Annotated in this window: 105 protein-coding genes and 1 pseudogene (1 of these 106 running past the window's edge); 26 read left to right on the top strand and 80 right to left on the bottom strand. The window is 35.5% G+C overall.

Features of this window, described 5'->3' with window-relative positions; genetic code table 11:
- From ATN92_RS05095 to ATN92_RS05015, 17 genes are all read right to left on the bottom strand, one after another.
- A protein-coding gene (locus ATN92_RS05095; RefSeq protein WP_056953403.1) for a hypothetical protein crosses the window boundary here: on the bottom strand, positions 1–246 show its 5' end (the start). The gene continues 1,182 nt to the left of window position 1, outside the view; the window shows 246 of its 1,428 coding nt (coding positions 1–246); its start codon is at positions 244–246; its stop codon lies beyond the left edge, outside the window.
- A 147-nt stretch (positions 247–393) separates the two neighbouring features.
- On the bottom strand, positions 394–1,359 hold the full coding sequence (locus ATN92_RS05090) for a peptidoglycan recognition protein family protein (protein ID WP_056953401.1): 966 nt from the start codon (positions 1,357–1,359) through the stop codon (positions 394–396).
- Between the two features lie 104 nt (positions 1,360–1,463).
- A complete protein-coding gene (locus ATN92_RS05085) occupies positions 1,464–1,952 on the bottom strand; it encodes a sigma-70 family RNA polymerase sigma factor (RefSeq protein WP_056953400.1) in 489 nt (162 codons plus the stop codon).
- Between the two features lie 161 nt (positions 1,953–2,113).
- Positions 2,114–2,863, bottom strand: a complete 750-nt coding sequence (locus ATN92_RS05080; protein WP_056953398.1) for a hypothetical protein — start codon at positions 2,861–2,863, stop codon at positions 2,114–2,116.
- 148 nt (positions 2,864–3,011) lie between these two features.
- Positions 3,012–4,736 carry a glucosaminidase domain-containing protein gene (locus ATN92_RS05075; RefSeq protein ID WP_056953396.1) on the bottom strand — a complete coding sequence of 575 codons (1,725 nt, stop codon included), beginning with the start codon at positions 4,734–4,736 and terminating at the stop codon, positions 3,012–3,014.
- A gap of 120 nt (positions 4,737–4,856) precedes the next feature.
- Positions 4,857–5,096: a hypothetical protein gene (locus ATN92_RS05070; protein ID WP_056953394.1), complete on the bottom strand. Its 240-nt coding sequence runs from the start codon at positions 5,094–5,096 to the stop codon at positions 4,857–4,859.
- 160 nt (positions 5,097–5,256) lie between these two features.
- Positions 5,257–6,276 carry an acyltransferase gene (locus tag ATN92_RS05065; protein ID WP_056953393.1) on the bottom strand — a complete coding sequence of 340 codons (1,020 nt, stop codon included), beginning with the start codon at positions 6,274–6,276 and terminating at the stop codon, positions 5,257–5,259.
- A gap of 93 nt (positions 6,277–6,369) precedes the next feature.
- Entirely contained in the window at positions 6,370–7,329 is a 960-nt protein-coding gene (locus ATN92_RS05060) for an ABC transporter substrate-binding protein (RefSeq protein ID WP_056953390.1), read from the bottom strand.
- A gap of 430 nt (positions 7,330–7,759) precedes the next feature.
- Positions 7,760–8,422 carry an MgtC/SapB family protein gene (locus ATN92_RS05055; RefSeq protein WP_056954031.1) on the bottom strand — a complete coding sequence of 221 codons (663 nt, stop codon included), beginning with the start codon at positions 8,420–8,422 and terminating at the stop codon, positions 7,760–7,762.
- A 45-nt stretch (positions 8,423–8,467) separates the two neighbouring features.
- Positions 8,468–9,295 (bottom strand): PTS system mannose/fructose/sorbose family transporter subunit IID, encoded by an 828-nt coding sequence (locus tag ATN92_RS05050; RefSeq protein WP_054643577.1) that lies wholly within the window; start codon positions 9,293–9,295, stop codon positions 8,468–8,470.
- Positions 9,292–10,137: a PTS mannose/fructose/sorbose/N-acetylgalactosamine transporter subunit IIC gene (locus ATN92_RS05045; protein WP_056953388.1), complete on the bottom strand. Its 846-nt coding sequence runs from the start codon at positions 10,135–10,137 to the stop codon at positions 9,292–9,294. The genes ATN92_RS05050 and ATN92_RS05045 overlap by 4 nt, the downstream gene beginning before the upstream one ends.
- 20 nt (positions 10,138–10,157) lie before the next feature.
- Positions 10,158–10,652, bottom strand: coding sequence for a PTS sugar transporter subunit IIB (locus ATN92_RS05040; protein WP_056953386.1), 495 nt, complete (start codon positions 10,650–10,652; stop codon positions 10,158–10,160).
- Between the two features lie 15 nt (positions 10,653–10,667).
- Positions 10,668–11,081: a PTS sugar transporter subunit IIA gene (locus tag ATN92_RS05035; RefSeq protein WP_056953384.1), complete on the bottom strand. Its 414-nt coding sequence runs from the start codon at positions 11,079–11,081 to the stop codon at positions 10,668–10,670.
- Positions 11,082–11,213: 132 nt separating this feature from the next.
- Positions 11,214–13,787: a sigma 54-interacting transcriptional regulator gene (locus tag ATN92_RS05030; RefSeq protein ID WP_056953382.1), complete on the bottom strand. Its 2,574-nt coding sequence runs from the start codon at positions 13,785–13,787 to the stop codon at positions 11,214–11,216.
- A 138-nt stretch (positions 13,788–13,925) separates the two neighbouring features.
- Entirely contained in the window at positions 13,926–15,353 is a 1,428-nt protein-coding gene (locus ATN92_RS05025; protein WP_056953380.1) for a hypothetical protein, read from the bottom strand.
- A 357-nt stretch (positions 15,354–15,710) separates the two neighbouring features.
- Complete coding sequence (locus ATN92_RS05020) at positions 15,711–15,923, bottom strand: DUF2922 domain-containing protein (protein WP_025085390.1); 213 nt, start codon at positions 15,921–15,923, stop codon at positions 15,711–15,713.
- A gap of 11 nt (positions 15,924–15,934) precedes the next feature.
- Positions 15,935–16,138 carry a hypothetical protein gene (locus tag ATN92_RS05015; protein ID WP_056953378.1) on the bottom strand — a complete coding sequence of 68 codons (204 nt, stop codon included), beginning with the start codon at positions 16,136–16,138 and terminating at the stop codon, positions 15,935–15,937.
- A 160-nt stretch (positions 16,139–16,298) separates the two neighbouring features.
- On the opposite strand from ATN92_RS05015, the gene ATN92_RS05010 reads away from it, so the two are divergent.
- The 3 genes from ATN92_RS05010 to ATN92_RS05000 all read left to right on the top strand — a co-directional run bounded on the left by ATN92_RS05010 (position 16,299) and on the right by ATN92_RS05000 (position 19,441).
- Positions 16,299–17,201, top strand: coding sequence for a hypothetical protein (locus ATN92_RS05010; protein ID WP_056953377.1), 903 nt, complete (start codon positions 16,299–16,301; stop codon positions 17,199–17,201).
- 248 nt (positions 17,202–17,449) lie between these two features.
- Positions 17,450–18,325 (top strand): SLAP domain-containing protein, encoded by an 876-nt coding sequence (locus ATN92_RS05005; RefSeq protein WP_025086344.1) that lies wholly within the window; start codon positions 17,450–17,452, stop codon positions 18,323–18,325.
- 477 nt (positions 18,326–18,802) lie between these two features.
- Positions 18,803–19,441 (top strand): hypothetical protein, encoded by a 639-nt coding sequence (locus ATN92_RS05000; protein WP_056953375.1) that lies wholly within the window; start codon positions 18,803–18,805, stop codon positions 19,439–19,441.
- 32 nt (positions 19,442–19,473) lie between these two features.
- Here ATN92_RS05000 and ATN92_RS04995 read toward each other — a convergent pair whose 3' ends face one another.
- Entirely contained in the window at positions 19,474–19,785 is a 312-nt protein-coding gene (locus tag ATN92_RS04995) for a helix-turn-helix domain-containing protein (protein WP_054643565.1), read from the bottom strand.
- Between the two features lie 747 nt (positions 19,786–20,532).
- Between ATN92_RS04995 and ATN92_RS04990 the strand changes: the two genes are divergently transcribed.
- From ATN92_RS04990 to ATN92_RS04980, 3 genes are all read left to right on the top strand, one after another.
- Complete coding sequence (locus ATN92_RS04990) at positions 20,533–21,315, top strand: helix-turn-helix domain-containing protein (protein ID WP_158106626.1); 783 nt, start codon at positions 20,533–20,535, stop codon at positions 21,313–21,315.
- A gap of 121 nt (positions 21,316–21,436) precedes the next feature.
- Positions 21,437–21,838, top strand: a complete 402-nt coding sequence (locus tag ATN92_RS04985) for a hypothetical protein (RefSeq protein WP_056953371.1) — start codon at positions 21,437–21,439, stop codon at positions 21,836–21,838.
- Between the two features lie 189 nt (positions 21,839–22,027).
- Complete coding sequence (locus ATN92_RS04980; RefSeq protein WP_056953369.1) at positions 22,028–23,344, top strand: hypothetical protein; 1,317 nt, start codon at positions 22,028–22,030, stop codon at positions 23,342–23,344.
- A 141-nt stretch (positions 23,345–23,485) separates the two neighbouring features.
- Here the strand turns inward: ATN92_RS04980 and ATN92_RS04975 are convergent, their stop codons facing one another.
- Together ATN92_RS04975 and ATN92_RS04970 are read right to left on the bottom strand one after the other, a co-directional pair.
- Positions 23,486–23,734 (bottom strand): P8 family protein, encoded by a 249-nt coding sequence (locus ATN92_RS04975; protein ID WP_025086369.1) that lies wholly within the window; start codon positions 23,732–23,734, stop codon positions 23,486–23,488.
- Between the two features lie 305 nt (positions 23,735–24,039).
- The gene (locus ATN92_RS04970) at positions 24,040–25,500 is read right to left on the bottom strand and encodes an APC family permease (protein ID WP_056953367.1); all 1,461 of its coding nucleotides are present in this window, start codon (positions 25,498–25,500) and stop codon (positions 24,040–24,042) included.
- 394 nt (positions 25,501–25,894) lie between these two features.
- On the opposite strand from ATN92_RS04970, the gene ATN92_RS04965 reads away from it, so the two are divergent.
- Positions 25,895–31,891 carry a beta strand repeat-containing protein gene (locus ATN92_RS04965; RefSeq protein WP_087721289.1) on the top strand — a complete coding sequence of 1,999 codons (5,997 nt, stop codon included), beginning with the start codon at positions 25,895–25,897 and terminating at the stop codon, positions 31,889–31,891.
- A 62-nt stretch (positions 31,892–31,953) separates the two neighbouring features.
- On the opposite strand, the gene ATN92_RS04960 is transcribed toward ATN92_RS04965, so the two are convergent.
- A complete protein-coding gene (locus ATN92_RS04960) occupies positions 31,954–33,678 on the bottom strand; it encodes a pyruvate oxidase (protein ID WP_056953364.1) in 1,725 nt (574 codons plus the stop codon).
- Between the two features lie 193 nt (positions 33,679–33,871).
- Between ATN92_RS04960 and ATN92_RS04955 the strand changes: the two genes are divergently transcribed.
- Positions 33,872–34,393, top strand: coding sequence for a DUF308 domain-containing protein (locus tag ATN92_RS04955; RefSeq protein WP_056953362.1), 522 nt, complete (start codon positions 33,872–33,874; stop codon positions 34,391–34,393).
- A gap of 1 nt (position 34,394) precedes the next feature.
- On the opposite strand, the gene ATN92_RS04950 is transcribed toward ATN92_RS04955, so the two are convergent.
- A complete protein-coding gene (locus ATN92_RS04950; RefSeq protein WP_054643558.1) occupies positions 34,395–34,763 on the bottom strand; it encodes a PaaI family thioesterase in 369 nt (122 codons plus the stop codon).
- Between the two features lie 113 nt (positions 34,764–34,876).
- Here ATN92_RS04950 and ATN92_RS04945 point away from each other — a divergent pair, with 113 nt between their 5' ends.
- From ATN92_RS04945 to ATN92_RS04935, 3 genes and pseudogenes are all read left to right on the top strand, one after another.
- Positions 34,877–36,331 (top strand): AMP-binding protein, encoded by a 1,455-nt coding sequence (locus ATN92_RS04945; RefSeq protein WP_056953359.1) that lies wholly within the window; start codon positions 34,877–34,879, stop codon positions 36,329–36,331.
- A gap of 189 nt (positions 36,332–36,520) precedes the next feature.
- The gene (locus ATN92_RS04940; protein ID WP_056953357.1) at positions 36,521–36,946 is read left to right on the top strand and encodes a MarR family winged helix-turn-helix transcriptional regulator; all 426 of its coding nucleotides are present in this window, start codon (positions 36,521–36,523) and stop codon (positions 36,944–36,946) included.
- Positions 36,946–38,333 (top strand): annotated as a pseudogene (locus ATN92_RS04935) (MDR family MFS transporter). The gene ATN92_RS04940 and the pseudogene ATN92_RS04935 overlap by 1 nt, the downstream one beginning before the upstream one ends.
- Here ATN92_RS04935 and ATN92_RS04930 read toward each other — a convergent pair.
- The 3 genes from ATN92_RS04930 to ATN92_RS04920 all read right to left on the bottom strand — a co-directional run bounded on the left by ATN92_RS04930 (position 38,321) and on the right by ATN92_RS04920 (position 40,873).
- On the bottom strand, positions 38,321–39,073 hold the full coding sequence (locus ATN92_RS04930) for an alpha/beta fold hydrolase (protein ID WP_056953355.1): 753 nt from the start codon (positions 39,071–39,073) through the stop codon (positions 38,321–38,323). The pseudogene ATN92_RS04935 and the gene ATN92_RS04930 sit on opposite strands and share 13 nt — an antisense overlap.
- Before the next feature lie 75 nt (positions 39,074–39,148).
- The gene (locus ATN92_RS04925; protein WP_143444241.1) at positions 39,149–39,424 is read right to left on the bottom strand and encodes a hypothetical protein; all 276 of its coding nucleotides are present in this window, start codon (positions 39,422–39,424) and stop codon (positions 39,149–39,151) included.
- A gap of 1,170 nt (positions 39,425–40,594) precedes the next feature.
- On the bottom strand, positions 40,595–40,873 hold the full coding sequence (locus ATN92_RS04920; RefSeq protein ID WP_054643555.1) for a hypothetical protein: 279 nt from the start codon (positions 40,871–40,873) through the stop codon (positions 40,595–40,597).
- A gap of 102 nt (positions 40,874–40,975) precedes the next feature.
- On the opposite strand from ATN92_RS04920, the gene proB reads away from it, so the two are divergent.
- From proB to ATN92_RS04900, 4 genes are all read left to right on the top strand, one after another.
- Entirely contained in the window at positions 40,976–41,788 is an 813-nt protein-coding gene (proB, locus tag ATN92_RS04915) for a glutamate 5-kinase (RefSeq protein WP_056953352.1), read from the top strand.
- Between the two features lie 16 nt (positions 41,789–41,804).
- On the top strand, positions 41,805–42,230 hold the full coding sequence (locus tag ATN92_RS04910) for a MarR family winged helix-turn-helix transcriptional regulator (protein WP_056953350.1): 426 nt from the start codon (positions 41,805–41,807) through the stop codon (positions 42,228–42,230).
- Positions 42,231–42,414: 184 nt separating this feature from the next.
- Positions 42,415–43,662, top strand: coding sequence for a glutamate-5-semialdehyde dehydrogenase (locus ATN92_RS04905; protein WP_056953348.1), 1,248 nt, complete (start codon positions 42,415–42,417; stop codon positions 43,660–43,662).
- On the top strand, positions 43,643–44,113 hold the full coding sequence (locus ATN92_RS04900; RefSeq protein WP_056953346.1) for a GNAT family N-acetyltransferase: 471 nt from the start codon (positions 43,643–43,645) through the stop codon (positions 44,111–44,113). Before ATN92_RS04905 ends, ATN92_RS04900 begins: the two co-directional genes overlap by 20 nt.
- A 16-nt stretch (positions 44,114–44,129) precedes the next feature.
- On the opposite strand, the gene ATN92_RS04895 is transcribed toward ATN92_RS04900, so the two are convergent.
- The 4 genes from ATN92_RS04895 to ATN92_RS04880 form a co-directional block, all read right to left on the bottom strand.
- A complete protein-coding gene (locus ATN92_RS04895; RefSeq protein ID WP_158106785.1) occupies positions 44,130–45,191 on the bottom strand; it encodes a hypothetical protein in 1,062 nt (353 codons plus the stop codon).
- Complete coding sequence (locus tag ATN92_RS04890; RefSeq protein WP_156638762.1) at positions 45,143–45,280, bottom strand: hypothetical protein; 138 nt, start codon at positions 45,278–45,280, stop codon at positions 45,143–45,145. Before ATN92_RS04890 ends, ATN92_RS04895 begins: the two co-directional genes overlap by 49 nt.
- A 105-nt stretch (positions 45,281–45,385) precedes the next feature.
- On the bottom strand, positions 45,386–45,808 hold the full coding sequence (locus ATN92_RS04885) for a hypothetical protein (protein ID WP_056953341.1): 423 nt from the start codon (positions 45,806–45,808) through the stop codon (positions 45,386–45,388).
- A gap of 70 nt (positions 45,809–45,878) precedes the next feature.
- Entirely contained in the window at positions 45,879–46,823 is a 945-nt protein-coding gene (locus ATN92_RS04880; RefSeq protein ID WP_056953339.1) for a D-2-hydroxyacid dehydrogenase, read from the bottom strand.
- A 329-nt stretch (positions 46,824–47,152) separates the two neighbouring features.
- Here ATN92_RS04880 and ATN92_RS04875 point away from each other — a divergent pair, with 329 nt between their 5' ends.
- Positions 47,153–47,872 carry an MIP/aquaporin family protein gene (locus ATN92_RS04875; protein WP_025084767.1) on the top strand — a complete coding sequence of 240 codons (720 nt, stop codon included), beginning with the start codon at positions 47,153–47,155 and terminating at the stop codon, positions 47,870–47,872.
- Between the two features lie 334 nt (positions 47,873–48,206).
- Here the strand turns inward: ATN92_RS04875 and ATN92_RS04870 are convergent, their stop codons facing one another.
- Positions 48,207–49,427: an ABC transporter permease gene (locus ATN92_RS04870; RefSeq protein ID WP_056953337.1), complete on the bottom strand. Its 1,221-nt coding sequence runs from the start codon at positions 49,425–49,427 to the stop codon at positions 48,207–48,209.
- The gene (locus ATN92_RS04865; RefSeq protein WP_056953335.1) at positions 49,420–50,316 is read right to left on the bottom strand and encodes an ABC transporter ATP-binding protein; all 897 of its coding nucleotides are present in this window, start codon (positions 50,314–50,316) and stop codon (positions 49,420–49,422) included. Before ATN92_RS04865 ends, ATN92_RS04870 begins: the two co-directional genes overlap by 8 nt.
- Before the next feature lie 131 nt (positions 50,317–50,447).
- On the opposite strand from ATN92_RS04865, the gene ATN92_RS04860 reads away from it, so the two are divergent.
- Positions 50,448–51,368, top strand: coding sequence for a DMT family transporter (locus ATN92_RS04860; protein WP_056953333.1), 921 nt, complete (start codon positions 50,448–50,450; stop codon positions 51,366–51,368).
- A gap of 46 nt (positions 51,369–51,414) precedes the next feature.
- On the opposite strand, the gene ATN92_RS04855 is transcribed toward ATN92_RS04860, so the two are convergent.
- From ATN92_RS04855 to ATN92_RS04695, 33 genes are all read right to left on the bottom strand, one after another.
- Complete coding sequence (locus ATN92_RS04855) at positions 51,415–52,773, bottom strand: ABC transporter substrate-binding protein (protein WP_056953331.1); 1,359 nt, start codon at positions 52,771–52,773, stop codon at positions 51,415–51,417.
- 30 nt (positions 52,774–52,803) lie between these two features.
- On the bottom strand, positions 52,804–54,159 hold the full coding sequence (locus ATN92_RS04850; RefSeq protein ID WP_056953323.1) for an ABC transporter substrate-binding protein: 1,356 nt from the start codon (positions 54,157–54,159) through the stop codon (positions 52,804–52,806).
- The gene (locus ATN92_RS04845; RefSeq protein WP_056953316.1) at positions 54,159–54,989 is read right to left on the bottom strand and encodes a carbohydrate ABC transporter permease; all 831 of its coding nucleotides are present in this window, start codon (positions 54,987–54,989) and stop codon (positions 54,159–54,161) included. Before ATN92_RS04845 ends, ATN92_RS04850 begins: the two co-directional genes overlap by 1 nt.
- Positions 54,989–55,930, bottom strand: coding sequence for a carbohydrate ABC transporter permease (locus ATN92_RS04840; protein WP_056953310.1), 942 nt, complete (start codon positions 55,928–55,930; stop codon positions 54,989–54,991). Before ATN92_RS04840 ends, ATN92_RS04845 begins: the two co-directional genes overlap by 1 nt.
- Complete coding sequence (locus ATN92_RS04835; RefSeq protein ID WP_056953304.1) at positions 55,923–57,005, bottom strand: ABC transporter ATP-binding protein; 1,083 nt, start codon at positions 57,003–57,005, stop codon at positions 55,923–55,925. The genes ATN92_RS04840 and ATN92_RS04835 overlap by 8 nt, the downstream gene beginning before the upstream one ends.
- A gap of 132 nt (positions 57,006–57,137) precedes the next feature.
- Entirely contained in the window at positions 57,138–57,548 is a 411-nt protein-coding gene (locus ATN92_RS04830) for a cupin domain-containing protein (RefSeq protein ID WP_056953300.1), read from the bottom strand.
- A gap of 2 nt (positions 57,549–57,550) precedes the next feature.
- Entirely contained in the window at positions 57,551–57,874 is a 324-nt protein-coding gene (locus tag ATN92_RS04825) for a carboxymuconolactone decarboxylase family protein (protein ID WP_025084757.1), read from the bottom strand.
- 218 nt (positions 57,875–58,092) lie between these two features.
- Positions 58,093–58,950 (bottom strand): 5-bromo-4-chloroindolyl phosphate hydrolysis family protein, encoded by an 858-nt coding sequence (locus ATN92_RS04820; protein WP_056953291.1) that lies wholly within the window; start codon positions 58,948–58,950, stop codon positions 58,093–58,095.
- Positions 58,940–59,518, bottom strand: coding sequence for a hypothetical protein (locus ATN92_RS04815; protein WP_056953282.1), 579 nt, complete (start codon positions 59,516–59,518; stop codon positions 58,940–58,942). The genes ATN92_RS04820 and ATN92_RS04815 overlap by 11 nt, the downstream gene beginning before the upstream one ends.
- Entirely contained in the window at positions 59,515–60,696 is a 1,182-nt protein-coding gene (locus tag ATN92_RS04810; protein ID WP_056953277.1) for a hypothetical protein, read from the bottom strand. Before ATN92_RS04810 ends, ATN92_RS04815 begins: the two co-directional genes overlap by 4 nt.
- Positions 60,696–61,544 (bottom strand): 5-bromo-4-chloroindolyl phosphate hydrolysis family protein, encoded by an 849-nt coding sequence (locus ATN92_RS04805; RefSeq protein WP_056953269.1) that lies wholly within the window; start codon positions 61,542–61,544, stop codon positions 60,696–60,698. The genes ATN92_RS04810 and ATN92_RS04805 overlap by 1 nt, the downstream gene beginning before the upstream one ends.
- A 9-nt stretch (positions 61,545–61,553) precedes the next feature.
- Entirely contained in the window at positions 61,554–62,129 is a 576-nt protein-coding gene (locus ATN92_RS04800; protein WP_056953265.1) for a hypothetical protein, read from the bottom strand.
- Positions 62,129–63,292 carry a G protein-coupled receptor family protein gene (locus tag ATN92_RS04795; protein WP_056953263.1) on the bottom strand — a complete coding sequence of 388 codons (1,164 nt, stop codon included), beginning with the start codon at positions 63,290–63,292 and terminating at the stop codon, positions 62,129–62,131. The genes ATN92_RS04800 and ATN92_RS04795 overlap by 1 nt, the downstream gene beginning before the upstream one ends.
- 67 nt (positions 63,293–63,359) lie before the next feature.
- Positions 63,360–64,472: a toxic anion resistance protein gene (locus tag ATN92_RS04790; RefSeq protein WP_056953261.1), complete on the bottom strand. Its 1,113-nt coding sequence runs from the start codon at positions 64,470–64,472 to the stop codon at positions 63,360–63,362.
- Between the two features lie 222 nt (positions 64,473–64,694).
- Positions 64,695–65,150: a MerR family transcriptional regulator gene (locus ATN92_RS04785; RefSeq protein ID WP_056953259.1), complete on the bottom strand. Its 456-nt coding sequence runs from the start codon at positions 65,148–65,150 to the stop codon at positions 64,695–64,697.
- A 43-nt stretch (positions 65,151–65,193) separates the two neighbouring features.
- Complete coding sequence (locus tag ATN92_RS04780; protein WP_056953257.1) at positions 65,194–65,898, bottom strand: SDR family oxidoreductase; 705 nt, start codon at positions 65,896–65,898, stop codon at positions 65,194–65,196.
- A gap of 14 nt (positions 65,899–65,912) precedes the next feature.
- Complete coding sequence (locus ATN92_RS04775) at positions 65,913–68,435, bottom strand: ABC transporter permease (protein WP_056953255.1); 2,523 nt, start codon at positions 68,433–68,435, stop codon at positions 65,913–65,915.
- 3 nt (positions 68,436–68,438) lie between these two features.
- Positions 68,439–69,140 carry an ABC transporter ATP-binding protein gene (locus tag ATN92_RS04770; protein WP_056953253.1) on the bottom strand — a complete coding sequence of 234 codons (702 nt, stop codon included), beginning with the start codon at positions 69,138–69,140 and terminating at the stop codon, positions 68,439–68,441.
- 92 nt (positions 69,141–69,232) lie between these two features.
- Positions 69,233–69,997, bottom strand: a complete 765-nt coding sequence (locus ATN92_RS04765) for a CPBP family intramembrane glutamic endopeptidase (RefSeq protein WP_056953251.1) — start codon at positions 69,995–69,997, stop codon at positions 69,233–69,235.
- A 433-nt stretch (positions 69,998–70,430) separates the two neighbouring features.
- A complete protein-coding gene (locus ATN92_RS04760; RefSeq protein WP_056953250.1) occupies positions 70,431–72,374 on the bottom strand; it encodes a M13 family metallopeptidase in 1,944 nt (647 codons plus the stop codon).
- Between the two features lie 130 nt (positions 72,375–72,504).
- Positions 72,505–74,457 (bottom strand): M13 family metallopeptidase, encoded by a 1,953-nt coding sequence (locus tag ATN92_RS04755; protein WP_411762958.1) that lies wholly within the window; start codon positions 74,455–74,457, stop codon positions 72,505–72,507.
- Positions 74,458–74,607: 150 nt separating this feature from the next.
- Entirely contained in the window at positions 74,608–76,545 is a 1,938-nt protein-coding gene (locus tag ATN92_RS04750) for a M13 family metallopeptidase (protein WP_056954027.1), read from the bottom strand.
- Positions 76,546–76,929: 384 nt separating this feature from the next.
- Positions 76,930–77,394 carry a universal stress protein gene (locus ATN92_RS04745; RefSeq protein ID WP_025084749.1) on the bottom strand — a complete coding sequence of 155 codons (465 nt, stop codon included), beginning with the start codon at positions 77,392–77,394 and terminating at the stop codon, positions 76,930–76,932.
- 17 nt (positions 77,395–77,411) lie between these two features.
- A complete protein-coding gene (locus ATN92_RS04740) occupies positions 77,412–78,632 on the bottom strand; it encodes a carboxylate--amine ligase (RefSeq protein WP_056954025.1) in 1,221 nt (406 codons plus the stop codon).
- Between the two features lie 304 nt (positions 78,633–78,936).
- On the bottom strand, positions 78,937–80,832 hold the full coding sequence (asnB, locus tag ATN92_RS04735) for an asparagine synthase (glutamine-hydrolyzing) (RefSeq protein ID WP_056953247.1): 1,896 nt from the start codon (positions 80,830–80,832) through the stop codon (positions 78,937–78,939).
- Positions 80,833–80,844: 12 nt separating this feature from the next.
- A complete protein-coding gene (locus ATN92_RS04730) occupies positions 80,845–82,014 on the bottom strand; it encodes a metallophosphoesterase family protein (RefSeq protein WP_056953246.1) in 1,170 nt (389 codons plus the stop codon).
- 117 nt (positions 82,015–82,131) lie between these two features.
- Positions 82,132–82,656 carry a GNAT family N-acetyltransferase gene (locus ATN92_RS04725; protein WP_056953245.1) on the bottom strand — a complete coding sequence of 175 codons (525 nt, stop codon included), beginning with the start codon at positions 82,654–82,656 and terminating at the stop codon, positions 82,132–82,134.
- A 68-nt stretch (positions 82,657–82,724) separates the two neighbouring features.
- A complete protein-coding gene (locus ATN92_RS04720; protein ID WP_056953244.1) occupies positions 82,725–83,399 on the bottom strand; it encodes a hypothetical protein in 675 nt (224 codons plus the stop codon).
- Positions 83,389–84,210 carry an ATP-binding cassette domain-containing protein gene (locus ATN92_RS04715; protein ID WP_056953243.1) on the bottom strand — a complete coding sequence of 274 codons (822 nt, stop codon included), beginning with the start codon at positions 84,208–84,210 and terminating at the stop codon, positions 83,389–83,391. Before ATN92_RS04715 ends, ATN92_RS04720 begins: the two co-directional genes overlap by 11 nt.
- Positions 84,210–84,698, bottom strand: a complete 489-nt coding sequence (locus ATN92_RS04710) for a hypothetical protein (RefSeq protein WP_056953237.1) — start codon at positions 84,696–84,698, stop codon at positions 84,210–84,212. The genes ATN92_RS04715 and ATN92_RS04710 overlap by 1 nt, the downstream gene beginning before the upstream one ends.
- Before the next feature lie 331 nt (positions 84,699–85,029).
- A complete protein-coding gene (locus ATN92_RS04705; protein WP_056953229.1) occupies positions 85,030–85,575 on the bottom strand; it encodes a DNA-3-methyladenine glycosylase I in 546 nt (181 codons plus the stop codon).
- A 47-nt stretch (positions 85,576–85,622) separates the two neighbouring features.
- Positions 85,623–86,111, bottom strand: coding sequence for a universal stress protein (locus tag ATN92_RS04700; protein WP_056953222.1), 489 nt, complete (start codon positions 86,109–86,111; stop codon positions 85,623–85,625).
- Between the two features lie 83 nt (positions 86,112–86,194).
- On the bottom strand, positions 86,195–87,304 hold the full coding sequence (locus ATN92_RS04695) for a glycerate kinase (protein WP_056953216.1): 1,110 nt from the start codon (positions 87,302–87,304) through the stop codon (positions 86,195–86,197).
- A 65-nt stretch (positions 87,305–87,369) separates the two neighbouring features.
- Here ATN92_RS04695 and ATN92_RS04690 point away from each other — a divergent pair, with 65 nt between their 5' ends.
- On the top strand, positions 87,370–88,173 hold the full coding sequence (locus ATN92_RS04690) for a tyrosine-protein phosphatase (RefSeq protein ID WP_056953214.1): 804 nt from the start codon (positions 87,370–87,372) through the stop codon (positions 88,171–88,173).
- Between the two features lie 956 nt (positions 88,174–89,129).
- Here ATN92_RS04690 and ATN92_RS04685 read toward each other — a convergent pair.
- Genes ATN92_RS04685 through ATN92_RS04675 form a run of 3 tightly spaced genes read right to left on the bottom strand, consistent with a single transcriptional unit; the run spans position 89,130 to position 91,758 of the window.
- The gene (locus ATN92_RS04685; RefSeq protein ID WP_082604550.1) at positions 89,130–89,885 is read right to left on the bottom strand and encodes an ABC transporter ATP-binding protein; all 756 of its coding nucleotides are present in this window, start codon (positions 89,883–89,885) and stop codon (positions 89,130–89,132) included.
- Positions 89,833–90,783: an ABC transporter permease gene (locus ATN92_RS04680; protein WP_056953210.1), complete on the bottom strand. Its 951-nt coding sequence runs from the start codon at positions 90,781–90,783 to the stop codon at positions 89,833–89,835. Before ATN92_RS04680 ends, ATN92_RS04685 begins: the two co-directional genes overlap by 53 nt.
- Positions 90,784–90,792: 9 nt before the next feature.
- Positions 90,793–91,758, bottom strand: coding sequence for an ABC transporter substrate-binding protein (locus tag ATN92_RS04675; protein WP_056953208.1), 966 nt, complete (start codon positions 91,756–91,758; stop codon positions 90,793–90,795).
- A 461-nt stretch (positions 91,759–92,219) separates the two neighbouring features.
- Here ATN92_RS04675 and ATN92_RS04670 point away from each other — a divergent pair, with 461 nt between their 5' ends.
- A complete protein-coding gene (locus tag ATN92_RS04670; protein WP_056953206.1) occupies positions 92,220–93,422 on the top strand; it encodes an MFS transporter in 1,203 nt (400 codons plus the stop codon).
- A 47-nt stretch (positions 93,423–93,469) separates the two neighbouring features.
- Complete coding sequence (locus tag ATN92_RS04665; RefSeq protein WP_054643462.1) at positions 93,470–93,859, top strand: winged helix-turn-helix transcriptional regulator; 390 nt, start codon at positions 93,470–93,472, stop codon at positions 93,857–93,859.
- Positions 93,860–94,327: 468 nt separating this feature from the next.
- Here the strand turns inward: ATN92_RS04665 and ATN92_RS04660 are convergent, their stop codons facing one another.
- The 5 genes from ATN92_RS04660 to ATN92_RS04640 form a co-directional block, all read right to left on the bottom strand.
- Complete coding sequence (locus ATN92_RS04660; RefSeq protein WP_056953204.1) at positions 94,328–95,965, bottom strand: BspA family leucine-rich repeat surface protein; 1,638 nt, start codon at positions 95,963–95,965, stop codon at positions 94,328–94,330.
- Positions 95,966–96,141: 176 nt separating this feature from the next.
- Positions 96,142–96,327, bottom strand: coding sequence for a hypothetical protein (locus tag ATN92_RS04655; RefSeq protein WP_025085405.1), 186 nt, complete (start codon positions 96,325–96,327; stop codon positions 96,142–96,144).
- Positions 96,328–96,769: 442 nt separating this feature from the next.
- Entirely contained in the window at positions 96,770–99,121 is a 2,352-nt protein-coding gene (locus ATN92_RS04650) for a phosphoketolase family protein (RefSeq protein WP_056953203.1), read from the bottom strand.
- 100 nt (positions 99,122–99,221) lie between these two features.
- Positions 99,222–99,950, bottom strand: coding sequence for a GntR family transcriptional regulator (locus tag ATN92_RS04645; protein ID WP_056953202.1), 729 nt, complete (start codon positions 99,948–99,950; stop codon positions 99,222–99,224).
- Positions 99,951–100,200: 250 nt separating this feature from the next.
- The gene (locus ATN92_RS04640; RefSeq protein WP_056953200.1) at positions 100,201–101,190 is read right to left on the bottom strand and encodes a choloylglycine hydrolase family protein; all 990 of its coding nucleotides are present in this window, start codon (positions 101,188–101,190) and stop codon (positions 100,201–100,203) included.
- A gap of 152 nt (positions 101,191–101,342) precedes the next feature.
- Here ATN92_RS04640 and ATN92_RS04635 point away from each other — a divergent pair, with 152 nt between their 5' ends.
- Positions 101,343–102,287: a Dyp-type peroxidase gene (locus ATN92_RS04635; protein ID WP_056953198.1), complete on the top strand. Its 945-nt coding sequence runs from the start codon at positions 101,343–101,345 to the stop codon at positions 102,285–102,287.
- A 79-nt stretch (positions 102,288–102,366) separates the two neighbouring features.
- Here the strand turns inward: ATN92_RS04635 and ATN92_RS04630 are convergent, their stop codons facing one another.
- Both ATN92_RS04630 and ATN92_RS04625 read right to left on the bottom strand, forming a co-directional pair.
- Positions 102,367–102,540 (bottom strand): hypothetical protein, encoded by a 174-nt coding sequence (locus tag ATN92_RS04630; protein ID WP_156638761.1) that lies wholly within the window; start codon positions 102,538–102,540, stop codon positions 102,367–102,369.
- Between the two features lie 63 nt (positions 102,541–102,603).
- Positions 102,604–102,756 (bottom strand): DUF6095 family protein, encoded by a 153-nt coding sequence (locus ATN92_RS04625; protein ID WP_156638760.1) that lies wholly within the window; start codon positions 102,754–102,756, stop codon positions 102,604–102,606.
- 190 nt (positions 102,757–102,946) lie between these two features.
- On the opposite strand from ATN92_RS04625, the gene ATN92_RS04620 reads away from it, so the two are divergent.
- Positions 102,947–104,056: an SLC13 family permease gene (locus ATN92_RS04620; protein ID WP_056953197.1), complete on the top strand. Its 1,110-nt coding sequence runs from the start codon at positions 102,947–102,949 to the stop codon at positions 104,054–104,056.
- Positions 104,057–104,216: 160 nt separating this feature from the next.
- Here the strand turns inward: ATN92_RS04620 and ATN92_RS04615 are convergent, their stop codons facing one another.
- Positions 104,217–104,768, bottom strand: a complete 552-nt coding sequence (locus ATN92_RS04615; protein WP_056953194.1) for a ClbS/DfsB family four-helix bundle protein — start codon at positions 104,766–104,768, stop codon at positions 104,217–104,219.
- Between the two features lie 240 nt (positions 104,769–105,008).
- Here ATN92_RS04615 and ATN92_RS04610 point away from each other — a divergent pair, with 240 nt between their 5' ends.
- The 4 genes from ATN92_RS04610 to ATN92_RS04595 are packed head-to-tail and all read left to right on the top strand — an operon-like array spanning position 105,009 to position 110,353.
- Positions 105,009–106,016, top strand: a complete 1,008-nt coding sequence (locus ATN92_RS04610; protein ID WP_056953193.1) for a LacI family DNA-binding transcriptional regulator — start codon at positions 105,009–105,011, stop codon at positions 106,014–106,016.
- A 56-nt stretch (positions 106,017–106,072) separates the two neighbouring features.
- On the top strand, positions 106,073–107,749 hold the full coding sequence (locus ATN92_RS04605) for an alpha-glucosidase (protein ID WP_056953191.1): 1,677 nt from the start codon (positions 106,073–106,075) through the stop codon (positions 107,747–107,749).
- Entirely contained in the window at positions 107,742–109,685 is a 1,944-nt protein-coding gene (locus tag ATN92_RS04600; RefSeq protein ID WP_056953189.1) for a sucrose-specific PTS transporter subunit IIBC, read from the top strand. The genes ATN92_RS04605 and ATN92_RS04600 overlap by 8 nt, the downstream gene beginning before the upstream one ends.
- 44 nt (positions 109,686–109,729) lie before the next feature.
- On the top strand, positions 109,730–110,353 hold the full coding sequence (locus tag ATN92_RS04595) for a GyrI-like domain-containing protein (protein ID WP_056953186.1): 624 nt from the start codon (positions 109,730–109,732) through the stop codon (positions 110,351–110,353).
- Between the two features lie 231 nt (positions 110,354–110,584).
- Here ATN92_RS04595 and ATN92_RS04590 read toward each other — a convergent pair whose 3' ends face one another.
- The 5 genes from ATN92_RS04590 to sdaAB form a co-directional block, all read right to left on the bottom strand.
- Positions 110,585–112,006, bottom strand: coding sequence for a C69 family dipeptidase (locus tag ATN92_RS04590; protein WP_056954021.1), 1,422 nt, complete (start codon positions 112,004–112,006; stop codon positions 110,585–110,587).
- Between the two features lie 96 nt (positions 112,007–112,102).
- On the bottom strand, positions 112,103–112,864 hold the full coding sequence (locus ATN92_RS04585) for a DUF1828 domain-containing protein (RefSeq protein WP_056953184.1): 762 nt from the start codon (positions 112,862–112,864) through the stop codon (positions 112,103–112,105).
- 2 nt (positions 112,865–112,866) lie between these two features.
- Positions 112,867–113,304, bottom strand: coding sequence for a DUF6978 family protein (locus tag ATN92_RS04580; RefSeq protein WP_056953182.1), 438 nt, complete (start codon positions 113,302–113,304; stop codon positions 112,867–112,869).
- 56 nt (positions 113,305–113,360) lie between these two features.
- Positions 113,361–114,227, bottom strand: coding sequence for an L-serine ammonia-lyase, iron-sulfur-dependent, subunit alpha (gene sdaAA / locus ATN92_RS04575; protein WP_056953180.1), 867 nt, complete (start codon positions 114,225–114,227; stop codon positions 113,361–113,363).
- An 11-nt stretch (positions 114,228–114,238) separates the two neighbouring features.
- Positions 114,239–114,910 (bottom strand): L-serine ammonia-lyase, iron-sulfur-dependent subunit beta, encoded by a 672-nt coding sequence (gene sdaAB / locus ATN92_RS04570; protein ID WP_056953178.1) that lies wholly within the window; start codon positions 114,908–114,910, stop codon positions 114,239–114,241.
- Between the last annotated feature and the right edge of the window lie 433 nt (positions 114,911–115,343).

Below are 115,343 nucleotides of genomic sequence, written 5' to 3'. Positions count from 1 at the left end.
TGGATTGTTAAATTGATTATCAAATCGGTTAATGCCGACTTTACCATTAATAGTAGAAACATCTTTTATTTCTGCTCGTTGGTTCTTTAAAAACTTAATTGAAACAGTATCGTTTTCTCCCTGATCTTGATACAAATACCAAGTTTTGTTACTGGAAACTACCTCATCAGTTTCCTTTGGCTTGCATCCTAAGATTGTTAGGAATAAACAAAGAATTCCAAGAACCGCTAAGAATTTTTTAACCATATTGTTCACTCAATGCCTTTCTGAAGACAATTATACAACTTCAAGATTAACCCCTATTATGAAATAATGATAGCAAAAAAAGACCTGCTTTTCAGCGGGTCTTTTGTAATAATTTGTTATCAAAGAATATTTCATTCTATATTGAAATTATGCTAGTGGTTTAATAATTTGTCCAACTGAACTTTCTGGAACCCACTCATTAGTAGCAACACGATAATACTTAATACCATTAACTACTTTAACTTGATCCATTTGCCAATCAGTCCCTGTACCTAAAGCACGGTTTGTAATTCTAGACATAGTATCATTATTCAATGAGTATAGAGAAATATATTCTTTCGAACCATCTTTAACTCTAAGAATTCCAATGTTACTTGCCTGGTTACCATTATTAGTATTAGCATTTCCACCGTTGTTAGTGTTGCTGCCCTTTAATTGGTTATAATACTTACCAACTAAATCATAGAACTGATCCATGCTGTAACCCCATTGAGCAAAGTAGCCAACTGGATCAGTATGATTTGTTTCTTTGTACATTCTTGAAACATCGTTATGTGAAAGAACTGTCTTACCAGGTGTAAATGGTAATCCATATTGAACTAATCTAAAGGCTGCGTAGTAAGCTTGGTTAGCAACGGATCTAGCAAATTGATCTGTTGTATTTACACGACACAACTCAACTTGAATGTATTTGTTATTAGCAGTTTGACCTGCTCCCCAAACACCATAGTCAGCACTATGGATATTTATAATTTCTTTATCATCGACAAAAGCATGAACATAAGTGTATGTTGTTGGCCATGACCAATTAAAGTATGAAACTTCATTTTCGGCTGTAGCACCAGGTGTTGCAGTTTCGTGGATAACGACCCCTTCTGGCTTACCAACACCGTTCTCGTAACCGAACATCTTGTTAAATGTTCCTGCACGATATTGAATTGAAACTGGTTTAATGTTGTTATTATTAATGTAATCGTTGATTGCTGAAGTTGCAGCTTGTGTTGTTTGAACTTGTGAACCTAGTTGTGGAACCACTTGTCCAACAGTTGCAAAACCGACACTTGCAAGTGCAGCTGAAGTAGCTAAACTTGTAATAAATTTCTTCGAGACCATAATATATATTTCCTTCCCAATGTTAATTTCCTTAACCCATAAATTATAACAATTTTCAAAGCATTTTTGAGAAAAGTAACAAATATGTAAACAGATAGTAAAATTTACTTTTGATTCATTGCTCTTAATTTGGTTAAAAGCCTATTTCGCTGGTATCTAAGGTTACGGGGCGTCTGTTGATGATGTTGAGCAATTGTTGTGAGTGAAATCCCATTCATGAAATGTTCCTGCAATATTTCTTTTTCCAATTCAGATAATTTTTGCCAATCAACGAAATTAATTTGAGTAATTTCTGTCTCCGGTACTCTTTGAAAATCAAACTCTTCTAAACTATGAAAATCGAAGTATTGTTTCTCTTGTCGCAACATATCGGTTAACCGCCAAACCAATTTTTGAAACACATATGGTTTGAACTTAGTCATATTTTGATCTCTTTGACAGTATTTTAAATAAGTTTGTGCATAAATAATTACTGCTTCTTGAAAGTAATCTTCATAATCACAACGAGTCACATAAATATGAACTCGTTTCAAAGCTCCATGAATTAATTGTTGATTCTCTAATGCTTGCTGAAATCCTAATTCTAGATTCATTGTGAGCATCTCCTAGTTTTACTCACAAGCGCTTGTGGTAAAACTAGGATAACTAATTTAGACTAGAAAAATTAGTTGCCAAAACAGTCTAAGAATAAGGCTTTAATTCGATCGATTAAAAAAGAACACCCACAAACAGTGTTCTTTTTTGGTTTTGGCGATTAATATAATTTTTTAATTCTGGTTAAATTTTGATGGTAATACTTTTTCGTCTCGAGTTTACCTAATCCTTCAATACCTTGATTTATCAAAATAAACTCAATCAAATGCCAGTAAAATATCGGCAAACTGTTCAATAGGCAAATTTTTGAATGCAAATCACAACGACATCTATCATACGTAGAAAATAATTTATTACACTTATACTTTAAATGACAACTACCAACATTAACCATCATTTCAAATACGTTTAATGAACACTTCATTAAAAAGTAAATATCATGCAATCTTTTTTCCAAATCTCCCCTTGGAAAATCTAATTGAATCTTATGGCTGCTCTCGGTGACAAAATAGGCTTTCTTTTCAATTTGTTCATAGCATTCTAAGAAGTGAACAGCAATCCAATCGGCATTTCTTCGACTGGCCCCAGTCATTGGCATATAGGCAATATCTTCATGAATAAACGGCGTATAGTGAGTCATCCCATACAAATCAGCTAAAAACTTGGCCATGGCAAATCCTATTCCATTAATCAAATACATCTCATTCATAATCTTCCTGGTCGTTCTTGAGTCAATAAAGATTCCTTGTTCAGCATGAACAACAATCGTATTTCCCAAATTAGTGATATCTGAAATATCCAACAAGGCTTCAATTTTATAATCAACTTTAAAATTTTTACAAACATTGAGAGAACTAAAGATTCTTTTAGATATTACATCCTTAATGGATTTAAAATTTGATATCATCATTTATTTTCCCTAAAATATTTATTTACTCACTTTTCATGAGTATGTCAACAATATAACAAGAATATATGTTCTGAAGATACCAAAATATATAATTTATTCAAAATAATTTCACGTAATTTGTACAAAAAAAGAAGCCCCTAAGGACTTCCTAATCTGCATTGAAAATACAGTATTTTCCGTTGACCCAACCGGCATTTACTTTATACCAAGTTTGACCATCGACAATTTGTTTTGAGGTTACACGCCAAGTCGTACCATCGGCTAGACGAGTTCCTGTAAATTTATTATTGGCAGCAGGACTGTTATAAACGTTGACACCATATCCAGGAATATAGTTAATCTTTGCCATACCACTAACACTTGTTACATAGTTAGATCCTTTAACTTGAACATCGTTAGCACTGACCCATTGATTAGTAGCTACACGATACCAAATGGAACCATCTGAATGAGTAGACTTCTGATCAATCTTCCAATCAGTTCTGTTTGAAAGACTAACTGCCAAAAGATTATGTTTATCATCATAAACTTTGGCTCCTGGATTAGCAGTGATGTTAACGATATCGGGATAAGATACTACTTTATCCTTAGTATAGTCACCATGTGATTGTGTTGATTTCAAGGAAACATCAGTTGCCTTGATATAACAGTCGTTACCTACAAAGTAGAATTTATTACCAGAATTATCCAACACATACTTAGTTGTAATCCAAGAAGATTGATATGGCAAAACTCGATTCGTAGCCGTATTCAAATTAGGCAAACGATAAACTACGGAACCACTCTTATTAATAATAATTGCTGTATCAGCAATATTAACTGGTGGGTTAGTCTTTTCAGATTCCAATTGAACATCTGAAGCCTTTACGTATTCGTTTGTCGAGACTTGATAATAAGTCGTACCGTCAGATTTAACGACCTTAGATGTAACTTTCCATCTAGTTCCGTTAGCTAAAGTACGGTTAGCAGCTATTTTATCAGCGTTTATATAAACATGTGCTGAATTTTTATTAGTTATTGTTACAACATCGTTTAATTTTGTTTGTGTACCTTCAATTGCATTTTCATTACCAGTACCATTTGTACTGGCTTTTCCATCATATTGTGTCAAATTAGAGCTCTCAATTATATTATTTAATACAGCTGCATAGGTTGGTGAAGTGGCATAACGTCCTTGCAACCAAGCTGTAGCATCTTTATAAGAAGAGGTATTCTCTCTCCATGTACCTTTATAGAAAGCACTATTTCCTTGAATACCATTACGTAACTTATCGCCATTATCAGCAAAAGATGCGTAAACACTAGGGTACTTTCTAAAGTTAGCATAAATAGTGTAGTAGCCCTTATCGGCACTCCACTCTTGAGTTGGTAGTGAGACATATGAACCTTGATAGTCCCCTTTAATACCAAAGTAATTATTATACTGTGATGATAATACTGAAGTACCCCAACTACTTTCCAAAATAGATTGTGCCATCATTACTGAAGCATACAAATTGTATTTTGATGCAACCTGTTGTGCCTGTGGAGCAACCTTAGCCAAGTAGGCTTGTTGTTGAGCAGTTGATGCTCCCTTAGTTGTTCCAGCTTGTGTCAAAGCGGCAACCGCATTAGCTGGCAAAACACTACTTCTACCAGATTTTTGATTAGCTTCAATAGCGTCAGCTGCATCCTCATTGATTGGTGCACCACTCTTGTCCATTACACTAGCAACAGTAGTATCCTTAGTCTCAGATGTATTTTGATTTTGGTCGTCAGTTTGATTACCCTCGTCATCAGAAACAGCAGCCTTAACTGGAGAAGTATTAGAAGAAATACCAACAGCGGCTAAAAAACTTGCTAATGCCGTTGAGGCAACCCATTTTTTATTCATAATTTGTCTCCTCCCAAATTCTTGTATATCTAATGCTTAGACTACTATTTAATTTGGAATTCGACAATAAAACCTTAAGAAATTTGGATATTTTTAAACTTTTTTAATGATTTAAAATCACTAACCTTCAGTAGGAATGAATTCAACATATTCAGCTTCGATCCATTCACCATCTTCAGCGATACGATAGAATTCTTTTCCGTCTTCACCTGTACCCTTGGCATCAGTATACCAAGCAGTTTGACCTTTAACGTATTTGTCTTGAAGCATTTTACGGTTAACTTCATAATTATCAAATAAGAAAACAACGTAGCGATCGTCTTGAGTTACTTTAACGATTCCTTGTACTTTTTCAAGCATTGCAATACCACCTTTAAAGTTAATATTAGTTACATTATACATTAATAGATAAAGAAATGACCTGCAATGATGAGTAAAAATAATAGCACCTATTCAGATTCCTCATTTTCCCTAATTATTACGGAAATTGAAATTCTGAATAGATGCCATTTTAATTTTTCTAAGTGAACAATCTTTTTACAACTGGTATCTTGCTTAAAATCAAAATTACTAATAGTGATAAGACAGTTGCTAAAACGAATACGTATAAGAAGTTAGCATTCACATAATACTTCATCACAAACTGTATTGATAATCCGTGAACTAGATAAACTCCATAAGTCAATGGTGCTATCAATTCAATCACTCGTGCAAATCCTTTACCATAACTTGTTTCAAAGCGTTTGAAGAGCATGAAGACCAATGCTGCAATGATTGGCGTATTGATGTTAGCAATGGCATTCAAGAATTGTAGGTTTGGTTTCAAACTGATAAAACTGATTAGAATATTGATTGCCATTAACACGGCCGCTATCAGGATATTCATATTGAGTTTTAACGAATGTTTGTCAATCTTAGAAATTCGATAACCAATAAAGAAGTAACCAATATCTTTGGAAACAACCACTCGGCCTAAATCAAAGGAATTGAAGTAAACTCCAATATTCTTAGGTGTAGTAGTTGTTAACGTTGGCAATGCAATATCAATGATGACCCAAAGAATTAACAAATACATCAACATCTTATCGTCAATCTTATCAGCAATAGCTTTCAAAAATGGTGACAATAAATACAAAGCAATCAATGGATACATAAACCAATATGCTATTAATACTGGTTTATGATACATCATTAACAATGTATTGCTGAAATCCTTCATATCAACTGGACCTGACATGGCACGAGCCAAATAAGCTGACACAACTGACCAAAGTAAGAATGGTACAACGACTCTGACCAATCGATGCTTGAATAAGTACTTTAAATCATAAGTTTTTTTACTGTTTAAAACCATGGCACCACTGATCATGAAAAAAAGTGGCACTGCGATTTCTGTCACTATAACGATGGAATTTACGACACCCCATTTTAACGTTGGTTGATAGTTAGCCAAATCATCAGCACAAGAATGCGCCAAAACCACCAATAACATCGCAAAAACTCTAATCGTATCGACATAGATTAGTCTTTTGTTCTTCAAGATATTTCCCTCAAATCAATTAAATAATAAGAACATTTTACCATTATTATCTGAGCAAGAAAAAAAGTTCATCATCAGATGAACTTTTTTTGATTACTTAACTTGTCTAAGCTTCATATTGGCTTTTTTATAATTGATTTTACCTTTGTATAACTTTTGTTGCTTAGCATACTTGAAGGCTTTCTTAAAATCAGATTTCTTAACCTTATGCATTGTCTTAAACTTAACATTCATGTTGTTCAACTTAGCAACAGCTTTATCGCTAGTTCCATAGTTAGAGAATGTCTTGTTAAGCATGATGTACATGTTACCCTTATTGATTTTCTTAACTTCTTGCTTCATAACATTGCATAGAATATTAGTATTAGAAACATTCTTCTTAGCATAATCGTTATTAACAATCAAAACATTACCATTATCAGCACTAATCTTATCTCTATTTAGAACCTTAGCACCATTAACTTTAGCTTCAGTCATTGATGGATCTTGTAAGACAGCAGCATCAACGTCGCCACTCTTCAACTGACTGACACGATCTGCCTCAGAATCAACTTGCTTCAATTTAACGCTAGATAACTTTAATCTGCTCTTCTTCAAAGCTTTCTTTAGATAGAACATTGAGTAGTCAGTTTTATCAACTGCAATTGTCTTACCTTTTAATTTCTTAACACTCTTGTACTTCTTGTTAGCAACTAAACCGCTATAACCAGGCATAGTACCAGCAATCTTCCAATTTGAATGTTTCTTAGAAATAGCTGCATAATTTACTAAATCAGTCACAGCCGCATTAACCGTTCCATCGGCAATAGCACTATTCAATTCTTTAGTAGAATCATATGCTTTCAGATCAACATTTAAATTGTTGTTCGTATAAGCATTTAAATCCTTACCCATTTGGGCAACAGCGGAAGGAATATTTTTAGTTGTTCCAATCGTGTATTGTGCTTGATCTGTGTCAGCAGCTTGAACGTTCTTTATCCCGACAAATGAGAATGAACTAAGCACTAAAAGACAAGCTACTAAAAAGATACTTATTTTCTTTAAGCTCTTCAATGTAAAAACTCCCTTTTCATTATTCAAGTTTCATCATAACGTAAAGGGAGCTGTTTTTTCTACTATAACTGTACTTATTTTATGTTTTTTCTACCTCAAAATTATCAACACTAAAAAATATCCGTATTAACCAATATACATTGGCTCTACGGACATTTCTTTCGAATTAAAATTAATTTTTATGATGAAAAATAATAGACTAATTTATTCATCTCAAGCTAAACAATCAAAGTGAGATTCAGTCTGGAGCAAAATTTGGGAATGCGTTCAGCTATGAGATCATTGTTACCGGCTTTACCGGTTACAGTGAGGCCGACTTTGGAAATCCATTATTTTGCACAAAGTGTAAAATAATTAGTTTCAAATCGTACCCATAACGTTCCAACAGCATTCCCAATTTTTGTGGAAGACGGCATACTTCACAAACCCATTACACGTTAATAGTCTCAACTTTAACAATATTTTCATTCATTGATAGATTCTCAACGATATCCACGTAATCAACATTTTTGCCAAAATCAATCGAGTAAATGTTGGTATAAATACTATTGTTGTTATTCAATTTGGAAACGCGGAATTTTACGTCTTCAACAGAAATTTTATTTTCTTTAAAGTAACCATCGATAAATTCCTTCGTTTCTACTTTCTGCTTATATTCAACTTTTAGTTTTCGTACCGGACTGATCCGGATAATCTTTTTCAAAAATGCTACCACACCAAACACCACCAAAAATCCACTTATTGCAATAATGTAGTTGCCCATTCCAATTGCGATTCCGATACAAGCTACAACCCAAAGGCTAGCTGCTGTAGTCAAGCCTCGGATTGAATGATTTTCAACAATTATCGTTCCTGCACCGAGAAATCCTATTCCACTGACAACTTGTGCTATCAGTCTAGCTTCATCTACTCGCAATATTCCTTTGTATTGAGGATATTGTTGGGCAACCATTAATGCATTGAAACCGAGATTCTTCTGAATCATTGCGATGATACAAGCTCCTAAGCAAACCAAGATGTGCGTCCTTAATCCGGCAGGTCGGTGCTTATAGGCTCGATCAATCCCAATGGCCCCGGAAAAAACTGTTGCCATCAATAATCTCGTAATTACTGTGATGGCATCCAATTGAGTCGTCAACTAAACAACACCAAGTAGTCCTAGGATAATAGCCAGAACTAAGACGCCTAATAGAATCCAGTTAACGTTAACTTTCTTGCTCAATAACCAGTAGCAAAGAAGTGTAATACTCAATGGAATCAAGCCTTTGAATAGTTGATCTAAATAAGTTTGAATCAAGATTGGCTTGCCACCAGCAATAGGAACAGACAACTTACTTTCAAACTTGACCATACTTGCAGTCATACTACCAATCATTAGAAGACCCAATGTACTTGCGGCCTTATTCAAAATCTTCATACTTCCGTTAGCATAAATTTTTTCAATAAAGGATGAACCTAATGAGAAGCCCATGTATGTTAAATAATATCTCGTTAAAATTGAAGGAATATTGTAGATCAATAGGAACAAAATTGGTCCTAAGATTGAACCTTGTGCAGCTAAACTGATACCAACACCGGCGGCGATAACACGGATAACACCCCAGAAAATTGAATCGCCAATACCTGATAGTGGACCCATCAAGGAAGTCTTCAAGGCAACGATTGATTCTGCATCAAAGTCTTTTTCTTGTGCATTCTTCTTTTCCATGGAAGCAACTAATCCCATAACGAAAGTACCAACGTTTTGAGTGATGTTATACCAAGTTGTGTGACGCATCATGGCTTCACGTCTGCCTTCAGGATCATCTTTGTAGTAACGATTCAAAGCAGGTGTGATTGAGTAAATAAACCCGGGAGCATGAGCTTTTGTAGCACCGGCACGACTGGCAAAAACGGTAAATGAACGCCAGAAGATACCATTTAGCATCTTTCGATCTTCTTTTGAAATGTTTTCATTTAATTTCATGAGAAAAAATCCTCCTCTTCTTGTTCCTCAGCTGTTTCGTTGTTAGAAGCCCCAGTTCCGGCAGCAGCCACTGGTCTCTTCTCTAATTCTTTTTGTTTGTTCTCCATATCTAATAATTGTTTGTCTTTGAAACTAATTACTAGAACTAAGATGATACCTAAAGCTGCAACAGCAACGGATGGTAAATTGAGGTAAGCAACCATAATAAAGCCTAAGAAGAAGTATGGAGCTAACTTCTTACTCCAAAGCATTCTCATCAAAATAGCGAATCCGACAGCTGGTAATAGTCCCCCAGTAGCTGAAAGTCCAGCCATCAAATTATCAGGAATACTATTGATCATATGTTGAACTGGTTTTGCTCCTTCAAGAACACTGAAAAATGTAATTAGTGAGAATACAAAGTAATTAATAAACCACATTGAATAATGCATGATTGCCATAGCACGAGGATTGTTATCCTTAGCATATTTATCAACAAGTGGTGCGAATAAGTTCATTACGACGTTCTTCATAAACATAGAAATAAAAGCGGCTAAAACTCCAATAGGCACAGCCAATGCCAAGGCAGCTTTTTCATTAACATTCAATACAATTGAGAATGTTGTGGCTAAAACTGTAGCGGTAACTGGTTCGGCTGATAAAGCACCACCGATATCAACAGCTCCCATGAAGATAGCTTCCAGTGAAGCCCCCATGATAATTCCGGCACGCATATCTCCAAAAATAATACCGGCAATACATCCAACAACAAGTGGACGTTCAATCATTGTTTGACCGAATAGCCAATTTCCACCGTAACAAACGAAAACGGTCAAAGCGGCTAAAAACGCTTCTCTATACATAATTATTTCCCCCTCAGGCCTTATTTATTTTTAAGCATTGAAGCAATTGAAGACTTAGGATTACTTGGAACAACTTGTTGAAAGACTGGAACATCTAATTTAGTTAATTCTTTCAAAGCTGCCAATTCCTTGTCACTTAACATCAACGTACTACCAACTTGATGAGTTTCACCTTCTGATTTATCAGCGAAACGACCAACGTTTGCTACATTAATACCATCAATATCAGAAACATTTTGAGCAATCTTCAAGGCATCGGCTACGTTGTTAGTTAAAGCAAACATACGCATTCCTTTACCCTTGGGATTGTTGAAAACTTTAATGGCATCATCAACTGATCTAATCAAAAGTTTTTTACCTGTTGGTGTAGCCATCTTCAAAGTCATTTGAACCATTTCGTTACTAGCTGCATTGTCGTTAGCAACGACGATTCCTGGTGTATCCAATTCTTTAGTCCAAACTAGGGCTACCTGTCCGTGAATTAAACGATCATCTACTCTTAATTGTGCAATCATAATTTCTTCCTCCAATTATTCTAAAAAACTGTCATCTGATAAATCTGTATCATCTTTTGGTTCTTCAACTAACTGTACTTGGCTAGCTGCAATCAATTCTTCCAGTTTTGTTTTGGTTATTGCCTCATTTTCCAAAACGACTGACAAAACAATTGGTAAATTTGTGCCAGTAATCACAAAAACATTTTCGTGGTCAGCAACTTCAAGCATGACCTTTTGATTTACACTTCCTCCAAATAAATCAGTGAAAATAATTCCCGTTTGACCATCTAGCCCGTCAATGAACTTTTTAATATCTGGTACATAGTCATGATCATCAACATAAGCATCGATTACTGTGACCTTATTTCCCATACCTGTTAATATTTCCAATGAACTCTGAACGCCACTGGCTAAATGACCATGACTCGCGATTAAAATTTTATTCATATCCCCTTACTCCTTGCATTGTCTTCACCTTTATATAAGCAAGTTTCATGCCAACTTTTAAAAAGCCTATTCTGACGACAAAAAGAGAGCTAGTGTTTAACGTTAAACACTAGCTCTCTTTTATTTTGAACACTAAAACAGTTGCTTGAACACTTCATACATCAGTGATAATTCATAGTCATTAACTTCCACATTGTACTTTAATTCCAAAGGTTGGAAGATACTCTTGGAAATCGAAATAAACTCTTGTTCATCTTCAGTTGGTTTAATCTCTGGCATTTTTTGTGATTTACGAATCATTAAACGTTCGATCATCAAAGCAATATGCATATAAAGATTAAGTTTAACTTTCCCATCCAATTTAAGATTGTAGTAACTCTCATACTTATAAATTACTGTTTCAACTTCTTTGATGATGATCTTAGGATTCAAGAAACTCAAACGCTCACTGACTCCTTCAATCGAGAAGAAACGTAATAACTCCTGATTCAAATCATCAATCGCATCGGCTTTTAAATAAGGCGTCAATAATTTAGTCAACTTCTGTTCACCTTTAGCATCCAACAAATCATAAATATTGATATTAGGAATAATGAAATCATCCGGCAAACTAGTCGTTGTCAAAACAAACAGAGTCGTATCAAAATAATGATTGTCATTTTGATGGATATTCTTCTTCAAATCGTAGTAATCAAGCGTATTGATTTGAATGTCCTTGGGAAAATAAGGCAACATTGTCTCTTTGATTTTCTCCGATATTCCCAAACCAGAGATACAAGAAATGATAATGTTCTTCTTATTCGAATAGCCAGAATAATACTGACTATGAATCTCGTATTCATTTTCAGCGGCGGCCGCGATTGCTTTAAATTTTTCCTTACTTTGAATTTTCAAAGCCACATCCAAAGCTGTTGCTGTGGTTAGATTATCAACCACCAATAAATCACCATTAAGATGATTCTTAATTTCCGAATAAAGCTGATTGAGTGAACCCATATCAACAATCATCACTGTACCGTTCGAAGTATCGTAAGAATCGAACAACGTCTTAGTTTTCTGAACAATATCAGCCAATCCCGTATCGATTGGCATATCGATTGCATCAAAAATATAATTGCCACAGAGCTGATTGACTACTGCTTGAATACTAGTAGCAGTATATTCCCCATGCGCCAATAACAAGCCTCTCAACTTTATCGATTCGTCAACGTGATCACTCAACAAAATTGACAATACAATACCTAATGAATGATACTTTGTCGTTAACCGATAATGAAGACTTCTAAAGAAACAATCAGCTACATGAACTGAACGTGGGCAAAGACTCTGTAATTTTTTATCAAGTTTATCCAAGTTTTCCACAGGCAAAGTAAAATTAGAACGATACAGCTTGAAAATAATTGAACTGATATCAGCAATCTCCTTAATACCAAAGCGACGTCCAATTACCTTCTCCATTTGTTTTTGAAATTTCAGAAAAGTTGGTTGATCCAATTCATTTATTTTCACCGACTGTTCCAGCTTTTCAATATCGTGAATGGCATTCTTACTTTGAAATTGGAATGAATTAACGTCTGAAGAACTCAAATCGTTGATAATCTTCTCTATTTTCTTCTGATACGAATCACCAATCGAAACTTCGGAAAAATTATATTGATGTGTTGGATCTATATCTACGAAATTACCTGTATCGGAGGATTTCTGTTTAAGAATAACCGAATCAGATTGAATCTTAATTTCATCGTTAAGCTTTTGATCTTTATAGGCATTGGCACAACTAACTCGGATAATATTCTTCAATCTTCCAATATTTCCATCTGACTTCAAATTGATCAGTGACTCAATTACCCCATCATCAATTCTTAATGGCTTTTGCATCTTTTGTGCTTCATGATAAAAAATAGAATAGATTAAACTTAAACGTTCATTTCTTGGTCGATTATGGTAATCCGGTAAATGAACCGCAATTGAAATTCGTCGACGGAAAGTTTCCAGTAAAACGTCGTCTGTTTTTTCCGTAGTGGCAAACAAGAAACGAACCTTTGAAGTCTTAGTCTGCTTATTTTCACCCATTCGCATGAAAGAACCACTATCGATAAAACTGAAAAGTTTCTCCTGGTTCTCACTTGATAAGCGATGGACTTCATCGAGGAAGAGATAACCACCATCAGCTTGTTCCAACAAACCACTTTTGTCATCATTAGCACCTGTGAAGGCTCCTCGGACATATCCAAATAGAATACTCGAAAGTAATTCCGGATTATTAGCATAATCAGCACAATTCAAAGTTAGAAATGGTGCATTGCTAGAGATTGATTTTGAAGTAACTGCATAATTATAGATTTGTTTGGCTAAGAAACTCTTTCCGACACCACTATTTCCCGTAATGATAATGCTCAATCCATTGGGCGGATAATTTACCGCTGCCTCACATTGAGAAACAACATTTTTCAAACTACCATTCGATCCGATAAAATCATTGAACGGTAAAATTTTTTTATTATTTTTCGATTCAGTTAAATTCCACAAAACCGGCCGACCTTCTAGTTTAACTACCAATCCATCTTCTAGTAATTGATTCAAGTAATGACTAGTAACCGAACGACTAAGATTAACCTGTTGAGATAGATCACTAGTATTAATTGGCAACGAGTGACTGTAATTCAAATCATTTAATTTCGTTAATACCTCATATTTCGATTCCACAATTATGCCCCCCATTGTCGATAAAATTGTTAATATATTAATTTTATAATACTGAGGAGTACATGCAACCGTTTTCTAAAAATGGCATAAAAAAAGAACTCGCATATGCGAGTTCTCTTAATATTCAATAATTAAAAATTATTTGAATGAAACGCCTTCACCGGCTTGTAGCCATTCGCTAGTAGCAACACGGTAGTAAGTATTACCATCGGCACCCTTAGCAGTTCTGTCTACTCTCCATGCTGAAGGTGAGCCAAGATATTTGTTATCATAAGCCTTTCCTTCATCGTTGAACAATGCCATGAAGTAACCCTTGGCTTTTGTCAAAGTAGCAACACCTGAAACAGTCTTGATATCTGTCAAGCCTGAACCATTGTTACTGTTGTTGTTGTCACCGTTTGAGTAAACAACATTGTCAGCATCGATCCATTCGCCAGTAGCAACACGGTATTGTTTTACACCGTCTTGGTTTGTACGAACTTTGTCAGTTCTCCAAGGTGTGTTTGCACCTAAAGCACGGTTAGCAATTGTAGCATTGTCATCGTTCTTTAGTGTGTAGTACTTGCTTGCAGATTTTGTTGTAACAACACCTGTAGTATCTGTTGTTGTCCAGTTATCAGTTGTGTTTGAAACGTTGATTGCACGAACAAATGTAAGTGTTGTGTTGTCAGTACTTGCCTTGAAGTCATAACCAGCTGATGCTTTAGCACCATTTACATATACAGTGTATGATGATGGGTCTTGTGTATAGTTACTAATAAATGTAGCTAATGATGAACCATTACCAGCAGTAAATGAAATTGCTTGGTAATATGTTCCAGCCTTAGTAAACTTGTTGTTTACAACAGTATTAGTAGCTGAAGTAGTGTTACCATTCATAGCATCTGCATATGTGTTGTAATAGTTAGTATCTGCCTTAACAGTACCTGCAACAACACCATCACCATTTTGGTCTGTCAAATGAATGTCAGTTGTAGCTGTCAATTGTGTACTTGTTGTTGTTGAGTCCAAAGCAACTGAAACAGGTGTTGTGAACTTAGCATTAACTGTCTTCAATTCGTTAGCATTGTTGTCAGTTGTTGTTCTAGTAGCTTTAACAGTATATGTCTTTGAAACAGCTTGATCATTCAAGTTGTTGTAGTTCAAAGTAATTGTAAATTCAACTGCTGGATATGTTTCATCAGCCAAGATCTTTGTAAGATCAGCTTGGTTAATTGATGTTGAACCATACTTAGCAGAAACAGTAACAGTAGCACCGCTACCAATTAGATCGTTCATATTTTCAAGAGTAGCAGCAGTCTTAATCAAATCAGCATTGTTAGTAGCAAAGTCTGATAACTTTTGTGAACCAAGAGTAATACTCTTGCCACCGTCAACGATACTCTTAGCAGTAACGTCAGCAAATTGGTTACCAAATGCTGTAACAGCATCATTTTGTTTTGATTGGTCTGTAGCAACTGATGTAACAGCAGCTTGTGCAGTAGTTGAAACAACAGGAGCAGCAACTGGTGCAACAGCTAGAAGTGTAGCAGCAGCGATTCCTGCATATTTAATAGATTTTTTCAATGTTAATCCTCCCCTGGACTACAAGAATTTATTATTTTTAATTGTCGTGGGCTATCCCACTGACAACCATTATATGAAACTCCGGCTTGTGAATCAACTGAAATTTAAAAAGTCACTGTTTTTGTAACATTTCTGTATTAAATATCACGATTTTGTAACATTCCATACACATTTACAGTCAAAATCAAATTTTTTCCAAGAAAAAAACTCTAATTGTCATGTAATTAACGTTTAAACAATGACTAGATTAATTTTGTTAACCCAAAAGAGCCTACTTTTATTCTATTCTAAATAAGACGTAGGCTCAAGGTTTATACCTTAAATATTTTAATAATTTTTACTAAAATCTGAAAAGGCTTAGAATACTTTGTTTTCAACACGTTCAACATATTTGGCACCAGTGATTTCTTGATAAAGTTGAATAGCACCTTTTTCAAATAGCTTACTGGCACTAATTTTGTCCATCGCTGTCTTGACTGTTTCTGGATCTAAATCAGCTTTAACATAACTCAAAACTAAATTCTTACTGTGGCCATCTGCTGTTTTAAATTTCAATTGTAATCTTTTCATAATTTACGCCCCTATTCTGCATCCATTGTATTGTGTTTAATTACTTCTGTTCCATAAAGTGCATCGCCATCTGATAGTAGAACTAGTCCTTGCGTGAGGAGATCAATTTGTTCTTGAGTTGGGTTTTCTACTATATTATTAAAGTTAATTGCTCTCTTACCTTTTGGATACTTTTCGTTTGCCATTGTTACGACGATTGCTGTTTTCTTCCACATTATTAATTACCTCTTTTTTATATTTTGTAAGAACTAATCGGCCGGTTTAAGTAACTTACACAGATAGTAACGGTTGAAAGTATCCAAAGCGGAAATTTTTTTTGAAATTTTTCTCAACATGTTATAATTCAACCAGCACTTATATGGAGGAATTTCAAAAATGAAAAAAGCTTTATTACTAGCAACAACAGGGGTAGCACTATTGCTAGCTGGCTGCAGTAACGGCAACTCTTCAGCATCTAAGTCTAATAATAGTAGTGATACTTACAAGACAGAAATGACTAAAGGTAACGATGCCGTAGACGATAAAGAATATTCAAAGGCCGCTGATCACTTTGATTCAGCAATTAAGGCGAAAAAAACTGACAAAGCACATGACTCAAAGATCCAAGCTCAAAACTTGGTCAAGGCGAAGAGATTTATGAACCAACGTAAGTTTGATTCTGCCAGATCAGCTTTGAATAAGGTTACGGATCAAGATAACGGAAACAAGAAGATGGTTTCCAGAGCTAAGAAATTGACTAAACAAGTAAAGAAGATTCAATTCAATCGTAGTAACTTCAAGGCTGATATCAAAAACGCTAAAGAATTAATCAAACAAGGTGCTAATGATCAAGCTAAAGCTTTACTAGAACAAATCACAACATTCAAGGGTATTAAGGGTAAGTATTATTCAGATCTTTACACACAAGCCAATACTCTGCTTAAGTCATTACCTACTGATACTAAAGATAGTACCGATACTGACAGTAATACTAATAATGATAGTTCTACAACAACTACAACTGACAACAACAATTCTACTGATAATAGTAGTGCTGACTCATCAAGCGACCAAAGCAATAATCCAGCTGCTAAAGGTGGCGACTTCGATGTTGAAAAGAAAGAAGTCGATGGTAAAACCATTACTGATTCCGACATCGCCAAAGCTAGACAACAATTAACTGACTCTGGTGTTAAGAACGTTGATGCCTGGAGTGACAATGATATTGTTCGTGCTATTAAGAACGCTGCTAAAGATGGACGTTCAACCGTTAAAGAATCTGATGGTAAGATTCAATAAAAAAGTTCTAGCACATTGATTTCCAAGAAATATGGTTATAAAAAAGGAGTGACACCGATATATCAAGTCGGCATCACTCTTTTTTTCTATATATAAATTCATTTATTTCAAATATATTACAAAAATATTGAGCTAATTCTAAAGAAAACGTAACGTTTCTCTTAACAGTTTTTTAAACGTATTGATTAAAATCTGATTGCATTATAGGTTTACTATGAACCGCAAAATAAGACGAGGAGGTTTAAAAGATGAAAAAGAATAAAGTTCTACTCGGCTCAGCACTGGCATTATTAATTGCCCCAACTGTTCTGTCTAATTTGTCGCCTCAAGACGTGAGTGCGGCAGAAACATCAACAGAAAGCGGATTGATTGGTACTGTTCGTCGTGGTAGCGGTATTCTGGTTAACAACCAGGGTCAAACTATTACAAGTACTTATCTTCCTAACTTCAGCTCTTGGAAACTTGGTCCTTCAACTCAAATCAATGGCATTACTTATTATCAAGTTGCTACTAACGAGTGGATTGCTGCTGATAGCATTGATATCAGTAATTCATCCCATCAAGTAACTAATCTTAGTTCAGACACTAGCAACCAAATTGATGTTAACGCCACTAAAGTTGGAACGACAAAGTGGGCTTCTGCTGTAGTTAACAGTCAAGGCCAAGCTATTACTGGGGTAACTTTACCAGCTGGAACTAATTGGAAACTTGGTGCATCCATAAATGTTAATGGAAATGTTTATTTGCAAGTTGCTACTAATGAATGGGTCGCTGCTAATGACTTGAACATTCAAGTGACTGAACCTAATCAAAGTTACACTACAAATAACGCTACAACCAATGCTGCTTCAACTACCACACAACAACAGCAACCAGTAGTTGGTACTGTTGTTAATGGTCCCGCTGATTTATATGATACTTCAATGGACTCTTTCTCAGACCGTCAATTACCTGAAGGATCTAACTGGAAAATTGGCCAAATGGTTCAAAATAAATACGGTCATACCTTCTATCAAGTATCAACTAATGAATGGGCACAAAGTTCAAATATGCATTTAAATCAAAATGACGCTGGAAATAATGTAAGTAGTGAGCCTGAATTTGCAACATCTGTTACACAATAATCGGAACAATTATATTAATATTTGTATATTTCACATTTTCTTCACATTTATAATCTAATATAGTACTTGGTAAACAAGAATATTGGATACTAACTTATAATATAAACTAAATATAATTACCTCCCTGATATAGTGGGCCTCCAAAAGAATGGAGGCCCTTTTTTTGCGTACAGAATTAATAATTTTTGATTTGATATTGCTAATTGTTACATAAATGCTACAATAATGTTACAGAATTATTACAAAGACGATATGAGTACTATTCATCTTTGCATATATCCAGACAGTCTCGTAGAGCTTCCAGCTAAGGGGCTTTTTATTAGATTTACATCGTGGCAATAAATCTATTAAAAATAGATTTTGTTGCTAATATTCTGTGTCGACTATAAAATAATGAATTGTACGGATTAAGGTGGTGATCAATGAAATCGGTATTAAGATTTATTTCAAAATTTGGATATAGGGAGAAATAACAACATGAAACATACTACCCTCAAAATATTGAGTAGTCTTTTATTGGTAGCATCCGTATTAGCACTTGGAGGTTGTTCTAACAATAGTCAAAATTCCGCTGGCTCAAAAGATTCAACTGTCAAAACAGAATCACATAAAAAAGCCAGGAAGAGTTCTTCTAAGAAAAAAGTTTCGAAAAAAAAGGCCTCATCAAAAAAGGAAGCATCTACTTCCAACAATGATGAGACACAACAAAATCAACAAACAAATTCTTCCACTAACAACCAAAATACAACATCAAATTCAAATAACCAGCAGAGTTCAAAACAAACTCAAAACACTAATCAGGGTCAAAGCCAAAGCACAGCTACTTCTAACAACAATCAACAAGCAACTACAAATCAGCAGGTAGCCGCAGTTATCACTACTGCAGATCAAGCTAGAAGTTTAGTTGCACATGCCAATGGTGGGGCTTCTCCCGCATCATTTAGTGTTGAGGCTAAGCCAGATGGTTATCACGTCTATTTGAACAATTTAAATAACCCAATTGTAACAGTGGTTAAACCCAATGGTGACTTTTACGATGTAAATGGAAATCTTACTGGTAAATATTCAAATATGGCTGCTCCTGATGGTGGCGATAATTCCCAATGGACTCCATAGCCAATAGATTAAAATATAAAAAAAGACTTGAATCAACTATTCAAGTCTATAATCTCCATAAAGACTTTTGCGTACTGCTTTTTCTTTTCACTATCCATTAAATAAAAAGCCTGTACAAATTGGTTACTCTGCTCATCTAGTTCAGTTTGATCAAAGACATCACCTAATTTTAGATTCAAAGCGTCTAAAATACTCTCTAAACGAGAAAGAGACACGTCATCTCTATTACCTCGTTCCAAACGTGATATCAAATCTGGAGATACATGAGCTCGATCAGCCAATTGTTCTATGGTTAACCCCATTTCATTACGTTTATCCCGAATAAACTTAAAGCGCTTAACCATAGGCATCACCTCTTAATTCAAATTATTCTAACTACTCACTGTTTATATGGCTATACGGCTAAAAATTGATACATATTATAAAAATATTGCGAATATTCTATACTAGTATTATCATAAAAAAGTACGTGATTATTATATTTCGAATTGAACGCACATAATAATCCTCATTTGCTAAAAATTACATCATTAATATATTTCTAGGGTGGAATCAGTCAAATATTAAAAAGTAATTTAAACAGCCTTCATGAATTCATGTATTTGTCACAGATGGACTCTTATACTCTTAATAAATGCGGTAGTTTATTAAGTAAGTTACTCCCTCAAATAACTAAACGTTGGTACATCTGACAAATCAATCCTATGATAATTGCGTACCGGGCTACGTTAACTCGTAGCCCTTTTATATAAAATCAAAGCTCAAAATTATTAGCATTAATCTACATCAAAGAATTGCTAACGCATGTGCCTGCGAGCCAAACTTTGCAACTAACATTTCTAATTAGTTATTACTAATAATAATGGAAGAAGCATTTCTTAGTCATGTGGGCTATGGAAATGCTTTTTTTTCCGCACTTTAATAAAATAATACTATTAATAATATTAGATATTAACTAATTGTACATTATATTATATACCACTTTATTATCCTTTTGTGCATTAGTTGTACTAATAATAGTACTAAATCAAAAATGATTGGTGATGTTAAATTATATGAATATTTCAAAATCCGATTTTGGTGTTCGCCTGATGAAATTACGAAAAAGTAAAAATCTAAGCATGCAAGGATTGGCCGACATTATCGGTGTCAGTGGTAAAAGTACTATTAATGAATGGGAAAAGGGTCGTGGACTCCCTAAGAAAACGACAATGGACCGTTTATCGACAGTACTTAATACCAGCAGTGACTACCTATACTATGGTGATCTTAAAGATGTCTTAGAAAGTAAAGTTTTAAAAATCATCAATAACTATGGTTACAAATCAAATGTCACCTTCAAAAAACTAATCGATGTAACCAATGGTGACTTTCATCCTGATGACGTCATTGTCAGACATATCACTAAATTGAAGGACCACGTTTTAAGAGACGATGAATCTAGCGTTGAGGATCGCATATTCAAAGAGATTTACCCAGGCTTATTTCAGATATTCACTTCTAAAGGTGTCAATTACGAAACCAATTTAGAAGAAATCGATCGCATCTCTAATCCATATTTTCAAAAAATCTATGTTGATCAAGTATTATCCTTTGAAGGACAGGCAATGGATGTGCTACATGAACTAGAAAAAAGGTCAACTCATACCAAAAATACTAAATGGACTCAAAAATCTTTTGATGAAGTTGCAAAAAAATTCGTAAAAGATGGTACATTAAATTGGGACGGTACTGACTACCAAATTGATTCTATGAAACAACTGGTACAACAATACTATCGCGATAAGTTAAATGATAAACTAGTTGAAACTCGACTTAGTATAAAAAGTTTATTATCCGAAGAAAATCAAATTGAGGAACGTTATTTAAAATAGATTTTTGATTTTGTACATTTAATGTACTAGGAATTCAGTATAGGGGGAAGATAACATAGTTAAAGCTAAAAAACATAATTTTCTGGATAAGGTCGTTCTATTCTTTTGTCTAATTTTACTTTTGGCAGCCTTTATTATTCCCCAGGTTCATCGCAGTTACTATTCAGCTCCCTACTTCTATTTCTCTGGCAAACAGATTGTTTTGGAAAATGACAAAACACATCATTTGAATGATTACCAAAAAAAACAGTTCACTAAGCTAGCGCGAAAGGCCATTGACCAAAAAGATGGCCCTTTTGATTGGGATAATTACCAAACGGTTTCCATCGATGTTTATAAAATGAAAAATCTACATGAATATGCTTTGATATATCGAATTAAACCCTATATTCGTACTGATAATCATATTATCAATAACACAATGGTTCTTACTTTAAAACATCGTAGTCTAGACAAGTATAAACAATTTACAATCAACAAATATTCATCCGATTTTTCTAATGTTTTTACATCTAGTAAATAAATTTTAAATAATTATAGATAGGATCTAATCAACCTCATGTCCAAAAAAATAAGTGGTAATAGTACACTCAAAAAAATCTTTACGATAATAATGTTTGGAGCATCATTTATATACTTTTGTGCCTTTCGATTCTTAGTGATCCCATCTGGCGATGATTACTTCTGGTTGGGTAAAATGGGGAAATACTTAATGAATCACATGTTCTATGGTCCCCAAGCCACGTATGGTGGTAGTAGTAATGGTCGCTACCTAGGAAATCTTTTGGAAATTGTCACCATGCACAAATTGCCAGTAGCCATTTTAGCTTACGGAATCTTTTGGACCCTGCTCTTGTGGTGTATCTGGTACTTATCTAAAAAGACCATCACATCACTTCTATTATCATTTCTCTTCATTTTCACCATGCAAGATGCTTTCATTAATAACATCTTAGGTTGGAATGCTGGGTTCGTAAATTATGTCCCACCTGTTGTTATGGGATTGATTTATATCATCGTCGTCGACAAAGGCGTTGCAAAGAAATTTGTTCCAATAGTTTCTGTTTTGTTGCTACTATTAGGTTTGGCAGGTGGTCTATTTAATGAAGTTTGGAACATCACCCAATTAGCCCTAGGATTATTAGTTTTGGGATATTTTTATTGGAAAAAAGGCCTCAAAAGTTACCATATCACCTATTTTTTAGGAACAATTGGTTCAGCAATTATCATGTTTACTCATAAGGGATATCACGAGGCCAGTACTTACCGTAAAACTTCATATACTCTAAGTACCATTTGGGATACTTATTCTAAAGTCACTCACTTTTGGTTGATTACTTTCAATCTTATTCTTTTGATAGCTATTCTCTTGGCCATCTTCGTCTTAGCAATCAAAACTAAGATTTCATCAGAAAATAAATTGGCCGTTTCTATCTTTTCAATTATCTTTTTGGTTTATTACATCGTTATCAACAATTTCTTCAGAAATAATTTTCATTTAAATCCGATGTATGGCTACAAAACAGTTCGTGCAAGCATTGCCGTACCGGAGAGTTTAGTCAGTATCGCACTAATGATTTTTATCGGTTATTGCATTTGGGTCTTCTTCAGAGATGATCCTAAAATGTGGCTCTATTACTTATTGACTGGTGTTATTGCTGGACAATTGTTATTCGTTTCTTCCCCCGTGAACAGCCGTGGCTATTTCTTATCTTATATTTTGATGTATTTAATCGGAATGAAATTCGTCCTATCCGCTTTAGATCAATTACCAATACAAAATTATTTGATCAATCTTGTATTGTTAGTGACACTAATTGTCTGTGGTTATACTTATCAGTCAATGATGTATGCTAATTATCACGCTAACCTAATACGTGTCAGTGACCCTGATTACTACAATGGTAAGAAAGAGTTAACAAAACATGTACCTTACGTAAAATTTGTTTGGTTCAACGATCTAATGAATCAACAAAATGCTCCTTACTGGAAGAATCACATTGATACCTACAAACACTTTTTGAAATAACACAAAACCCACTTCTGAAATCAGAGGCGGGCTTTTATATATCATGATAATTCTGTATTAATTTTTGCATAAAAAAATCCTTTAGAGAACGCTTCTCGTACTCTAAAGGAAGGTTGGTACTATTTAAATTTAAAGACTAGCTTATTTCTTGAGATTCTTCTCAATCCAGTCACGGACATCTGCATCTTTCATATCCAAGAATGGTTTTTCAGCTTCTTCGGCCTTAACTGTGTCGTGATCGTTGTTTTCCATGAAATAATCCCAAATAGCGTCACGAACGACTGTCTTATCGTCACTCCAGTCGAAAGCCTCACTCATCTTTAGGTTTAATACTTCTGGTTCTTTTGCAATGGCTGCATCAGCCATCTTTGATGGATCTACTTCTGCCATAATTCAACAACCTCCTTAGTTACGAGTTCATTATAGTTCTAATCTGAAAAAGTGACACACTAAATGTTTATTATTTTCGATAATTATTGCAATTGGCATAATTTTTTTAATTATAGATATTGATAACTATATGTTTCGAAAGATATATTTGAAATTATACATTTTGTATAACAAATTTGATTGAAATTTGACTTTATTTTTGCTTGGTCACTTGTTATACTGAGTATACAAAATTATTACTCGAACCCAGCGATGGATTGGATGATCGACAATCGTTCGGGCGAGAAACAAAAAGAAGTTGCCATTTACTTGGCAGCTTCTTTTTGTTTCTCTTGAGACTTTTTACCTAACGTTGAATGTCTCATTCCATAGGCAAAGTAAATAACTAAACCAATAGCAAACCAACCGCCAGCATAAAGTTTTGCTTGAATATCTAGTCCCCAAAAAACAATTAGTGAACCTAGAAAACCTAAAGCTGGCAAAATTGGATAGAACGGCATTTTAAAATCAGGATTCTGAATATCCTTACCTTCCCTTTTTCTCAATGGATAGATTCCCAAAGAAACGAACATGAAGGCTATCAAAGTACCAGCTGAAATCAATTGTGCTAAGAAAGCAAAGGGACAAACAGCACCTAAAACAATGGCAACAATTGATAAAACTAATAAGGCATTGTTAGGAAGTTTCTTCTGATTAAGTTTACCTAACCACTTAGGCAACATCCCATCACGACCAAAGGAATAAATTAGACGTGAACCTGCCAGCATCATACCAATCAACGCTGTAAACATACCGACAACCGCAATGGCTTGAATTACACTAGCTACCAACGGATGACCGGCTTGGCGTAATGCCCAACCAACTGGTTCCGCATTATTAATGTATGAAGAATATTTAAACATTCCTACTAAAACTAACGCTACAGCGATAAACAAAGTTACCGCAATCAACAATGAACCTAAAATACCACGTGGCATCGTCTTGCCTGGATCTTTGGCTTCAGCCGAATTGGCCGCAATCGAATCAAATCCAATATAGGATAAGAAAATCATTGAAACACCGGCATAGATTCCTTGCCAACCACCAAAAGCAGTTCCATCACTATTCAAATGGTACTTAGGAATAAATGGTACATAATTTTCAATATGAATTGCTGTTAGTCCAACAACAATAAAAGCTAAAATCGCTAAAACTTTTAAAACAACTAAAATATTTTCAACTCGAGCAGCACCACTAACTCCATGAGAAAGTAGCCATGCCACGGCCGCAATTACGATAACCGCGACTAAATCCAAAACTCCACCGTTACTACCTAAAGTATTAGCAATTGCATTGGGGAAGTGAATCCCAATCGGTTCCAGTAGTCCACGGAAATTAGCTGACAGCCCCGAACCAACAAATGCTAAAGCAATGAAATACTCCGCTAACAGTGCCCAACCAGCAATCCAGCCGAAGAATTCTCCGAACATAACATTAATCCATGAATAAGCTGAACCCGCAAATGGCATTGCTGCCGCCATTTCAGCATAGGCAAACGCTACTAATCCGGCTACAACAGCCGCAATTATAAATGAAAAAACAACTGATGGCCCTGTATGTTGAGCCGCAACAACCCCTGGCAAAGTAAAGATAGAAGTTGAAACAATCGTCCCCACTCCCAAAGCCAAGAAATCCTTAACAGTTAAAACTCTCACTAAATGTGAATCTTTATCTTCATAAATACTCGGATCTTCTTTTAGGGTCAAACGCCTAAAAAGGTTTCTCATATAAACATCCCTTCTTACAAGAAATCTTGTATTGAATAATTCAGATTACTATTTTATATAATTCGTCTTATTTTAATGTTTTTTTAATTTACTTGCAAGACTTTTATAAAGGCTGGAAGCACTATCAAGACTGGAAAGTTTGAATTTTCAATATATATCCTAGCCATATGTTTTTTCGATAAATTAGATCCGCATTAATCCTGTATATACCATTATATATAAATGATTTATTTTTATCACAAATATAATTTTTTCATTAATACTTTTGTTGACGATAAATGTTCCATTTTTGTTAAGAATTGTTTATCATTTCTGAAATATTATAAAAATAGTAGAGAACTATAATCAATACCGTGATGTTTTATATTCTTTATAGAATAAAGGGGTAATAATTATGAGATTTCAACAATTAAAGCACGATCCAAATACTATCGAGAAAAAGCGTCTCGTTAAATCAAAGAAGAACTGGGTTGTTCTTAGTAGCCTTTCAATCGCAGGGGGATTGTTTCTACTAAGCGCACCAAGTGTTTTGGTTAAAGCTGATACAACTAATGACCAAGTACAAACAACTTTGACTGCCAAAGCCCCTTCGACGGAAACTCAATCAGCCACAGATAAACTTGCTGCAGTTGCCAACACTACTACTGACAACACAGCCAAAAAAACAGCAACAGATCAAACCGCTGCTGTATCTAAGCCAACTGATACTCCGGTAAGTTCAACTACTGATACAAAAGAATCAGGAGCTGTTGAAACACAAACAGTTACTCCTGAAACAGGTACAACTTCAACTGATAGTACGCAGGCAGACACTTCAAATGCCGATACTACTAATGAAAATGTCAATTCTAAAACTAGTTCTGACACAACCACAACCGAATCCAAAGACACTCCTGTAGCTGAAAAAACTTTAGCTACTAATTTGGCGATTTCAAAAACCAAATTAGCCAATTTAGGTGTTAAGGCAGAACTTCTTTCAATTACACCAGAAGCTACCACCTTACCTGATGGAAATATCGCTGAAAGTACCCAAGGAACTACCCCTTGGTACATTTCTACTGATGGCGTTCTTCATCTTGGTACAGCATCATCCACAACTGCTTTAGCTGACAATACTGCAACTACAACTAACAAGACTAGTGAATCAACTGATAAAACATCTACCGGCAGTTCAACTACTGGTACTACAACTGAATCAACTACCCCAACTTCTCCATGGGCAACTAATGCTGACAGTATCAATACCATTATTTTTGATGGTAAAGTTACAGCCGCTACTGATATGAACCATATGTTTGCTAACCTTACTAATTTGAAGAGTATTAAAAACATCGATAATCTTGATGTTTCTGATACAGAAAATACTTCTGGTATGTTTGCTAATGATACTAATTTAGTTGATGCAACAAATGCAGGGGAAACACATACTGCCGACAATCAAAAACTGAATCTTTCATCTCTTAATTTGTTCTTTGTAAAAAATTCAAGCAAAATGTTTTTAAACGACAGCTCTGTCACTGAAATTGACCTACCTGCTGATCAATATTCAACTTTTGCTCAATCTACTGATGATTCCTATATGTTTAAAAATGATATTAATCTTAAAACTGTTAACCTTGCCAACTGGCAATTCCGTAACCACAAAGACTTAACTGGTATGTTTCAAAATGATGCTAATTTAACCAATCTTGATTTAAGTACATGGGATATGACCAGAAGCCCTGTTCCTAATGAAACTGGAGATTCTTCCATAGGTCAGGGAATGTTTGATGGTACTAACTTAAATAAAATCACATTATCCAAATACAATCGTTTTAAGAGTTATACTGATCTACCTTCTAAAGCTTCCAATCACTGGTACGACAGCAACAATAATATAAAATTTTCAACTTTAGCTGCCAATGATAACGGACAAACTCTTGGAACCCTATTTACTGATACAGTTCCCGCTGTTTCAAAAATCAATTTGGTTCCTAACCCAGATGAAACTGTCACAATTATTAACGCCACAATGTCAATTCCTTCTAACCTTGGTAATCAAAATGTTACTGTCCAGGGAACCCTTAACAGTGCAGTTACTGATGTCAAAGTTCCTCAATTACCCGGATACAAATCTGATATTTCTAAAGTTAATGGAACAATCATTAACGACACCACTGCCACAACTAACTATTACATTACTTATACAGGCAATCCTGTTAATACATGGACCGCTTCCGTAAAATTACCAGATGGTTCAACAAAGGAAATTACTGGTACTAAAAATGATGCTGGTGAAAATCCACGAGTCGGTGACAAAGTTACTTTTAATACTCCAACCGTTGCTGGATATGATGTCACTTCAAGCACTATAACTGGGACTATTAATTCCAAAGGTGATGTTGATGTTGATTTTGACAATCCAACTTATTCACGAAAACAATACACTAATACTGTAACCATAAAGTCTAATTTCCCTGATCAAACTGTCAGTGTCACTGGTCCTGTTGGGCCGGTTAAAATTGATGTTCCTAAGGCAGATGGTTACACAGCAAGTCCCTCTCAAATTACTGGTACTATTAATTCTGATGGAACTATTACCTTAGATCCAAATCAGGACATTACTTATACGGGTAACCCAGTAACTAGTGCTTCTGCAACAATCAAAGCAACTCAAAATGGCACTACGAAGCTACCAGATATTTCTGTTGCCGGAATTTCTGGTAATGTCGGCGACACTGTTGATGTCAAAGTTCCAACTAAAGAAGGTTATACTAGCCCCGAATCTGTTAAAGGTATTATCCAACCTGACGGTAAAACAGTTTTAGTTAAAGAACCAGTCAACTATGTTGGCGTTGCATATACAGACTCGCCAGCTACAATTAAATCTAATCTCGGTGATCAGCATGTTGATCATCTTAGCGGTAAAGTTGGTGAAACTGTGACTGTCAACGTTCCTAACGTTGAGGGATATACAGCAGACAAATCTACAGTTACTGGACTTATGAACCCAGGTGGTTCCATCACTTCTACGGATGTCGTAACTTACACCCCTAAAAAGATAGATACCGGTACTGCTACCATCAATACGTCTAAAGGTAATAAAGTTATTTCTGGTTTAACTGGTACCGTTGATGAAAAAGGCGGAGTAACTATCAAGGTCCCCGACGTTCAAGGATATACTCCTGATAAATCTACTATCACTGGTACTATGAATCCTAATGGAACCGTTACTCCTAACGAAACTGTTAATTACACTCCTAACAATATTAAAGATGTCACAACTACCATCAGTACATCAAAGGGTGATAAAACTGTTTCCGGCTTAACCGGTACCGTTGATGAAAAAGGTGGAGTAACTATCAAGGTCCCCGACGTTCAAGGATATACTCCTGATAAATCTACTATCACTGGTACTATGAATCCTAATGGAACCGTTACTCCTAATGAAACTGTTACCTACACTCCTAACGATATTAAGGATGTTTCAACTACCATCAGTACTTCCAAGGGTGATAAAACTGTTTCCGGCTTAACCGGTACTGTTGACAAAAAAGACGGGGTAACTATTACGGTGCCCGATGTTCAAGGTTATACTCCTGATAAGTCTACTATCACTGGTACTATGAACCCTGACGGAACTGTTACTACTAATGAAACCGTTAACTACACTCCTAACAATATTAAAGACGCTTCAACTACTATCAGCACATCCAAGGGTAATAAAACTGTTTCCGGCTTAACCGGTACCGTTGACAAAAAAGACGGAGTAACTATTAAAGTTCCTGATGTCCAAGGCTATACTCCTGATAAGTCTACTATCACTGGTACCATGAATCCTGATGGAACTGTTACTCCTAGCGAAACCGTCAACTACACTCCAAATACTGTTAATAATGGTAAAATCACTATCAGTACACCTAATGGGAATAAAACTATTTCTAACTTAACTGGTACTGTTGACGATAAGAATGGTGTAAATATCAAGGTTCCTGACGTTCAGGGCTATACTCCTGATAAATCTACTATCACTGGTACCATGAATCCTGATGGAACCGTTACTACTGATGAAAAAGTTAACTACACTCCAAAGGATATTAAAGGTGCCTCAACTACTATTAGCACACCTAAAGGTAGTCAAACAATTTCAGGTTTAACTGGTACTGTTGATGAAAAAGGTGGAGTAACTATCACGGTACCCGACGTTCAAGGTTATACCCCTGATAAATCTACTATCACTGGTACTATGAATCCTGATGGAACTGTCACACCTAACGAAACTGTTAATTACACACCAAACAATATTAAAGATGTCACAACTACCATCAGTACTTCCAAGGGTGATAAAACTGTTTCCGGCTTAACCGGTACCGTTGACAAAAAAGACGGGGTAACCATTAAAGTTCCCGATGTTCAAGGTTATACTCCTGATAAATCTACTATCACTGGTACTATGAATCCTGATGGAACCGTTACTACTAATGAAACTGTTAACTACACTCCTAACAATATTAAAGATGTCACAACCATCATCAGTACTTCCAAGGGTGATAAAACTGTTACAGGACTAAATGGAGTCGTTGATGCCAAAAACGGAGTAACTATTACGGTGCCCGACGTTCAAGGTTATACCCCTGATAAATCCACTATCACTGGTACTATGAATCCCGACGGAACTGTCACACCTAATGAAACTGTTAACTACATTCCTAATAATATTAAAGACGCCTCAACTACTATCAATACACCTAAAGGTAGTAAAACAATTTCAGGTTTAAACGGTACTGTTGATAAAAAAGGTGGCGTAAGTATTAAGGTACCTAACGTTCAAGGTTATACTCCTGATAAATCTACTATCACTGGCACCATGAATCCTGATGGAACTGTTACTCCTGATGAAAAAGTAAACTACACACCAAACGATATTAAAGATGTCACAGCTACTATTAGTACATCTAAAGGTAATAAAACTGTTTCTGGTTTAACTGGTATTGTCGATGATAAAAATGGAGTAACCATTAAAGTTCCCGACGTTCCAGGCTATACCCCTGACAAACCTACTATTACTGGTACTATGAATCCTGATGGAACTGTCACACCTAGCGAAACTGTCAATTACACTCCTAATGCTGTTAATAACGGTAAAATCACTATCAGTACACCCGATGGTGATAAAACTATCACTAATTTAACTGGTACAGTCGACAACAAGAATGGTGTAACTATCAAGGTTCCTGATGTTCAAGGCTATACTCCTGATAAATCTACTATCACTGGTACTATGAATCCTGATGGAACCGTCACTCCTAATGAAAAAGTTACTTACACTGGTAATCCAGTTAACAATCAATCCTTAAATATTCCTACAACCAAGGATTCTAAAGATGCTACCCAAACAATTACTGGCTTAAGCGGTAAGGTCGGAGATACCTTAGAAGTTGTCGTACCAAAAATTGATGGTTACAGCTCAAATGTCAGAACAGTTAAAGCCATTATCAATCCCGATGGCAGCATTACTACTGCTGATAAGGTCATTTACACAAAGATTCTTTCAAATAACAGTAATTCAAACGTTACTGGTAACGAAACCACTCTTGAAATGAAATATCAGACAATTTCTACCTACGCTGACAAACCAGATGTTCAAGTTTATGGACTTGATTCTGACAATACAATGACAGCAATCAAAGGTCGTATCCTCCCTCATCACACTAATTGGAAGAGCGATGCCGTTATCACAATCGACGGAACAACTTATTATCGCGTTGCTACTAACGAATTCGTCAAAACTATTCAAGCCTATCCATACGAAGCTTTGAATTTGTACATCAGAACTTACAATGACTCTGCTAAACCACTTTACAGAGCTGAAGAAGATTTGATTGCTAATAAGACATTAGCTCCAAGTTCAAGCTGGATCACTGATCGAAAGGCTTACTTCATTAATGGTGAAAAATATTATCGTGTTGCTACTAATGAATTTGTTAAGGCCACTGATGTTTATGTATATTCACCAGTTAAGATGACCGTGGCAGCTCATTCTGATTCAAGTAAGAAAGTTTATGATGCTAAAGGTCAATTAGTCGAAAACTACGTCCTCAATGCCAATTCTAATTGGAAAGCTGACAGTATTGCTTATATCAATGGTGATAAATACTATCGTGTCGCTACTAACAAGTTTGTCAAAGCCGATGACGTTTATGTTTACACACCAGCCAAGTTGGTTGTTACAACTCATGCCGATTCAGCTAAAAATGTTTATAACGACAAAGGTCAACTAGTTAAGGAACGCACTCTTGGTGCTAGTTCTAATTGGTTAGTCGATGCCACTACTTACATTAATGGTGTAAAGTACTATCGTGTCGCTACTGATGAATTTGTTAAAGCTGATGATGTTGATATCAGACGTTAATAACTAGATACACAAAAACCCGCGAATCTAAAAAAGATTGGCGGGTTTTTTGTATCTCAATTTTATAAGAATGAACGTAAAATTTCTTTCATTGGTGGTAATTCTGGCAAGCTCTTCTTATCAACAACGTGACCAAAACCAAATTTAGCATAGCCTTGGGCTTCATCCATCATAATTTTACCAGGAAGTGGAGCCTCATCATTAACTGCTACATCCAAAAGAACTGGTTTTTCAGGGTTACGATACTTGGCAATTGCTTCAGAGAACTGTTCATCAGTTGTGATTCTCTCACCGATACCGCCACAAGCTTCAGCAAACTTGGCAAAATCAATATTTGGCAAACTGATACCATAATTCTGTTGCCCAGCTGACTGTTGTTCATATTCGATAAAGGCTAGTAGTTTGTTATTCAAGACCACAAATAGCATTGGCAATTTATATCTCACTGCTGTTGCAAAGTCCTGCATTACCATTGAAAAGGCACCATCACCGGCAATCGCATAAACTGGTCGATCAGGCATATCCATCTTGGCGGCAATCGCGCCTGGCAAAGCACAGCCCATCGTCCCTAACCAAGCTGAAATAGTATACATCTGACTAGATTTAGCGGTTAAGAATCTAGCACCAAAAGCTGTCGAAGTACCAACATCAATCGACCATACAGTATCTCGAGGAGCACTCTTACTAAGATTATGGAACATTAATGACGGTAAGACACCATCGTGTTTCTTGGAATAAACATCATGCATCCAACTGTGCCACTGGCCAATCTTTGCAACTGCTAGATCCAAGAAATGACGTTCCTTAACTGGTTCACCTAATTCATTCCAGCGACTCAAGACTTCTTTGGTATCACCTTGAATAGCTAAATTGACGTGACGACGTTTACCTAAGCGATCGGCATTGATATCAACTTGAATAGCATCAACTTTCTTATTTAAATATGGTGCATAAGGATAGTCTGTACCCAGCATAATTACCAAATCAGCCTTTTGCATCATTTCAAAAGCCGGTTTAGTCCCCAATTTACCTAACTGACCTAAGTTATAAGGATGGTCATCGTCTACCATCCCTTTGGCAGGCATTGTCAAAATAATTGGCAGTTTATATTTTTCAATGAATTCTTTTGTTTCAGCTTTAGCATCTTTGATACCAACACCAGCTAAAACAATCGGATTAGAGTGAATTTTCATCATTTCCACGGCTTGCTTAATCTGATCATCATTAACTTTGTAGTCATCTAACTTGAAATTATCAACATTAGGAGTGAAATTATCCTTAATCATATGTGCTGGAATGTCATCTGGAATTGTCAAAACAGCAACACCCTTTTTAGCAATAGCTGTTCTAATAGCTTCATCCATGATTCTTGGCAGTGATTGTGGATCCATGATAATTTTGTTGTAAACGGCAACATCTTCAAACAAAACATGCGTATCAACTTCTTGGAAGAAATCAGTATTCAATAGTTTCGATTGAACTTGTCCTAAAATTGCTAGAACAGGCGCATGATCCATCTTAGCGTCATACAAACCATTTAACAGATGAATAGCTCCTGGTCCACCAATCGACAAACAAACACCTAACTTACCTGTTAATTTAGCATGTGCGGCAGCCGACAAGGCAGCCACTTCTTCATGCAAAACATGTGTAAATTTAATCTTATCCTGTGAACGATACAAAGCATCAATTGTCGTATCAACGGAATCACCTGGTATTCCGTAAATATTATCGACACCCCATTTTTCTAAAACTTCGACCATTTTATCAGATGCACGAACACTCATAGTTGTCCCTCCTAGTATCAGTTACTTATACCGTACCATAATAATTTCACAATAGAAGCAATATGCTCACGTCCTGATATATCAATTTATTTATATTTTGATAACTCAGATTGTGAACACATTATTTATGAGTAATTCTATTTTTTCTATTTTCTGTTATCATATATTTAGACATTTCTAGGGGGATCACAATATGGTTAAGCAATTCCAGCTTTATCGTTGGTTGCGTTTCATTTTTTTACTAGTGGCAGGTATTCTAATTGTCATTGCACCAATCAAGAGTTTTGATATCATCATCTACATCGTTTCTACTTACATCGCCATCTATGGTGTTCTATCAATTATCGACGGTTTAAGTATTCGTAAAAGTACAGGGGAAAACAATATTGCTATTGGATTAGGTGTCGGCGCTTTATTCTTGGCCTTAGGGGTTTTACTATTTGCACGTTTTTTTGTTAATTTGGTACCTCCCGTTTTAGGTATCATCTTGTTAGTGAATGGTATCAATCAATTCCGAGATTCTCACGAGATGACAAAAAGGGTTCAGATAACACCCTACTTGGACTATTTTTACTCAGCCCTTCTAATGCTTGCAGGTATTGTGTTTATTCTGAACCCTTCTAAAACAATTATATTCATTTATCAATTATTCGGATTAAGCCTAGTTGTATTGGCCTTTTTCGAAATTATAAATTCCAGAATCTATCGTCATTAAGTTAGATCTGGATTTTTTTTAAGGTAATAGTACTCAAACTATTTGTAATAGCGCTGTTGTCATAATGAATCGTGGCTTGCCACGTTTGAATATTACTACCATTTCTAATTGAGATTGCTTCTACTTGAATTTTGCCGATTTTCAATGAATTGAGGTTATGAAGCGATACACTCAAAATAGCAGCCGTATCATTGTTTTCCATATTCAAATTAGCCCCAATACTAGCAGCCGTTTCTGACAACATAGCATTGATACTGCCAGCCTTTTTTTCTTCCATTTGTAGATGTTCGTCGTTGATATCCATCTGCAAAACCACTTTATGTTTTCCTTCTTCAACTACTTCAATTCCCAAATCATTTAGCAAACTCATTTTTTACCTCAATTTTTTTCATAATTAGTTAAAATTTTATTCTTCAAATGTTTTACAATCAAGTTATAGCAATTTTAATAATATCAAATTACTAAAGGAAAAGAGGTCACATTTTGGAAAATTGGTTAGTCAAACGTGCAAAATTAGATCCAGATAAGGTGGCTTTAATCCTAGAACATGCGGATTTCACCTTCAAAGAACTAAATGTGTGTGTTCAATTATTTGCTAGCAAATTATTTACCAGCGGAATTCGCAAAAATGATCCCGTAGCATTATTTTCCGATAATTGTTTCAACGGTTACGTTGCCATTCTAGCACTTCAACAATTAGGTGCACGGACAATCATGCTTGATACCGAGCTTTCCTTTGATTCATTGAATTATCAAATTCACGATTGCAAGCCCAAAACTATCCTGATCAGTGACTCTGCTTCCACAGAAGAGATTACCAAAGTGGACTGGTCACAGACCTTAATGTCCGATATTTTGAGCCTTAACAAAAGTGCTGACTACACGCCGGTTTCCGAATTCGACGATAATCAGGTTGCTGTTATTCTCTATACTCCTAATGATAACAATGATATCGGTGTTATGCTGACTTATGGCAATTTTTTCTTCTCTGCTATGGGAACTTCTTTGAGTTTAGGCATTACCAAACAAGATATTTGGGTTCTAACACTACCAATTTTCAATGCTCCCGGTTTTTCAATCATTATGCGTTCATTGATTTATGGTATTGGCGTTTATTTAATTGATGGTTTTGATATTAGTCAGATAAATAAAGTTCTTATCAATGAAAGAGCCACAATAATCTCACTTACGCCACCAATGTTGCGAGATTTGTTAAACACTTTACCCAAAGGCAAAAGCTACAATTCTAAATTCCGTTGTGTTTTCCTAGGTTATGGTTTAGTCGATAACTGGACTATCTTGCGTTGTAACATGCTCGACATCCCCGTATTGCAATCATATGGCATGACTGACACCACTTCTAATATTGCCGCCTTAAGTTTCAACGATGCTGAGGCTAAAACTGGATCCTGTGGACAACCATTTTTCACGGAACAAATAAGAATTACCGATATCAATCAAGATAATATCGGCTGTATTGAGGTTAAATCACCCACTATTGCTATTGGTTATTTGAATAAACGTCAACTATACCAATCACGTTTCACCAAAGATGGCTTCTTCAAAACTGGCGATATGGGTTATTTGGACGAAGACAATTTTCTTTACCTCAAGGGTCGCAAGTCGGAATTGATCTATCGTGGTAACAAAATTATTTATCCACGTGAAATTGAAAATATTTATCGCAGTATCAACGGTATTGTCGATATTTGTATCGTCGGAATTGATAATAATTTAGAAAACCAAGTCCCAGTAGCCTACATCGAATTAAAGCAGAACGCCTATCTCAGTGGTGCTACCCTGGAAGAATTTGGTCGTCACAATTTAATCGACTATCAAGTCCCAACTGAATTCCGTTTAGTCGAGAAAATTCCTAAGACTACCAGTGGAAAGATTTTACATACTAAGCTATTCGAAATGAAGTATAAAATTTTATAGAAATTAATAACAAAATCCTGTTAAGGCCGATTATACATAAGCCTAACAGGATTTTTTCTTAATAGTATTCGTTCGAGACCAATCGTACTTGTTGTGTAAGATGGCATTTTTCATATTGCATTCAAAAAAACATCGTAGTAAGATAATTAATCGTTAGACATCTAACATTTATTTTAAAGAGGTTAACTTATGACGTCAAAAAATACCAATACATTACTAAAAATTGCATCCACTCAATTGTCCCGACGCTTCGATGCTTTTGCCAAAGACTACGATATGACTTGGGTTCAAATGTCGATCATTGACTTTCTCAGTCACAATAAAGACAGAGAACTATTTCAACGCGATATAGAGGAAGAATTCTTTATCCAACGTTCAACGGCCACGATTGCCTTACAACGAATGGAAAAAAAAGATTTGATTTATCGAAAACCTTCAACTCAAGATGCTCGCCAAAAATCAGTCTATCTAACTGACAAAGCACATGCACTCGAAAGGAAAATCAGTGACTACATGATTCATCAACAGCAAATATTAGAGAAAAATTTTACTACTGAGGAATTAACCATTGTTGAGAAATTTCTTAAATTCCAAGCTTTTCAGGAGGAAAAATAATGGAAAATCAAGAAAAGATACCACTAAAAGTTCTGCTGGCAGTCATTGCGGCAGGGCTAATGTCATTTTGTGGGGTTATCGTTGAAACTTCAATGAACATAGCCTTCCCTACTTTGATGAAAGAATTCAACATCAACACTTCAACTGTTCAATGGATGACTACCATCTATCTGTTAGTCGTTGCCATCATCGTTCCCTTATCTTCATTTTTTAAACGCAATTTTAAAACTAAAACTTTATTTATCTATGCAAACCTCTTCTTCATTCTTGGGGTTTTAATTGACGCCATAGCCCCTATCTTCCCTGCACTTCTTTTAGGACGTGTTATTCAAGGATTAGGAACAGGAATTGCTTTACCCTTAATGTTCAATATCATTTTAGAAAATGTTCCCGAAAGTAAAATCGGTCTGATGATGGGCTTAGGTACCTTAATCACAGCTGTAGCTCCCGCTATTGGTCCTACTTTCGGTGGCCTAGTCGTCAGTTCATTCGGTTGGCGTTATATTTTTGTCATCTTACTACCAGTATTAATTATTTCTTTCTTTTTAGGTATTAAAAACATTAATCAAAAGAGTCCTTTGCAAAAGTCTAAATTTGATTTGCCGAGTTTAATTGCTTTGATTCTAACTTTTACTGGCCTTATCTTTGGTTTCAGTAACATGAGCCAAATGAATTTAACTGTTATCTTAGCCTTTGTTATTGGAATTATCGGTTTAATTTGGTTCATCCTTCGCTCCAACAGTCTTAGTGAACCATTGTTGAATTTAGGTGTCCTCAAAAATCACATTTTTAGTGGTCACCTATTCAGTTCTTCCTATTTCAGATCTTGTCTCTAGGTTTTGCCTTTATACTGCCAAACTATATTCAGTTGGTTAACGGTAATAACGCCACCGTTGCCGGTTTAGCCGTTTTACCTGCCGGAGTTGTCGGCGCTATTTTAGCTCCTTTAGGTGGAAAAATTTTGGACGAGGTTGGCGCCAGAATTCCAATTTTATCCGGTGTAACTCTGGCTAATATTTCATTGATTATCTTTACAATTTTCAGTCTGAAGTTAAGTAACACAATGATTATTTGGTTCTACATTATCTACATGTTAGGTATGGGTATGTCGTTCGGTAACATTATGACTGACGGTCTCAAATATCTTTCCAACAACGATCAAGCTGACGGTAACGCCTTATTCAACACCTTACAACAGTTTGCTGGAGCTACTGGTACTTCAATTGTTTCCGCCATTATCGCTCAAAGTCAAAATAACACTCATTTGAGTACTGCAACATCAACTGCCATTGGTACTCAACATGCATTTATCGTTTTAGTCATCTTAGGACTAATCAATCTTGGTATCCTATTTATCTTCGTTCCTAAAGCAAATCACTCTAAATAGTACTCAAAAAAATTAGCAATCTTATCCATCAATCTTGGTTCCACTAAATGCCCTGCTCTGTACCCAGTAATAAAGGCTACTTGCTCACCATAAGTTTTTCCTTGCAAATTATCGAAGAAATCTTTTGACATCCGATATGGAATTCGTGGATCTTTAGTCCCATGCCAAAATAAGACTGGACGGCGATTGATTTTTTCAGGCCGACTATTGAGATCGTAATTACCGATCCAAGCTACCAATTTATCAAAATCAGCTGGCATATATAAATTACGTTTTTGGGCATCATCAATAATCAATTGAGCATAACCTTTTAAATTAGGTGTGCCCATGATTACTGTAGCAGCGGTGATTTCTGGATGTTGCGTCAATAAAGCCGCCGTAGTGATACCGCCCATCGAGTAACCACCAACACCGATCTTTTGATCTTTTATCAAATCACTTTTTTGATAGTACTGGCAAATTAGCGAGAATTCACTGAGATTGCCTTGAATACTGTTCCAGAAAGTCACTGAAGGTACCGAGGAAACATCCGCATGACGTTCTCCATGATTAGGTGCATCAGGTAAAACAACTCGAATATTTTTCTGCGCTAATTTTCTGGCCTGTGTCAAAACTTGTTCTTTGGCTGAACGCCAACCGTGATAAAAAACTACTAGTGGCAAAGGTTCATTAATTAGTTCTTCTTGTATGACTTCTAATGTTGGCACATCTTGGATAGATCTAGGAATTATTTTTAGCATTTTCACACCTCATGACCATAATATTATCGCATCAAGCACAAAAAAAGTAGGAATACAGAATATTCCTACTTTATATTATATATACGGTAAATTACGATTTTTAATTTTGAATAATAATTCCTCTACATCACGATTGTGACGATGACCCGTGTTGATATCATATTCAATCAAATCACGTCGAAAGTTATTTAACTCGTCTTCCAAACTGTCATTATACTCTAGTAATTCTAGGTGCTTGAACACTAGTCTTATTAATGATCCTTCACGACCCAAGTTAAAAGATCCAACAGACTCCTCTACTGATCGAATAAAGTTATCACGTTCCACGCTAGAAATGCGTACTTCTTTCAAAGTCATACCACCCTTCTCTATAAGATATCCTCAATATGCAATAATCTCTCTTTATCAATGTCCATTATGTATCACAATGTCACTGATGTGCTTCCAGTTTTATATAAAATACTTATACTTTTCTGAACAAGTTATATAATATCAGTATTCTACACGTACTTAGAGTATGACATTCAATGTATCCTCTGTCATTGATGTCATCAAATACAACAAAATAGTGTATTTAATTTATGAATCTTTTTAAAATCTTGTTTTTTTGCTCAAATTATTTTCCTGAATTGTAGAAATAAATTTATATCAGACTTATAATTAATTTGGTTATATAGGCGAGATGTATTAACCTAACAATGTTTCATTGTTATCCTTTTAGAGTAGTACTCCTTCTCAACTGCTTAGGAATCAGGGTTAGTGGTAGGCTCTGGTTTAAATTTCTCGCAAAAATAAAGGCTAGTGGTAGGCCTTTATTTTTTTTGCTCTAAAGCGCATGAACATTGGTTAATACCAATTCTCGAAAATAAAGTTTACAAATATAGACTTATCAGCTTCTATTTAAAACTAAAACCAAGAAATTGCAAGCCTACATTTGTAAATTACGTTTTTCTTATTAATTTTATGTGAAATATGCCGTCTTCCGCAACAAATCCAATTGGTCTGGAACGCTGTGGACACAGATTTGAGCTAATTGAAGTTCACAATTATCTCAAATACTGGTCTTGTCCTAAGTGGGAAACCCACTAAGGACAATTTCACAGCTGAGACCAATTGGATTTGTTACTCCAGACTAGTAAACGTATTCTATGTATTGTTTCTTTTCTAAATTTTTGAAATAACTGATAAAAAATAGCAGTATTTATTCATAGTTTTCAATACACTTAAGTGTACTAATCCCATAAAATAGATACTGCTTTTAATTCATCTAACGAATAGCTATTTATTATTTACCCCGAAATAAATAATAAGAATAGGATCTAGCCCGAAACAAAAATCGGAAATGCATTCAGCTATGAGATTATTGTTAACGGCTTTGCCGTTTACAATAAGGCCGGACTTGAAGATCCATTATTTTGCACGAAGTGTGAAATAATTAGCTTCAAGCCGTGCCCATAGCGTTCCAATGCATTCCCGATTTTTGTGGAGGGCGGCATCTTAAACTCACCCTTAAAATACTATTTAATTTTTATTATATTCAGGATCATCCAAATCCCGTTCAATATCTACACCATATAACTTATTAACAGCTGAATCCTTAGGAGCTGGATGAACAACTACTATTGCAATAGCGCCCTTACTACTTACATAACCAACAAAGGTGGTTACTTCTTCTACATAATAGGCCAAACCATCTGTATGAATGATATATTGTCCAGCAACGGGCATACTTTCAATGTAAACTTTATTCATGCGGATATAGTCGTCGCCTTCGTGAAGCACGATTAATACTTTATACAATTTAAATACACCCTTTTCTTATTTCACTTCTTGCCTTAGCATAATAATATTAGTGTTAAATAGTCAACAAACTTAATCAATTATTTTTAGAGGATGGAAAAAATGCAAAATAAGCGCCAAATTTATGGTGATCGAATCGTAGTCAAAGTTGGTACTAGTACTCTGATTCGTCAAAACAGCAAAATCAACTTAGAAGTTATTAAAGAACTAGCTCATGTACTTAGCACTTTAAAAAAAGATGGTAAAGATGTCGTTCTTGTTTCATCTGGAGCTATTGGTGTCGGTATGGGGGTACTGGGAATCGATAAGCGTCCTATCAAAATTTCCAAACAACAAGCTGTTGCCGCTGTTGGACAAGCAGAATTGATGCAGATTTACAATGAAGCCTTTCACGAATATGGAATGTCAGTCGCCCAAATGTTGATTACTCGTGATATAATCGATTATCCCGAAAGTCATACTAATGTGATGAACAGTTTCCAAGAATTGATGTCAATGGACAATGCCATCCCTATCGTCAACGAAAATGATACTGTAACTGTTTCTGAATTGGATCATCACACTAAATTTGGTGATAACGACCAATTGTCGGCTATCGTAACTAATTTAGTCGATGCTGATTTATTAATCATGTTATCAGATATTGATGGTTTCTATTCAGCTAATCCACTCAAAGTTCCTGATGCTCATTTAATCGACAGTATCAACAAAATCAATCCTGATATTATTGCCGCTGCTGGTGGTCACGGAACTAAATATGGAACTGGTGGTATGACAACTAAACTAAAAGCCGCAGAATTAATTTTGAAACATAATCAACAGATGGTTCTTACAAATGGTAAAAATCCTGATGTTATTTTCAATATTCTTTCCGGCGATGCAGTTGGGACTCTCTTCTCCAAAAACATTCAATGACCTACAGGAGGAAAATATGAACAACGAATACCCTATTGCCAAAGCTATCGTTACTTTGATTACTAGTTACAAGAATCTCGCTACTAAAAGAATTCGACCTTTGGGACTCTACCCTGGTCAGGATATGATTCTACTGGAATTATTCAAAAATAATAATGTTTCACAAAATAAATTAGTCACTACTTTATGTGTCGACCACTCAACTATTGCCAAATCAATCAACCGTATGACTAAAGCTGGCTTGGTAACAACTTCTAAATCTAAAGAAGATAAACGTATAACACTCGTTAGCTTAACTAACAGTGGTACTGAAATGGCAAAAAAACTACACGCTATTCTTTTGGAAGCTGAAAAAAGTACCACTGAAGGTTTAAGTACTGAGGAACAACGTCTCTTCTTAGAAATGATTGGCAAGATTAGTCAAAATATTAATAACAGTTAAATATGTTGACAGCCACATAAAATAGAGTAGAATACTAATTACGTTGACAACAACACAACGCAAAAAAATTAAAATTACTTAGACAAGAAAGTAGTGGACATTGGTCCACTATTTTTTTGCGTAACTACTTTTTCCAATAACTGATATACTTAAAACATTAGAAAGCGTTTTAGGAGTGAAAATAATGACTAATCTCGAAGAAATGGGCCAAAAAGCCCAAGATGCTGCCTTTGAATTAGGACAACTAGGTTCCAAAGAAAAAAATACAGCCCTTTTGACTATGGCCGACAGTCTAGTATTGAATACTAAGGAAATTGTCGCTGCTAACAAAGAGGACTATGACAAAGCTAAGGAGAACGGTACTAAAAAAGCGATGCTTGATCGTTTGTTGCTTACACCTGATCGTATCAATGATATGGCTAACGGCTTACGTCAAGTTGTCGAACTACCTGACCCCATTGGCAAAGTTGATCGTGGCTGGCAAACAACTAGCGGGCTCGACATTACTCAAGAGCGTGTCCCCTTAGGTGTTATTGGAATGATTTACGAAGCTCGTCCTAACGTTACCGTTGATGCCGCCGGCTTATGTTTTAAAGCCGGTAATGCTGTTATTTTGCGTGGTGGTAAGGAAGCTATCAATTCCAACATTGCTCTCTCAGAAACTTTACGTCATGCCCTTCAAAAAGTCGGTATTAACCAAGATGCTGTTCAATTGATCGATGATGTTAGTCATGAAACAGCTCAAAAAATGATGGAATTGAACCAATACATTGATGTCTTGATTCCTCGTGGTAGTGGTAAATTTATCAAGATGGTCGTCGACAAAGCTAAAGTTCCGATTATTGAAACCGGTGCTGGTAATTGCCATATCTATGTTGATAAGGATGCCGATTTGGACAAAGCTCTTAAGATTATCATCAATGCCAAAGTTCAGCGCCCTTCCGTTTGCAATGCCGCTGAAAAAGTAATTTTACATCGCGACATTGCTAATCAATTTTTGCCTGAACTTTTTGATGCTTTAAGAGCTAATAGTGTTGAAGTCCGTGGCGACACTTTATCTAAAGCTATCGTACCTGATATTGTGCCTGCTACTGAAGAAGATTGGGGTACCGAATACGACGACTATATTATTGCCATTAAAATTGTCGATTCAATTGACGATGCTATCAAACACATCAACAAATACAACACTAAGCATAGCGAATCAATTATTACCGAAAACTATAGTAGCAGTCGCCAATTCATGAAACAAATTGATGCCGCAGTTGTTTACACTAACGCCTCAACTCGTTTCACTGATGGGCAACAATTCGGTTTCGGTGCTGAAATTGGTATTAGTACTCAAAAGCTACACGCTAGAGGTCCCATGGGTGCCAACGAACTAACAACAACAAAGTATCTGGTACAAGGCGATGGACAAATCAGAAAATAAAATTCAACCTATCAAACAAATCACCGATAAACACAGGCAACTATTTTTAGAGGCCGATCCGTCTCAAGAAATAATTAAAAGCTATTTACCACGAGCCTATAAATTTGAATTAGTCTGTGGAAAAGATTTATTGGGCGTGGTTTTACTGTTAGACACTCACCCAAAAACAGTGGAAATTGTGAATATTGCTGTGGATGGAAAACATCGTAATCATGGTCTAGGCGAGTATCTAATTAACTTTACTTGTGATTGGGCTAAGAAACACAATTACAAGACAATTGAAATTGGAACTGGTAGCACTAGTTTTGCACAACTCTACCTTTATCAAAAATGCGGTTTTCGAGTTGTTAACATTGATAACAATTTTTTTGTTGATAACTATTCCGAACCAATCATCGAAAATAAATTAGTTTTAAAAGATATGATTAGACTCAAAAAGGTACTTCCGTGAACGGAAGTACCTTTTTTTAGTTACGATATTGTGCAGCTATAGTTTCAGTGTTCTTTCTGGTTTCGTTCATAACACTAATTTGATATGCTTCCATAGTAGTTTGAACAGTATTCCAGTAATTAATGGCATCGGTTTGACGATGTGTTTCTTGGGCTACGTTATTTAACATTTCATTATTCTTCTTAAGTTCTGATGTTACCTTACTTGTGGCACTTCTAATTTCTTGTGTAATTTCTGAAGTCGCATTTTTAATTGCATCAGTAAGAGTATCTTTCATTTCTTCAATTTTTTGATTTTGACCCACATATCTCAGGGCTTTTTCCCAAGTGGGAACTCCCTCTAATAGGGTTTTATATATTTCAAAAAAGTAATGCATATTATCAGTCGCCGTTTTAGGAAAATATACAATGTTTTGTCGAATAACTTCACTATAATAACTTAATTTATATTCTGCCTGGTTTTTATCAAGCTTGACTTGATCTGTAAAAGCCGAATAAATTGGTGTCAAACTTGAATCATATTTAAATTTTTCTTTCAAAGTAGTATCACTGCAGTCATGATCTTGACAATATTTCTTATCAGCATTTAGGATGCTATTCTTTTTTGAAACTATTAAATGATTTTTTAAACTTGCAATCGGTTGAGAAATTCTATATCCACGTTTGGCAAAAGAATGGAAAATAATTCCCAGAATTAAAAGAGGTATTCCCAGAATACGTGTAATTGGAATTATCCACATAATAATACCTAATACAATAGCTCTATTAGAAAATGTTCTTCGGAAATAATCAATCGGTTTAGTCTGTGGCAACATTCCATTATGCTTAGCACAATATGCTTCTTCATTAGGATGACGACATACATATGCAAAATCCTCATATCGACCATCAATTTGATCTACTTTTTGATTGAACGACTCTGTATATTGATTGACATCTTGAATAAATTCTTTGCCTAATTGTTCCAATTCTAATTTGGCTCCAATTAGAGATTTCATGTGTCCTACAAGTTCTTTCAAGGGCATTTGATTCAATCTTTCAGTGTCATCAAAAGACCAATCATAGTTGTAATTACCCATCTTCGATCATTTTCAAATGACTTAGCTTCATTCATGGCTGCCTCAGCATCCTCTATAGTACTAGCCGTATATTCAACATTTTCTTTCATATTTAAACCCTCCACTTAATATCTAGGGCAATTATATGAAATCAATGTGTCACCATATGACATTGAGACAAAATCAAACAAAAAAGCCCATAAAATTATGGACTTTTAATTTTTCTTAGATAGCGTAACTGAGTGCTTAATAAATTTATAGATATGTAAATCCTTAGCAATCAACAGTATGTCACCCACCATTACAGCTACAACAATGACGGATAAAAAGATAATCTGCCCAAATGATGATGCATCCAATTGAAAACCTTGGAATCTCAAATCGGTCAACACTGCATAGACGATATAACCGATAATCAAAAATTCAATAAATTCGAAGGGTCCTTGAAATCGGGCTCCAAAGCGCTGATCTAGTTTTCTATCTAACGTACTTAGTTTTTCATCAGAAAAGAAAGATAATTCTATTATCGTGTTCCTCATGTTTAAAATTATTTCCAAAAGTAAAAGTAAGAGCCAAAACAAGAAAATCGACATGAATCCTATAAAATAGTCACTAGATAACATTATTTTTCCTTTCATATATCTAACTCAATTTTAAATACTTCTGTCGAATTTCTCAAGTTACTTTCACTTTGTAAACGAAAACATATTAATAACCTAGTGAGTAATTGACCACATTTTCAACAACTTCACCATTTTCAACGTATGACTTAAGATTACGTTTGAAAATATCAAAGGCACGTTCTTCATAATGAACGCTCATTCCTGCATCATGTGGCGTGATAATAACGTTCTTCATATCCCAAAGTGGACTGTCACTTGGTAATGGCTCTGGTGTAGTTACATCCAAAGCAGCACCAGCAATAGCTTCATCATTCAAAGCCTCAACCAAATCATCCATATTAGTTGTCTTGCCACGACCAATATTAATGTAATAAGCCTTCTTAGACATAGCATCGAATAAATCTTTATTGAAGATACCTAAAGTTTCGTCTGTGTCTGGTAAGGCATTGATCACAAAGTGAACTTCATTGATTCTGTTAGAAAGTTCTGACATAGGAATCATTTCATCGATATATTCGGCTGGTTTATCACTGTGACGAACACCGATAGTCTTCATACCCAAAGCCTTGGCGTATTTAGCAATCAGAGTTCCAATATGACCAACACCGACAATCATGACAGTCTTGTTATAAACTTCGTCATAACCTTCATCATGCTTCCACTCTCTTGCATCTTGATGTCTTGCTGTCAAATTCATGCGACGAACAAACATTAACATATAAGCCAAAGTTTGTTCCGCAATATTAATTGCATTAGCACCTGATCCATTAGTTAAAATAACGCCTTTACTATTTAATTCAGGTAATGGCAGTGCATCAACACCTGCACGGACAACTTGAATCCAATTTAAAGTATCGCTTTTAACTACGGCGTCCTTCAAAGTATTGGACCAATCATAAAGTACTTCCACACCATCAAAATCTTCTGGTGTCACCTGTTTGGGAGATACAACTTGTAAATCAATATTAGAAATTGATTCGATCTTCTCTCGTTGTTTTTTGGTTAAATTAACTAAACTAAGAACTTTCATCTTTCTACCTCATTTTTAATTTTAGGTTATGCTCCTACTATATAGCAAAAACTACCCAATATTTAATTGTTTGTCAAAAAATATTCGGAATGTATGATACAATATTACACGTTGCTCATTATTTGATTTATTTTACTATTTGTGTTAGTGATGGTTGCCCCGTATTGGTGGGACAATTTTTTTATGTTAATTTGCACTCTTGAAAGACAAATTAGAGCGAATTACAAACGATTGACCCATTTTTGAGTGAATTTTAATATTCGTGTTTTACTAACTATAATATAAATCTAATGAGAAAATTTAAATTATATTTAGGGGTAGTATCTATTATGCACTATACGTTGTTAGTACGTTGTGTCGCTGAATTTATCGGAACAGCCATCATGGTTGCCCTCGGTAACGGTTCTGTTGCCAACGTTGAATTAAAAGGAACAAAAGGTTTCCACGGTGGGTGGATTTTGATTGGATTTGGTTATGGTATCGGTGTTATGATTCCAGCCATGATGTTTGGTCCCATCTCTGGTGGACAAATTAATCCGGCCATGACATTGGCACTTGCCTTCAACGGAGAATTCCCATGGGCTGAAGTCGGTCCATATATCATTTCTCAATTCTTAGGTGCCATCTTCGGTCAATTGATGATCGTTGCCGCCTACAAACCTTATTACAATCAGACTGAAAACGTCGAAAGTATCTTGGGAACATTCTCAACTATCGATGCTGAAAACAGTCGTATCAACGGATTTATTAACGAATTTATTGGAACATTTATTTTAGTCTTTGGTGCCGTTGCTTTGACATCAGATCACATTGATCCACGTGCCGACTTTATCGGATTAGGATTCTTAGTTATGTGTTTAGTTGTTTCATTTGGTGGACCAACAGGACCTGCCTTGAATCCAGCTCGTGACTTAGGACCACGTCTATTGCATGCATTATTACCTTTAAATCCAAAAGGTTCTTCTCAATGGAAATACAGCTGGGTTCCAGTTGTTGCTCCAATCTTAGGTGCGGTTTGTGCCGTTAAGTTATATGGAGCATTCTTCTAAAGAGAGCGTGTAACAGGGACGGTTAGCCTCCGAGGATTTGCCTAAGAAGTGGAATTATCCGTTGAACTTTGCGGATGATTTCACTTCTGTAGCAAACCGGAAAAGGTTGTCCCTGTGGAACGTATTTCAATAGAGCGTGGAACAAGCCGGTTAGATTCTGAGCATTTGCAGGACTTTGCGAATTGGCTGCGTAGCAGACAGTTCGTGAAGTCAGGCAAAGCACAGGAATCTGGCCTGTGGAACGCGTTTCCACTATAAAACATAGAACCATGGTTATTAATATAAAAGCAAAAATAAGAGCTATAACTTCGCAACAGAAGTTATAGCTCTTTTTCTATTTATATGACAATCCCCGTTTGAATCTCTTCCAAAAACTAGAATCATCTGTCTGCAACATCAAGCCTTGATAAATTTTACCAATATACATTGCTAACAAAATGATACTTGCTAAGAGAATTAATAGTGAAATCGTTATTTCCATGGTACTAGCGTTGTTATTGATCAAACGTAGCGGCATGAAATATGATGAAAAGAATGGAACGTAAGACAAAATTTTTACAACAATTGAATCCACGTTATTCTGGAATGGAAATGTAACGAAGAATGCCACCAAATTCAACATAATGACCGGTTGAGCTGCTTTCGACGCGTCTTCTACTTTCGCAACTAAAGCTCCACAAAAGGCCGCTAAGATGGTGTAAATAACTACTCCTAATAATAGGTAAATCAGGTTAACACTTAACAAATTATGCATAACTGAATTAATCAACGTTTGATACTCGTTAACAAACGACTTGGTCAGCGATGAATTCTCGGCAAAGATGTACGCACCCCAACCACCTACTAAGTAAACTAAAATTTGTGTCAAAATGACTAACAAAACACCAAAAATCTTACCTAAGAAATATTTCAAAGCGGTTGTACTGGAAAAAATAATTTCCATAACTTTAGTACCTTTTTCTGAAGCAATTTCTTGGGCTGTAATGCTAGTATAAGTAATCAAAATCATGTAGACCATAATAACTGTGATCCAGAAGGATATGATTTTGCCCAAATTAGCGGTTCCGGCCTTCTTTTGAATATGCTCTGTTAATTTAGGTTGTTGCTGTAAAGCTTGTGACTGTTGAGCCGACAACTTTGCTCGTGACATATTCAATTGTTGCTGAGTCTGAACTAAGAAAGAATTTACTTTTGATTTCATTGATGAGCTTAATGAGGTTGTTCCCACATACTTGGCCGTTACACACTTATTGTCGGCCTTTAAAACAATATAACCTGCTAAATTATCTTTCTTCATCTTCTTAGTAGCTACTTTTTCATCAGTAACCTTTTTATCAATGTCATCTGAATTCTCTTTAAAAAAACTCTTCCGTAATGTTGGCTGTGAACTGATAACCGCTACATTAGAACTATCAGCCCCACCAGCGGCTCCTAGATACCCTGCACCAATCGTAATACCTAACATTAAAAATGGTCCCAGAATCAACATGACGAAGCTCCATGACTTAACTTGTCTCAAAAAGGTTTCAAAAGTTACGATCCATAACTTATTCATCTTTCTCACCAGCCTTTCTTCTAAAGATCTCATTCAGAGTTGGAGCTTGTTGACTGAATTCTTCGATATATTGGCCTTGAGTTATTTCATCAAAAATAGCTTTACCTGAAGACTCTTCATCCAAATAAAGAACAAAGCGGCGTTTTTCTAATGGTTTAGCAGCGACCACATGTGGCAACATGGCTAATTCATCGATAGTTTTATCGGTTGTAACGTAAATTCTAGTTTTTCCAAAGGAATCACGTACTTCTTGGACGGTTCCATGCAAAACGACTTTTCCATTACGCAACATTACTAACTTATCGCACAGTTCTTCAACATTTTCCATATCATGGCTGGAAAAGATAATCGATGCACCACGCTTTTTAGCGTCCAGAATAGCTTGTTTCAATAAATCAGAATTAACAGGATCAAGACCACTAAATGGTTCATCCAAAATAATTAACTTAGGATCATGAATCAAAGTACAAATTAATTGTACTTTTTGTTGATTACCCTTAGATAAATCCTTAATCTTATCCTTTTTAGTCCCTTTAACCGCAAACTTTTTCAACCAGTCATCGATTACTGGTCTAATCTCCTTAGCTGATTTATTCTTCAATCGAGCTAAGTAAATAATTTGTTGCTCAATCGTCAACTTTGGCATTAGACTACGTTCTTCCGGAAGATAACCAATTTCATCGAAAACACTCTCTGTGATTGGTTTATCATTCCAAGAAATAGTACCTTGGTAATTCAGAAAGTTCAAAATACTATGAAAGGTAGTCGACTTCCCAGCTCCATTTTGACCGATCAACCCTAAAATTTCACCATCGGCAACATCAAAAGTTACTTGCTTTAAAGCTTGTAACTCGCCGAATTGTTTACTAATATGATCTATCTTTAGCATTGGCTTTCCCCCTTGTACTGTTACTAAATTAAATTATACAGAGTTTTATCTATATTGTGTTTAAGCAAGACCTTTCTTATGAAAATACTTATGTTACAGTAGGGATTAACATGTGTCTTGGGGGATTTTATATGACTGACAAACAAAAAGGATTCTTTTACGCAATTATGGGGCCAGTTCTATGGGGATTTTCTGGCAGTATTGCTCAATATCTCTTCACCGAAGAAAGCATCCCCACACAGTGGATCGTCGGTATTCGTTTAATTTTTGCTGGCTTGATGCTTGTCATCTGGTGTTATTTCGCCGATTCTAAGGAATTATTCGCTATCTTGAAAAAACCACGCTACGTTATTCAATTATTGGCCTTTGGATTATTAGGTATGCTTCCAGCTCAGTATACTTATTTCATGGCTATCAAATATGGTAATGCACCGACTGCTACGGTTCTACAATTCTTAGGACCACTTTTCATTATTCTCTATTTATCCTTACGAAAATTACAGTGGCCTCGACGAATCGATATTATTTCCATTGCTTTAGCCTTATTAGGAACTTTTCTTCTAGTAACACATGGCCACATTGGTCAATTGATGCTATCACCAGCAGCAATCTTTTGGGGAGTCTGTGCCGGTTTGAGTCAAGCTTCTTATACTCTTTTACCAAGAGAATTGTTGAAACGTTTTGACGCTCGAATTGTAACCGGCTGGTCTATGTTGTTGGGTGGTATCGTCTTTGCACCTTTTGCTGATCTAACTAACGTTCCTACTTTAACTGGTACAGCTTGGATTTCCATTATCTTTATTGTTACCGGAGGAACTATGTTCTCGTATTTATTTTACTTACAGAGTCTCAACTATTTAACACCTTCAACTACAGGGATGCTAAGTGCTTTTGAACCTTTGACAGCGACTGTTTTAGCTGTAACATTGTTGAATACCAAGGTAAGTGGTGCTGAATTAATTGGTGCTTTACTAATTCTAGGTATCACTTTCCTACAAGCCCTACCGCCTAATCTCTTTAGGCTAAAATTTCGTTATAAAAATCATAATTAAAACAAAAACACGTCACCAATTCTATTTGAATTGACGACGTGTTTTTTTATTTCTTTGTTAAACCATTGGCGCGATTTTGACTATAAACCAAATCATTAATAGCTTTTTCATCACTATTTAAAACTTGTTCAATGTCGCTACCACGGTAAATCTTTTCCATTGCATCTTCTTCTAACTTACGAATTGTCTGCATCCCTTCTAATAAGATTCCAGAGTTACCGTAATTAGGAACCGTGCTATCTAATTGTTGCCCCGGAATTTTACCCTCTGGATGTTTAGCATAGAATTTTTGCAAAATTGATGTTTTTTGCGAGTCTCTATTTAAAGCCATATACCCAGTTGATTTTTGCCATTCAGCCTGAACTTCTGGTCTAACTGTGTACTTGATGAATTCATAGGCACCTTTTTGAATTGCTTCAGATTTATCATTAGAAATCCAAAGTGCGGCTCCACCAATGGAAACACCGTTAGCTTTTTTCCCATCTGGATGTGGGAAATAAGTAATACCCAATTTGTTCTTATTTTTCTTATTCAATTGACTCATGCTAGCTGATGATTGAATATAAATACCTACTTTATTGGTCAAGAAGCCAGAAGTTTGGTTTGTACTTGCCATTGATCCGGAACCGTAATCTATAAAGTCGCCATCCTTAATATTCTCACGAATCCATTTGAAAAATTCAACGGATTCAGGAGTATTGATGTTAACTTTTGTTGGCGTTCCAGTATGTCCATCATTTTCATTAGCAAACATTCCGCCGGAATTAGCAATTGCCTCTTCTAATAACCAACCATAAATTTGAACCGTCATTCCCTTAACTTTATGATTGGATTTTTCATAAAGTTCTTTAGCAATCTTAGTGATTTCACTATATGAAGGCGAAACTGACGGCAGTGTAATTCCATACTTTTTTAATAGTGAGGCATTATAGTAAAGTACCGGTTGTGATGTGTTGAAAGGCATCGCTTGTTGCTTACCACCCTGAGCGTGAAAAGCTCGAGCAACTGGTGAAATCTTACTTAGATCATAATGATCTTGATCAACAAACTTTTGAATTGGCGTAGTGTAACCACTGTGAAGAACCTGAGCCGTAGAAACATTTGAAGATTGAAAAACAGCTGGAGATGTATTGGTTCCATGAGTTTGGAAAATCTTTTGAATTGCAGTGTCGTAAGAGCCTTGATACTTAGGTATTACTTGATATTTGTTCTGTGATTTATTGAAATCATTAACCAGTTTCAATAAAGTCTTCTCGGCAGGACCACCCATTTCATGCCAGAAAACAATTTGCGTGCGATTATCTTGCGGCTTAGATTGAGCCAAAACATTTTTACCGAAGAAACCTATCAAAATAATACCCAATATAGCAGTTACAGACACGATTATTTTTTTATACTTAGACATAAACTACCCCATCCCTATTAAACTAAGTATTTAGTGATAACCGTTAGCTCGATTAGTAGTTGTCAAATTATCATCAATTTTCCTGTCGGCATCCTTCAAGGCATTTGTGATATCGCCACCGTTATAAATACTTTCCATTGCAAATTGTTCAATTTGACGAGTCTTTTGCATTCCTTCCATCAAAATACCTGAGTTGAAGTGATTAGGAACAGCTTCTTGTAATTGTTGACTAGGTACTTTGGATTCTGGATGTTGCTTGTAAAGTCCCTTAAGAATTGATGTTTGTTGTGAATCCTTATTTAAAGCTAGGTATCCTGTATCCTTTTGCCATTGAGCTTGTACTTCTGGTTTTAGAGAATACTTGATGAACTCAAAGGCACCATTTTGAACCTCTTTAGGTTTGTCATTTGAGATCCAAAGAGCAGCACCACCGATAGCAACACCATTAGCTTTCTTGCCATCTGGATGTGGGAAGTATGTGATTCCCAATTTATTCTTATTCTTCTTGTTCAATTGACTAATACTTGCTGATGATTGAATATAAATACCGATCTTACCATTTAGGAAACCTGTTGTTTGGTTAGTTCCGGCCATTGCACCCGAACCATAGTTCATGAAGTCACCAGCTTTTTGATTCTCACGAATCCATTCAAAGAATTCCTTTGAAGCACCATTGTTAATTGTTGCCTTAGTTGGAATACCTGTATGACCATCATTGTTATTAGTAAGTCCTACACCAGCATTGGCCATAGCTTGTTCTAACAACCAACCATAGATTTGTACTGTCATACCTTTAACTTGATGATGTGATCTTTCATAAAGCTGTTTTGCCACACGTGTGATATCACTGTATGAAGGTGATACTGGCGGTGGTGTTATTCCATACTTTTCTAATAATGAAGCATTATAGTAAAGTACCGGTTGTGATGTGTTGAAAGGCATTGCTTGTTGTTTACCGTCATTAGAATAGAAAGAACGAGCAACTGGTGAAATTTTACTTACATCAAAACCATCTTTATCGATGAAATCTTGAACTGGTACTGTAAACTTACTGTGCATCATTTGAGCAGCTGAAATATCGAAAGCTTGGAAAACAGCTGGAGATGTTCCAGTACCATGAGTTTGAAGAATCTTTTGAATTGCAGCATCATATGAACCTTGATACTTAGGAACAACACGATACTTAGTTTGTGATTTATTAAAACCATCAACAATTTTCATTAATGATTTTTCAGCAGGACCACCCATTTCATGCCAAAAGACAACTTCTGTACGATTATCCTTTACTGCTGCCGACTTAGTCGACAATGTTTTTCCAAACATTGCTACTACGGCAACTGCCAAGACTAAAATCAAGGGCAGAACTAGTTTTTTATATTTCGACATTATTTGACAGCTCCTTCATTCAATCCTGACTTGAAGTAATGTTGTCCAATGAATAGAACAAGAATTGTTGGAATAACAATAATTGCGGCACTGGCTTGAATCATTCCCCAGTTGTTAAATGTTTCTTCTGATTGTAATTGTTTCAAACCATTTTGAATTACACGTGAATTGTTACTGAATGTAACCAAAATTGGCCATAGATATGAATTCCAAGCACCTAGAAAACTGTAAGCACCTAATGTGATCAAACTGATACGGTTATATGGTAGAACGACTTTCCAGAAAATTTGGAAATGATTCAAGCCTTCAATATCAGCAGCTTCTTTCAATTCTTTAGGAGTTTGCATGAAAGATTGACGCAACATGAATGTACCGAAAGCTGATGTTAAAGATGGAACAATCATTGCTGAATAATGATCCAATAATCCTAAGGCCTTTACTGTTTGGAAATTAGGAATAATAGCAGCCTCAGATGGTAGCATCATTGTAATCATAAATAGAGCAAAGAAGAATTTTTTATATTTGAAATCTAAGAAAACAAAGGCATAGGCGCTCATTGAACAGAAAAGTAAATGAGCAAACATCGTAATTGTTGCCACAACAATGGTATTACCTAGGTAACGTAGAATTGGTGTATTCGTAAAAGCATCGATATAGTTAGTAAGTGAAATATTAGTGCTGAAATAATTACCTTTTAAAATATCAGCTGTTGGCAAGAAACTTGTCCAAATACCAATGAAGAATGGTACTAAGATAACTACAGCCAATAGAATTAAAAGAAAATAACTAAAAATATTTTTCAAAACGTTACGTTCATCAATATTGGCCATTAGTAATTTACCTTCTTTTCTAGGAATTTGAATTGCAAGTAAGTAAAGAAGGCAATAATTACAGTTAAGATAATTGCTTCTGCACTTGATTTAGCATAGTTTCCGCCAAAGAAAGCATCATTATAAATACGGTAAACCAGCATGTTAGTTGCATTGGTTGGACCACCCTTAGTGATAAGATCAATCAAACCAAAACTCTTAAATGAACCAATAATCGTAATTGTAGAAATAAAGAATAATGTTGGAGAAATCATTGGCAAAGTAATGTGGAAAAATTGGTAATGTTTAGAAACCCCTTCAACATCAGCTGCTTCATAAAGTGTTGTTGGTACTGATTCAATAGCACCAAGAAAAACTAAGAAAACAAAGCCTAAATGCATCCAAACTGTTGTAATAATAATTGCCCACATCGCATTAGTTGGATTAGCCAACCAATTGATTGTTGGGAGATTCAACATCTTAGTTAACAAAGTGAAGAATCCTGCAGATGGATTAAAAATGAATAGCCAGAAAATAGCCGCAACTGAAACAGAAACTCCCATTGTCACTGAATAAAGTGTTCTAAAAATAGCGATTCCTGGTAACTTTTGACTAGCCAAATTGGCTAATAATAGACCCATGGCAATCGTAAAGAACGTTACTCCGACAACATAGACTAGTGTTACCCACATACTAGAAACAAAATCTGGTGAAGAAATTAGTTTTACATAATTTTCTAAACCTACAAAGAGTGTTGTGTCACCGAAAGTATTAGTTAAGAACAAACTGATATAAAGAGTTCTAAACATTGGATAAAAAACGAAAAGACCTAAAAGAAATAATGATGGACCAGCGAAAATGGAAGCATAGTATTTATCATTAGCAGTTAATTTGAATTTACTCTTTTGTTTTGCTTCAACTTTCTTTTCAGGTATGACATCAGTTGCTGAAGTCTTAAGCATTGATTAGATCCTCCTCATTTGCAGTTATATTGATTCCATCTTGATTAAATAATAAGACATTATTTGTTGAGGTAATTTTGATATTTTCAAACATATCGAAATGAGCATTACTTGGAACAATAGCTGATACTTCATTACCATTACTGAATGTTGCATAAACGATCTTTTCGTCCCCTAAGAATTCCACGTTTTGCACTGTTGCGTTAGCAGATAATTCGTCAGCCTTTTCAACAATTAATTCATTTGGTCTGATACCAACCTTTAATTCCTTTTCAGTAACTGGTTGATCAAGATCTACTTGGAAATCATTATTAACTCGGATAGCCTTGTCTGAAATCTTTGTTGCATAAAGAATATTGATTGGTGGAACTCCGAAGAATCCAGCAACAAACTCATTAGCTGGTGTCTTGTAGATTTCAGCCGGTGTACCGATTTGTTGAACTTTTGAATCATGTAAAACCATAATATGATCAGCCATTGTCATTGCTTCAACTTGATCATGAGTAACATAGATTAAAGTAATACCTAATTTTCTTTGTAGAGCATAAATTTCTTGACGCATCTTAATTCTTAATTGAGCATCCAAGTTTGATAATGGTTCATCCATCAAACAGATCTTAGCATCGCTGGCTACGGCACGAGCTAGAGCCACACGTTGTCTTTGACCACCAGATAATTCACGAGGTTTTCTATCTTTCAAATCTTCCAAGTTAACCATCTTCAAAGCATTGTTAACACGTTCTTCAACCTCAGATTGGTCATGCTTTCTAGCTTTTAAACCAAAAGCAACATTATCCCAAACGCTTAAAAATGGGAACAAAGCGTAACTTTGGAAAACCATTGTTAAGTTACGATCCTTGGGTGGTAAGTTGTTTACTACTTGACCATCAATACTGATCTCACCGTCACTAATTTGAGTTAGTCCGGCAATCATACGTAATAAAGTACTCTTACCACAACCAGATGGTCCAACGATTACGAAGAATTCACCCGTTTCAATTTCGGCGGTAACATTCTTTAGAACCGTCTTTCCTTGATCGTATTGTTTACAAACATTTGTTAATAATGTAGACATATTTAACCCTCCATATAAGTCATTAGCTATAGTATGTTGGAATTATGTATATATATAATCTATTTAATGTAAATTATGTGTAAAAAAAGAGGACTGTTTTCAGTCCTCTTTTTCAATCAATCATTTTAAGTTTTACAATTTGTTATATTCTTCGTCAGTAACCTTTTCAAGCCATTCTGACTTTCCTTTAGTAATAGCAACATGACTAAACCAACTATCCTTAGTTGCACCATGCCAATGCTTAACGCCTTCCTTAATAACAACGACGTCACCTTGTTTTAATAGTTGAGCAGGCTTGCCCCATTCTTGGTACCAACCTTCGCCACCAGTAACAAGTAAAATTTGGAAACCATCATGATGAATATGCCAATCATTACGACAACCTGGTTCAAAAGTTACATTTCCAACTCCAAAATCAATATTATCTTCTGGTTTTACTAAACTGTTCAAATAACTTTGACCAATAAAGTATTTAGCATAAGCTTCATTTTTATCTCCAACAGGAAAAACTCCATCTGTCTTTAATTCTTCATTTTTTGCCATAATTAATCTTCCTTCCAAATTTCTTTTGCACGATTGAAAGCACTCCAAGCCTTTGGCCATCCAGCATAAAATGCTAAGTGAGTGATTTCGGCAACAATTTCATCTTTTGTAATACCATTTTTCTTACCAATTTTTAAATGTGCATCTAACTGTTCAATATTTCCGGCAGAAATAATACTTGCAATAGTAATTAATGAACGATCATGGGCAGAAAGTTCATTTTCTTTACTCCAAACTTCTCCGAATAATACATCGTCATTCAATGCTGCAAATTGTGGGGCAAAATCTCCCAACATGTCACGTCCAGCAGTTTGTTTCTTTGCCATAATCAATTCCTCCTCGTATCAAGTTGATAAGTACATTAAACAACTTGAAGTTAACTTTAAGTCAAGAGAAAAACAAAAAAAGTCTTAAAAACAAGATTTATCTTGTTCTTAAGACTTTTAATGATTCTTTTGCCGTCTTCTGACCAAATAGATTTGAAGAATAAATAATATTCCCGTAAGAATAACTATTGTAAATACAAAAAAGATTTGATGAAATATTAATCTTTCCCCTCATTAACCCTTTCTCTAACACTCTTAGCCTGTTCTAGACTTTTGACCAATTCTTTTCGTTCATTATCCGTCACCTTTTTAAAGTCCGGTTCCAAGTTGCCAGAAAGTTTCTGCAATTCCACTTCAGCTTTTTCAATAACTGTTTCATCCTCTTTATCTTTGACCACATTATCTGAAAGGTTAACGAGACCTTTGACTATATTCAAATAATCAGGCAGATCTTGATATAGGAAATCAGAAGCCGCTAATAATTGTTCTGGTGCATTTAATAATTCATTAAATATTCCATTCATAATGGTCATATCTTTTTTATAGTTAGGAATAGTCAATTTCACTTTATTAGGTATATCGCACAAATATTCATATTTAGCATGATGTTTACGCATTTCTGACCGGAAAAAGTCTTGTTCCGCTTCCGTCATCCCTGAGTCTTTTAATGCTGATTCATTAAACATCAAAGCTTCTTTTTGAACTTTAGCTTCAGAAATCTCTTTAAAGTAATTTTTACTTTGATTAACACTATGAACATACATTACTAACTCAACAATTATTCCTATTATCAAAATAATGAACAAAGTTAGAGGAGCATAGTGATAGAATTCGCTATACTGAGTCCCCGGCAGATCAAACCTGTTTCTCCACAAACAAAATAAATCTACCAATGGACCATACAACAACCAACTACGACGGATTGAAAAGAATGCTGAGAAAGCTAAACTTGGTAGAATCAATAAAATGATTGCACTAAAATAACCATTCCCTAAGAAATATACCATTACTATTAAGGCGACAATTAAGCCCTTAAAAAGTAACTTCAAAAATCGATCCGACTCTCTACTTATCATCGCTATTCACCTTACTAGTTACCCCATTACTAGAAACATTATCCTCAACGGAAATGACTGAACTGTTATCTTGATAAGACCCACCTATTTCCAATTTAATCGGATCACCTGGATAAATGACGAAGAATATCTTAAAAGTTCTTTCCTCCCCTGGCTTCAATCTTTGTTCTTTGCCACCTTGCACAAGCGTCTCGCCCCAAGAATCTAAATCATAATAATCCAAAGGCTGTGTTTCAGCTATAACTTTATTCGGACCAGTCAGACACGAAAAGTCACTATAAGTGACAAGCTCCCCTGGATCATCTGAATCATCATCCGATTCCATATTTTTTACATCAATCTTAAAAGCAATATATCTTTCGACACCTTCTGTATCTTGAGCGTTCATGGTAGGAAGTGGATCATCTATAATTTTATAATCAAGTAATTTATAGCGTAATCCCTCTTGGTAAAAAGTAATCGGTTCACCTGTAAAGTTTTTATTTTCAACTTTTGCTTGGGCATTAGTTGATTTCAAACCAATAAAGAGTAAACCGATAAAAACTACGATCCATATTTTCCGTTTCATTTAATTGTCTCCAGATCCTTTTTGTTTATTGAAAGAACAAAGTCATTATCGTCATCTTTTGTTCTTTTATCACTATAAGCTTGATAAAGAATATCGGTATGATTTCCCTTGGCTAATTTAAGGACTATATTAAAACTCTTGGGATTATAACTATTATCAATTCCCCAGCCCTCTCTCAAAATATTAATAATTCGTTCTTTATTCCCATTAACATCCGCAACAAAGGTAGGATTGTTATCCGCTGAATCAATACTTTCATAATTTTGTTCCTTGTCTAAAGTCCACATACTGTAGGACTCAAACATGCCCGCATAAAAATCAACATAATCCTTATTAGTAATCAGTTTGGGATGAATATTCAAAACTACGAAATCCCCGTCTGTTTGGCTGTTCTTAACCAAGTAAGCATGTTCAATTTTAAACTTCCAAAAATCAGTTTTAATTGTCATTTTAGGACTGTAATTATACATTGCATGATAATTAATTACATCAGTCTTCTTTTTGGTAGATTGCTTAGAGGGAACGTAGTGCATATTATTTTCTACCACCGTCGTAAAAAGCACAGTAGGAATCGTCAATAATAAAATTATCCAAGAAAATACTTGCCCATTTTTCCAGAAATTCCATTTCCCAGTATTATATTGCTCTTGGGGTTCATACAAATCCAAACCGTTAATATTGAAATTAGTATCTTTTTGTACTTTTCCAATAATCTCAACGAAATTCTCTAATTCGGTTGGATCAAGATACTTATCATCCAATTTAATTTTATTCTTAGGAAAAACCTGTACTCGTCCACGAAATCCGAAATTAATAGATTTACTATATTTAAAAGTAAATTCCTGTTTCAAATCCGATTTTGTAACAGCTAACCATTCAAAGGGAATGTATATAGGTTCAAAGAAATTATTGCTTAGATATAAATTAATCCCTTTTCTGGTTTCAGATAATTCAGCAATCTTGTATTCTTGATCGACTAATTTCTTTGCTTTGAGAGCTTGAACAACTCCAATTACCAAAAGTACTATCCAAAAGAAAATATTCAACCATGTAATTTTTTTGAAATATGGTAAAAGGTTAATAATCACAGTACCTATTACTGCCCAAAGGAGATACTGCAAGAACCAGGCCTGCATATATCTATCAAACTTGGCCTTGGTTATACGTAATATCGCCATTACTTATTCCTATCTCTAATAGTTTGAACTTGTTTTAGCTGCTTTTTCAGAGCTTCTCGTTCACTATCAGTCACTTTCTCAAAATCCTTCTGTAGATTCTGGGATATTAATGCAATCTTATCTGGAACATCGGCCAAAACTTTTTTATCATCGTCACTTTTAACCACATTATCTAAAACATTCTCTGTTGCTTGAACTAGGCTTACATAGTCTGGCAAATCTTGATAAAGAAAATCTGAAGCCGATAGTAATTGTACTGGTGCGTTCAGTAATTCTCGGAAGATTCCATCCATAACTTTCATATCTTCTGAATAAGTCGGTAACATTAACTTTATCTCTGAATCGACGTCGCATAGATACTCATAGTTTTTATGATATTTTTTCATCTCTGAACGAAAGAATTCTTGCTCTGATTCAGTCATTTTAGAATCATGAAGCGCAATCTCATTAAAAACCAAAGGACCTGTTTGAAGTTTAGCTTCTGTAATCTCTTTAAAGTAAGGCTTTGTTGCTTTAGATCGGTCAATGAATAAGCCTACCTCGGATAAAGCATAAAGTGCCAACATGCCAATAGAAACTATTAATAAGAAAGTACCTAAACGCTGATTAGCAATTTCTTTTAAAAACATATTCTTCAAAGCTGTATAGAATACTAAATCTGTTACTGGACCTAATAATAACCAGCTAAGTCTAATTGAGAAAAACGCCGAATAACTTAACGGTGGCAAGACCATTAATAAAAGCATTTGCATATCACTATCTTCAGTAAAAAAAATTGCCGTCAAAGAAACAATGAATGCAATCCATATTAAAACCTTAAAAATTGGATTAGATTTTTTTTGTATCATTTTTTACTCCTAGTCTGCAACGATTCCATTATTTGAATTCGTTCTTTTAAGCGAAATATTCTCAATAGTTCCACTCAATCCGGTAACCGTAATATTTAAATTATCATCTGGATAAACAATATAGAAAAACGATAATGTCTTAGAGGATCCTGGACTCACTTTAAGTGTATCCGAGTTATTATGTGAATCAGAATCTGTTTCCAAAGTTACGGTCCCCTCTGGATTTTCATAATGTGCTGGTTTTCTTACGGCATACAAGGTATTAGGACCGGACCATCCCATAAAGTCATAGGCAATGACTTCTTCGGCCGAGGCCTCTTTGCCAGATGATTCATTAGTTATTTTGACAGTACATACGAGATACCTTTCCAATCCGTTATAATCTCCATCTGATGAAGGTGGTAAAGGATTGCTTAGAACTTTGTACCCTAAAATCTCATAATGTAGATCTTCCTGATCAAACTCCACAGTCTTGCCATTATAATTTCTATCAATTATTGGCTGCTTAACTGCTACGACATTAGTGCTATTGAATCCCAAAAATAAAAGTCCTAATAACAAAGTAATTAACATTTTACGTCTCATTATATTTTCTCCAAGTCGTTAGGATTTATTTTTAGTACAAAGGAAGTATCTTCATGCTTACTCTTACTCAAGATGGCCTGGAATCCGGCATAAACAATATCTGTCCGTCCTGACGCTTTTTTCAAAGCGACGTTAAAGGTATAGTTATCATTTCCTTCGGAGCCATCCCAGCCACTTCGAAGCATATTAATAACACCTTTTTTCCGCCCGTGAGTCTTAATAACGAGATCCTCATTATTATTTGCATCGTCTATTTCATTAGAATCTTTTTCAGCTTTCATACTCCAATTATCAAAGGACATAAAATTACCGTCACTTATCGTCGCATATTCCGAGGCCGTTTTTGCATTAATATTCAACACAATATAATCATCATCAGTATCTGCTTCTTGAACCTTGTACGCATGCAGAATTTTGAATTTGTAGAAATTAGTCGAAATAGTCATACCTTTGGAATAATCATAAATTCTATGATAGTTAGGTGAATTTAAACTGGTCTCCATTTGAAGCGTATACGGACTGGGTGAAAAGAATTCATCACTGATAATTGCCGTCAAAATGACACTTACTAAACTAGTCCCTAGAAGAATCCAAGGAAAGAATTTAGCCGTTCTCCACTTATCCTTAGTCACATTTTTTTCAACCGGATTCAATTTATCATAATCAATGACAACATTAGGATCTTTTTGCAGGTTAGCGATAACATCAAAGATATCTGACATTTCTTCAAAGACAAAGTATTTCTCGCTGAATTCAACCTGATTACCTGATACCAATAATGCTTTGCCAAATCTAAATTGAATAGCCTTATCGTAACTTAGGATAAAATCATTATTCTCATCGGATTGTTTAATTTTGAGCCATTTAAACGGCACATAAATAGGTCGCCAATAATTTCTTAAATAAAGATTTATCCCTCTACGGGTTTCGACTATTTCTACAGCCCTATATTCTGAATCTACGGCCAATTTAACTCTAATGGCCTTCAAACAGCCAATCACCATGGCCACAAACCAAAAGAATAAATAGAGTGGATTCCGATTATCTAATAATAATGGCAATCTATTTATTAATAATGTCCCTATAACAACCAAGACAAAATACAGTTCAAACCAAATTCGAACTGATTTATCAAATACTGCACTTTTCATTTTTAATGTCATTATTTAATCCCACTAACTTGATATAGAAAAAAGGCCACAATCTAACATGATAGTGACTCTATCCTTTTTATTTAGTATCCCCTGGTGTTACGTCTTTAGGATCTTCTTTTGACTTACCACTTAACTTCACTTGTAAATCAGTTTCCATTTGTCTTAATTGGTTTTCAACATCTCTACGTTTAGCACTACCATCTTGCTGAATCTTAATTGTTTCTTCCACGGCACCAATCAAATTGTTTTGAGTTTCCTTCAAAGTATCAATATCGACTACACCACGTTCACTGGCCTTGGCAGTATCAATCGTTGATTGTTTTAACATTGCACTATTTTTCTTCAATAAGTCATTCGTTGCATCTGTAATTGCCATCTGTGTAGACACGGCATCTTTTTGACGCAATAGAGTTAACGCAATCGTAACTTGGTTTTTCCAAAGTGGAATAGCAGTATTAATAGATGATTGAATCTTTTCAGCCAAAACTTCATTAGTATTTTGAATTAGACGAATTTGTGGAGCCTGTTGAATAGAGATTTGACGTGTCAAAGCTAGGTCGTTAACTCGCTTATCTAATCTACTTTGCATTGCCATCAAATCCTGAATACGTTGAACACCCATTTGATCGCTAGCACTAGTATTAGTTTGCGCATCAGCAATTTCTTGGCCTAATTCCTTTAATCTGATTTTTCCGCCAGCAATTAAAACATTTAAGGATTGGTAATAATCAAAATTAGCCTTATACATTTCATCCAGCGTTTTGTTGTCATTGATCAAAGATTCTTCTTGGGTCTTCAACTGCGCTGCTGATCGATCAATCTGAACACTAACTTGCTGATACTTAGCCGTCATTTCAAAGATAGATGATTTAACACGATTAAAGAAACGCATAATTTTAGATTGATTAGTTAATCCTAATTTATCAGGATCGGTTTCATTCAAATTAGTAACTAATTCCCGCAAACTATCACCAATTTCACCTAAGTCCTTATTTTGAACCTTTACCAATACTCCGTCTGAAAAAGAACTCAATTTATCTTCAACATCTTTCCCATAGTCGAGAACTGAAGTTTGATTATCAACTGTTAGTTGTTTTGATAATGTTTTTGCCCGTTCCAATTCCTCATCAGTTAGTTTTGGTTCATTATCGTCAGTAATACTTACTGCTGATTCATTAATTTCACCCATAAAATCCACCCTAAAAATATATTTATAGTATATATACTAACGGAAATTCATTCTTAATTCATTACTATAGGTAATAAATATTCTTTATTGCTATAAATAATAAATGAAATTTAAATATATTGATACTATAAAGAAAAAAATAGCAGCATCCATTTAGAAACGTAATCATACGTTTATTCTAAATGGACGCTGCTTTAAATTTGAAGCAAACAATAAAAAATATTATCTATCTTCTAAATAACCATGATTCAAATTCTGTAAATACTCAGAAAAGCTTTCACTATCTTCGATGTGGCCGCCTTCCTTGCCTTTGTACCAATCTAACTTATCATTGAGAATCGTCCAGCCATCTTGTAGTCTTTGATATTCGACTTCAAAATTACGACGAACTTCTTCTAGCAATTCGATTCGTTGATTGATGGTTGAATCACCTTGCGCACGTAATGTAACGTAACGTTTTAATTGTTCAATTGACATCCCGGTACTTTTGAGATGTAAAAGAAAGTTGACCCAGCGAATATCCTGATCGGTATAGTAACGAATGCCACTATCAGTTCGATGAGGGTTAATCAGGCCTTCCTTTTCATAGTAACGCAACGTAGGACTGTTCAATCCTACCATTTTGGCAAAGTCACTGATCCGATATTTAGCTGTCTCTTCTACTTCATTTACTGGCATTATTTCACCTTCTGCTTAAAGTTGACTTCAAGTATAACATCTTCTACAAATCAACTCCACCATCGACTCTTAGAATCTGACCCGTAATAAAATCATTTTCCATTAGGTAAATATATGCTGAAGCCACTTCTTCAACCGTAGCGACACGATTCAACGGTACTGCCTCTTCAAAACTATGCTTTTGCTTAGCGAGTTGTTTTGAACTCAAATCCCGCCACAAACCTGTTGGTGTCCAAGTTGGTGACACAGCATTCACTCGGTATTCTGGAGCCATTTCTACTGCTAAACCGTCAACCATCGTATTAATAGCCTGATTTCCCACAATGGCACCTGAGGCATCGTAAGGATGACCACCTGAACCTGAAGTTAAAATGATTGAACCATTCTTATTCAAATGTTTACTAACAATTTGCACCAGTTGCAAGTTGGCAAAAAATTTATCATCAATTGCCTTTTTAATAGTGGCAACTGAACTATCTAGAAAACCACCACTCATAGCGCCACCTAACATAGATACCACATGATCAAAGGAACCATACTTTTCAAAGAATCGTTTCAACTGTCTTTCATCTTGTGCATCTAACGAACTACCTTGAATATTCTCTTCATAACGTAACTGATTTACACGTTCCTGATCACGGCCAATGACATATACGTCAGCGTCCTTATGTTGAGCCATGATAGCTACTTCTTTACCAAACCCCGAAGTTCCCCCAATAACGAGAACTTTATCATTTTCTAAAGACATAAATTTACCTTCAATCATTCATTAGATTTCAATGCACCGATCATATCGATGTGTTTTAATTTCCGATGTGTAACTAGCATAACAATTGCTGTGAAAATTATCATCAACAATGTGGCGACGATATAACCGAACCAGTGAATCGTTAATGGGAAAATAACCTGTTCTGTCGCGGCTTGATTCAAGATATAAGCGGTCAATAAATTACCCACTCCATATCCAATAATAATACCAACTATCGTTAAAATTATATTTTCCCGAACAACATACATTGTAACTTCATTATTATAGAACCCTAAAACTTTAATAGTAGAAAGTTCTCTGATTCGTTCTGAAACATTGATATTCGTTAAGTTATAAAGTACAACAAATGACAATATTCCTGATAGGAGAATCAGAATTAAAATAATTGGACGTAATAGACTCGACATCTTAGAAACCGTATCAAAGACATCATGCGTATAACTAGTTCCCATTACCTCTTTAGAATCTAGCAATTGATTAGCCAAATGTTTTCTTTGTGCACTAGTCTGCTTCTTCAAACCAAGCAACAAGGTATTAGGTTTCAAAGTACCAATTTTATCTTGATAAATTTGTGGACTCAAATATAAGAAGTGACCGACATAATTCTCGGTAATAGCACCAACTTTCAAATTGAGCTTCTTACCATTGGTCATTGTTACATGAATTTGATCACCCTTCTGAACGTTAAGAAGTTTGGCCGTTTTCTTAGTCAATATGACTTTATTTTTATCTAAATTAGCAGTCAAATGAACGTACTTCTTAAAGTTTTTCACAGACTGTGGTGTATAGACGTTAACGTCATTGACTTGTTTTTCTCCAGCTTTCAATTTAGCCGTTGTAGAATTGATCTTAGTGTCATTCTGATAAGTTTTATCTTGATTCAAAATTTTATCGACTTTACTATAATTAGCATCCTCGTTCATTTTTACAACTGCTTGATAACTGAAAATATTCTTATACTGCAAGTTACCACTGGCTGTAATTGAATTCTGAATTCCAAAGCCAGTTAAGATCAAAGCCGTTCCGCCAGCAATTCCGATAATAGTCATAAACATTCTGGATTTGAAACGGAAAAGATTCCGATAACTAACTTTTCGATTGAAACTTAAATGATTCCAAAGTGGTTTGATTCTTTCCAATAAAATCTTTTTAGCCGACTTAGGAGATTTAGGTAACATCAACGAAGCTGGACCTTCATCCAATTCTCTTCTAACCACAATAACGGCAGCACCGACAGTCGCTAGTAGGGAGAAAATTAAGGCAATCAATAACGTTTGCCAAGTTGAACCGATGACCCAATCTAAAGCAATGTACTGTTTATACATCGACAATACAATTCGAGGCAAGGTCTCCGTTCCAATCACAGCACCTAATACTGCTCCAATTAGACCAGCCGACAAAGCATAATAAATATAGTTTCGAGCAATCGCCCATTTACTGTATCCTAAAGCCTTGAAGGTACCAATTTCTCCACGTGCTTCTTCAACCATTCTTGTGATTGTTGTGAAAGTAATCAAAGCCGCAATTAGGAAAAAGAAGACTGGGAAGACATTGGCAATGGCCGCGATTCGATCAGAACTTTCACCATAAGCTGAAAATCCAGTCAAATCCTGGCGAGTCTGCCAAGTATACGTCGTCTTGGATTGTTTCATAATCTTCTTTTTAGCAGCATCTAATTTCTGTTGTTGTACAGCTGCTGCTGTAGAATTAACTGCTTTTAATTGATCTAGAGCTGTTTGTTGTTGATTCAAAGTGGCTAGATAACTCCCAGCTACTTCTTTTGTTCTTTGCTGAGGGCGTGACTTGAATTCACGTTTTAAAGCCTTAACCTTTTTGTCCACAGCATCTTTATAGCTACTACTAAAAGTATTCTTATCCTTTAAAGAATTGAAATGAATATTCAACAAAGTAGCTGTTGAAAGGTTCATTTGACTCTTAGGAATGTAGGCAAACAAACTGACCTGTCCATCAGCAATATTAGTTACACCACGGGACTGATTATCAATATACTGTGGCGAATCGACGAAACCAACAATTTTATAAGAACGTTGCTTCAAATCGGCACTTTTAGAAAATTTAAAAGTATCGCCTATTTTATAATCATATTTATTACGAGCATTCTTATCTAAAACAATCTCATGATCATTTTTAGGCAAGCGTCCATTTCGAATGATCAATTGATTCTGTTTAGCATTTTTATCATAGCCATACAGGGCAATCGCAACTTTAGATTTGCCACCCATGACATATTTGAATTTAGTTGTTTCAGCCTTAGCTCCCGCAACCTTTTCAGCCAACTGGATATCCTTTTTTCCAAAACCAGTCGTCGACAAGACTTGTACATCTGACAAATTCTTATCGGCAACCGTTTTATTCAATGAATCATTCAAACTAGGTCCTGTTGCTTTGACACCGACAAAGATCAATACACCTAGCATAATGATTAGGATAATCGCAATAAATCGTCCTTTGGCTTTGTTGATACTGCGCATCATATTTTTCGTTAAAGGTTTCATGATTTACCACTCAATATCTTTCACTGGTGTCGGTGTCTGATTATCTTCAACTGATTGAACTTTTGCATCATGAATCCGAATCACGCGATCAGCCATCTTGGCCAATGCTGAATTGTGGGTAATGACGATTACTGTTTTATTGTTCTTATGACTAGCATCCTGTAAGAGCGTCAAAACTTGCTTACCTGTCTCATAATCCAAAGCTCCGGTTGGTTCATCACATAACAGTAACTTGGGATTCTTGGCTAAAGCACGGGCTATCGCAACACGCTGCTGTTCCCCACCAGATAATTGAGAAGGAAAATTATCGATTCGATTACCCAAACCAACAGCTTTCAAAGTATCGGTCGCATCTAGAGCATCTTTAACAATTGCCGAAGCCAGTTCAACATTCTCTTTTGTTGTTAAATTAGGAATCAAATTGTAAAACTGAAAAATAAAGCCAACATCGTTACGACGATAGGTAGTTAACTCACGTTCGGAAAACTTTGCAATATCCGTACCATCGATAACAACTTGACCATCGGTTGGTGTATCCATTCCACCTAAAATATTTAAAACAGTCGATTTACCAGCACCACTAGGTCCCAGAATGACTGTCAATTTACCTTTATCGACATCAAACGTCAATTTGTCATTGGCGACAATCGTTGTTTCTCCCATTTGGTACTTTTTCGATTCATTCCTCACTTCGATATATGCCATACGCTCTCACCTTTCTTAATACATCTATTATAGTGGAAAGCGAATACATCTTTAAGGTAAAAATCTACAAATTATTTTATAGAAAAAGATTATTAAATCTTAATCTCACTATGTTTTTTAAAATGAAGATTATTTAGTTTCAATTGTAGGAATGCAATTAAAGAACAAATAGCAAAGATCACTAATGTTATCAAGAGAAACTGGACAAGCTGTTGTTTTGGAAATAAGGATTCAGCCGTTGCTGTACTTTTTGAAAAGAGCATTGGTAAATCATCAAAGATATGGAACATAATTGCTAATGACAAGTTATGTGTCTGATTGTAAAGCACTCCGTACAACATTCCTGAAGCGGCTGCCACTATCATTTGAGCTACTACGACCCATTTATTGGTTACATTGAACATATTTCCAATATGAATCAATCCAAAACTAACTGAACTTATCAGGATCACTAAGAATGGCTTCGAATGTAAAATTTTTTCTAGTTGTGCCATCAACAAACCACGATAGACATATTCTTCACCAATTCCAATTAACAACACGGTCAGAAATACACTCCACCCTGCTTTGGGAAATCCTAAATTATTGAATTTTCCAAAAAATAACATAAATACTAATAATGGAATCATATTCAAAACTTGTTTGAGAATATGGTCTGTATTGAAGAATGTAACTTTTAATTTCCAGAATTTAAGATTGCAGGTCACCGCAATCAAGATAAGTAATGCATCCAAAATTATTTGTGCATATTTTTGATCAAACTTCACAATCGGATATATTGCATCAACTATTAAAATCGTAACTGGTACTAACAAAATAATTAGAACGACTGATAACCAATCTTGTTTATGACTCATTTTCCCTACCTCCGTATTTGTTACCTTTAAGATAGATCTCTGTTAGATTGGTTGGAAAGTTATATCTTGAGTGTGCGAATTTTTGCTCTTGAATATAAAAAAAACGATAAAACTTTTATTTGTTTTATCGTTCTTTTTCTTAGTTGGTTGGATGTTCTGTTTTAAATAACTATGGTTCTATGCTTTATAGTGAAAACGAGCTACGCAGGCCAGATTCCTGTGCTTTGCCTGACTTCACGAACTGTCTGCTACGCAGCCAATTCGCAAAGTCCTGCAAATGCTCAGAATCTAAACGGGCCTGCTTCGCTCTCTATTGAAACGAGCTGCGCAGGGGCAACTCCTTCCGGTTAAGTCAACTTTCTCTGCCGGCACTTCGTTGCCGACTGAGAAAGTAGTCTTAATCCTCGGGAGCTGACCGCTCCTGCTTCGCTCTCTACCAAATATTTATTCTCTTATCTTCATCTAACCACATGCCATCTCCTGGTTTAACATCGAATGCATCATAGAATTCATCTAAATCCTGTGACATGACATTTGCACGTAATGGTTGTGGTGCGTGGACGTCTGTTGCCAACAATCTTTCATTATATTCTGGTGTTGCTTTGAACCGCCATGATTTAGCCCATGTGATGAAGAATTCTTTAGGACTATAATCGGCATCCATTTTGGCCGCTTCGATTGCACAACGTAGGCCTCCGACATCAGCGATATTTTCACTAACGACTAATTTACCATTAACCTCGCCTCCAGAGAATGGTATGTCATTGAATTGATCTATCATCTGTTGCGTTAACTTTTCAAACTTAGCGTAATCTTCCTTAGTCCACCAATTCTTCATATTGCCGTACTCATCAAATTTGGCACCATCATTATCGAAAGCGTGTGAGATTTCATGGGCAAATGTTGCTCCGATTCCACCGAAGTTCTCACTGGTTGTTTGTTGCAAACTATAGAATGGTGCTTGCAAAATTCCGGCTGGGAAGGTGATGTCATTTCTTGAAGGATCATAACAAGCGTTGACCATTTCTCCAGGCATCAACCAAACTGTACGATCAACAGGTTTGCTAAATTTATTTAATTCATTTTGACGAACAGTTCGATCAATTTGCGTAATGTTGTTATATAAGGATTGCGACTCATCAATCTTTAATTGCTTGAACACTTCTTGAATCTTGTCAGGATATCCAACTTTGATCACGATTTTGTTTAATTTCAAAATGGCTTTGTCTTTGGTTGCTTGACTGAGCCAGGTATTATCGGTCAATCTTTGTTTATAAATACCAATCATACGTTCAACCATGCCACGAACATCAGCTTTAGCTTTTTCACCAAAATACTTTTTACCATAATAAATACCAATAACTTCATCAAATTTGTCTTCAGCCAAATGGTAAGCAAATTTAGTCCTGTTTTGTAATTCTTTGGCTCCACTCAAAGCTAATTCGTATTCACCAGTTACTTGTCGGAAATCCTCATCCAGATATTCACTATTGGCTACTAAATATCTAACCAACATCCAAGCCTTCAAATTTTCAAAGGTATCGTTGTTTACTAATTTATCGAGATTCTTTAAAAATCTAGGTTGTACGATAATTACTTTTTCTGGTGTGGCATTGATTTGACCGACTACTAATTGTTTCAAATCTATATTTTCAGATTTAGTAACAAACTCTATAAATGGCATTGGGTTATAAATTTTGGAATACTCAGCCCATTCCTCAGAGGTTTTAACGATTGGAACTAAGGACTTGTCGAAGGCCAAAGCCTTATCAACTGCTTCTTTAGCTGACTCTTCTGAATAACCTACCATTGTCAAAAGTTTATTAGCTACTTTGGCATATTTAGCCAATAGCTTCTTACCTGATTGATTGTCCTCTGCATAATAAGTGTTATCAGGCAAAATCAAATCTATCCCATCAACGTAGGCAGCATTGTGCTTTGTATCCTTCATATCGGCATCAATCCAAATATTAGTTGGCAAAAAGAAGTTATCTTTTCCAAAATCAGCCAACTGATGATTCAAATCTTGCAAACTCGTTAAGTCCTCAATTCTTTGAAGATCATTCAAAATAGGTTTCTCATGTAATTTCTTTAAAAACTCAGTGTTTTTAGCGAGGCGATACAATTTGATAGCTTGTAAAAACTCGTTTCCTTCAACCTCAGACTCATTTTCAGCTAATTGTTGAAAGTCATCCATTAATTCCTTTTCAATCTTTATATCCAGATCCATTGAGGCACCGGCGCTAGATTTATCTGCTGGAACTTCGGCCTTTTCTTGCCAAGCACCATTAACGGCTAAGTATAAATTATCCTTATAACTAGTCTCTTTACCGTCAGTTAAATCTCCGGCTCCACCCATAATCTTACTTGTTAACATACTTTCACCCCGCGTTTTGATTTAGTAAATACTATAGCACTCATTTTAATATTATTAAAATTAATTTAATAATCAAAAAGTCGACAAATGAAATTTTTAATTTCACTCCTCGACCTTTATAACATAATTTTTACCAAATATTAACTCGCTTAGCTTTATCTAACCACATGCCATCTTTTTCAGTAACATCGAAAGCATCATAGAATTCATCCATATTTTGTGCTTGGACATTGGCACGTAATGGAGCTGGCGCATGGACATCCAAAGCTAACAACATCTCATCTAATTGCTTTGTTGACTTGCTTCTCCATACACGAGCCCAGTTTGTAAAGAATTCCTTGGCGTTATAGTCGTTTTCACCCTTAGCAGCCTCCAACGCACAACGTAAGCCACCAACATCAGCAATATTCTCACTAACAATCAACGTTCCATTAACCTTTTTCCCAATATAAGGAATACCGTTAAATTCATCGATCATTTTTTGAGTTAATTTCTTAAAGGTTGCATAATCTTCCTTTTTCCACCAGTTATTGATATTTCCTAACTCATCGAATTGAGCACCATTATTGTCAAAAGCATGAGAGATTTCATGAGCAATAACAGCACCGATACCACCAAAGTTTTCACTACTTGTTTGTTGCAAACTATAGAATGGTGCTTGCAAAATTGCAGCTGGGAAAGTAATGTCATTTCTCAACGGATCATAACAGGCGTTAACCATATGTCCAGGCATTACCCACTTGTCACGGTCAACTGGCTGATTAAGTTTACTCAATTCATCTTCATTCTTAATCTTATTGATTTGAGCCAAATTGTCATACAAAGAAGCATTTTCATCGACTTTAAATTTACTGAAGATAGCTTCAACTTTGTCTGGATAACCAATTTTTAGAACCATCTTCTTAAGTTTCAAAACGGCTTTTTTCTTAGTATCTTCACTCAACCAATCATTGTTAGAAAGGCGTTGTTCATAAACTCCAATCATCTTTTCGACCATTTGATGAACATCAGCTTTAGCTTTTTCACCAAAGTATTTCTTACCGTAGTAACTACCGACTACTTGGTCAAGATTCCTTTCAGCCACATGATAAGCAAATTTATCACGGCTCAACAATTCCTTAGTACCACGCAAGGCCAATTGATATTCGCCAGCTGTTTGACGGAATTCTTCATCCAAATCATTAGCTTTGGCAAATAAGAATCTCACTAACATCCATGATTTAACATTTTCAAATGTATCAGCATTAACCAACTTATCAAAATTTTCCAAATATCTAGGTTCACGATTAATAACTTTTTGAGGTGCCACTCCTACTGAATCGACAACCAATTTCTTCAAATCCAAACTAGATGACTTAGTAACGAATTCAGCAAAATCCATTGGGTTATAAGTTTTAATATCATCAGCCCATTCTTCGGGTGTTTTAACGATTGGAACTAATGTCTTATCAAAAACTAAAGCTTGCTTAACAATCTTTTGTGAATCTTCAAGACTGTAGCCAACCATCGCTAATAGATGGTTAACAACTTGAGCATACTTTTCTAATAATTTTTGCCCTGATTCATTACCGTCGGCATAGTAAGATTGATCAGGCAAAATAAGATTAGCACCTGTCAGATAAACCGCGTTCTTTACAGTATTCTTCATATCCATATCAACGCTTAGTTGTAATGGCAAGACAAAGTTATTCTTCAATAAATCAACAAAATTATCACTTAAATCTTCTAGATTATTTAATTTAGCGATCTTACGTAGATCATTCATGATGGGACTTTGATGATACTTGTGTAATTTCTCTGTGTCGTTTGCGACTTGATAAAGTTTAACAGCTTGTAGTAACTCACTGTCATCAATCTTGGTTTCATCTTTAACTAATTCATGAAAATCTTTGATCAGTGTTTCTTCAACACCCTTAATCAAATCGTAAAATCCACCTGTACTAGGACGATCATTAGGAATAACAGCCTTAGCCTGCCAAGCACCATTAATAGCCAAATACAAATTATCCTTAATATCTGTTTCTTTAGGGGCTAAAATATCTCCAGCTCCACCAACGATTGTTTTATTTAGCAATTCATTCACCCCACCAATTGATTTTGGTAATCACTATAGCACTTATTAGATATCATTAAAATATTTTTAATTATAAAAAATAGGCATAAGCCGCAGCCTATACCTATTTATCAATAATTGTATTTTATTTAGACAAATTGTCTTGACGATTTTCTAATTTTACCAGATGTTAACACGTTTATTGGCATCTAACCACATACCATCTTTTTCAGTAACATCGAAAGCATCATAGAATTCATCCATATTTTGTGCTTGGACATTGGCACGTAATGGAGCTGGAGCATGAACATCAATTGAAAGGAACATTTCTGTCAACTGTTTTGTTGACTTGTTTCTCCAAACGCGGGCCCAGTTGATGAAGAAGGCCTTAACATCAAAGTCACTTTCACCTTTAGCAGCTTCTAAGGCACAACGAAGTCCACCGACGTCAGCGACGTTTTCACTAACGACCAATTTACCATTAACCTTGTGACCGGCATATGGAATACCTTCGAACTCATCAATCATACTTTGTGTAAGTTTCTTGAACTTAGCATAGTCTTCATCAGTCCACCAGTTATTCATATTACCGTATTCATCAAATTGAGCACCATTGTTATCGAAAGCATGTGAAATTTCATGAGCAATAACGGCACCGATACCACCAAAGTTTTGGCTACTTGTTTGGTCCAAACTATAGAATGGAGCTTGCAAAATAGCAGCCGGGAAGGTGATGTCATTTCTTGATGGATCGTAACATGCATTAACCATGTGTCCTGGCATCAACCATTTTGTACGGTCAACTGGTTCATGATATTGATCCAAGTTATGTTGAGCAATTGCTTTTCTAATTTTAGAAACATTATCGTACAAGGAATCATTTTCGTCGATTTCAAATTTATTGTATAAATCATCAATCTTATCTGGGTAACCAACTTTGATAACAATCTTATCTAGTTTGACAACGGCCTTTTTCTTAGTATCTTCACTCAACCAAGTATTTTCAGAAAGTCTTTGTTCGTATACAGCAATCATTTTCTTAACCATACTGCGAACGTCTTCTTTAGCCTTTTCACCAAAGTACTTCTTACCGTAATATGCACCAACTACTTCACTGAAAATACTTGCAGCGAAGTTATAAGCATACTTAGTTCTGTTCTTTAATTCTTTAGCACCACTGAGGGCCAAATTGTATTCACCGATTACTTGACGGAATTCTTCATCAAGGATTGAGGCATTACCAGTAAGGAATTTAACCATCATCCAGGCTTTAATATTCTCAAAAGTATCAGCGTTAACAAGTTTGTTCAAGTTTGCCAAGTATCTTGGTTCAGTTACAATAACCTTTTTAGGTGTGTCATTAACTGAATCAACTACTAAACTCTTCAAGTCTAAAACATCAGATTTAGTAACGAATTCGTCAAAATCCATTGGGTTATAAACTTTGGTATAGTCGGCCCATTCCTCAGAACTCTTAACGATAGGAACTAATGACTTATCGAATTCCAAAGCTTTTTCAACGATTTCTTTAGCCTCATCCAACTTGTAGCCGATCATTGAGAGCAAACGTCCTGCAACATCAGCATATTTAGCCAACAATTGTTTACCCGATTCATTCTTTTCATCATAGTAAGTCTTATCGGGCAAGATCAAACCAGCACCATCGATATAAACAACATTTTTGGCTGTATCTTTCATATCAGCGTCGATACTAATATCGATTGGTAAAGCGAAACCATCTTTTGATAATTGAGCTAAGTTATCCCCTAAATCTTTAACGTTGCTCAAATCAGTAATACGTTGCATATCTTTCAAAATTGGTTGTTGATGGAACTTGCTTAAATGATCCACATTATTAGCAAGACGATATAATTTCACAGCTTGAAGCAAACGAGGATCGTCAACTTCACTTTCATTATTTGCAAATTCATGGAAATCTTTCATAAGAGTCTTTTCAACACCCTCATCAAGATCCGTAAAACCACCAGTACGAGATTTGTCAGGTGGAATCGTAGCCTTTTCCTGCCAAGCACCATTGACAGCTAAGTATAGATTATCTTTATAATCGGCGGGTTTAGCATCAATTAAATCCCCTGCACCACCGATAACTTTATTCATTAACAAATTTGTTCACCGCCTATTATTTTTAAAGACTACTATATCACTAATTACTTTTTATTAGAATAATTTTCATTTTTATCATTTCAAAAAAAATATAAATATGACGTGAAATATAATTTTTTTCGTCTAAAAAAGCTCAATGTTACGGTTACCTTCTTGATAACTGCTTCATTGAGCTTTTTTGATGTTTACTACTTTTTTTATAGTAGATTAAATTGCTTCTATTCTGATAAACCATTGTTCTACTATGAATAGTGGAAACGAGCTACGCAAGGGTAACTCCTTCCGGTTAAGTCAACTTTCTCTGCCGGTGCTTCGTCACCGACTGAGAAAGTAGTCTTAATCCTCGGGAGCTAACCGCCCTTGCTTCGCTCTCTATTTTTATCTAATAACACTAACAGAAACGCCAGCGCTATTCACAATCTTCGAAGCTTGTGAACCGATTGTATTACGGTTACGATTCTTCTTTTCAACACCAACAATTACTAGGTCAGGTTGGAACTTAGGAATAACCTTATCTACAATAACTGTTCCGGGTCCACCTTCTGTTACCATCATGTGAACATCTTTAACGCCATATTCTTTAGCTTTTTGACCATAAACTTCAAGAAGTTCTTTGATCTCTTCTCGACGTTCTGCTAGTACTTCTGGGTCTAGCGATTGAAAAATATTCAAGTCACCTGTTTCCAATACGGAAACAATACCTAGCTCGGAGTTATAGTGTTTAGCTAACGAACAAGCATAATTAAAGGCATTTTTTGATGACTCAAAATCATCTGAATCGACACAGATTAAAATTTTGGAATACTCAATTTTTCTAACTTTGTATTCTTTTAATTCATCCATATATTAAGCCCCCTCGGTTATTTAAAGTCGCGTCCTTTATTCTCTTGGAAGTATTTGTCAAATCTCTTAACATAATTGTGGAACATGTATGTCAAAAGTAACCAACGTCTAAAGGAGTTGTCTTTGTTATAGAAAACAGTTGTTCCAACGCGGTCTTGCTTGATTAATTCATCAGCATATTTAGTAGCATCATTATCAGCTGCATACTTATTGAAGACCTTGACTGGTACACCTAACCACAATTTATGTTGTGCTTTGTTCTTGTTGGCATAAACTGTTGGTTCGTTTTCTAAACTACCCTCAATATAATCTTCCACTACATATTTAGCAAGATTATAGCCATTGAGCGTAACAAAGAAACTACTTCTTCCTTGACGCAAGTTGATTTCAAAGAATTTGAAAGTATTATCACGAGAATCAAACTTCATATCAAAGTTGGCATAGCCTGTAAATTCAATATCCTCAAGGAATTTTTGAACTTGATCATAGACATCCTGATTGAACTCAGGAATGATAGCTACGTAATTACCAATTGATTGTGGTGTAGGATCTTCCAAAATTGGATGGCCTAAACACATCATCTTAACATGGTGATCTTGGTCAACATAAGCGTTGAGCACACGCATGTTAGAATCATCCCCAGGAATAAAGTCTTGGAGAATCAAATCAGATGTATAACCATTATCATAAATCTTACCAACAATAGTCATATATTCTTCTTGAGAGTGAATTATGAAAGCCTTTTTACGACCTTCAAAATGAATATCCAACCATTCCACACTGTTTGCTGGCTTCAAAGCCACTGGGAGATCAAATGGAACATCAAGATCATTCTTATTCTCATACATATCTTTTGTAATGATTTTTGTTAGTGGATGAGGTAAACCATGTTCATCAGCCACATGATAGAAACTCTCTTTATTATTCAATGATTTTAATAAATCATAATCGACATAAGGGCATACAAATGTCTTGGATAACTCTTCCTTATGTTTACTAATAAGTTCGGCATAACCATCCCCACAACCAATTAAAACAACTGGTTCTTCATGGTTTTGGTAAACTTTAGCAATTTCACGCATTTTTTCAATGAAAACAGGGTCTTCAGAAAAGCCTGAGTAAAGAGTCAAATCTAAGATTTTTGTATATCTTGTTGGTGCCAATTGGATTTCGGCATAGGCTTTAACAGTGCCCCCATAGAGTTCATGGAAAGCACGTGCCATTCCGTAAACATTCATATCACTACCCAAGAGAATGGGCGTGAATTTTTTTCCTGATTCAGTTTCGATAGGGATCAACCTCTTACTATATTAATTCTATTTTTAAAATTACACACATTTCACACAAAATTATACCATACTCAATTTAGCACAACGAGAGCGTCATTTATATTAAATCCGAGAGGCTTATTATTTTCTTAAATTATTATACTAATTTTATGAGTATCGAAATGAAAGACCGCAAACTCATCAAGCTGAATTTGCGGCCTTTTTTGTTCGTGTTGCTGTGATAATTAGATCACATTATTTTTATTTTCAAATATTAATTTACTAAAACTTTAGGATCAACATCTGGCTTCTTACCATCATCAATAAAGAAGACTTTATACCAAATCAAGAATGTGTAAATTGTCCAAACTTTACGGCGATCGTCGTTTTCACCACGGTAACAACCATCAAGCATCTTCAAAATAGCATCTTGATCGAAGAATTCAGCGGCAAAGTCAGCACTGAATAGATCACGGAATTGTTCGTAAACTTCCTTAGTCTTGATCCAGTCACGAATTGGCACTGGGAAGCCAAGTTTCTCACGTTTAGCCCATTCCTTAGGTAAAGCACGTTCAGCGGCTACACGTAAAGCATACTTACTATCTTTACTATTCAAAAGATACTTAGTAGGAATACCGGCAGCTACCTTAGCAACTTCTTTATCCAAGAATGGTACACGTAATTCCATGGAGTTAGCCATACTCATACGGTCGGCTTTAAGCAAGATATCATTTGACATGAATTGGTGAAGATCAAGATATTGCATCTTCTTAACTTCATCGTTATAACCACTAACCTTGCTATAACTTCTCATAACGATATCTTTAACAGAACGTGACTTCTCAAATTCGGGTTTAACCAAGTCAGCGGCTTCTTTTTCATTGAAGATCTTAGCTTGTCCAATAAAGAATTCTTCAGCTTTAGCAGTTGATTCATACAAATGTAAACGGCCTGGGAAATTAGGTAATTTCTTCAAACCATGAGCCAACTTGTACTTAACACCTTTTGGTAAGTGTTTCAAATCTTCCGCTACAACACGGATAACCTTTGAATGTGAGTGGAAACCATAATTTGCATAACCAGCAAACAATTCATCGGCACCTTCACCAGAAAGAATAACCGTTACATCTTTACTTGCTAACTTAGTTAAAAAGTAAAGTGGTATACATGAAGGATTTGAATCTGGTTCATCCATATAGTATTGAATTAGAGGAATTGACTTGACCGCTTCCTCTTTTGTAACGATACCACGTGTGTTTTCTAGACCTAATTTGTCAGCCAACATCTTAGCTGCAGTACCTTCTTCATATGTACTTGTATCAAAATCGATTGAGTACGTATGTTGTGGTTTCAAAACAGCTGTAACATAACTTGAATCAACACCACTAGATAGTAATGAACCTACTGGTACATCACTGATAGAGTGTTCATTAACTGATTCACGAATAGATTTGTCAATTCTTTTAACAGTTTCTTCAAATGACAAATTATTCTCTTTGAAGGACATATCCCAGTACTTCTTGATGCTTAGTTTGCCATTCTTATATGTAAAGTAGTGACCTTCAGGAATTCTGAAGACGTTCTTAAAGAATGTTTCGTTCAAAGCTGAATATTGGAAAGTCAAATATGGCTTCAAAGCAGCTTTGTTTAATTCTTTCTTGAAGTTTGGTTCTTTCAAGAAGGATTTGATTTCTGAACCAAAAATAAATGTACCTTCACGGTTGTAATAGTAAAGTGGCTTGATACCAAAGAAATCTCTAGCACCGGTAATGTCACCAGTCTTTAAGTCATAAATTACGAAAGCAAACATTCCACGAATCTTCTTAAGTAAACCTTCAATACCCCATTCTTCAAAACCATGTAGAAGAACTTCAGTATCTGTATCAGTTGTAAAGATGTGTCCTGCTTCTTTCAAATCTTTTCTAACATCTTTGTAATTGTAAATTTCACCGTTAAAAATAACAGCTTTTGATCTATCTTCGTTGTAAATAGGTTGCATACCACTACTAATATCAATAATACTCAAGCGGCGGAAACCTAAAGCAGCGTCGCCATCCAATAATTCACCAGAACTATTTGGACCACGATGCTTGATCGTATCCATCATAGCCTCAATTACAGGTTTCTTGTCTGTAATGTTTTTATCTACGAATCCGACAATTCCACACATAAAAATTCTCCCTTATATTTCAAAACTTACATATCTTGTAGCGGCTCCGTAACCGAAAATTTGTAAGCGCAATTTGTTCGGGTCGATATTAATGAAATAGCCCGCTAATTCTGAGATTTCATTATAACGTCTGTCCCACTTCTTGTTATAGTCAGTTGTTAAACCATGTTTCTTACCCATTAAGGCCGAACAATTTAATATTATATGATTAATTTCAGAAACTTTGTAGTTTTTTTCATAATGCATATGACCACAAATATAAGTTGTTACCTTAGAAATGCCCGTAGACGAGAAATCATAGCGTAAATTTACTCCAAAATCTCCTGTTAATTCATTTTTTAATTGGCCAGAAGTTTTGTTGTTGAAGCTTACTAATAGTTGTTGAACCAAATCACCATTAAAATTCAAAGCGCTCCGGCCACTTGGACTAACAATATTAGCATGCCCCATTACAATAACATGTTTATCAATAGTATTTTCTAAGATTTTCACCAAATCTTCTAACTGTTGTTCTCTGACGCCACGAACTTTCTTAAAATCATATTTCTTAGAACCATTACTAAGTATATAAGGAATATCGCTAGTATCAATAAAGACGATTCGTATATCGCCCTTGTCATACCAACCAACTTTAGATACTGGATTTAGTCTAAAAATATCTGGTTGTGCAAAATTATACTTTGTTACTAATGAGTCATAATCATCTCGTTGAAATGACGCTGAACTGAAAAACTTGTGTTCATCGTACTTGTCATTCTCATCATGATTACCTTCAAGAAGATAGAACGGTGCCTTGCTCTTTTGATAATTTTCAACAGCAAATTGTAATAGCCCTCGACTGATCTCAGGTTTATCACTTCCATCAATTAAATCTCCCAGATGGACATTTAAGTCCAAGTTGACAGCATCACTAACATTATTAGCTTCAATAATATGACGTGCACCATTGATACCGTAATAAGACGCACTGGCAATTGCTTTAGCATGTGTGTCGGTTAGTACGGACAACGTTACTGTATCACTAGTAACATTTGGCTTTACGTTATTATCATAAACGCCCTTTATATAATCAACAACGAAAGGACGTGGCTTTAGCCGCTTCAAAAACATATCAGTGTGTGCTGATATGAATTCTGATGGCTTTGGTGTCAACATTCTGCTTGCAATATTTTTGATTTTCAATTTTATGATCTCCAATATCCCATACTCTGGAAACAATTATAGTAAAAAAACCATCTCACGATGGTCTCATTATGGCTCAATTATATATCAAAGATATGAAAAATAATCCTTTGACGCTTACTTTAAGAGAATTTGATAAGCTTTTCTAATACCATGATCTTCATCCATCGTAATAGTTCCTTTTTCAACGAATCCATTACTTGTAATGACATGTTGCATTACCAAATTGTCAGGGTGAGTGTCAATTCTGACATCACTGTAACCTAGGTAATGTGAGATTGTTAATAGTTGTTGAATCAAAGCGGCTGAAAGATGTTGTCCTTGATGGCCTGGTTCAACAGCTATTCGGTGAATAATGGAATAAGTTACATCTGAATTTTTCGACCATGACCCTGAAGTCATATCCTGATAATTCTTATCGTAACCTTGTTGCAAAGCAGCTACTCCAACTACCTCACCATCTAGTATTAAAACATAACTTATATCTTCTTGAATATCTTGTTCTAGGATTTTCTCATCGGGATAACCCACTTGCCATTGATCAACGCCACGGTCCCGTAGGGTTCTTTTGGCGCCACCGATGATATCAATAATTCTTGGCAAATCGTCAACTGTGGATTGACGTAAATAAATATTGCTCATAAAATTTTGCCTCCTCACTTCATCAGGATATTAAAACAAAAAAGAATACCTCATTGCAATAGTTTTGTTCAACTTTTCTTATTTTTTTTATAAATAAACCAACTAATAACAAATAATATTAAAGCGTATAAAAAAGTTTGTCCCGCTAAAGGTAACAATTTAACGATGGAAGTATTACTATGCAAACTAATAATCATTCTCGAGAGAGGTGGAAATATCACCTCAATATTCTTAAAGATGCTGACGACACTACCTGACAAGGCCAAATAAACAAAGATTAATGTTCCAATTTGTCCCAAGCTAGAGTGTTTCTGCCATTGAATTTTGAATAAAGCCGCAATTGAACTGCCTAAAAATCCTACAGAAATCAAGGATACTATTCCAACAACATCTAAAAATATATCTTTACAGAGAATTAAACTAAATATAAAAATCAATATTCCTGAAATTATATTTAAAATTAATGCCGTCAAAAACTGACTGATGGCCTCTGACCAGTAGCTGTTCACTTTTTGTTTTAAATAATGGTTATAAACTTTATCATTATGATACAAATTCATCGTTGTAAATAATGATAAAAAAAATGTCCCCATTAATAATAGGCTATATTTCTCATGATAATCAATACTTAATAGATGATCTGCAGTTAATCCAAAAACAATAATGGAGAACAACAATGTTAAGTATAGAAAGTCTTGAAAAACAAATTGCAAATAATTTTTTAACAATACTTTAATTTTCAATATCATGTGCCTCCTCAAATTGATAATTGAGGGCAATCATTTTACCGATAATAGCGTCCTTTTGCTCTAAAGGAACCTTCATTTCTACTACCCCATTAGCATTTCTTGTCATATAGTCGACCAAGTCATGCGTTAAAGCGATGGAATTGTGGTGAACACTGAAGAATAACTGACTATTTTTAGTTTTTAAACTTTGTAGTTGATGCAACCTACCATTTTCGAAACGGTAACTATTATCTAAAATTTCAGATATTTCACCATTCTGCTCAGTTCCTGCAAGCAATATTCCCGAACTATTATCTTTTAAATCCTGTAACATACTTAACATGTTCTGAATTGTCTCATCACTTTGAAAAGCAAAAGGTTCGTCTAACAACAAAACATTGGGATGACCAACTACGGCTGCTAAGAAACTAACTCGACGTTTTAATCCTAATGAAAGTTGATCAACCGTCCTATCTAAATATGGTGCCAATTTCATATAAGTAACCATGGCATCCAATTGATCCTTCCGAACAGCTAAACCTTTAGACAGACGTCTGATATCTTCAAGATATTTGCGAACCGTCTGTTCAATGATTTGAGGATCATTTTGTGGCATATATCCAATTCTGACGCCAGGAGTGTATTCAATTTTGCCGCTATCGGCTTGTTCATAATTTGCGATTGTTTCTAAAAGCTGTGTTTTACCACTACCATTTTCGCCACTAATACCAACTATCTCATTTTGAGATAAAGAAAAAGCTACATGCTTAAATGCAAAGTAGCCCTCTCGTTGCAATGATAAATCATTGACTGATATTAATTCCATTATTGCCATTCCTCAACAGCATGTGCTGCTAGTCCGATTGAAAGGATTGCATCTTTAGAAACTGAATTTCTAACATCAGCGACAATGGTATTGTCATAAACTGCTCCGATAACGGTAAATGCAAAACTGACCAAATTGATGTCGGTCTTAACCTTATAATCACCACTTGCATATGGATCTTCATGGTTATATGTAAAGTTGATCTTGTGACCAGCCAAAGAACCATCGACATGGTTAACTTGTACTCGATCATGTAGTTCACTAAGTTTATGATCAGGGTTTTGCAAAGTTAAACGGTGGTCAGATTCATTTTGGTAATAATCGTCTTCGGTCATATCAAAATATTCTTTAATCGGTTTTCTTAAAACCTCAAGTGAATCTAAAATGTCATACACTGCTTGTGCGTCAAATTTTTGTGATTTATCTTCAATATCTTTTCTATCTTCATAAAGCTTTTCGGCTAATTTACTAATAGTCTCAGAATTCATAATCATCCTCCGTCTTTAATGGTTCTTTCTTGTATGGTTTGTTTAGGATTCCGTCTCCCGCTCGTTCCCAACTAGATAACGTTTTTTATTGCTTACCTCAAATAACTCAGAAAAAACAACAAATAGAAATATTTACTAGTCCGGAGCAAAAAGCTGATTGGCTCAGTAGTGAGATTCTCCTCAGCAATTTATTGCTGAGGAGAAGACCGAACTTGAAGACAATTTGAACTTCAATTGGCTCCAAGTCGTGTCCATTACGTTCCAGCCAAATCAGATTTTTGCGGAGGACGGCATATAAAGAAAGAACCCCTTAACACCATTATACTAATTTCTACTTGTAATTACAGGAGTCTATATGGTCATTAATGACTCCCACAGCCTGTAAAAACGAATAGATAATCGTTGGCCCCACAAATCGAAAGCCGCGTTTTTTCAAATCTTTACTGATCTGCTGTGACAATTTAGTTTGAGCAGGCATTTCGCTCATATCACTATAATGATTAATTATTGGTTTATTATCAACAAAATTCCAAATATAATCAGAAAATTTTTCATCTTTTTGATGCATTTCTTGAATTACACGAGCATTGCTGATCGAAGAATCGACTTTCAAGCGATTACGAATAATACCTTTATCCTGTAACATTGAATCTCGTTTTTCTTGATCATATGATGCCACTTTGTCTATTTCAAAATTATCATACGCCTGACGATAAGTCTCACGTCGTTTAATAATTGTCGCCCAAGATAATCCTGCTTGAGCACCTTCTAGTGTCAACATTTCAAAAAAGTAGCGTTCATCACGGCTAGGTTTGCCCCACTCATTATCATGGTATGCCTGCATTGCTTCAGAGCTATTAGCCCACTCACATCTCATCTTTTTCTCCAAACTAAAAAAGCTGGCAACCGCCAGCCTAATATAAATTATTTTTTCTTTTTATCAGTAAATCTTTTATTATCGATATCTGTTCTAACGATAATAACATCAGTTCTAGCATTTCTTGTAACATATTCAGAAACTGAACCAACTAATAAACGTGTTACAGCATTCATACCTGTTGAACCAATCATAATCAAGTCATTCTTGTATTCTTCAACGAATTCTTGAGAAATAACTGTCTTTGGTTCACCGAAACGAACGTGGATATCAATGTCTTCTTCTTTGAAGCCATCTTTAACAGCACCATCTTTTAATTCTGTAAGATACTTTTGCGCATCTTCGGAAAGTTGATAGATAACATCACCATTCAACATACCACCATGTAAACCGATGAATTGCTTTGTATCTAAGACTGTTAAAACATCGATGTGTCCACCGTTCATTTGTGCAACTGTTACGGCCTTTTTAAAAGCCATTTCTGCTTCTTTTGATCCATCTACAGGAACCAAAATCTTCTTATAGTCTTGTTCCATAATTCAATCCTCCAATGCGCTTATTGAATACCTTCTAATGTAAGATTAATGCATTCATATATTTTATTCAATAATTTACAAAATTATTTGAAAGCCATCAATGTCCGTGCTAACTGATTTGAAACAGATTCATAGTTCTCAAACATCGTCATTTCATCATCATACTCTGTCATCTGAGTTGAAAATATCCCTGTAAAAAGTTGTTCATAGCTTTGAAAGTCATCAACAAAATTATTACATAAGGCAAATGTCGGAACTTTTTGAGCTCCGGCAATTCGACTCAAGTGATACAACATATCATCATGCATTGCTTCACGTGAAATTTTATCGGTAGCGGTAATTAAAATATTTGCGGAACGAATTGTTTCTTCCATTCCTGTAACCTTTGCTACCCATTCAAATGATGACCTAGAAATTCGTGCATTAATCATTGCAAAAGCCCCAGCCAAAGTCTTAATCGAGTCAGAATGAGGCATTGGGTGTATATCTAAATTATACTTCTGATTCATTTTTTCAGTGATAAAAACTAAATTATCTTCCAAAAAACTTTCTTGTGCTTCATTCAAATATTCAACATTATCCGATAATTTACGACTTGAATAATTCAATAGAACGGTCAACCGAGTTCTTCCACCCAAAAGTTGATAAACATCTTCCATATCAATACGAAAGGCATTGATCAAAGGATTCTCACCTTCAGGAATCAGTTGTCCATTCTCATCATAAATTTTGGCTCCCAAAGCTTGTAAAGCTCCTAGACCACCATCAGCTACAGCCGTTTTTCCTAAACAGAGTACAATATCTTTAATTCCATTCGTGACTGCATCCATGATAAATTCGCCTAATCCATAACTTGTCGCATGAAACAAGTCGTTTCGGCTTTTATTTTTTGCTAAATCAACCCCAACTACTTGCTCTGAATCCATAATAGCGGTAAGTTGACTACCGATCTGGGTAACGAGATAACGTCCCATTCGATTTTCCCAAAAAGCATCAAAATAAGAAACTTCATCCCAATGCCCACCAATAGTATGCTCTATTAATGCTGGCATCCCATCTTTACTGTCAGTGACGGGCATGGTAATTATTTTTGCATCCGGCATAGCACGCGAGATGCCACTATAAATGGCCTGACCAATTTTAGTTGAGCTAATGTTTTTACTATATTTTCCAGGTGCAATAATAAACTTCATAATGGGATGACTCTTCCTTTTTGATATAATGATTATTAGAAAAATATGCAGAGGTAGTTAAAGGTATGGTTGAAAATAATAAGCGCGTTCTAAACCTTGAAAAAGGTGTCAATTTTCGTGAACTAGGTGGCTATGAAACCGTTGAAGGTAAAACAATTAAGTTCCACAAAGTTCTCAGATCAGCTGGTTTAAGTGATCTATCCGACAACGATCTTAATTTTTTAAGCAATTATGGTTTAAAGTATGATGTCGATTTCCGTTCACACGAGGAAGTAAACGATAAACCTGATCGTATTCCTGACGGTGCGGAATATGTCTTTGATCCTGTTTTTGAAGCCGATGAAACCGAAGCTTCTAAAGTTCAAAATGATAGTTTTATTCCCGAAATTGGTGGCGACCCTACTAACGGTTTTCATCATATGAAAGACGTTTATCGTGATATTATCACAGGTGACCAAGCGAAAGGCGCATATCGAACATTTTTTGATAAATTATTAACTAATGACCAAGAAGACGATGTTTTGCTCTTCCATTGCAGTGCCGGTAAAGATAGAACTGGTATGGGAGCTGTCTATCTATTAACTGTTCTTGGCGTTCCTATGGATGAGATCAAGAAAGACTACTTACTAACTAACAAGGCCAATAAAGGATTTGTTGACAATTTGATCTTAGACCTTGAAAACAAAGGTTACACTGACAAAAATGTTTTAAGTTCCGTACGTGATTTGATGACGGTTCATACTGATTATTTAGCAACAGCTGAAGATGAAATCGCCAAAATGTCTGGTAATATAGACAATTATATCAAAGATGAATTACAGGTAACCCCTTCTGAAATAAGAGATTTGAAGAAAATCTACTTGAATTAAGATTCAATCTTCTAATTTTCAGAATATTGTTATCACATTTTCTTCACATTTAGTGTTTAATATGTAGTTTGTAAGTTAAAGGAAAGCAATTGAGCTTAACTTACATCCCCCCTTTTTAAATATAGAAAACTAAAATAGATAAAAATCTCATAATAAAAAATATAATTCACTTTTCCTCCCTGATTTGTGAATTTCCCTTAAAACTAAAAACAACTACTGTTCCCCTGCAGCGGTTGTTTTTTTGTTTGATTGCAATTAAATACTAACTGATATAACTGAAACATGCCGTCGTCCGCAAAAAATCTGTGGGCCACTGGAACGTGGTGGACACGACTTGAAGCTAATAATTCCGCACTTTGTGCGAAATCATGGATCTCCAAGTTCGGTCTTATACTAACCTTGCTACGCAAGCTAAGTATAACTTCACCACTGAGGGGCCACAGATTTTTTACTACCGACTGTATCCTTGTTTCTAATATTATCAAGCAAAATTGCAGTATTTTGATAACCTCAACTCGACACAAGTTCAAATAGAATTTTTGAATCAAAAAACGGCCTCCATTAAGTATTCAAGCCATATATGTTTGAATACTTAATGAAGGCCGTCCTTATTTACTATTTAAACTTTCCAATAATTAGGATTTAATCCCCAGTAATAAAAAAAATTTACGTCATAGTCAAATTTAAGTAAGGACTCTAACTGGTTGCCATTATTTATTTCAAAAAATTAGAAGGAAGATAATAAATAGAGTCGTTTATCAGTCTGGAGTAAAAATTGAAAATGCGGTCAGTTGTGAAATCATTGTTAGCGGCTCTGCCGGTTACAATGAAGCTGATCTTGGAGATCCATTATTTTACACACAAAGTGTAAAATAATTAGCTTCAAGTCATGCCCACAGCGTTCCACCGCATTTTCAATTTTTGCGGAAGATGGCCTATTTATGTCCCCCATCTCTTTACTCAAAAGCTTGTAACAATTCAGCCTTATCCAAATTATCCTTTTGAGCACCGCTGACATCTAGTTTAATTTGTCCATCTTGTACCATGATCAGACGATTACCATACTTCAAAGCATCTGACATTTTATGCGTAATCATCATTGTTGTTAACTTTTGTTCTTTGACGATACTGTCAGTAATTGCCATTACTTCTTGACTAGTCTTCGGATCTAGCGCTGCCGTATGCTCATCTAGTAATAGTAATTTAGGTTTACTTAGAGTTGCCATTAGAAGCGACAAGGCTTGGCGTTGCCCTCCGGATAGATATTTTACTTGTGTATTCAAGAAGTTTTCTAAACCCATGTTGAGTGTTTTCAATAAGGCTAAATACTTCTCTTCTTCAGCTTTTTTCTGATACCACTTTAGACTGATTGTTTTCGTGTGACTTTGGGCCAAAACTAAATTTTGCATCACTGTCAAATCTCCAGCGGTTCCCATCTTGGGGTCCTGGAAAACTCGTGACATCCAACGTGATCGATAAGCTACTGACTTCTTGGAAACATTATGATTCACCAAATCAATTTCTCCCGCATCAGCACTTAAGGTTCCAGCGATGGAATTCATCAAAGTGGACTTTCCGGCACCATTATTTCCAATAACTGAAATGAAGTCGCCTTCGTAAACATTTAAATTAATATTTTCCAAAACGTGACGTTCGTTTCTAGTCCCGGGAAAGAACACTTTTTGCAGATGTTTTACTTGTAATATTTCCATCTTCTTCGGCCTCCATTTGTGCTAAATACTTTTTCAATTGGCGTTTAGTTCTAATTCGATTCTGAATAATTGGTACGCAAATAATAATAATCAGAATTATCGCTGATAAAATTTTCAAATCATCGGCTGGGAATCCTAGGCTCATCGCAACTGTCAAAAGAAAACGATAAACAATGGCACCTAAGACCATCGCTGACAATCTAACCAAAATATTGTTACCTCGTAGGAAAATTTCTCCGACTAGTACTGAGGCTAACCCAATAACGATGGTTCCAATCCCCATACCGATATCAGCGTAACCGTTGTTTTGTGCAATCAAGGCACCTGATAAGGCAATCAATCCGTTAGAAATCATGTAACCAAAAATAATCATCCCATCAGTATTAATACCATTGGCAGCGGACATATTTTTATTATCACCAGTTGCCATCAGTGACAAACCTAAACGAGTTTTGAAGAGCCAGTAAAGTACTGCCATCACAATAATAACTACGATGATTCCTAACATGATAGTTTGCATATCAACTGTCAAACTAGCTGGCATATAGCCTGTTAAAACTTTTTGAGTCAAAAGTGGCACATTGGATTTTCCCATGATGTGCATATTGATAGAATACAATCCGGTCATCGTCAAAATTCCGGCTAATAGTGAGGGAATCTTCAATTTAGTATCGAGAATTCCGGTAATCAACCCGGCCACACACCCTGCCAAGAAACCAACAATTGTTGCAGTAATAGCCGATTGACCTTTGATCATCAAGCTAACAGTAATAGCTGCTCCAAAGGGAAAACTTCCTTCAGTTGTCAAATCCGGTATGTCTAAAATTCTAAATGTAATGAAGACACCAATTGCTAGAGGCGCCCACAATAAACCTTGTCCTAAACTAGATATAATCATTTTTATCACCTATGGTTTCGTAATTTTACTTGGATCGATGCCGATAGCCTTAGCATTAGCCTTGTTAACGTAAAGTCTCAAAGTATGTGAAGTTTCAACAGGCATATCTTGAGGCTTCTTTTTATCGATCAAAATCTTGTAAGCCATCTTGGCAGTTTGTTTACCTAAATCATGGTAATTGATTCCGTATGTAGCAACACCACCATCTTCAGCCATTTCAATTGAACCTGTAACAACTGGCAATTTAGCCTCACGTGCTTTTTTACCGATTGTCTTCATAGAACTAGCCATTAAGTTGTCAGTTGGTAAGTAAATTCCAGAAACTTTATCAGCCATTCCAGATAATGCACTGGCAACATCATTAGTACTTGTGACACTAACCACATTCAATTTAAGATGATGATTCTTAGCATATTCCTTAACCATTTTGACCTGCAAAACTGAGTTCTCTTCAGATGAGTTGTACATAACACCAATTGGTTTAGAACTCTTAGTCAAAGTTGTTAACAGTTTGACTTGTTTATCCACGGGACCCAAATCTTTGGTACCAGTAACATTCGTTGCTGGCTTACGATCATCTTTTACCAATCCAGCACTCTTCAAATTAGTTACCGCTGTAACAACGATTGGAGTTGATTTAGTTTTCTTAGCAAGTGCTTGTGCTGAAGGAGTTGCGATTCCTAAAATCAAATCGTTCTTCTTTTGTGTTAATTGTTGAGCCATTGAATTTAAATTGGCCTGATCCCCTTGGGCATTTTGATAATTGTAATTAACTTTCATTGATTTATCGTGTTGTTTAATTTCTTTACTTAATTCTTCTTTGAACCCTTTACGTGCCTCGTCCAATGAACCATGAGGTACTATTTGCAAAATTCCCACATTGATTGTTTTCTTGTCTGCAGCTGAATTATTAGCACATCCTGCTAGAATAACTGCTGCCATAATTGTCATTAATCCGATTAAATATTTTTTCATGAAAAACCCTCCTGAGAATATAAAAAAACCAGCTAGATTCGTATTGAATCTAACTGGTTTGCCCGGGCGCAATTTATCTCCAGATAGATTCAACCCGTATCTATCTGGCTTCAAAGACATGTTTAATAGCTTTAGCCAATCAATAGATACGAACACGTACGCGTTCGCATCCAGAGACTGAATACAAACGCTATCTAAAGAAAAAGCTAAAGGCAAATTGATTATTCAAATGTGACAACTGTTTACTAATTTTCATAATAAAGTTCTCCTCGTTTGCAATTTACAGTCTCTAGTTAAACATTCAAAAATTAATATGTCAATAAGTTTATTAAAAAAATCTAATTTAGCCTTTACAGGTACTTTTTAGTACCTACTGTACTTTAAAGTACGTAATTGTTTATTTCTCCCAACCACATATAATGATTCACATACTCATTATTCGCTGTAGGAGGAAAATAATTATGAATAAAAAAGTTTCATCAACTTGGATACTTTTATCATTGGCTATCAGTGCCTTTGCTATCGGATCTACTGAATTTATCAGTGTAGGAATCATGCCACTATTAACTAAAACATTTGGTATCTCACTTGCACAAGGAGGCCTAACCGTTTCTATCTATGCTACCGGAATCATGTTTGGCGCTCCCATTTTAGCTTTGATCACTAATCGTTGGGACCGTAAAAAATTATTGATTGGTATCATGATTAGTTTCATCATCGGAAATACTTTAGCTGCCCTAGCACCCAGTTTTGCCATTCTTTTAGCTGGCCGTGTTATTGCCGCTCTTTCCCACGGAATTTTCATGACAATCGCATCATTGATTGCCGCTGACGTGGTAGCACCTAACAAACGTGCTTCAGCTATTGCTGTTATGTTTACCGGCCTAACAGTTGCCACAATTACAGGTGTTCCACTAGGAACTTTTATTGGTCAAACTTTTAACTGGCGAATGTCCTTTTTCTTCTTAGTAGCCTTAGGACTAGTCGGTTTGATCACAAATATCATCTTAGTACCAAATGAACTACCATTACCAAAACCAACTAGTATCAAAGGTATTTGGAAGATTCTCAAACAACCTCAATTACTCTTGATTTTGCTTATCACAGCCCTAGGCTATGGAGCAACTTTCCCCGTTTACACTTATCTAACAACTATCCTGAATAAAAATATGGGCTGGTCAGAAAGTGCCATTGTCATCATCTTGATTTTTTACGGAGTCGCTGTTGCTATTGGTAATACTCTTGGTGGAAAATGGGCTAACAAAAGACCTCTAAGCGCTCTTTTGAAAATGTTCCTTGGTTTAGGAATTGCCTTACTGATCACTCGTTTGGTTATCAATTTTCACTTCTTAGGCTTACTAGCCATTCTTTTATTAGGTCTATTTGCCTTTATGAACGTTCCTGGCTTGCAGTTATACATTGTTCAATTAGCTGAAAAATACACGCCTAACGAAGTCCCATTGGCTTCTGCGTTAAATATTTCAGCCTTCAACGTAGGAATCACTTTAGGTTCAACTATTGGAGGACAAGCAGTCGCTCATAATCAACTTATTAATACACCTTGGTTAGGAATTGCAATGCTAGTAGTTGGAATTATTCTGATTGCTGTTCTTATGAAAATGGAAAACAGTCCTGAAGTCGAACCAGAAGTAGAAAATTGCTAAGACTAAATAGTGATGTTAATATACAAATACTAAGGAGGATGGTTTTTATGAAACAAGCAATTTATAACATTGGCGTTGAAGATACAATGAGAATTATTGGTGGCAAATGGAAACCAATAATTCTTTGCCATCTCAAACATGGCATCATGCGAACTGGAGAATTGCGTCGAGCCATCCCAAATATCACTCAAAAAATGTTAACTCAGCAATTAAGAGAATTGGAAGACGACGGTATTATCAATCGTAAAGTTTACAGTCAGATTCCACCAAAGGTCGAGTATTCTTTAACTGATTACGGCGAATCACTCAACAAGATTCTCGAAGATCTTTGTGTTTGGGGCGAAAAAGATATCGAACGTCGCAAGCAAAAAGGTGAAAATATCATCTTACTGAACAAAGAGGACGTATCCGCAGATCCACTTCCCTATGCAGATTAAGGTTAAATATGCCGGCCTCCACAACAAGAAAACTTGGCTGGAACGCCATGGATCTTCAAGTTTGACCTTTATCTAAGCAATAAATTGCTAAGATAAATTTCATGGCTGAGCCAATTTTCTTGTTGCTCCGACCTAAATATTTATTCTATCCAAATTTAATATTCTAAATTTTTAATCCAAAATAATAGCACCTATTCTGAATTTCAATCCCTACTAAAAAGTAAAGATTGCTGTTCTAGAATAGATGCTATTATTTGTTTTTTGAGCTGATTGAGATAAAGAATAAAACACGTTCACTAGTCGGTAGCAAAATTTCCTGTAGACCCTCAGTGGTAAAATTTGCCTTAACGATTTATCGTTTAGGCAAAGACCGGACTTGGAGACAATTGTGATTTTCAATTGGCTTCAAGCCGTGTCTACCACATTCCAGTGGTCTACAGGAGATTTTGCGGACGACGGCAGTTAAACTCATTTTACAATCGTAACGTCTGTTGTAGGGACGAACTCATTTGTTGCTACTCGATAGTAAGTTTTTCCATCTAAATATGCTAAACGATCTACCTGCCAACTTGTTTGAGCTGAAAGATTTCTTTGAGGTACGGTCTGTCCTTGTGCATCAACTAGTTCATCATTTTGATTGCCTGTTTGCACGATAAATGTTTGAGGCTGATAAACATAAACATCATCATCCTTAACCCATTTGTCAGTTGCCACACGATAATAAGTGGAACCATCTTTCATACGTCTGTCACTCAACCAGTTTGTTTGTGAGGTCAATTTATCTGTTGTTTTCTGAGCATTATCATTATAAATTTCAACCTTTTTATTAGGTAGTGTCGTTACTAGATGGCTCACGGAGCTTACCTGCCCTCTTGAGATACTTTTCTTATAAATTACCCGTTCTGGTAAGGAAACGATGTAACGGCCCTTAGTAGCCTGCAATTTAGCTACATTAACTGTGAATGTAATTAAACTTTTATTAACTTTATAGCCACTTTTTTGCGGAATTTTAATTGTTAGAGTCGCAGTTCCGTTTTTGAGTGTTCCCTTAACATTCTTATTGACCAAATGTTGATTGAGATTATTAGGAATATTAACGTCAAACACTGCTAAGTTTTTAGCACTACTTGCAATTCCTACGTATCTTGCCTTAATTAATTGCTCACTCTTAACAACACGTTTATTACCATTCTTATCAGTAATCAACCATGTTTGTAAATTATCATTACCATTCTGATCTTGACCCAGATATGAATGTTTAAGTGAAAAATTAGGTGACAGAACCATTCGTTTTAAATTAGTTCCTGACAAAAGTCCAGTTGCTTTGACTTGTTTATTATCCCAATGACTAAAATCTAATTCTTTTAAATTCCTGGCGCCACTGAACATATGATTCATTTTTTCAACATTAATGATATTCCAATTAGAAATATTCAACGTCTTTAATTGATCAACTCGCATAAACATATCCGACATATTTTTCACATTAACAACATTCCAGTTGGAAACATTCAAAGACTCCAGTTCAGGATTAGAACTGAACATATTCTTCATATTCAAAACATTACTAGTATCCCAGTTAGTGACGTCGATCATAGCTAATCCGGTGTTATTGAACATGTAACTCATATCCATAACTCCAGAAACATCCCAAGTCGAAACATCAACTGATTTCAGACTACTTAAGCCATCAAACATATGACTCATATCTTTTACATTGCTAGTATTTAATCTATCGGCATTTTTGATTTCAATCAATCCAGAAGTTCCATCCAGATTATTTCCCAAACCTGTGAAAAGCCAAGATGAATCCTGTGGCAAATAAACATTTCCATCAAAAACGATTCTCTTTATATCCTGCTTTTCGTCAGCAAATTTAACTTTAGAATATTTAGTTTCATCAACTGCTAAACTTTTTCCCAAAGAACCACTAGCAAGGGTTCCTGACTTGATGTGTAAAACATCATCATTTGAGATGTACCACTGACTCGTTCCATCGACACCAGCATATTTAATGCTACTAAGTGTCACATTTGTATCGTCTAAATTAATCGGATCTGTCTGCGCTTGAACTTCAGTAGCATTGGCAAAAAATCCCAGAGCCATAAACAACCCCAGTGAACTAATCAAAATACTTAATTTGTGTCCCCTATTCAAATCATTTCAGCCCCTTCTTTTAATTAAAATTATTATAGCACCATATATTTTTGATAATAGTGAGTTTTTTCAAGACAAAAAAAGGAAGCCCATTTGGACTTCCTTAATTTACTAGTACTATTTGATTAAATAGTATATTTGAATGTGTGATGTTTTGAAATTCTATCTTCTGAGTATACTGCTAAAGCAATTAGTGCTAAACCAGCAACTGGAATGGAGTATCGGCTTTGTAAAACGAATAAAATCATTAATAACATGGCCACTACCGCCATTAGTGCAACTTTCATGAATTTTACGTTTCTTGTTGTCATAATATCCACCCCTTAAGTGTTCTTTCTCTTTTTTCCATAGATGATAATATCATGGTAAAAAGTGATTTACAACCCATCAGATCAGTACTTACAGCCGTTTTCAGAGTTCTATTTTTCTTTCTAATAAACCGTATTATTATCTTAGAAAAAATTAAGGTTAGAACTCTACTGCGACTAGGATTTCAGAAAACATTCAAAGTTTTCTAAGATATTTTCTTTTGAATATTAAAATTAAACTTATTCAATTATTTTTAAATTTATTTAGTCTATAAGTGCTGGTGTGACGGTCTTTACAAACAGTTGTTAACAATCCGTGAACACTTAATTATTATTGTTAACTTATATTCTTTTTAATTTCATTCATAATTTTTCAAAAAAAGGACTAGGCAATCAAAATATGATTACCTAGTCCCAATTTCTTAATGTTCAACGATTAAATATTTTATTCCCAAGTCCAGTTTCTTACTTCTGGCAAATCATCACCGTATTCACGGATGTACTTGTTGTGTTTATCAACAATAGCTTCCATTTCGTCAGCAAAGTCGCTAGCACCGTCGCCTTGTACAGCAACAGCAGCTTCTTCAGCCAAGTGGAATCTATCCATCTCATTAACAACACGCATGTCGAATGGTGTTGTGATATCACCATTTTCACGGTAGCCATGAACGTATAGGTTGTGATTTGCACGGTCAAAGAAGATATCTTTAATGATGTCTTCGAAACCATGGAAGGCAAACAAGACTGGCTTGTCAACTGTGAAGATTGAGTTGAATTGTTCATCAGTTAAACCACGAGGGTCTACTCTTGGTGATCTCAACTTCAATAGATCAACAACGTTGACGTATCTAATCTTAATTTCTGGTTTTTCTTTTCTTAGAATACTGATAGCAGCCAATGATTCAAGGTTAGGTTCTGTACCAGCAGAAGCGATAACGATATCAGGATCACCGTTGTCATTTGATGCCCAGTCAATAACCTTAAGTCCCTTATCAGCCAACTCTTCACCTTCCTCAATTGAGTAGAATTGAGGTCTTGGTTGTTTTGAAGTTACCAATAAGTTGATCTTTTCTTGGTCATCCAAAATCTTAGGCATAACAGCAAGCAATGAGTTTGTGTCAGCTGGGAAGTATTCACGGATGTATTCTGGTTTCTTTTCAGCCAAGTGAGTAATGATACCAGGGTCTTGGTGAGTGTAACCATTATGATCTTGTTGGAAAGCAGTTGATGTAGCAATAACGTTTAGTGAAGGATACTTGTTTCTCCAGCTCAATTCGTTAGCTTTTCTTAACCACTTGAAGTGTTGTGTCAACATTGAATCAACAACTCTTAAGAAGGCTTCGTAACTTGCGAACATACCATGACGACCTGTCAAAGTATAACCTTCGTTAAATCCTTCAGCTTGATGTTCTGAAAGTTGTGAATCAATAATACGACCAGCTGGTGCTTCGTATTGATCATTAGGTTCATGAACAGGTTCCATCCATTGACGAGGACTTGCTTCAAATGCACCATACAAACGGTTAGACATTGTTTCATCAGGCCCAAATAGTCTGAAGTTGTCAGGATTATCCTTGATAACACCGTTCAAATATTTACCTAATTCGATCATATCTTGAGCATTTGTTGCACCACGCTTGTCAAAGTTCAAAGCGTAATTCTTGTAGTCTGGTAATTTAAGAGGTTTTGGATCAACCCCACCATTAACGATTGGGTTCATAGCCATTCTGCTTTGACCCTTAGGTGTAATAGCAGCGATTTCTGACTTCAAAGTACCATTTTCATCAAATAATTCATCTGGTTTGTATGATTCCAACCATTCAACCAATTTGTCTGCATGTTGCATATCATTTTGGTCAACAGGAATTGGAATTTGGTGAGCTCTGAATGAACCTTCAATAGGTTCGCCATCCCATGTCTTTGGACCAGTCCAGCCCTTAGGTGCACGGAAGATGATAACAGGCCACTTAGGCATCTTAGCTTCTGAAGCTGGATGTTTTCTAGCTTCTTCTTGGATACTCTTGATCTTTTCGATAGCAGCATCAACAGTCTTAGCCATTTCTGGATGCATCTTTTGAGGATCTGTTCCTTCAACGAACATTGGATCCCAACTCATACCTTCGAAGTACTTAGTTAGATCTTCATCACTCTTACGTGACAAGATTGTTGGGTTAGAAATCTTGAAACCATTTAGATTCAAGATTGGTAAAACAGCACCATCATCAACAGGGTTAATGAAGACATTTGAGAACCATGAAGCAGCCAATGGGCCAGTTTCAGATTCACCATCACCAATAACTACTGCAGCGATTTCGTCAGGATTATCAAGAATTGCACCAACACCGTGTGATAGAGAATAACCTAATTCTCCACCTTCATGCATTGATCCTGGTGTCTCAGGGGCAGCATGAGATGCAACACCACCTGGGAATGAGAATTGCTTGAAGAGTTTTTGCATACCCTTAGTATCTTCTGTAATTTCAGGATAAGTTTCAGTATAGCTTCCATCCAAGTATGAGTTGGAAACCATAACTTGCCCACCATGACCAGGGCCTTCGATATAGAACATCTTTAGTCCGTACTTGTTAATAGCACGGTTCAAATGAGCATAAATAAAGTTTTGACCAGCAATAGTTCCCCAATGTCCGATTGGATGAACCTTAACATCACTAGCTTTTAATTCACGTCTTAATAAAGGATTATCTTTTAAATATAATTGTCCAACAGAAACATAGTTGGCTGCACGCCAATATTTATCAACTAAACTTAAATATTCTTTTGATGAGTAATCAGTCATTACCAGCACACTCCTTAAGTTTTTACAATGTAATCATAACTAGTTTTTAAGTAAAAGTCAACCACTTTTATAATTGGTTCGACCCAATTATTGTAAATGCTTACTTATTACCTAGATCAACAAACGAATCATACTTAAAGTACTTGTAATGAAGCTTCATTGTTGAGAATTCAAATGGAGTTCCATCATCTAGGAAGAAAATACCTTCCATGAGACCTACTGGTTCATTAGCTGACAAATTCAACAATTCCTTGCCCTCTTCATCAGATGGTTGCGCTGAAATTGTTAAGTAAGTTTTATTAACTTCTTTTCCTAACTCAGACTCTACATAATTAAAGATAGATTCGGAAGCAATTTGCTCAGACAATTCCGGAGCCAACTTAATAGGAATATAACCTGTTTCGATCATGAATGGAACATCGTCCAAAAAGCGTAAACGTTCGAATGAATAAACAAATTCACTTGGCTTTAAAAACAAATTGTCTTGCAAGTCCTTATCAGGATGAACAACATCGAATTTTAGTACCTTTACCCCTGGCTTTTGTCCGTTTGCATTGAAACTATCAGTGATACCCAAATTCTTACCACTATAGCTGAACGACGAACCTTGTTTCAAATATAAGGGATTAACAAAAGTACCCGAGCCACGCTTTTTAAAAATAATTCCTTGATCAGCCATTAATCCTAAAGCACGTTTGATAGAACTTCGACTGACGCTATAACTTTCAGCAAGAGAACGTTCATCGGGCAAGCGCATATCTGAATATTCACCGTCATCAATTGCCTTTTTTAAAGATGTAATAATTTTTTGATAAACTAAATCTGCCATAATTTTCCTCGTTTCATAAATTGGAACGACCCAATTTCATACATGGTAACTATCTTTCGAATCCAGTATACCTTATAATCAGTCTTATTTACATACCAGAAAAATATTGGTCTCTTGTTTTTTTACTTACTTTCCGATATTGCTGGAATATGATCGTTAATTTTAATAAAAAATGTCCACATCAACCAATATAATATCGATTGATATGAACATTTTTTAGTTGAGAATATACTCTCAAATTTTTGACCTATTAATTTAATGCTTCGAATTCTTGATCTAAGTTAACTGGGAATTCTTTTGGTTCTTTTTGATTTTTAATCAAATCATCAGTCATCTTAACTGAATAAACTTTACGATTACCATAAGGCACAAAGTACATGGCACGGTTAGTCATATCAAGTACAGTTTGATATTGAGTATAACTTGATTCACCATTAGCCTTGATATTAACGCCACGAGGAATTGTTACACTATCGAGCATATGCAAAATAGTATTAACAGCTTGATGACTGTCCTTAGGTGTTTCAGTATTTTGACGCATGAAAGCTGTTCTAACAAATCTATCAACGGCAGTGTAACCACCAGGCAATCTGAAGGTACCATTTTGACCTAATGGAATAACTTCTTGGTCACCAAATGTTTTTGCAGAAAAGTTAGTTGTTTGAGCGCCTAAATAATTAGCCAAGTTAGTCTTATGCCAATTGTAGTCCGGTGTATTAGTCATAACTCCAACTTTATCTTCTTGAAGAGTTAGACCATTTCCTTCTGGTTCAAGGATGTAAGTGGCGCCAGTAGCGTCACTAAAAATCCAGTGTAGTGGTTGATTCTGTTTCATAACACCACGATCTGATTCGATTAAATGAACTTGTTTGAGATTCTCTTTCAAATCTTCAATTGATTTATTATTACCCAAAGCCCAGAGGATAAATTCTTCGGCAACCAGATTCATTTCACCTTCAACGGGGTCTTTGTCATATTTAGCAGCATTGGCAAAATACAATTCAGCGGCTGACAAACCGTATTCATTGAAACCATCAGCCACCATGTAATTAGCACCATACTTAGCACCCGTTCCCATGACAGCGTATTTGCTGTTATATTCTTTCTTATCATATGAAGAAACCCATTGATAATTTTCTGGTAAAAATGTTGGACGACCATTCAATTCAAAAGCAAAATCCATTGTTCTGGCTAAAAATTTTGAACCATCCAAAGCTTCGAGACTAAGACTAGTACACATATATTATTCTTCCCTTCAACGACCTTATTAAAATTATTATTATCTTAATTTTTAACATTATCAAGAATTTTATTTTACGAATTTTAATAATAACTACTTTTTGAATAGTATGATAAGCTGACTGTATAAACAGATTTTCTGGAGGTAGATTCATGACTGTAGATATTAAAAAAGCCCAAGACGTGTACAAAGACGCTGGGGAAAGTGTTATTTTTACAACATTGATGTTGAAGCATGACGATTTAGAGGCTGACCGCGACGCCATTGCTGAATTTTCCGATATGTCTAATTCAATTATCAACAGTATGCGGATTCGTGACCCCGAAGCTCAGGCACATATTGCTTGGGGATTTGGATCAGATGCATGGGATTATCTTTTCCCAAATGCTCCAAAGCCAAAAGAACTAGAAAACTTTAAAGAAATCAAGGGACCTAAATATACGGCCGTCTCGACGCCTGGTGATTTATTCATTCATATTCGTTCCAAAAAAATGGCTGTTTGTTATGAATTAATGGATCAATTCATGGAAATTTTACGTCCTATTACAACTGTTGAAGACGAAACTCACGGTTTCAGATATATGGAAGGACGTTCTATTGTCGGTTTTATCGATGGAACCGAAAACCCTGCTGGCATCGAATCAATGGATTACACTCTAATTGACGAAGAACAAGATCCCGAATTTACCAACGGTTCCTATGCTTTTGCTCAAAAGTATATCCACAATATGGATGCTTGGAAAAAGTTAAAGACTGAAGATCAAGAAAAAGCTATTGGTCGTCACAAATTCTCTGATCGTGAATTAACTGATGAAGAGAAGTTACCTAATGCTCACAATGTCGTTTCTAAAGATGAAGAAGGTGGTGTTGAACACAAGATTGTCAGAATGAATGTGCCATTCTCAGATCCAGCTAAAGACGTAACTGGTACCTACTTCATTGGTTACTCTAAAGATTTTGCAATTACTAATCGTATGTTAACTAATATGTTTACTAAGAGTGACCGTTTGTTAGACTTCAGTACTCCAATTACCGGTAATTTATTCTTTATTCCTTCTAAGACTACCTTAGAAAAAATTGCTGACGGCGACTACTAGTGTTCCCTGTGAAACATTTATGAAACAAAAAAGGAATCATTTCCATTCATTTGGAGATGATTCCTTTTTTGACCTCATTTTAGTTTGTATACTTCCACAAACGTCTAACAAATAGCAATGATAGTAAAAACATCAACGATCCAGAAAATACTAAGGAAGCTCTGCCCAAAATAAATGCGGGATCGACGGTCATTTCAATCATGCTTAGAATGATTGAAACTAAAACCAGAAGAGCTGTCTTTTTTAGAATCATGGAAATTACCTCCCCTATTTGATACGACTAGATTATATCAGTCTCATGTCCACTTGGCATTATTTATTTTGGGAAGATAAAATAAATACCTGCGAAAAACAAAACTAAGCCCGCAGCAAGGAGTGCATAATAAACTACTTCTTTTTTTGCCTTGAAAGAAACCGCCATGACAGCAATCCCCACAATGAATAGTAAGATTGATAAAATTATTTGCATATATTAACACTCCTTATAATTGATATTTAGTATACTTAGGTTATGATATATTATGCTTTTCATCTAAATAATTTTTATATTATTTAACTTTTCAAAAATATTTCGTCGAATTTTACATAATTATCTTTTTTAACTCTACTTTTATCTTTATACTAGATAGGGTACTTCTTTTTTGTAGGGGAAAACATAAATGGCTGTATTAAAACGTGTATTTTCAGATAAGGTGTTATGGATAGCTGGGGCAGCAGCAATTCTAACATCGATCTTTATTAGTCCACCTCAATTGATGGATATTAATTGGAAGACACTTGCTTCACTATTATCTATGATGATTATAATCCAGATTTATGACTATTTGGACTTTCTAAAATATTATGCCGCGTACATGACGCATAAAGCGAAAACTACACGTCAAATGATATTCATGTTAGCCTCTTTAGCATTCTTTGGAGCTATGTTCTTAACTAATGATGTTACAATTTTAACCTTAGTTCCTTTATTTTACCAACTATCTAAGCATATTAAAGTAAATCCAATTTTCCCAGTCATTATTATTACTATGGCTGCTAACCTTGGTAGTATGTTTACACCGTTTGGTAATACTCATAATTTATTCCTGTTGACGCATTTCAATCTAGGAATCAAACAATTCTTTATCATGTCTACACCGATAACGATTGTCACTTTCCTAGCAATTTTTCTCTCAACTCGTTTTTTCGCTAAAGATCCAATTGAATTAACTGAGTTGCCTGCTGTTGAATTAAACATTCCAAGTTTAACCTTAACAGTCGCTGTCACAGTGATTATTTTTTTGGGAATTTTTTCTGTAATTCCTATGTGGGGTTCTTTGATTGCCGCAATATTGTTAGTCATCTTTATCAATCCGCATATTCTTGAATCGGTTGATTACTCAATTGTCTTGATCTTCATGTGTTTCTTTATTGCCGTTGGTAATATCAATCGTGAACCAGCAATTGTTAATAATTTGCATCAATTTTTGCAAACAAGAACAAGCACATATTTAACTTCAATCATTACTAGTCAATTCATTAGTAACGTGCCAACCACAATTTTAGTTTCCAAGTTCTCCAAATTCGTCCATGCTATTTTCTTAGGTACGAATATTGGTGGTCTTGGTACTGTAGTAGGTTCATTGGCTAACTTGTTGGCTTTCAAACAATATCGATTTTTCTTTAAGAAAAATCCAGGAAAATACTTATTGTATTTCACAATAATCAACTTTGCTATGTTGATCATTATTGGAACAATTGGTTATTTCCTAATAGATTTCGGATTGTAAAAGTCATTCAAGTGGATGGCTTTTTTATTATCGTTATTTTTCGAACCTTACAGGAAAAATTAGAAGTAAAACAATGATCCTTGCTGTGGAGAACAACATACTTAGACAAAAAAAGGTCCACATCAACTATATAAAACCTAGTCAATACGGACTTTCTTAATTATGAATTAACGGTACTCTTATCTCTTAAATTAAAGTTCTTCCATTTTCTAACTTGACGACTGTAATTATTAAATGGTGAAACAGCGTTGATTCTGATCCACTTAGCAACAGGCCACATTGCTTTAGTTGTAGCCCACTTGCGTTCGCCTGGCTTGAACAATTCATCATGTGACATCTTGTCGACCCATGAAATAAGTTCGTCTACAGTGCTGCTTAGTTCTTCTTTCTCATTAGCTATGCCATCTGAACCATATTTGATATTGAAATCATGATAAAGCTCACGCATTTGATCCCATTTATATCCAGGAGTTGGAGTAGTGATCTTTTCCCCACCAGCTTCAGCTTTTTCCCATGACAAAATCATATTAATCCATCCGACTTGATATGAGAGCATTTCACGTGGAGTCTTATCCACTTGCTCAATTCTTTCATCGGCAACATCATCTGTTATACCCTCATATTCATCAATGAACTTATGATAACTCTCTTTAATTTGGTCTATTAGTTCTGCGGAATTTTTATATACCTGCATACCTTCGCTACCTTTCATTGATTTTAAAACTCAAACGAAAACATCCCAATGTCTATTATAGGCCTGAAATTGTCACTTTGGGTAAAAAAAGCTCATGATATAGCAAAAAAATAGTGAGAAAGCGTTTTAATTGTGGTATATTAAAAAGTTATACAAAAAATTGATGATTTTTCACATAAATGAAAGCGCTTGACATTTTAATTTTTTCTGTTAAATTAATACATGGAATCGATTCCATTAAACGAAGGATAGATATAAATGGCAACTATTAAAGAAATCGCAAAAAAAGCCGGTGTCGGTGTAGGAACTGTTTCCCGTTATCTCAACGATCACCCCTATGTTTCTGAAGACAAACGTAAAAAAATTCAAAACGCAATTGATGAATTAGATTACACACCTAGTGCTATCGCCACTCAACTACGTTCTCAATCAACTAAAAATATCGGTGTACTTGTTTCAAGATTGGCTAACCCCTTCTTTGCTGAATTATTTGATTCAATCGAAAGAAAGCTCAATCTATATGGATATCAAGTATTAGTCTCACAAACACATGACGATTCGGCTGCCGAACAACGTTTTTTGGATCAATTAAAGAACCATCAAGTTGATGGCGTCATCCTTGCCTCTGTGGAAAATCATGAATTGGTTCGTTCTTTTGCCCAGACTTATCCACAAAAGGTAATCCTATTAAATGAAGAAAACAAATATCAGGATATCCAATCTGTCACCCTTAACCATTATCAGGCTACGCTTGATGCTCTGAATTACCTCTTCACTCAGGGACATCATCACTTCGCCTATATCACTGGTGGTAACTATGCCGTTAAGAGTCACGGATATTCTCGAACTAAGGCTTTTCAAGACTTTTCTAAGCAACATCAACTTCCCATCAATCAGGATTGGCTCTTTTCTCAAAAGCATACTGCTGCTGATGGTCAGGAAGTTGCCCGCAGTCTCATTAAAAATTCCAATAATACTTTGCCAGATGCAATCTTCACTAACTCTGATGAGGTCGCAATTGGCCTAATCGATGAATTACAAAAAAATAATATTTCGGTTCCTAAGGATATTGCAGTTATAGGTTATGATGATCAACCATTCGCTCGTTTCGCAGCTGTTCCCCTAACAACTATTAGACAACCAATTAACGCTATGGCTAACAAAGCTGTTAACATCTTGTTGAAAAATCTAACCGGTCAAGATGTTCCTGAAGATATTACTAATGAAGATTTGAAATTAAAATTGATAATTCGAAAAAGTGCCTAAGCATTTTTTTATAACTAATATGGAATCGATTCCATATAACAATGGAGAAATTATTTATGATAACAACAAACAATAATTGGTGGAAAAAAGAAATTTTTTACCAAATTTATCCCGCCTCATTTAAAGACTCAAATAACGATGGTATCGGCGATATTCGAGGTATCATCCAGGAACTACCAAAAATTCATACTCTAGGAATCACAACTATCTGGTTATCTCCCGTTTATCAATCACCAATGGTCGATAACGGTTATGATATTTCAGATTACAAGTCCATCAATCCAATGTTTGGGACTATGAAAGATTTAGATGAGCTAATTCAAAAAGCCAAAGATTTGAATATCAAAATTATTATGGACTTAGTACTCAATCATACTTCTGACCAGCACTATTGGTTCCAAGACGCCATCAAAAACTCCGACAGTCCTTATCGTAAGTTTTATATCTTTAAAGAAGGTAAAAATAATTTACCACCTAACAATTGGCGTTCCAATTTTGGAAAGGGTTCTTCTTGGACATTAGTACCCGGTGAAACCAATCTTTATTATCACCACGTTTTTTCTAAACAACAACCCGATTTAAACTGGGAAAATAAAGAATTACGATTCGCACTTTATGACATGATCAACTGGTGGCTTAAGAAAGGTATCGCCGGTTTCAGAATTGACGCGATTACCTTCATCAAAAAGGATCAAGATTTTGCTTCAATTACACCTGATGGCAACGATGGTTTAGGCAAAGTTAAGCGTAAGGCCGAAAATCGTCCCGGCATTGATGTTTTTCTAAATGAGTTGAATGAACACACCTTTAAACCAGCTAATGCTGTAACAATTGGTGAAGCTAGTGGCGTTCAATACGACCAACTAGATAAATTCATTGGTAAAAAAGGTTACTTCTCAATGATTTTTGATTTCCATTACGCCGACATTGATGTCCGTTCTGGATCAGAGTGGTATCACCAAACCAACTGGACTGCCCAAGAACTAAATGATGCCATTATTAAGAGTCAGTTGGCCATTCAGAAATACGGATGGGGTGCTAATTTCTTAGAAAATCACGATCAACCACGAAGTATCAGCAAGTACATTAAGGATCCCACTTATCGTAATAAGATTGGTGCTAAAGCCCTAGCAATGCTCTTCTTCTTTCTTAGAGGCTGTCCTTTCATCTACCAAGGTCAAGAATTAGGCGTTCAAAACGCACAGAGAACTTCCATTGAACAATTCAACGACATCTCTAGTCCTGATAACTATTATCGAGCTATTGAGGAAGGTTTCAGTGTTAAAGAAGCTCTAAAATTTGTCAATGATCGTTCTCGTGACAATGCCCGTCTGCCATATCCTTGGAGTAATGGAATCAATGACGGTTTCAATACTGGTCACAAAACTTGGATTGGCTTAAACAAACATGATCCAGAAACAAATTGGCAGACTGAAGATAAAGATGAAGCATCAATTTTGAATTTTTATCGTACAATGATCAAAATTAGACAGACCTCATCACTTAAAGATGACCTATTGAATGGTGAATTCCTTCCAGTCAAGAATTCCACTCCAAGTGTTATCGCTTATCAACGTGGCCAGCACGCACAAGTATTCGTCAACCTTAGTTCTCAAGTTACGCAAATTCAGCTTCCCCAAGGTAAAGTTCTTTTAAACAATTATTCGGATTTAAAATCAGAGGAATTGCTTCCTTATCAAGCAGTTCTCATTGAGGTGAATAACCATGGCTAAAGATTATAGTAAATTAGCACAACAAATCGTTGACCTTGTTGGCGTCGACAATATTGAATCTGTTACACATTGCCAAACAAGATTACGTTTTGTTGTTAAGAATCGTAAACAAATTGATGATAAAAAAATTGAAAATCTCGATCTCGTCAAAGGTGTCTTCTTTGGTTCAGGTCAATATCAAGTTATTATCGGTACAGGTTTAGTCAACGATGTCTATGCCGCAATCGATAAATTAGGTACTGTTAACGCCATTTATGGAAAAGATGACGTCGATACTACAGATAACGACGATAATTCCAATAAAACTAAATTACAAAGATTCATGGCTATGTTGTCTGGTATTTTCATCCCTATCATTCCTGTTATCGCCGCAACCGGTCTTTTCTTAGGACTCCAAAGTGCCTTCACTAATGCTCAAGTTTTAAAATTATTCGGTGCTGTTCCATCTGATATTCCTGCCAATGTCAACACTGTAATATCAGTTTTAACTGGAACTGTCTTCTCATTCTTACCAGCTTTAATTGTTTGGTCCACTTTTAGATACTTCAAAGGAACTCCTATCATCGGTATTGTCATTGGACTAATGCTTGTTTCACCTAGTCTACCTAATGCCTATGATGTTGCTGGCGGTAGTGCTAAAGCTATCATGCTTTTCGGCCACATTCCCGTTATTGGTAGTCAAGGTTCTGTTCTAACAGCTTTAGTTGCTGGTTTCATTGGTGCTAAAATGGAAAATTACTTCCACAAACATGTACCAAACGTTTTAGATCAAATCATCACGCCCTTCTTAACCATGCTTTTAACTTTCGGTATCATGATTCTTGGTGTTGGACCAATCGTTCACTGGATTGAAAACCTTATGGTTGCTGGTGTTGAAGGTGTCATTGATTTACCATTCGGTATCGGTGGTTTCTTAATTGGTGCTGCTTATCCACTAATGGTTTTAGTTGGTATTCATCAAATGATGATTGCCATCGAAACATCACTTCTAGCCGCTACTCATTTGAACCCACTAATCGTTTTGGAGGCCATGTACGGCTTTGCTAACGTTGGTGTTGCTCTAGCTATGATTATGAGAACTAAGTCTAAAAAAGCCAAGGCAACCTTTGTTGGAGCCTTCTCATCACAACTATTCGGTGTTTCTGAACCAACACTTTTCGGTATTCTCATTAGATACAACTTCAGACCATTAATTGTCACAGTCCTTACTAGTGGTTTCGGTGCAGCTATTCTAAGTATCTTCAAAGTAGCTGCCAACTCTTATGGATTAGCCGTTGTACCTTCTTATCTAATGTACATTTACGATGCTCGTGATTTAATTATTTACACAATCGTTTCATTATTAACTGTTGTAGTAGCCTTCGTTGCTACCAACATGTTTGCCATTCCAAAAGAAATTTTAGTAGCTGACACTAAAGACAAAGATCCGATTCAAGACAATACAGTTTATGCACCTATTGATGGTCAAACTGCTGATTTAAAGACTGTTAACGATCCCGTTTTCTCATCTGGAATGATGGGTGAAGGAATTGCTATCAAACCTAATGCAACTGGAAAAATTAATATCTACGCTCCTCAATCAGGTAAATTAAATGTTGTAGCCGAAACTGGTCATGCTTATGGATTAACCACCGACAGTGGCATAGAAATATTAGTTCACATCGGCATTGATACAGTTTCCTTAAACGGTAAAGGTTTCACTACCGCCGTTAAAATGAATCAAGAAGTCGTTAAAGGTGATCTACTTGGTACTTTCGATCCTAAAGTCATTCAAGATAAAGGCTTAGACGATACAGTCATGGTCATTATTACCAATAGTAAAGATTATTTCCGTATCGAATCTGAACCTGATGAAACTATTAGTAACGGCTCCGCTTTGATTGCTTTACAACAACAAACAGAAACATCACAAACACCATTGGCTACCCAAGGATAAAAGTTTAAAATACATTTTAAATAGTCTTTTGGAGGCCAACTATTATGAAATACGAATGGCGCAAACAGGAAAAAGAATTATATTCAACTAAAAAGAATCCTCAAATTTTATCGATTCAAAGTCAAAGGTTCACCTCTCTACATGGTGTTGGCAATCCTAACGGCCCAGAATTCAGTAAAAAAATTCAAACACTGTATCCCGTAGCCTATGGTATTAAAGCGGCCTATAGAAAATATGCAATCGATAAGGATTTAGAATTTGATGATTATGTAGTTTTCCCATTAGAAGGTGCCTGGTCTTTAACTACTAAGGGTCAACAATTAGATCACTTGGACAAAAACGAATTTAGCTATGATATTATGATCCGTATTCCCGATTTTGTGCCGGATAATGTAGTTTCTACGGCTTTAGAGACTGTTAGAGAAAAGAAGAATCCTTCAGAGTTAGATAAATTAGAAATCAAAACTTATCCTGCTGTGGAAGTGGCGCAAGTTTTGCACGTAGGTAGTTACGATGACGAACCCGCTAGTTTTGAAAAAATTGATAATTTCGTTTCTGAACAGAATAAACAACGTGCTTCGAAAATTCATCGTGAAATCTATTTATCAGATGCTCGACGTGTAGCACCAGATAGATTAAAAACCATTTTACGTTATCAGATTAAGTGAAATTTTCATTCAAAATAGCCCAGTACGATGACCATCATATGGTTGTCATACTGGGCTATTTTGTTGTTATTTCTAATTTTTATTGTAGAAACGGGCCTGCCGCACTCTCTATTGAAATGAGCTACGCAGGGGCAACTCCTTCCGGTTAAGTCAACTTTCTCTGCCGGCACTTCGTTGCCGACTGAGAAAGTAGTCTTAATCCTCAGGGGCTAACCGCCCCTGCTTCGCTCTCTAAAGATTTGGATCCATCTTGAATGTTAACTTACTTAACTCTGTTCCTTGTGTAACTAAATCGGCCAAATGGGCTCTAGTAGCCTCATTAAAGTGTTTAGCAATGATTTTATTCTGGTCAGTCAAATAGTCTGTTAAAGCAGTTCCTGAAAGTTTCTGAGATTCCTTATCTACTTCTGCTATTTTTTGACGTGCCCATTGAGCTAATTCTTTTTGATAATCCAAATTTGGTTCAACGAATTCTTGATAGTGGCTTTCCACAACAAACTCTAAAGCTGTGTATAACCAATAAGCACTATCTAAGTTCATTGTTTCCGGCACAAAACTGTACGATTCATCAATTGCATTGGCATTGGTAAAGAATGGCACATAAGCACTAAAACAAGGCATCCCTAACCCTTTCCATTCAACTGCTTGATTACCTGTATCTGTATCACGCATTTGTAAAATATGTGAATTCATTGTTCTTGATAAACAAATAGCACGATAACGTTTCTTATCTTCTTCACTACCACTGCCCAAAGGATCAAACTTAGTTTCATTATAATGTGAAGCTAGGATAGCTTGAATATCTTCAATAGCAATCTTCTTTTCTGGTTTTCTTAAAAATGGCAAATTAGATGATTCTGGATTTTGTTCAATGGATGGATTCAACATTTTTTGACCATACCAAACACGTGGTGTGTTGTAATGGCGATCCTTCTTAGTGTCAGTTCCAAAAATATGTCTGAAATTCCAACCGTCAAAATCAGGATTCAAATTGTTTTTTTCAACAAACTCTTGAATACCTTCGGACCACATATAATTCTCTGGATCGGAAAAATCAATTTTTTCAATACCAATTTGATTAGCGGCTACGGCGTAAGAATCATCAGGAATACGAATAGCAACCCAATGGTGTCCTGTAGCAATTTCCATATACCAAATATCATCTTTATCAAAAAATTCAACACCATTACTCTCGGTAGAGCCATACTTTGCAATCAAATTGCCCAAATATTGAACACCTTTACGTGCAGAATCAATGTAAGGCAAAACTAAAGTAGTCATGGAATCTTCAGCTACTCCATTTTTAATCAAAGGATCATAGGCCAAAACTTTTTCGTTGGCAGTAACACTTTCAGTTGCGCTCATTCCTACATTCTTTTCGTTGATACCATCTTCTTCGTAATAGCCCTCGTCCTGATTTGCATCTGGAGAAGTTGTATAACGATAACCAGTTTCTGGCAATTCAACCGTTAACTTATTGTAGGGTGAAACGTAAGTCTCATGGCGATTTTGAACCGCCTTTTGTACATAAAATTTCTTAGGCCAATTTGCCACAAAGTTATCTTCGTTACGAGCAATGTAATTAGAGCCGTCAATTGAGGCTTTTTTGCCGACCATAATTGAAGTACAAGCCGCATGTGTATGTCTTTTCATTAATAAATTTCCTTCCATTAAAAAATTTTCTTATATAATAGTTTACTTCTGAATAACTAAAAAAGCTGAAAGATTTTCTCTTTCAACTTTAAAAATCTATTTAAGCGCCATTATTTTGGATTTATCTTCCCACGAAATTAATTTTAAATCATATCGTTGAGCTATATTAATGCTTTTATGACTAGGACGTGATACTTGGGAATTGTATATAATAACAAATTCTGAATTGCTTAAATTATACTCCGAGCCAGTGGCAATATCTCCATACATGGCACCGGCCATGGCTATTGTAGAAAATGAAGAAGTATTAGTAAAATTGATAAATCTAAATGGACGATTACCTTTTAGTGGAATAGTATAATCCACTACATAGTTATTTCCACTTTCACCATAGGGCCTATAGGTTTTCAATCCACCAAAGTCATTTTTTTCAAAGAATTGATAGACATCTGATTTAAAAAAACTTGTGTAATTCTCTTTACGAGTCATCAATAAATCATCAATCCGAATTATTGCCTGCATTAAACGTTGTTTCATTTCAGGAAATTCTATCTTATCCCCCATAACAAAAAGTTCTTTATTAACACACTGCACATTGTAATTATTTAATATACTATTTAAATACTTCTTTCTAACAATCGTATCAAAATTTATTCCCATCATTTCCAAATCACCAATTGTATCAAAATCATCCGTCAAAGTTATTTTTCCATCGGAGTTTGAAGAAACATAAATGGTTATATTATCTCCTATCGAATTGGTAAATGGCGTAACTATTTCCTGACTACCATTTAATTGTTCAATAGAATATTGTCCTTTTAACCAATTCAAATAGTCGTCTACTAGCGAAGAATCCATTATTAATCTTCCTCCTTTACAAAAACAACATTGTCTAATTTGATTTTATTATAAGTGAAAAACACTTCTAAGTCTTTCTGGAAGTCCAAGGAATTATTTATAATCTCATTGAGCGGAAATGGAAGTTCAGATTCTTCAACAAACTCGCACTCAAAAATATTTTCAGCATTGAATATATGTAAGTGAGGTGTTGGATATCCATGATGAGGTTTACCTATAATATCAAACCTCATCATATTCCCATCGCTAGAATTTATCATTAAGGATAATTTTCTTTTTTTATGTCCTTTACAATTCATAACAATAGTAAATTTTTTTCTTATATCAAATAAGCCACGAGCAAGATAGCTTTTTTGCTTATTAACATTTGCTAACCTCACTTTAGGCTTATTTAACACTTTATCTAGATTAAATAATTTATTATATGTATTTCTATCCACAAATAGACTCCTAAAATATAGTAGATTTTTGTACACCATTAATAAATTACGTTTTTTTATTCACCAAAGATTTCTTTTTTCAACTTCAAAGCTGTTGGTGTTGTTGCTAAACCGCCTTCAGCTGTTTCTTTAAAAATAGAAGGCATTCTTTGTCCAACTTGATGCATAGCCTCAACTACTTCATCAGTCGGTATAACACTTGCGATTCCCGCTAAAGCCATATCAGCTGAAATCATCGCTTGAGAAGCTCCTAAAGCATTACGTTTAACACAAGGAACTTCTACCAATCCCGCCACAGGATCACAAACTAAACCCATCATATTCTGTAAAGTAATAGAAATAGCTTCAGCTGCCATTTGAGCTGTTCCACCTTTAGCACAAACCAAAGCAGCTGATGCCATTGCGGCAGCGGAACCTACTTCAGCTTGACAACCCCCTTCAGCACCAGCAATCGATGAATTATTTGCAATCACTAAACCAAAGGCTCCTGCGGTAAATAGAAAGTCAACTTGTTGGTCACGAGTTAAATGAAGTCGATCTCTAGTCGCTACTAGAACACCGGCTAAAACACCAGCACTACCAGCAGTTGGTGTTGCACAAATCAAGCCCATTTTGGCATTAACCTCATTAACAGCTACTGCATTACGAACAGCCTCCAGGATCGGTTCACCGCTCAAGAAGTCCCCTTTTTCAATGTAGGCGTTCATCTTTTTAGCGTCGCCACCAGTTAATCCAGTTACTGATTTTACACCAGCAACACCTTCTTTAATGGAATTTTCCATAACTTCCAAATTACGTTCCATCGTTGAACGGATGAATTCTTTACTACGATCAGTATTTTCCATTTCCGTTTGTACCATTAAGTCAGCGACAGAATCGTAATCAGCACTTTGTTTGACTAATTCTTTAATTGTATAAAACATTAGTGTTACCCCTATTCAAAATATGTGGCATTATCGACATTTGGCAATGCACATAATTTCTGTAAAATTTCATCACGTTGACGACGTTCATCGACCTCAATAATCATGATAGCTTTTTCACCTTTGGAAGCACGAGTAACTGTCATGGTTCCGATATTAATATTAAAGTTTGAAAAAACATCAGTAACTTTAGCAATCATCCCTGCAACATCCTGATGCACTGTAATATAAGTTGGTGTTCCCAAACTAAGTGACATCTTAAAACCATTGATTTCTGAAATCTGAATATTTCCTCCACCAATAGAAACACCTGTCACGGTTAAATCATGATCACCTTTAACCAATTTAATTTTGGCAGTGTTAGGATGATCAACTTTTTCACTCTTTGGGACAAAGGCAACTTTGATTCCTTGCTCATAAGCTATTTTCAAAGAATCCGCTAATCTCTTATCATCTGGTTCCATCCCCAGAAGTCCACCGACCAGAGCAACATCGGTTCCATGACCTCGATAAGTCTTGGCAAAGGATTCATACAAATAAATGGTTACTTTATCAGGTTTTTCACCAAAAATATCATGGACAACTTTCCCGATTCTAGCAGCACCCGCAGTATGTGAGCTACTTGGTCCTACCATGACTGGTCCAATTATGTCGAAAACACTTTTAAAACGTAATTCTTTCATATAAATTACTCCCGATTAACTATATTATTTATAAGTTTACATTTTTTAATTGTTAAATATATCACTATTTTATTACGATTTGTATTTTCTGAAAAAAAGCGACAAATGTTTGATTCAACATTTGCCGTTTTTTCGTTATTTAGTATAGAATGACTATTCTTTTACAGAGCCTTTTTATATTTACGATTTTTTTATTTTGGATTGAAGGATTTTGATATGTTATGAATTTCTTGGTTCTGTCCGGGATTGTTGGTTTTGTTGGGAATAATCATTGTTCTACTTTTTATGGATTTGGTTCTTTCTTTTATAACCATGGTTCTATGTTTGATAGTGGAAACGAGCTGCGCAGGCCAGATTCCTGTGCTTTGCCTGACTTCACGAACTGTCTGCTACGCAGCCAATTCGCAAAGTCCTGCAAATGCTCAGAATCTAA

The sequence above is a fragment of the Companilactobacillus bobalius genome (assembly GCF_009764355.1).
The sequence above is the reverse complement of the archived record's forward strand: the minus strand, read 5'-3'. Positions and strand labels throughout refer to the sequence as shown.

Bases quoted from the DNA above. Each gene is read 5' to 3' on its own strand.
- ATN92_RS04770 (WP_056953253.1), bottom strand. From the start codon at position 69,140: ATGGCATATATCGAAGTGAGGAATGAATCGAAAAAGTACCAAATGGGA.
- ATN92_RS04800 (WP_056953265.1), bottom strand. From the start codon at position 62,129: ATGAGACGTAAAATGTTAATTACTTTGTTATTAGGACTTTTATTTTTG.
- ATN92_RS04900 (WP_056953346.1), top strand. From the start codon at position 43,643: ATGGACAAATCAGAAAATAAAATTCAACCTATCAAACAAATCACCGAT.
- ATN92_RS04615 (WP_056953194.1), bottom strand. From the start codon at position 104,768: ATGAAAGGTAGCGAAGGTATGCAGGTATATAAAAATTCCGCAGAACTA.
- ATN92_RS05045 (WP_056953388.1), bottom strand. From the start codon at position 10,137: ATGTATAGAGAAGCGTTTTTAGCCGCTTTGACCGTTTTCGTTTGTTAC.
- ATN92_RS04700 (WP_056953222.1), bottom strand. From the start codon at position 86,111: ATGGAACAAGACTATAAGAAGATTTTGGTTCCTGTAGATGGATCAAAA.
- ATN92_RS04605 (WP_056953191.1), top strand. From the start codon at position 106,073: ATGATAACAACAAACAATAATTGGTGGAAAAAAGAAATTTTTTACCAA.
- ATN92_RS05040 (WP_056953386.1), bottom strand. From the start codon at position 10,652: ATGATTGCACAATTAAGAGTAGATGATCGTTTAATTCACGGACAGGTA.
- ATN92_RS04815 (WP_056953282.1), bottom strand. From the start codon at position 59,518: ATGAAACGGAAAATATGGATCGTAGTTTTTATCGGTTTACTCTTTATT.
- ATN92_RS04855 (WP_056953331.1), bottom strand. From the start codon at position 52,773: ATGTCTAAGTATAAAAAAATAATCGTGTCTGTAACTGCTATATTGGGT.
- ATN92_RS04790 (WP_056953261.1), bottom strand. From the start codon at position 64,472: ATGGGTGAAATTAATGAATCAGCAGTAAGTATTACTGACGATAATGAA.
- ATN92_RS05090 (WP_056953401.1), bottom strand. From the start codon at position 1,359: ATGGTCTCGAAGAAATTTATTACAAGTTTAGCTACTTCAGCTGCACTT.
- ATN92_RS04840 (WP_056953310.1), bottom strand. From the start codon at position 55,930: ATGCTTAAGACTTCAGCAACTGATGTCATACCTGAAAAGAAAGTTGAA.
- ATN92_RS04860 (WP_056953333.1), top strand. From the start codon at position 50,448: ATGACTGACAAACAAAAAGGATTCTTTTACGCAATTATGGGGCCAGTT.
- ATN92_RS05000 (WP_056953375.1), top strand. From the start codon at position 18,803: ATGAAACATACTACCCTCAAAATATTGAGTAGTCTTTTATTGGTAGCA.
- ATN92_RS05085 (WP_056953400.1), bottom strand. From the start codon at position 1,952: ATGAATCTAGAATTAGGATTTCAGCAAGCATTAGAGAATCAACAATTA.
- ATN92_RS04745 (WP_025084749.1), bottom strand. From the start codon at position 77,394: ATGGATGAATTAAAAGAATACAAAGTTAGAAAAATTGAGTATTCCAAA.
- ATN92_RS05050 (WP_054643577.1), bottom strand. From the start codon at position 9,295: ATGAAATTAAATGAAAACATTTCAAAAGAAGATCGAAAGATGCTAAAT.
- ATN92_RS04830 (WP_056953300.1), bottom strand. From the start codon at position 57,548: ATGGCAAAAAATGAAGAATTAAAGACAGATGGAGTTTTTCCTGTTGGA.
- ATN92_RS04635 (WP_056953198.1), top strand. From the start codon at position 101,343: ATGACTGTAGATATTAAAAAAGCCCAAGACGTGTACAAAGACGCTGGG.
- ATN92_RS04595 (WP_056953186.1), top strand. From the start codon at position 109,730: ATGAAATACGAATGGCGCAAACAGGAAAAAGAATTATATTCAACTAAA.
- sdaAA (WP_056953180.1), bottom strand. From the start codon at position 114,227: ATGTTTTATACAATTAAAGAATTAGTCAAACAAAGTGCTGATTACGAT.
- ATN92_RS04835 (WP_056953304.1), bottom strand. From the start codon at position 57,005: ATGTCTACATTATTAACAAATGTTTGTAAACAATACGATCAAGGAAAG.
- asnB (WP_056953247.1), bottom strand. From the start codon at position 80,832: ATGTGTGGAATTGTCGGATTCGTAGATAAAAACATTACAGACAAGAAA.
- ATN92_RS04715 (WP_056953243.1), bottom strand. From the start codon at position 84,210: ATGGAATTAATATCAGTCAATGATTTATCATTGCAACGAGAGGGCTAC.
- ATN92_RS04795 (WP_056953263.1), bottom strand. From the start codon at position 63,292: ATGACATTAAAAATGAAAAGTGCAGTATTTGATAAATCAGTTCGAATT.
- ATN92_RS05075 (WP_056953396.1), bottom strand. From the start codon at position 4,736: ATGAATAAAAAATGGGTTGCCTCAACGGCATTAGCAAGTTTTTTAGCC.
- ATN92_RS04705 (WP_056953229.1), bottom strand. From the start codon at position 85,575: ATGAGATGTGAGTGGGCTAATAGCTCTGAAGCAATGCAGGCATACCAT.
- ATN92_RS04620 (WP_056953197.1), top strand. From the start codon at position 102,947: ATGGCTGTATTAAAACGTGTATTTTCAGATAAGGTGTTATGGATAGCT.
- proB (WP_056953352.1), top strand. From the start codon at position 40,976: ATGCAAAATAAGCGCCAAATTTATGGTGATCGAATCGTAGTCAAAGTT.
- ATN92_RS04955 (WP_056953362.1), top strand. From the start codon at position 33,872: ATGGTTAAGCAATTCCAGCTTTATCGTTGGTTGCGTTTCATTTTTTTA.
- ATN92_RS04690 (WP_056953214.1), top strand. From the start codon at position 87,370: ATGGTTGAAAATAATAAGCGCGTTCTAAACCTTGAAAAAGGTGTCAAT.
- ATN92_RS04950 (WP_054643558.1), bottom strand. From the start codon at position 34,763: ATGAGTTTGCTAAATGATTTGGGAATTGAAGTAGTTGAAGAAGGAAAA.
- ATN92_RS05010 (WP_056953377.1), top strand. From the start codon at position 16,299: ATGAAAAAAGCTTTATTACTAGCAACAACAGGGGTAGCACTATTGCTA.
- ATN92_RS04820 (WP_056953291.1), bottom strand. From the start codon at position 58,950: ATGATAAGTAGAGAGTCGGATCGATTTTTGAAGTTACTTTTTAAGGGC.
- ATN92_RS04665 (WP_054643462.1), top strand. From the start codon at position 93,470: ATGAAACAAGCAATTTATAACATTGGCGTTGAAGATACAATGAGAATT.
- ATN92_RS04880 (WP_056953339.1), bottom strand. From the start codon at position 46,823: ATGAAAGTTCTTAGTTTAGTTAATTTAACCAAAAAACAACGAGAGAAG.
- ATN92_RS04875 (WP_025084767.1), top strand. From the start codon at position 47,153: ATGCACTATACGTTGTTAGTACGTTGTGTCGCTGAATTTATCGGAACA.
- ATN92_RS04845 (WP_056953316.1), bottom strand. From the start codon at position 54,989: ATGGCCAATATTGATGAACGTAACGTTTTGAAAAATATTTTTAGTTAT.
- ATN92_RS04710 (WP_056953237.1), bottom strand. From the start codon at position 84,698: ATGAATTCTGAGACTATTAGTAAATTAGCCGAAAAGCTTTATGAAGAT.
- ATN92_RS04695 (WP_056953216.1), bottom strand. From the start codon at position 87,304: ATGAAGTTTATTATTGCACCTGGAAAATATAGTAAAAACATTAGCTCA.
- ATN92_RS04600 (WP_056953189.1), top strand. From the start codon at position 107,742: ATGGCTAAAGATTATAGTAAATTAGCACAACAAATCGTTGACCTTGTT.
- ATN92_RS04850 (WP_056953323.1), bottom strand. From the start codon at position 54,159: ATGTCGAAATATAAAAAACTAGTTCTGCCCTTGATTTTAGTCTTGGCA.
- ATN92_RS04930 (WP_056953355.1), bottom strand. From the start codon at position 39,073: ATGCTAAAAATAATTCCTAGATCTATCCAAGATGTGCCAACATTAGAA.
- ATN92_RS04905 (WP_056953348.1), top strand. From the start codon at position 42,415: ATGACTAATCTCGAAGAAATGGGCCAAAAAGCCCAAGATGCTGCCTTT.
- ATN92_RS04650 (WP_056953203.1), bottom strand. From the start codon at position 99,121: ATGACTGATTACTCATCAAAAGAATATTTAAGTTTAGTTGATAAATAT.
- ATN92_RS04775 (WP_056953255.1), bottom strand. From the start codon at position 68,435: ATGAAACCTTTAACGAAAAATATGATGCGCAGTATCAACAAAGCCAAA.
- ATN92_RS05020 (WP_025085390.1), bottom strand. From the start codon at position 15,923: ATGAAAAGATTACAATTGAAATTTAAAACAGCAGATGGCCACAGTAAG.
- ATN92_RS04610 (WP_056953193.1), top strand. From the start codon at position 105,009: ATGGCAACTATTAAAGAAATCGCAAAAAAAGCCGGTGTCGGTGTAGGA.
- ATN92_RS04670 (WP_056953206.1), top strand. From the start codon at position 92,220: ATGAATAAAAAAGTTTCATCAACTTGGATACTTTTATCATTGGCTATC.
- ATN92_RS04870 (WP_056953337.1), bottom strand. From the start codon at position 49,427: ATGAATAAGTTATGGATCGTAACTTTTGAAACCTTTTTGAGACAAGTT.
- ATN92_RS04645 (WP_056953202.1), bottom strand. From the start codon at position 99,950: ATGGCAGATTTAGTTTATCAAAAAATTATTACATCTTTAAAAAAGGCA.
- ATN92_RS05055 (WP_056954031.1), bottom strand. From the start codon at position 8,422: ATGGCAACAGTTTTTTCCGGGGCCATTGGGATTGATCGAGCCTATAAG.
- ATN92_RS05005 (WP_025086344.1), top strand. From the start codon at position 17,450: ATGAAAAAGAATAAAGTTCTACTCGGCTCAGCACTGGCATTATTAATT.
- ATN92_RS04725 (WP_056953245.1), bottom strand. From the start codon at position 82,656: ATGAGCAATATTTATTTACGTCAATCCACAGTTGACGATTTGCCAAGA.
- ATN92_RS04780 (WP_056953257.1), bottom strand. From the start codon at position 65,898: ATGTCTTTAGAAAATGATAAAGTTCTCGTTATTGGGGGAACTTCGGGG.
- ATN92_RS04825 (WP_025084757.1), bottom strand. From the start codon at position 57,874: ATGGCAAAGAAACAAACTGCTGGACGTGACATGTTGGGAGATTTTGCC.
- ATN92_RS04675 (WP_056953208.1), bottom strand. From the start codon at position 91,758: ATGAAAAAATATTTAATCGGATTAATGACAATTATGGCAGCAGTTATT.
- ATN92_RS04740 (WP_056954025.1), bottom strand. From the start codon at position 78,632: ATGAATGTTTACGGAATGGCACGTGCTTTCCATGAACTCTATGGGGGC.
- ATN92_RS04590 (WP_056954021.1), bottom strand. From the start codon at position 112,006: ATGAAAAGACATACACATGCGGCTTGTACTTCAATTATGGTCGGCAAA.
- ATN92_RS04910 (WP_056953350.1), top strand. From the start codon at position 41,805: ATGAACAACGAATACCCTATTGCCAAAGCTATCGTTACTTTGATTACT.
- ATN92_RS04655 (WP_025085405.1), bottom strand. From the start codon at position 96,327: ATGACAACAAGAAACGTAAAATTCATGAAAGTTGCACTAATGGCGGTA.
- ATN92_RS04940 (WP_056953357.1), top strand. From the start codon at position 36,521: ATGACGTCAAAAAATACCAATACATTACTAAAAATTGCATCCACTCAA.
- ATN92_RS05080 (WP_056953398.1), bottom strand. From the start codon at position 2,863: ATGATGATATCAAATTTTAAATCCATTAAGGATGTAATATCTAAAAGA.
- ATN92_RS04585 (WP_056953184.1), bottom strand. From the start codon at position 112,864: ATGGATTCTTCGCTAGTAGACGACTATTTGAATTGGTTAAAAGGACAA.
- ATN92_RS04995 (WP_054643565.1), bottom strand. From the start codon at position 19,785: ATGGTTAAGCGCTTTAAGTTTATTCGGGATAAACGTAATGAAATGGGG.
- ATN92_RS04785 (WP_056953259.1), bottom strand. From the start codon at position 65,150: ATGCCAGTAAATGAAGTAGAAGAGACAGCTAAATATCGGATCAGTGAC.
- ATN92_RS04765 (WP_056953251.1), bottom strand. From the start codon at position 69,997: ATGAGTCATAAACAAGATTGGTTATCAGTCGTTCTAATTATTTTGTTA.
- ATN92_RS04750 (WP_056954027.1), bottom strand. From the start codon at position 76,545: ATGAATAAAGTTATCGGTGGTGCAGGGGATTTAATTGATGCTAAACCC.
- ATN92_RS04660 (WP_056953204.1), bottom strand. From the start codon at position 95,965: ATGGCTCTGGGATTTTTTGCCAATGCTACTGAAGTTCAAGCGCAGACA.
- ATN92_RS05035 (WP_056953384.1), bottom strand. From the start codon at position 11,081: ATGAATAAAATTTTAATCGCGAGTCATGGTCATTTAGCCAGTGGCGTT.
- ATN92_RS04810 (WP_056953277.1), bottom strand. From the start codon at position 60,696: ATGGCGATATTACGTATAACCAAGGCCAAGTTTGATAGATATATGCAG.
- ATN92_RS04760 (WP_056953250.1), bottom strand. From the start codon at position 72,374: ATGTTAACAAGTAAGATTATGGGTGGAGCCGGAGATTTAACTGACGGT.
- ATN92_RS04865 (WP_056953335.1), bottom strand. From the start codon at position 50,316: ATGCTAAAGATAGATCATATTAGTAAACAATTCGGCGAGTTACAAGCT.
- ATN92_RS04640 (WP_056953200.1), bottom strand. From the start codon at position 101,190: ATGTGTACTAGTCTTAGTCTCGAAGCTTTGGATGGTTCAAAATTTTTA.
- ATN92_RS04805 (WP_056953269.1), bottom strand. From the start codon at position 61,544: ATGATACAAAAAAAATCTAATCCAATTTTTAAGGTTTTAATATGGATT.
- ATN92_RS04890 (WP_156638762.1), bottom strand. From the start codon at position 45,280: ATGAAAGAAAATGTTGAATATACGGCTAGTACTATAGAGGATGCTGAG.
- ATN92_RS04975 (WP_025086369.1), bottom strand. From the start codon at position 23,734: ATGGCAGAAGTAGATCCATCAAAGATGGCTGATGCAGCCATTGCAAAA.
- ATN92_RS04895 (WP_158106785.1), bottom strand. From the start codon at position 45,191: ATGGGTAATTACAACTATGATTGGTCTTTTGATGACACTGAAAGATTG.
- ATN92_RS04960 (WP_056953364.1), bottom strand. From the start codon at position 33,678: ATGAGTGTTCGTGCATCTGATAAAATGGTCGAAGTTTTAGAAAAATGG.
- ATN92_RS04680 (WP_056953210.1), bottom strand. From the start codon at position 90,783: ATGATTATATCTAGTTTAGGACAAGGTTTATTGTGGGCGCCTCTAGCA.
- ATN92_RS04885 (WP_056953341.1), bottom strand. From the start codon at position 45,808: ATGAAAGGAAAAATAATGTTATCTAGTGACTATTTTATAGGATTCATG.
- ATN92_RS04970 (WP_056953367.1), bottom strand. From the start codon at position 25,500: ATGAGAAACCTTTTTAGGCGTTTGACCCTAAAAGAAGATCCGAGTATT.
- ATN92_RS04625 (WP_156638760.1), bottom strand. From the start codon at position 102,756: ATGCAAATAATTTTATCAATCTTACTATTCATTGTGGGGATTGCTGTC.
- ATN92_RS04685 (WP_082604550.1), bottom strand. From the start codon at position 89,885: ATGGAAATATTACAAGTAAAACATCTGCAAAAAGTGTTCTTTCCCGGG.
- sdaAB (WP_056953178.1), bottom strand. From the start codon at position 114,910: ATGAAAGAATTACGTTTTAAAAGTGTTTTCGACATAATTGGACCAGTC.
- ATN92_RS04990 (WP_158106626.1), top strand. From the start codon at position 20,533: ATGAAATTACGAAAAAGTAAAAATCTAAGCATGCAAGGATTGGCCGAC.
- ATN92_RS04980 (WP_056953369.1), top strand. From the start codon at position 22,028: ATGAATCACATGTTCTATGGTCCCCAAGCCACGTATGGTGGTAGTAGT.
- ATN92_RS04630 (WP_156638761.1), bottom strand. From the start codon at position 102,540: ATGATTCTAAAAAAGACAGCTCTTCTGGTTTTAGTTTCAATCATTCTA.
- ATN92_RS05015 (WP_056953378.1), bottom strand. From the start codon at position 16,138: ATGTGGAAGAAAACAGCAATCGTCGTAACAATGGCAAACGAAAAGTAT.
- ATN92_RS05070 (WP_056953394.1), bottom strand. From the start codon at position 5,096: ATGCTTGAAAAAGTACAAGGAATCGTTAAAGTAACTCAAGACGATCGC.
- ATN92_RS04965 (WP_087721289.1), top strand. From the start codon at position 25,895: ATGAGATTTCAACAATTAAAGCACGATCCAAATACTATCGAGAAAAAG.